The organism is Sporosarcina sp. So3-204, assembly GCF_058068165.1.
Genome location: NZ_CM176485.1, coordinates 1,095,760 through 1,211,102, shown reverse-complemented (window position 1 = coordinate 1,211,102; position 115,343 = coordinate 1,095,760). Strand labels below are relative to the sequence as shown.

The following is a 115,343-nucleotide window of genomic DNA, read 5'->3' as shown; positions in this document are numbered from 1 at the left end:
ATGCAAATTGTCCAAGTACTGCACCGAAAATTGCTGGTAGTACAAAACCGAACATTTCCTCAACTGCAGGGGGTAGTATTGTAACGAGATATGAGCCACCTAAGATGACAAATATAATGATAACTGTATTAACTAAACAAGCAATTGCTATACCGAATACACCCGCGATTTCCGCTTTTCTTGAACCAGGTTCAGCGCCAATCGCTTCTTGAGCGGCAGCGGAGCACGGTAGACACATATTCGCAATGTTTCCTGATAAAAAAGCAAGATACGTTCCCGCAATTCCCAATACAGGGAAGTATGTAATTGGTTCCAAAACCCATAAAATACCGATAAAACTCGCATAGCCAATGACACCTGTCACAATAGGACCCCACCCAGGATGAGCACCTAACACAAATGATAGATATAATGGGGCCATAAGCGTTGTCAATATTGCTGCAACAAGCGTCAAGCGCCCCCAAAAGTGTGCACTTTTATGAAAGGCATCCATACTACTATTTTCAGTTTCGGTTGATTTATCCATATTAATAACCAATAATCTTCCTCCTCAAAATAAATCTTTTATAATTAAATTTCACATTAAAGAATCATAGAAATATATCCACCTATCATGCCTAAAAGCATAACAATTCCTAGCGCCCACTCTTTTAACCATGTCGCATTTGTTTTTTTAGCAATTCCCTGTACAGCAAACATAGCTAATAAAGCTACAATTCCCGCAACAGTATGGTTTTCACTTTTAACCATTTGGTCACTTGCCAGGTACGCAAAAGCACCAAGCATCGCAGCAGAAGAAACAATCACCATTACTTTAGGATTGCGTTTCTTAACTTTTGATTGCGTTTTAGCAAGAGATTTTGTAAAAATAGCCGTTACGATTAACCAGCCCATTCCTCCTAAACACATTGTCCATACAACCGTTGAGAATGCTTCCAATGTAAAACCCGCTCCGCCTAAACTAACACCAAACGCCTTCGCACCTATTTCAGCTGCGGCCGCTTCTGTTGCGGCTGAACCTACTATTCCGATTCTCATAAGCGTCATCGGGGAACCAAGTAATGCTATTAAAGATACAATGACAATACCAATTGCAAAAGACGGTCCTAATGAGCTAATAAAACCAGTTCTAATCGATATCTTTACTTCTTCCGGTGTCATTCCAACCTCTGGCGCTGTTTTTGATGCTAACCTTAAGAAGACAATTGCTTGAAAAATTACAATTGCGATGACTATAAATGCAACTATCCATAGCGGTATGCTATTTGCAGCACTCATAATTTCTTTCATTTATTTATTCCTCCTAAAAAAATTGTATTCTTAACCTTCATTACTTGATGAATAATCAAGTACGCTTGCAATAAATAACTTACCAATATTAAGCATGACTTCTTCTTTTGCATTAAATTTCGCATGGTGTAAAGGAAATACTTGGTTAGCATTTTCCATCGCAGCGCCTGCCCAGAAAAAAGTACCCGGAACTTTTTTCAGATAATAAGCAAAATCCTCCATCACCATTTGCGGAGCCATATGCTGCACTACATCTTCACCAAATAACTCTTTGGCTACTCTTTCTACACGTCTTGTTTCACCTATATGATTTTTAACAGCCGGATAGCCACGTACATATTTGTATTCAACAGATGCTCCTTGCCCATTACAAGTTGAAACTGCCATTTTTCCTAATGCTTCTTCAATAAGATCACGTACATCTTCATCAAACGTTCTAACTGTACCCGTAATATTCACTGTATCAGGAATTACATTGAAACCTTTACCACCTGTAAAAGAAGTGGCTGAAATAACTGCCGGCTTAAGTGGATCTACTTGACGGCTAACAATCGTCTGTATGTTTAACAACAGTTGGCTACCTAATATAAGTGGATCTACCGTTAAATGTGGTTTAGCTGCGTGCCCACCTGTACCATTTATTTCAAACTCAAAAGTATCTCCACTTGCCATTGAGTTCCCTTCTGTTACACCTATGTATCCAAGTGAATCTAATGGGCTAACATGAGCCCCGTAAACGACGTCAACACCGTCTAGGCAGCCATCTTCAATCATGAATTTAGCGCCTCCTGGTATGACTTCTTCTGCAAATTGATGAATAAAAACAACCGTTCCTTCTAATTCTTCCTTATGTTCACTTAATACCTTTGCAACCCCTAATAAGCCTGCAGTATGTAAATCATGTCCACACGCATGCATTACATCCGGCACTTGGGATTTATACGCTATATCTTTTTCATCTTGAATTGGTAACGCATCGAAATCTGCCCGAAGCGCAACTGTTTTACCCGGTTTCCCGCCTTTTAAAGTTCCTACTACTCCACGGCCGCCAACTTCAGTTCTAACGTCTAAGCCTAGCGCTTTTAAATAGGCTGCTATTTTCTTTGGTGTCTCAACTTCTTTATGTGAAAGCTCTGGATGCATATGGAGGTCTCTTCTAAACGTCACCAATTCCGGAAATATTTCTTCCAATCTGCTAAACATCTTTTCAATCATTTATCTCAGTCCTTTCATTTTTTTATTAAGTCGAACTTGTAAAAGTGTTTATATTGTTTTAAATACTACTTTAATAAACTTATCAAGTCTTTGTGCTCTAAGGACAAAACATCCAACAAAATTTATCCCTTAGAGACATTCAAATAAACGAAGGCTTTGTGAACCAGCTGTAACTGGTTCACAAAGCCTTCGTTTTTTATGATAATGCAATGAAATCAATCATACTGCGCCCTAGAAAAACCGCGTCCTAAAATTTCGGATGCATTTAAGAAGATTACAAAAGAATTGGGTTCTCTCTCTTTAATAAGCTTCTTAAAATAGATAGCTTCTACCTGATCGACAACACATAAAATCATTGTTTTTTCTTCGTCTGTAAAACCACCAATTGATTGTACTTTTGTTAATCCGCGGTTTAACTCTTCACTAATCAGTGCCTGTATTTCTTTTTCTTTATCCGTAATAATTAGGATTAATTTCGTTGTAGATGTATTTAACTGAACGAAGTCAATCACTTTACTTGTTACGTAAATTGACATTAAAGCGTATAAAGCCAGCTCGAAACTAAAAAAGAATGCGGATGCAACAACGACTAGCCCATCAACTAGTAATTGTGAAAAACCACTTGATATCCCAGTAAACTTTTTTAAAACTTGTGCAATCAATGCAGTACCGCCTGTTGAACCATTACCACGGTAAACAATACCAAGTCCGACACCAAGCATAATACCACCGTAAATCGCACTGAGCATCGGATTATCAATAACAAGCTTAATATCAGCTGAAATCCAAATAACAAAAGGTAAATAAAGTGTACCAAACAAAGTTTTACTGCTGAAATCTTTTCCCACAAAAATAAACGCTATGAGTAAGAGAGGGATGTTAATAAGCCATTGTACATATGCAGGGTTGTACTCGAAAGTTTCGTATAGAATTGTACTAATACCTGAAACCCCGCCAGCTGCAATCTTTGAAGGCAAGAGGAAAATATTAAATGCTAACCCGACTATTGTTGCGCCAACCATTATTTGTAGATAATCAAATACGATTGACTTCTGAAACTTACGCATAATACTTTTACGACACCTTCCATAATGAACTCTCTTCATTTTATCAAAAAAATCACCTCACGTCTTACCATACGAAAAAACACTACTAATATATGACCTAAGTCAAACATTCAGCAGTGTTATCAGAACAAAGATGATGTATATTTTTAGTCAAGCTTCATTCATGTAAAATACTAGTTAAGTCGACTAATAACCTAGCAACTTTATTTAGTAATCGCTAATTTATATACTTTCCTAGGTCTTCCGCGTCCTGGTGGTTGCTCTTCACTAATAACCTCCGCAAAACCAGAAACCTCCAATTGTTTTAATAATCTGCTAGAAGTTCTTAAAGAAACGTCAAAGGCTTCTGCAAGTTGATGAACCGTTAAATTATTATTATTATTTTGTTGCAGCAATGACAAAATACGAGATATTGTAACTGCACTTAAATTTGATTGCTTGGAAATCTCTTTTAAGTGATCATCTTCTAAACTTGTCGAGAATGTTAATGGAGAACTATCATCTTTTAGTAATGGGCCGCTAATATTACCATTTGGAAAAGTAATATAAGCACAGGACTTTTTCTTAGTTTCGGAAAACTTCATTGCTTTTTCAGCATAATATTCAGCTTTAGAATTTTCATCACCAATACCAATTCCTACAGAAATTCTTGTACCCATTGTTTCATCTAATTCTTTTATTAGCGGGAAGCTCCTAAAATGATTTGTGTACTTTTTAAAAATATGTTTATTTGTATAAATATTTGCTTGATTATCATTGGAAAAAGTTATGGATGCCTTATGATACTCGCAAAAATCAAGTACAGTTTTTTCAAATTTTAATTTTTGTCGATAATAATCATACCGATTTTTTGGGCGGCGATCGGATTCATGCCATTTTATTAAAATAGCTGTCGTCTGTAGGTCATTGCTATGCACAATCTTAGAATTTGCGTATAACAATTCAAGTGCTGCATTTACTGAAGAATATGTTGGAATCACTCTTTTTACTGGAACATTTCTTTTCTTTAGCTCATCAGCAACACTAGTTAAACATGTAATTGCATATTTACTTTCGCCCATTTTATAACGTTCTTCATGAGCATTTACCCAATCATTTGTAGTGAAAGTTGAATCCCCCTCAATCTTAAGTACATTTTCCTCAAATAAATTAATTTCACTCAAAGAGTCTTGTACCTCCGACTTACTTAACACATCTATTGTAAAGGGGGTGAATGCAGCAATTGAACCTTTTTTTTCTACCGCAAGTTCATACAAAGTTTTATAAAGTGCTGAGCCATCAAAACGAAGTGTAATCAGTGAAAAATCATCATCTTCTATACTTGTTTTTCTTTTTTCGATATAAACTTCATAAGCTATTTGGCCAGTAAAAAATAGTAAATCACATTCATTTAATAATTCATTGTCAAGCACCCTCGTGTCCTCAACTTGTTGAATAATAAAAAGTTTATAGTCAATATTTTTCATTCTTTCCATATTAAACTGATTGATGATTTGTTCTACTAAGTCACTAGGACCTATTATACCAACTAAAATTTTTTCCATCAGAAATAAGTCCCCTTTCGGCTTTGTAGTATAATTCATAAATTTCAGAGCATGAGTTAACGTTACTTCCGTTTGTTAGTAACCAGTATATAGCTCAATCATTAATAAATAAAGATTAGCTACTCCTACTCTACCATTGTCAACCTATAAATCTGTTATCAGATTGTTTCGGAAATACACTTGCATTTTAAAAAATAATGCCCTACTATATAAATAATAACTTAATTAAAGACTATTAATCAACCATGTCATTAATTATTCATTAAGTTATTAAAGTATGACACAAAATAAAACCTAAGGAGAAGATAACATGACTGAATCTATTAACACGATTGGACATTTTATTAATGGTATAGAAGAAAGCATGACAGAAAATTACTTCTCGTCATATAATCCCGCGACAGGTGAGGAAATCGCTCGGCTATCACAAGGTACAACAAATGATGTCGACAGAGCTGTAAAATCTGCCAAGCAAGCTTACACTGACACATGGAAAGATATGAGTCCTTCAGATAAGGGAGATATTTTAAGAAATATTGCCCGTAGAATTAGGAAAGACAAAGATTTATTCGGAAAAACAGATACGATGGACGCAGGAAGACCAATAACGCATACGACTAACGGTGACACGGAAGCCATTGCACGATTATTCGATTTCTTTGCAGCTTTGCCGGAGGTCGCAAGAGGTGCAACAGTTCCTACCGCATCACCGATCTTAAATTACTCGGTGAGAGAACCATACGGGGTAATTGGTGCGATAGTGCCTTGGAACTTCCCGATGATTAACGTTGCAACAAAAATTGCCCCAATATTAGCTTGTGGTAATACCGTTGTACTCAAAGGTGCTGAACAAGCTCCTCTGGCCGCAAACCTCTTAGCAAAAATAGCAGTTGAAGAAGGCTTACCTCCAGGTGTATTTAATGTCGTTAACGGCGGAGCCGAAACAGGTGAAGCAATCGTCTCTCATCCAGACATTAAAAAAGTCACATTTACTGGCTCTTCAAAAATAGGTCAGGAAATTTTAACTAATAAAAGTGGCATAAAATCTTCCACACTTGAATTGGGCGGCAAGACAGCTAATATTGTTTTTCCAGACGCTACAATCGACTCTGCAGTAGAAGGTACTTTATTTACCGCATTTATGAACCAAGGGCAAACATGCACAGCTGGGACAAGACTTTTACTCCATGAAGATATTAAAGACGAATTCTTAGATAAATTGATTGTTAGAATTAAAGAACTACATATTGGTGACCCACTAGATGAAAACACACAAATAGGGGCCGTCATTACGAAGCAGCAGTTAGATAGAATTGAAGACTATATCGAAATTGGGAAATCCGAAGGTGCCACACTCTTAACAGGTGGTAAAAGAAAAATCGTTAAAGGTTTTGAAAGCGGTTTATTCATGAGTCCAACAGTCTTCACAGACGTTACACCTGACATGAGAATTGCTCAAGAAGAGATCTTCGGCCCAGTTCTTTCTGTCATTACTTTTAAAAATGAAGAAGATGCTTTAGAGATTGCAAACGGAACAAGATATGGTCTTGCCACAATCTTATGGACGAATGATGTGAAAAAAGTTCACAGCTTAGCTAATAAATTTGAATCTGGCATTGTTTGGGTTAATACAGTCCACACACTCTCCCCTAGTTCTGGTTACGGCGGATACAAAGACAGCGGTATCGGATTAGAAGAAGGAATGGAAGCAATGGAGCAATATATGAGACTGAAAACAATTTGGATAAACTACGGCGAATATGTGGGACCATTTCAAAAAAATTAAAGGAGTGTAATTAATGAATCCAGATAATTTTAAAGAAGGCTTTAAAGCACGTGAAGAAGTATTAGGTAAAGAAAATGTTGAAAATTTTATAGCGAATACTAATGATTTTAATCGTTCATTCCATGAATTAGCGATGGAGTATTGCTGGGGCGATATATGGAATCGTCCCGGGCTTGATCGCAGGACAAGAAGTCTAGTGAATATTGCTCTTTTAACAGCTCTTAACCATCAAAATGAATTAAAGATTCATCTCGACGGTGCGATTAGAAACGGCTGTACAAAAGACGAAATTGAAGAAGTGTTGCTTCAGTGCTCAGTCTACTGTGGAGTCCCTGCCGCCGGTAATAGTATCGCGACTGCAATGGCCTATTTTAATGAAAAAGAAATGTGAAAACTAGTCGATATTAAATAATGAAGAGGTGCTATATTGGTTACAATCGGAATAATAGGTTGTGGGTTAATGGGAAAAGGCATTACTAAAAACTATGTAAAGGCAAAGTATAATGTACTAGTCTATGATCCAGACCCAAAAGCAATTCAATGGATTAATGAAAATGGCGCTATTGCTGTAAGTTCACTTCAAGAACTTAGTAGTGAAGCTACAATCGTAATTGCTTCTTTACCTACAGTAGATATTGTTCAAGAGACTTTTCTCGGGGAAAATGGTGTTTTCAATACGATTAAAAAAGACTCAGTTATTATCGATATGAGTACAACGGATGCAAATACCGCTATTCAGTTATCAGAAGAAGCAAAAGAAAGAAGTCTCTATTATTTTGATAGCCCTGTAAGTGGTGGTCCTGATGGCGCTAAAAACGGAACACTTACATTAATGATAGGTGGTGATAAAAATAAATTTGAAGAAATAAAAACTATATTGGGAGTTGTCGGTAAAGATCTTTATTATTTAGGTGAAAGCGGCAACGGACAAATTGCAAAACTTTGTAATAATATGATCGTCTCTTCTATGGTATTAAGTCTTGGCGAAGCGTTCATCACTGCTGAAAAAGCTGGACTAAGTCGTGAAAAGCTTGCAGAGGTTCTTGCAACCGGAAGTGCTACAAAGGTTTTTGATGTTTTTGGACCTAATATTATTAACCAAGATTATGAAAATGTATTATTTAGTCTGAATCACATGCACAAAGATTTATCTTTATATGTAGACACTGCTGCAGCTTTATCATCCCCCTCTTTTCTAGGTGGAATTACTTATCAGCTCTTTGAAGCTGCCAAAGCAACTGGAAAAGGTCATAAAGATACGACTGCCGCAGTTGAACTTATTGAAAGCTTATCAAAGTAATTAACTAAAGGAGGAAAATAATGAAACAGTCAAAAGAAATGGCGTTATTAAAAGATTGGAAGCTTCATCTAATCGTCCTAATTATCGTTATAATTACTGAAAGAATTGGTCAGTTTTCAATTAAAGTAGGACCAGGCGCAATTTTACTATTACCAATGCTTTATGCTTTAATTCTTGGATTAATCCTTTATTTCACGCCTGTTGTCAAAGAAAAACAATCGGTTAATGCTGAGCCTTTAATCGTAATAGGTGTCGGTATGTTAGTTGCAAAAATCGGTGTAATTATCGGACCACAGATTATGAGTATCATTGAAATGGGTCCTGCTTTATTATTACAAGAACTTGGTAATCTAGGTACCATATTCTTAGCTTTACCAGTTGCAATTCTATTAGGTATGAAAAGAGAAGCGATTGGTATGACTCACTCAATTGGTAGAGAACCAAATATTGGCTTAATCGCAGATAAGTTTGGATTCGACTCGCCTGAAGGTCGCGGCGTTATGACAATGTATATTTTCGGAACTGTTTTCGGAGCAGCTTTTCTTGGTTTAATTTCAGGTTTTCTTGCTACATATACACCAATGAGCCCATTATCATTTGCAATGGCATCCGGAGTTGGTAGTGGAAGTATGATGGCCGCAGGTAGTGGCGCATTAGTTGCTGCATACCCTGATATGGCTGATCAAATTGTTGCTTTAGCGGGTGCAAGTAACTTAATTTCAACTGCTTTCGGACTTTACTTCAGTATCTTCATTGGGTTACCTCTTGCTGAGAAACTCTATAATGTAATGACGAGAAACAGAGATAAAAAAGCGTTAAAAGGAGTTGATTGATAAATGGCTAAAATTGTAGAATGGTTTTTGATTTTAGTAATATTCGGTGCTGTTGCATTAGTTGGTAATTCAGTAGGTTATGATGTGCTACCACTTACTGCACTTCCAGGTATGATAGTTTTAATACTCGTAACTTTAGCAGGTATGACTTTAGCTAAAGTTATTCCAGGTAGTTTTCCAAGTGTTGGTTATATTGCCCTTGTCGGTATCATTATTTCACTACCATCATTTCCAGGTGGAGAACAAGTTGTAGCATGGGTAGGCCACATAAGTATCCTTGCAATTGCAACGCCTATTTTAGCTTACGCAGGTATATCAATCGGTAGAAGCTGGGGAGACTTCACTAAACTAGGATGGCGCGCTTTAGTCGTTGCAACTTGTGTATTCTTAGGCACATTCCTCGGTTCTGCAATCATTGCTGAAATTGTATTACGTATACAAGGAATTATTTAAAAATTATTGGAACACAAGCTAATCACTTGATTAGCTTGTGATTTTTTTATTTCCTTCCAAAATATACAGGTTGATTTACATATAATTTGGACAAGATAAAGAAAGAGGAGGTGTTTGTATATGGGACAAAAAATACTTTGTGAAGTTAACAATTGTAAGTTTTGGGGCCACGGTAATAATTGCCAGGCAGAAGAAATTTATGTAGTTAGTAAAAAAGGAACTCACGCTTCCCACAGTGAAGAGACAGATTGCAGCACTTTTGTACCTCACGCTTAATTTTCACCTCTTTTTTTGGAAACCAGGTAATGTTATTTATAACATTACCTGGTTTTTCTATTTATCGAAAGTGGATTCAATGACATCTACTTTGAATTAATCCAACATATATGGCACTATTAAGATGGAGCAAGTAAGGAAGTGCATATATATATATGGATGATAAAGAGGATATTGATAATGATTTATTTGAAGATATTAGTGATGAGGAAATGGCTGAACTTATTTTTGAGGCACAAGAGGAAACTAAACGTAAAAAAGAACTTGGAGAGGCTGTCCAAATACCGAAAACTCGTTTTCCTAAATGGGCTTTTTGGTTAATTGCAATCGCCATGCTTGTCAATACTTTTTCCGTCTTTTTCGAAGTTTATTCCATTCCTGCTGTAGATTTTTTAAAGACATCCGCTAAACTATCAGCAAATGAAAATATTAAAACTTATAAAAAATCAGTAGTTGCGATTTCCACAGGTGATAGTAATGGAACAGGATTTTCAATCTCCAGCGATGGTTTAATTTTAACAAATGATCACGTCGTTGAAGGCTATAATAAAGTAACGGTCGCTTTCCCAGACGATGGTCGCTATACCGCAACTGTTGTTCAGTCATATCCCTCAATCGATCTCGCAGTGCTAAAAATTGACGGGCAGAACTTGCCACATTTAGAACTAGCAGAGAAAATGGAATTTGAGAAAGAAGAACCCATTCAATTTATAGGTAATCCACTAGGTTTCCACGGTATTGCAAATGAAGGAACAGTTATCGATATGATTAAATTACGTGATTGGGACGAAGAAGTTGTCATGATAAAAGCACCCGTTTATAGAGGAAATAGTGGAAGCCCTATTCTGAATATGGAAGGCAAAGTGATCGGCGTTATATTCGCTACATTAAACCACGAGGTACATGGTAAAGTTGGGCTTTTTATTCCAATTGATTATTATAAAAGGTAATTATTTTTTCTGCAATATTCGTTCTAAACAATCTTAAAGACCTCGTAACCTAAACAGTCACGAGGTCTTCTATTTTTCGTTAATAATCAATTTGTATTCACTCAATTCATAAGCATCGTAATTAATATACCAAGAATAATACCTACTACAATTGTTGCACCAAATAGCATTACTTTTTTCAAATTTTCATCCTTTCTAATCTACTTGGGCTAAAAATCGTTTCGTTCTTTCCTCTTTTGGTTCCTCAAAAATTTGCTTCGAACTCCCTTGCTCAACAATTAAACCATTATCCATAAAAACGACTCTGTCCGCAACTTCCTTAGCAAAATTCATTTCATGTGTGACAACAATCATCGTCATACCTTCTTGAGCCAAGTCTTTAATTACTTGAAGTACTTCACGCACAAGTTCGGGGTCGAGCGCAGACGTTGGTTCATCATAAAGCATAACCATTGGATTCAAAGCAAGCGACCTAGCGATAGCAACTCTTTGTTGTTGTCCACCTGATAATTGAATTGGATAGTGGTCACAACGATCACCAAGTCCTACTTTAATGAGAAGCGCATCTGCTATTTTTCTTGCCTCATCCGGTTTTATGCCGTTGATGACGATTGGCCCTTCCATGACGTTTTCAATCGCGGTTTTATGTGGGAATAAATTAAATGATTGAAATACATATCCAGTTCTTTTTCGCAACTCCCTAATTTCTTTTTTACGTTTACGATCTATCTTTCCACCTGCAACTACTTTAAAATCACCAATCTGAATGATTCCTTCTGACGGCTCTTCCAAAAAGGTTAAACATCTTAGTAAAGTCGACTTACCTGAACCACTTGGTCCCATAATAACGACAACTTCACTTTTATTAATTGTCAAATCAATACCTTGTAATACTTCATTTAAACCGAAGTGCTTCCTCAGGTTTTGTATTTTTATAATCCCCATAACTTCCTCCTAACCTTCATATTTTCAGTCGTGTTTGAGTCAATTTCATAATTACTAATTTCAACGAAATACCAGAATGTTTTTGAAAAAATGAGTTTAATTGTTCGCTAATTTTAATGGAAGTTCTATTGATTGGAGCGGAAGGCGGCGACTCCAACGGGAATTAGCGTGTCAGGTGAGACCCTGGACAGAGCGTAGCGAAGGAAGCGGCTCACCGCACGCCCCGTGGAAAGCGTCCGCCTGGAGCAGAAATCAATATTGTTCGGATATGAAAGTAGATTTTGCTATTATAAAATTGATTCACTTATCTAACTAAATAATTTGAGGACTTACTTTCTAACCTATCTAATAGTGCTGTAAAGGAAGAAATGATAACCCAATAAATCGCTGCAGCTATTAAATATATCGTCAATGGTTCAAATGTTTTCGCTATGATTAAGCTAGACATTTGTAGTAATTCCGTTACTGTAATTACCGAGACAAGTGAAGTATCTTTGATTAATACGATAAATGAATTCGATAGTGTAGGTATGGCAATTCGTAAACTTTGAGGTAGAATAATTCTTCTTAATGCTTGGGAATAGGTCATCCCCATCGAAACAGCAGCTTCCATTTGTCCGTCATCAACTGCTAATATGGATGCCCTGAAAGATTCTGAAAGATAAGCTCCAGCATTTAAACTTAGTGCCATAATGCCGGATGAAATTGGGTCTAAAGCTAATCCAATTTGAGGTAGTCCATAGTAAATAACAAATATTTGGACGAGGAGTGGTGTTCCCCTAATAATAGAAACGTAAGTACTTGCAATACCATTTAGAAATTTAACTTTTAAAATTCTTATAATTGCTGTGAAAAAACCAATGATAAGCGCAATGATTACGGATATCCCAGCTAGTAAAATTGTCATTAAAGCGGCTTTTAGTAGAGATGGCAATGAATTAATTATGATTGTCACGTCCATATATTTTCCTCCAGTCAGACCACACCATATTCAGGTGAGTATTTCCACTTTAAATCCTATTTCAATACCTAATTTATTCATTTCAGCTAAAAAAGGTTGGAATCGATCTTTTATAATTAAATTTTCAATAGGCATAACACCTGTTTCAGTAATTACTTTTGAAGCAATCCACTTGGCTGTAATTGCGGCTGGTACGGCAGTACTTTTTGCCATAGATGTAATCTTTCTTACGTGATCATATAGATCGACCATTTCCCACGTATATTTTATCGATTGACCATTTTTCAATCCACTTACCTCTACCCTTAAAACAGTTATATCCTCATTAGATTCACCCATCATCTTCGGTTCAAGAATATTCTCTGCAAATGCCCGTGGAGTTGTCTTGATTCCATCGACAGTTAACGGCGTATCATCCAGAAATCCTAGTTCACTTAAAACCTTCATTTTTTCCCAATGCCCGCTATAGCGCACTGTTTTTTCATATAAGGTTTTAACTTTATTCTTTAATACAAAGCTAGTGCTATGTGCATCAGTAATAACTGTTTCGCATTCCCCGACAGGATACGGAAAGGTAATCTTCTCCAGTCCCGAAAAAGGAGGAAGTTCGACTATCTCACCATCCTCAATTGCCATTGCAGGTTTCGTGTAAAGGCCGAGAACACTTTCCAGTCTAAAAACGACTTGATACCATAAAGGTGGAATAGGATATCTTGGAATTCCGCCACAAATCATGATCGCCTTCTCAGCTTCATCTAATCTATCGATGCCCTCAGCTGCTAGAAAGTTTGTAATTCCTGGAGCAACCCCGCAACCAGGCACAATTATAATACCCGCATCTCGTGCTTTTTGGTCGTAAGTCATTTTCTCATTATATTTAGAGCCTACCAGATCTACTAAATGACATTTCGCTTTAATTGCTGCTTTCACAGCGACTAGACTAAGAGAATGTGGGAGACAAGCTACTGCTACATCCGCATCTGTTAAAACTTTCGCTATATCATCTACCGTTTCCAACGTAGTAATATGACCCCTCACTTTGTCACTATTTGCAATGTCCAAACATTTTTCAATACTCGCTTCAAACACATCAACAGCAGTCACCTTTTTTATTTCATCGAACTTTGCTAATTCTCTAACGACTGTTGTACCAATCATTCCAGTTCCCAAAACGACGATGTGCATTGTCTCCACCTTCCTAATAGATCTATTAGACTACAATCGGTCATTTTCATAGATTTAACTCTCTAAAGGATCCGTCCCAAACCACTTTTTATAGATAGTATTATAAGTTCCGTCATCTTTCATTTCAGCCAAAGCCTGATTCACTTTCTCAATAAAATCTTCGTTCCCTTTATTTACAGCCATACCAATTTCATCTTTATTTAAAATGTCACTTGCAATTTTTAACGGAAGATTTTTCTCCGTTATATTATAGCTAATCAATAGTTGATCATTAATAATGACATCTAGCCGCTTATTTTGTAGGTCTTGGATGTAATCACTTACTGCCTTATACAATTTGACATCCGCTCCGTCGACGCTATTCGCAACTTCTTCAAATGTCGTTCCCCCACCAACACCAACTTTTTTCCCTTTAATATCTTCAAGCTTCGTAATATCATCTGTATCTTCCCTTGTAATTAATACAGAACCTGTGATGACATATGGATCAGTGAAATCTACACTTTTTTTCCGTTCCTCTGTAACTGTCATTTGGCCAATGATAATATCAAACTTATCCGCCTTTAAACCACCAATCAATCCATCCCACTTTGTCGCTATAAAATTAGCCTTCACACCAAGTCTTTTAGCAATTTCATTTGAAATATCAACATCAAACCCTTCAAACTCGTCATTGTCATTCAAAGAGTTAAACGGTGGGTATGTTCCTTCGAAAGCAACATTTAGCGTTTTGCTACTTTCCATCCTATCTAACACGCTTTTATTGCTGCTTTCTTTCGCGTCATTGCCTTCCGTTTTCTTCGCTTTATTACCACCACATCCAGCAACAACTGCCATTATTAATAAGGCAACAATTATTATAAATATATTCTTCTTCATCATTACTCCCCCTTTTTTCACAATTACTGGTACCAAGATATTGCTACTACATGTCCAATGATTTAAAACCTTAGGTAAATACTTTCCTCACTACTAAACAGTCTATTGCAATATGCAACTAGATATGATTAAAGGCAATATCGGGACCTAGAACTTTCAATTACTTTTTCAATAAGTATTTGTTATTCCGTTATAACTTAAAATCATTATCACATTACATAGCGCGTGAATTAGACCAATTAATTCATATACTTACTTTTATTAACAATTTAAATATAGACCTTTTGTGACATTGGTACTTATAGATTGTTATTTATTTCAGATAGGAATATTATTTTGTACGCAAGGTAATTTGGTGAAAAGAGATATAATTCTTATCCGCTAAAATACTATTCGAATATATTTAAAACAGCTTTTATTAATCATATGAGAGGAGAATAATGATGAAGAAAAAATGGTTAGCTTTATCTATATTTCTAGGAACTACCGCCTTGCTTTCAGGGTGTGAAAAACCGTTAATGATTTTCGATCCAAAGGGTCCTCAAGCCAAAACTTTATCGGATACAATTTTATTTTCAATCTTGATGATGGTTGGCGTTCTACTCGTCGTCTACATTTTATACACGTATATGCTTGTGAAATATCGAGCTTCGAACCAGGATAAGGATTATGAGCCTCCTCATGAAGAAGGCAGTAAAGCACTTGAAATCATTTGGACTATCATTCCAGTGATCATTGTCGTCATTTTATCCATTGTCACTGTTCGTTCAACTAGCGCTGTCGAAAATACACCAGCAGCTTTTGCCAATGACAAACCTGTTGTCATTTATGCTTCATCTTCCAACTGGAAATGGCATTTTAGCTATCCAGAAGAAGGAATTGAAACAGTAAACTATGTAAACATGCCAGTAAATCGTCCTATTGAGTTCAGGTTATATTCTTATGGACCGATTACGAGTTTATGGATTCCTCAACTTGCCGGTCAAAAATATGCAATGAGTGACATGGTTAACAAGATCCATCTTTCAGCTGATGTTCCAGGATCCTTTATGGGGAAAAACTCGAACTTTAGTGGTGCAGGCTTTGCGCAAATGGAGTTTGAAGCTCAATCGATGACTGATGCTGACTATCAAGAGTGGGTTAGTGATGTAAAAGAAACGGCTCCAGCACTGTCTGAAAATGAATTTAACGAATTATTAGAAGCCGAGCATGTTGGTCGTAAAACATACTCTTCAACTCATCTTGAGTTTAGTCCACCTCCTGAAGGCGATAATGCAGGACATCAACATGGACAAGAAGATGATGACATGAAGGACGAGCATATGGATATGGATCACAATGAACATAACGAATAAAAACTTGAAAGGAGTACAACTCAATGAAATGGGATGAATTTTTCGTAACTGGTGAACCGATGATTTATGGTGCGATGATTAGTATCGCACTCGTTTCACTAGCGATTCCTATAGCACTTACCTATTTTAAAAAATGGGGTTACCTGTGGAATGAATGGTTAACAACTGTTGATCACAAAAAGATTGGTATTATGTATATTTTGGCTGCATTACTTATGCTGTTCCGCGGAGGTGTTGACGCGCTATTAATGAGGGCGCAAACAGCAATTCCAGATAATGGACTGCTTGACGGACAACATTATAATGAAATCTTTACAACGCACGGAGTCATTATGATCTTGTTCATGGCAATGCCGTTCATCGTTGGATTAATGAACGTCGTTATACCGCTTCAAATAGGAGCGCGTGACGTTGCGTTTCCACGATTAAACGCGGTAAGTTTCTGGCTATTCTTCGCTGGAGCTATGCTATTTAATATTTCCTTTGTTATCGGTGGATCACCAGATGCTGGTTGGTCAGCTTACTTCCCACTAGCAAGTTTAGAATTTAGCCCAACCGTAGGGAATAACTATTACTCTCTTGCTCTGCAAATTGCGGGGATAGGTACTTTATTGACCGGGATCAACTTCCTAGTCACCATCTTAAAAATGCGTGCACCAGGAATGAAATTGATGAAAATGCCAATGTTTACTTGGTCCGTATTAATTACAAACGTAATTATCGTTTTTGCTTTTCCGGTATTAACTGTTGCACTGGCATTGATGATGCTTGATCGTCAGTTTGGGACACAGTTCTTCACGATGCAAGACGGCGGAATGGATATGCTGTGGGCAAACTTATTCTGGGTTTGGGGACATCCTGAGGTTTACATTGTTATATTACCTGCATTCGGTATTTACAGCGAGATTATCTCAACATTTGCACGTAAAAATCTATTCGGGTATAAATCAATGGTTGTTAGTATGCTAGCGATATCCTTACTTTCTTTCGTTGTATGGGTTCATCACTTCTATACGATGGGTCATGGCGTCATGGTCAACAGCGTGTTTTCAATTACGACAATGGCCATTGCCATACCAACTGGTGTGAAAATATTTAACTGGCTCTTTACATTGCGGAGGGGAAAAATTAGCTTTACAACCCCAATGCTTTATTCACTTGCCTTTATTCCAATTTTCACAATCGGTGGGGTGACTGGTGTCATGCTTGCCATGGCAAGTGCCGACTATCAATATCACAATACGATGTTCCTTGTTGCGCATTTCCATTATGTATTAATTCCAGGTACAGTCTTTGCAGTTATTGCAGGATTCCATTATTGGTTCCCTAAAGTATTCGGATTCAGATTGAATGAAAAGCTTGGTAAAATAGCATTTTGGTTTATTACAATTAGCTTTAACGTCACATTCTTCCCACTTTTCATCCTTGGATTAAACGGCATGACACGCCGTATGTATACTTACTCTGAGAGCACAGGATATGGTCCATTAAATATGCTGTCAATGGTTGGTGCTGTTGGACTTGCGATTGGGTTTATCATCCTTGTTTACAATATATACTGGAGTGTTCGTTACAGCCCACGCGATACAAATGGTGACCCTTGGGATGGAAGAAACTTGGAATGGAGTACACATAGTCCCGTTCCTGTCTATAACTTCGCCAAAATACCAACTGTAAATTCTTTAGATGCATTCTGGTATTCGAAGAAGGATAACATTCCACTAACTTCGGGTGAATATGAACCGATTCATATGCCTAACAATAGTGGTTTGCCATTCATCATGGGTGTGATTTTCTTCTTCTGGGGATTCTTTATGGTCTTTAGCTTGTGGACACCAGCAATTATTTCTGGATTGCTAATTATTGGATTAATGGCCTACCGTTCATTTGAACGCGACCATGGTTACCATATTTCTGTTGAAGAAATTGAACGGACAGAAAAAGCATTGCGAGGTGAGAATAATGAAGATTGATAACTCAGTACCACTCGAATATAGTACAGATGAAAACAAAATGAAGATATTAGGTTTTTGGATCTTCTTGGGGGCAGAAATAGCCCTCTTCTCTACCCTTTTCGCTGTCTATTTCACTTTGCAAAGCCATTTTGCAAGTGGACCTGACGCCCATGAATTATTTCAGTTAACACCTGTTATGATTGAAACGATTCTTTTGCTATCAAGTAGTTTTACAATAGGACTAGGTATTCACGCAATGCGCCTTGGTCTAAAAAAACCGATGATGATTTTCTTCGGTATTACACTACTACTCGGATTAGGCTTCCTTGGCGTAGAAATAACAGAATTCGTCACTTATATTAATGAAGATGCAACAATGCAGACAAGCGCTTTCCTATCAAGTTTATTTACCTTACTTGGTACGCATGGTGCTCACGTAACTTTTGGTTTGCTATGGGGTTCTAGTATTTTACTTCAAATTAAAAAACGAGGGTTTACACCTGAAACAGCAAATAAGTCGTTTATCTTTTCTCTTTACTGGCATTTCCTCGACGTTGTCTGGATTTTCATATTCAGTTTCGTCTATTTGAAAGGAATGATGTGAGATGAAACAATTATTCCCTGTCCCGCATGTGCTGGGATTTATATTCTCACTTCTCCTTTCTCTGATTGCCCTAATCGTTGTGAAATTTGATTTATCTTTTACTGCTGGAATGACAATTCTTGTCGTCACAGCAATTGTACAAGCAAGTCTTCAATTGTTCTTGTTTATGCACGTCAAAGAAAATCCTGACAGTAAAACCCTTTATGCAAACATCGGATATGCGTTATTCGTTGGTCTTGTAACGATATTTGGTACATTGTTTGCAATGGTTTGGGGTTATAATTGATTTAAAGATTACTATATAAAAGTGCCTGTATGCCAAATGCTTAAGTTTGGTATACAGGCACTTTTTATTTTTAAATAGACGCACACTTACAAATAAAGTGTTACGCAAATCATGATTTAATTGCTTCTTCTTCGTTCCCCGTTAACCAATTGAGCTCCAGTTTATCAAGCCTTTCTTCAAGTTCTTTGTTTCTTTTAATGCCTTCCAATGCATATAGCATAGACAGTAAAGCGACAAGAAATGAAGCATACATAAACCATTCCATTCCAGCACCACCTTTCTTTTCAATAAAATCGAAATTTACTTTTAAATAAATAGTATACTTTCTTAGCTTCTCGACAAAAGTAATATTCTTATTAAGGATTGGATGATAGTTTCAAATTTATACAGAAAACAATAATTCAATCAAAGAATCCAGTAAAGATATTTTTTCTTACTTATTTTCAGATTCAATAATACTACGTAAGTTGGGCCGTGTTTCTAAACCATAACCACAAATTTAAAATCATTGTATTAATATGGGCTGTTCATGGGTAATTTAAAGAGGAGGTAGTGAATTTACAGCATCTAACATTAATTAAGAGGTGAAGAAAACATGTCTACTATAAATAATAAAAGAATCGGCCTAATCGTTATGTTCGGGGTTCCAATCCTAATACTGCTTGGCCTAATAATTCAACCCATTGCTGCATGGAAATTCGGTGATGATATCGTTTTACGGGCAGTTACTAGTGATCAGGATGAACAATCCGAGGAAAGTTTTGTCATGCTAGAATATGAAATAGAAAAAGTTCCCCTTTATTTGTTATCAGATAGTCTAGTAGCAGCTTTGAAGGATTATCACAAAGCTGGACTTTACAAAGTTTATGGCAAATTAGAAAGTCGAAATGAAGTTGATGTGCTTGTAGAATTAACAGACGAGAAACCTAAAAACGGGATTTATTTAAGTGGGATGATGAACAAGAATTCAGTTAAAATACTTAATAAGGAAAAATTTTATACTGTGGACTTCGGTTTATCTCGCTTTCACAAGACAGATAAACAGGAAGATTTTACAAAATCTCGCAATTGGATTGCCCACGCCAAAGTAAAAAATGGGTATGGTGTTTTGAAGGAAGTAGATTGACGAAGCCACATTCTTGGGCTTCGTTTTTTTATATAGAATCAATGAGATGTGTTTAGATAATAAATGATTTGAGACAAGTATATTTATTCATTCGTGCAGTAGTGAAGTAAAAAATGTAAAAAGACCTTAACTAATAAGCAAAGGTCTTTAGCAGTATGAATCATCATTTATTTCAGCTACTTAATATTCGACTCTACAATGCGCAAAATGTCATCTACTGGTAAGTTCGTTATATCCGCAATTGCTTCTATCGGATATTATTTTTTGTGCATATTGAGGATAATTTCTGCTTTTCCAACTGCTTTTGCCTTAAGTTCTCTTTGGATTTTATCTCTCAAATGAATTTCACGTGAAATGGCTGATACACGTGTTGCTGGGTCTTCGCTTAGACGTTGGATTTCCTCGAATGCTTCTCTCATTGTTGAACTTTCCATCGCTAACGCCACTTTTTCCAAAGGTCTAGAAAGTCCAATTCACATTTACTTTCATCTTCACAAAGTAGTAATTCCAATACCTCTCCTCAATTCTTCACCTCAATTTCAAAACAAACGTTCCTACATATCAATAAAGCTAGTCTGAATTCTCTTTAATTAAAGAAGAAGTTTTCCAGTTATCCTGTAGATGCATACTTCTAACCACTTCTCATGTTTTTTAACAAACAATCAGTTTTTGTTAGTAATATCATAAAAGATGGGAATCAGATATATTTTTCAGGAGTTGGCGCTTTTTTATTTTTGGGTGTCTATAAGACACAAATCTAACGTAATTTTGAATAGTTTCAGAATATTATGGAGCACTTTGCACTTTTATCAGCATAATATGTCTTTGAATTCCTTTTACGCCCTTCTGAGTCTTTCTAATCAATTCAAATCAATCCAGTCTTCTCCTACAAAAATTCCATTATACTATAAGTATGCTAATCTTTAATCGGGGCCTAACTTCCTTTTAAAGTGAGAAAAATACACGTAGAGGGGATGTTTCTTCCATGTTTAAATGGTTCAAGTATGGTATAGCAAGTGTGACTGGACTTTTTATTCTCGTGGGTATCATAATTGGAATCGCACTCACGATTATTTTCAATTTTTATGTTGAAAAACAAAAACAAACGAATACAAACGTTTCTTCTGACGCTTCAGTAGAATCTGAACAGCAATCTATTGAAAAGGAATCGCCTGATGAAGAAAAACATAATTATGTTCAAAAAGGGATTTTGAATTTAGATAATTATCAACAACTAAAAGAAGGAATTAGTTACGAAGAAACTGTGAAAATAATAGGTGCGGAAGGTAGAAAAGAATCGGTAAGGGAGAATATAGATTCATATTCAGTTACCTATATATTCGCTGAAAGAGGGTTAAAGGGCATAGAAATTTCAGTTTCTTTCTTAAATGGAGGACTTAGCGACAAAAGGTTCTTTATGGTAGTACCCACAGCATCGGCAGTAACCATTACAGCAGAACAATTTGATGAAGTAAAATTTGGTATGTCATATGAAGATATCAAAAATATCGTTGATGGTGAAGGGACGCTGATTGCAGACTTCGGCTTTTCAGACAGTGATTACTATTCACAAATTTACAAATATAATGGACAAGCGATAGGCTCAGAGGCTCAATTCAAATTTACCGAGGGTGAATTGAGTACAAAAACGCAAGATCTTCTTGAATAATTAACTTTTCTACACAACTTACAAAGCTACTACTTGTCCTGGCACCATTAGGCTAGCAAGATATTAGTTATACAGCTGGGACAGTTACTTATGGGGAAAACTATCATGAATAATTTTACAAAGCTAATCTTTAATCATCAACAGTCTACGATTTTTAATTATAATAGAGTATCAATTATGTGAACTTGTTTTTCGATTTCATTAACACCTTTAATAGCGATGGCAGTGTCTGGTTGTGTTTGTTTTCTACCATAGTAATCCGCTTTTGCCTTCTGAGTCTTTCTAATCAATTCATATCGATCCCGTATGCTCTTAAAAAACTTCCCTTATACTATAAGAATGCTAATCTTTAATCAGTTTCTTACTTTCCGTTAAGATAGTAAAAATACGCGTATAAGGATGATTCTTCCATGTTTAAATGGATCAAGTATGGTATAGCAAGTGTGACTGGACTTTTTATCCTCGTGGGTATCATAATTGGAGTCGCACTCACGATTATTTTCAATCTTTATGTTGAAAAACAAAAGCAAACGAACACAACCGTTTCTTCTGATGCTTCGGTAGAATCTGAACAACAATCTATTGAAAAGGAATCGCTTTATGAAGAAAAAGATACTTACGTTCAAAAAGGGATTTTGAATTTAGATAATTATCAACGACTACAAGAAGAAATTAGTTACGAAGAAACTGTAAAAATACTAGGTACGAATGGTAGAAAAGAATCGGTAAGGGAGAACCCCAATTCAAATTCCGTTACCTATATATTTGCTGAAAGAGGGTTTAAAGGCATAGAAATCACAGTCTCTTTCTTAAATGGGAGACTTAGCCAAAAAACCTTTTTTACGGTAGTGCCCACACAATCGGCAGTAACCATTACGGCAGAACAATTTGACGAAGTAAAATCTGGTATGTCCTATGAAGATATGAAAAATCTCCTTAATGGCGAAGGGATTCTAATTGCAGACTTCGGCTTTCCCGATAGTAATTACCATTCACAAACTTACAAATATAATGGACAAGTGATCCACTCAGAGGCGAAATTCACATTTCACGAAGGTGAATTGAAATCAAAATCCCACCATCTTCTTGAATAATCAACCCGCCTACGCAACTTCCAAGGTTACCAATGGTCCTCAGAACAGGTGCCTGTGCATGAAACTATAGTAATAGTTTAAACTTTCGCGTTTGTTCAAACAACAATGAATAATTTTTCGAAGCTAATCTTTTATCATCAACCATCTGCAACCTTATTTTTATGCACAAAAAACGCCAACTCCCATTTTTTTCAGGAGTTAGCGCTTTTGATTTATAATGAAATATCAATTAAGTGAGCTTGTTTTTCGATTTCTTTAATGCTTGTCGTTCCAATTTGGAGTTTTTAAATACAGGTTGAATTGAACGTATTCCTAGTTTTATTCGCGAGTCGCAGTAGAATTAGTGTGACTGGTGGAGCAAACTATCTTGAACTCAATGTTGTACAGACAACCGGCACGACCGACCCCAAGTAAAGAAAATGGATATTTGTAGGTTACATGATCAATCATTTGTACCTATGTGACAAACAATCATGATAGTTTCTTGCACAGGTAAACCATTAAAACCAATCTTTCATTACTCTATTCTTCAACATAAACTTCACTCCAATTACTTATTAATCATATTCTCCAATTTTTGCTTTACTGAAACCCATTCACTTTCTATAATGCTATAAATAACTGAATTCCGATACGTTCCATTTTCACGGATTTTATGATTTCTTGAAATCCCTTCTTTAACTCCACCTATTTTTTGAATTGCCTTTTGCGATTGAATGTTATTTTCGTCTGTTATTAACTGAACTCGAATTGTATTTATCGTTTCAAAGCAATATTTTAATAATATATATTTACATTCTGCGTTTATATTTGTACCCCAGACAGAAGGATTTAACCAAGTCCATCCTATTTCCAATCCTTTATCCAGAGGTGAGATTCCAAGAAATCGGGTAGTACCAATTACTTTGTTGTTTTTTCGAAGCATGATAACAAATGGATAACTCGTTCCATTCTTTTTGTTATTCAACGCTTCGTCCACAAAACTTTCCATTTCTTCAACCGTTTTTACCGCTCTTGGTAAATGCGCCCAGACCAATTCATCGGAGCCGGCTTCAAATAATCCCTGAATATGGCTTCTTTCCATTGGTACAATTCGTACGTTTTCTCCTAATAATTCATCGACTGAAATGTCCATTTCACCGACTCCGTCCTATTGGTAATCTATCTTTTTGAACTGCAAAGTTACTTTGTGGTAAATCAAGCCTCGGTATGATTTCGTCCAACCATTGAATTGGGCTTTCCCAATTCACTCCCTTCAATTCCTGTGCCAAACCCCGGTGGTTTTAACTCCACTGAATTACTTACTTGGTTCTTATTCATCTTTCCATCTTAGCCTTAATAGAAGTGGTAGAATTCTGCTGAATAAAGTTAAAATGTAGTTCTTCCACTGTGTATTTATTCATTGCCTCAAGATTAGGCTCATACCCAATACCATAGTTTGATGGTACCGTGATATATCCGTCTATTGAAATGACTTCAGGTGAAATAATATCTTCATCCCAGTAACGGGAAGAACTAGCTGTATCGCCGGGTAGAGTGAAGTTCGGAAGTGTTGTTAATGCCACATTATGTGCACGGCCAATACCTGACTCCAACATGCCGCCACACCAAACAGGAATCCCTTTTTCCATACAATAATCATGAATCTTTTTTGCTTCTGTAAGTCCGCCAACACGTCCTATTTTAATGTTAATAATTTTAGTACTACCCAGCTCTATTGCATTTTTTACATCCTCGAGGGAATGTATGCTTTCGTCTAAGCAGATTGGTGTTGTTAGCTCTTTTTGAAGTTTTGCATGATTAATAATGTCGTCCGACGCAAGGGGTTGTTCAATCATTGTTAAATTAAACTGATCTAATTGCTTAAGAAGTGCTATATCATCAAGCGAATAAGCTGAATTTGCATCAGCCATAAGTGGAATCGTAGGAAAATGTCTTCTCAATTCACGTATTACTTCAACGTCATATCCGGGTTGAATCTTTACTTTAATGCGCTTATATCCTTCATTTATATATCCTTTAACAAGCTTCACCAAATCTGCGACATTTTCTTCAATTCCAATGCTGATACCTACTTCAATCTTTTCTGCTCGTCCACCCAATGCATGTGCAAGTGTCATCTTTTCACGTTTTGCATACAAATCCCAAATAGCGCCTTCAACTGTAGATTTCGCCATATTGTTCTTACGAATGGAACCAAAAAATTCACTAACTTCATTTGGATGATTTATTTCTTTTCCTAACACAAGCGGTATTAGAAAGTCTTGAATAATATGTAAATTCGTCTGTGTTGTTTCTTCGCTATACCAAGGTGAACTAAAAGCCACAGACTCACCACAACCCGAATTACCTTCTTCATCCTTAACCTCAAGTAACAAAAAAACCTTTTCTTGAAACGTACCAAAACTTGTTGTAAATGGAGTTTTCATCATCATTTTCATTATACGAATATTAATTTCTTTTATAACCATTTAATTCGATTTGCACTTAACCAGCATGAATATGTTTTCTGAAATTACGTGTTTTAGTAAATTATATCAAAAAACATCCTCAGTATAGTTGTAAGTACCAACCAATTCCAAGGACGCCCTCAATACTTTTTCAATCGATTGCTTGCCTAATTATTTGACCATTTAAAGAATGGTTGCATTCTCCGCTTTCGACGCAGACTACTCCATTTACAAGGACATACTCTATTCCTTCTGGTTCCAATGTAGGCGATGTAAATGTAGCAGTGTCCATAATTGTTTCAGAATTAAAGATAACAAGATCCGCCCAATTTCCTTCTTTGATATATCCGCGGTCTTTTAACCTTAATAGTTGCGCAACGGCACCAGTCATATGATGGATTGCTTCTTCCAAAGTCAAAACTTTTAATTCTCGGACATATCTCCCTAACACACGTGGCTGTGTACCAGAAAGTCTTGGGTGAGGTTTACCGCCAAAGATACTGTCAGAACCTACCATATGGTATGGACTTTGCATTGCTTTGGTAATGTCTTCTTCTTTTCCCCAGTGTATCACCATCGTTACGTTTCCTCTTGCTTTTACAAGAAGTTCAAATGCAGTTTCATCTGGTTCTTTTCCAATAGATGCCGCAATATCGTTTACACTTTTACCTTCATAACCCTTATATTCATCCGCATCAATTGATGAAATAATAATGTTTCCCCAACCACAACTATATACCCAATTCTCGTATTCAAAGTTCGTGAGGAATTCCGACTTTATTTTTTCCTTAACTACATTGTCTTGAAGTCTAGCTAGCATTGCTTCCGTTCCGCCATCATGCACCCAAGGAGGAAGAATTGCATTAAAAACTGTTGACGCCGCCGTATAAGGGTATTGATCGAATGTAACTTCAATCCCTTCTTCTCTAGCCTTTTCAAACTTTTCTAAAACTACTGGGAAGTATTCTCTGTTTCTAAGTCCAATAACTTTGAAATGGGAAATATGTAGTCGCACACCTGATTCCCTTGCAACTTCAAGCATCTCGTCAACCGCAACCAAAATATTATTGCTTTCGTTTCTCATATGAACGACAAAACAACCGTCAAATTTTGCGATTCCTTTGCAAATCTCAATGATTTCTGCTGTATCAGAAAAACTATTAGGAGGATAAACAAGACCAGATGAGAAGCCTACAGCCCCTTCTTTCATTCCTTGTTCTGCAAGTTTCCTCATTGCAACTCTTTCTTCTTCCGAAGCGATTCTATTTTCAAAACCCATCACTATTGAACGGATATTTCCGTGTGGTACAAGAAATGCCGCATTCGTTAAGGACTTCATTTCACTTAAATAATCTAAATAGCTTTCGACTGATTCCCAAGGCCAATCTCCAATATCTCCGTTCAAACCTTTTAACTGAGCCTGCCAAAAAGGTTTTGTTTTAGCTGTAACGGGAGCCACAGAAATGCCATCTTGGCCTAATAATTCTGTCGTAACCCCTTGTTTTACTTTTATATTATGAATCTTAGGTTTTGTGATTAATAAATCAGAATGAACATGTGGATCAATAAAACCAGGAGAAACGGATAAGCCAGAAGCATCGATAATTTGACGAGCTTCCATTTTAAGATTCCTTTTTATCGCTACAATCTTACCATCTTTTATACCAATATCTTGCCACGTATAAGGGTTTCTAGTACCATCAAAAACTTTTCCATTTTTAATTAGAATATCTAACATTGTAAAACCTCCACCCTCGTTTTAGACAAATACTTCCGTGTCTTTTAATTCCTTATTTTCATCATTAATTTCATCCACCAAATGACAACTTACTACATGACTACCACTCACATTTTCACGTAATGGTACTTTTTCTTTACATATTGCTTCAGCATATGGACAGCGTGTATGGAATACACAACCCGTTGGCGGATTTATTGGAGAAGGAATTTCTCCTTTTAGCATAATCCGTTCCTTTTTATGTTTTGGATCAGGTATAGGTATAGCTGATAAAAGTGCTTGGGTATATGGATGTTGTGGATTACTGAACAATTCATCTGTCGATGCTTCTTCTATTATATGGCCAAGATACATGACACCGATTCTATCTGAAATATGTCTTACAACACTAATATCATGTGCGATAAAGAGATAACTAACCTTCATATCTTTTTGAATTTTACGGAGAAGATTTATAATTTGTGATTGAACGGATACATCTAATGCAGAAACGGGTTCGTCACAAATGATAATTTTCGGATCAACAATTAGTGCACGCGCAAGTCCAATTCTTTGCCTTTGACCCCCAGAGAATTCATGTGGAAACCGATAATACTGATCCTCATTTAATCCAACTCTTTTCAATACGTCCAGTGCGATTGAAGCCCGGTCTTTTTTATCGCCGATATTATGAATAGTTAAAGTCTCTTCCAAAGTTTTTCCGATTCGAATTCTTGGATTCAGCGATGAATACGGATCTTGAAATACCATTTGCATTTTTTTTCTAGCACTTCTTAATTCCTTTTTCCCAAGGTTTGTAATTTCCTGTCCATCAAGTAACACACTTCCAGAAGTCGCCTCGACCAATCGCAGAATGGTTCTTCCAGTCGTGCTTTTTCCACAACCGGACTCCCCGACAAGTCCATATGTTTCACCTTCATATATGGTAAATGTAACATCATCAACAGCTTTAACTTGGTCATTAGTTTGACCTAGTGGCCTCTTAATTGTAAAATGTTTTGATAGGTTCTTCACTTCCAAAACCGGCTTCCTCTCATCTTCTGCAAGATTTTTCATCTCTTAGATCACCTCCGACTCTAAAATCTCTTTGAAATGCCAACACCGTACTTTTTGATTATCATTGTAGCTCTCAAGGACTGGATTTTCGGCTCGACATTTATCATCAGCAAATTCACATCTTGTTGAGAAGCTACATCCTGAAGGGGCTTTATCAAGTGAAGGAACAGTACCTTCGATTACATGTAATTCTTCACTTCTGTCGCCATCTATTTGTGGTATTGATTTAATCAAACCTTTTGTATACGGATGAAGAGGACGATCAAACAAGCTATTCACATCTGCTTCCTCGACGACCTGTCCAAGATACATAACAATGACTCGACTACAAACCTCTGCAACAACGCCCAAATCATGGGTGACTAAAATAATGCCCATACCGATTTTCTCATTCAAATCAATAATTAAATCTAAAATTTGTGCTTGAATTGTCACGTCTAAGGCTGTTGTTGGCTCATCTGCGATTAATAATTTAGGTGCACAAGCTAGTGCCATCGCAATCATGACTCGCTGACGCATTCCTCCTGAAAGTTCGTGTGGATACTCATTCACACGCTTTTCGGGGGAAGGTATACCCGTTAGCTTTAAAAAGTCTACTGATTTCTCGAGTGCCTCTTTTTTCGACATCTTTTTATGAATTCGTAATACTTGTGATATTTGATAACCTACTGTATAGACCGGATCCAATGAGCTTAAAGGATCCTGAAAAATCATTGAAATTTCATTTCCTCTGATTTTTTCCATATTTGATGAGGATAGTTTTAACAAATCACGATCCTTAAAGAGAACTTCACCACTATATTCAACTAAGTGTTTCTCATCAAATAATCTAAGAATTGACTGCACCGTTACACTTTTCCCACTGCCCGATTCACCAACAAGAGCTAGTATTTCTCCTTTGTCCACATGGAAATCCATTTCACGTAAAGCTTGTAACTTACCACGTTCAGTATAAAAATGAGTTGAAAGTTTATTTACTTCCAATAGTTTTTCAGACATTACCTTTTCACCTCCACCTCATGTTTATTATCTTTTCTTACCTTGTGCGGATGCATTTGGATCCAGTAAATCTCGCAGTCCATCACCGAATAAGTTGAGTCCTAATACAGCCGATACGATGAAAATACCCGGAAAAACAGTCAACCACCATGCATTATAAATATACATCTTACCTTCAAATAATATATTTCCCCACGTCGGGTCTGGAGCTGGAACACCAACTCCAAGGAAACTTAGAGCAGCCTCGACAATTATAGCCTCAGCAAAGATAAAAGTTGTTTGAACAATTAATGGGGATAGTGTATTAATTGCAATATGCCCCCAAATTATTCTTGCTGAACTCGCACCTTGAGCTACCATTGCTTCTATATAGGTTTGCTCTCTAATAATAAGGGCCGATGAACGAATAATTCGCGCAACATATGGTGTGTAAACGATACATAACGAAATGATAACATTATTTATAGTCGGTCCAAGCGCCGCCATGATGGCAATTGCAAGTAGGATAGCAGGAAATGCCATCATCGCATCTGAAATTCTCATTAAAATCCCATCTAGACGTTTAAAATAACTAGCGGTTAAGCCAATAATCGTTCCACTAATTCCTGTAATAAGTGCGACAGAGAAACCAACTCTCATTGATATAGTTGTCCCATAAATAATTCTACTTAACAAGTCACGACCAAAATTATCTGTTCCAAGCAAATGTTCAGCTGAAGGGCCTTTTAACTTATCTGCAATAACCATCTCGTAAGGACCATATGGCATAAGTACCGGAGCCAATAATGCAATAAGCGTAAGTATTAATGTAATGGTTCCTCCCGTAACAACAAGTTTATTCGAATAGAGTCTTTTCAGAAAAAGTTGTCTTTGTTCTTTCTTCAAGCGTATTTTTGTTTGGACAAAACTCGAGGACGCCTGTGGAACATTCATACTTTTCTACCTCCTTTTAAAAATGATTCTATTTCTTATCGAGTCGAATACGTGGATCAATAACACCGTACAACAAGTCGATTAATAGGTTGATAATTAAATAAGAAAATGTAACGAACAAGATTGAACCTTGAATTACGGCATAATCCCGGCGCTCAACTGAGTTTAAGATAAGCTGTCCAATTCCTGGTATATTGAAAATTGTCTCCGTTACGGCAGCTCCAGCTACTAGAGTTCCAAGAGATTGTCCAATAACCGTAATAATTGGAATAAATGAATTTCGTAGTGCGTGCCTATATGTAACGACTCTCTCTTTTACACCTTTTGCTCTTAATGCTTTAATAAAATCTAAGCTTAAAACATCTAGTAATGAAGCCCTTGTCATCCGTACAATTAATGAGGCTTGCATCGTTCCTAAAGCAATCGCGGGAAGTAATAAATGTTTGAAATGTGCCACAATGTCTGTACTAAAAGGTACGAAACCTGCAACAGGTAACCACCTGAGTTTTACTGAAAAGATTAGCACTAAAAATAAAGCGAGTAAAAAGCTCGGGATAGAAATACCAATTAAGGATACGCCCATAATAGACTGATCTGTAAAGCTTCCTTTTCTCTTTGCTGCAATAACTCCTAAGGGTATCGCGAATATAACCGCAAAAATCTCAGCCAATACTGCTAACGAAAGTGTGGGGCCTAAATGATCATATATGGCGGTTAAAACTGGTTTATCCATAAAATAGGAAAACCCAAAATCTCCTTTGATGACATTTGAAAACCAATGAACATATTGTGAAATAATAGGCTCATTTAAGCCTAGTTGTTCTCTTACTTTCTGAATGTCCTCATCGCTAGCTTGATCACCTAACATAACAGCAGCCGGATCCCCAGGAGTAAGATGTATGATAGAAAAAACGACAATTGATACTATGAACAACACGGGTATGAGTGCCCATATTCTTTTTAGGATATAATCTCTCACGTTTATACTTCCTCCTTTCTTTGCTTAAAAAAGGAAACATATAAGATAGAGTATAAATAACAGCTCTATCTTATATGTATTAATCCCTATTTAGTTTATTCTTCTTATTCAGCAATCGTTGTATTCCATAAAATAAAACCATCTTGTAATTCTAGACCATCTACTTTAGTCGAATTACCAAGGAAAGTGTAGTAATCTCCAAATTTAATCATTGTCAAATAGTCATACATTCGATCTTGCAACTTAGCAAAACTTATTTTTGCTTCTTCTGCTGAATTAGATGCGTTTATTTCATCAATAAGTTCAGTTAGTTCAGGATCATTCGTCCAACCTGGCCATTCAGGGCCTAAGTGAAGAATTTGTTGTGGTGTCATAACTTTAGGGAATCCAGTAACAAATCCATCATATTCACCTGGCTTACCTCTCATTTCTAAAATTGTTGCCCAGTCCATTACTTCTAACTTGATGTTGATGCCGATCGCTTTTAGTTGCTCTTGTATTACAACTGCTGAGTTGTACATGTACTCATAGTCTTTTGTAGTAATGATTTTAATTTCTTCACCCTTGTAGCCTGCATCTGCAAACATTTGTTTAGCCTTTTCTGGATCGGCTATGTTATAACGATCGCTTCCTTCTTCGCTATACCAATCCGTTTGTTCAACTTGCATATAGCCATGGTCAAGTCTAAAAAACTTTTCATCTGAGTACGCAGCCAACATAATATCTTTTGTATTTAATGCTGTGTTTAGTGCCTGTCTCATCTTAATATCAGAGAAAATTCTTTCTTTCTTATTCAGAACCAATCCAACCGGTCCCATAATATCGATTGCCGTTTCAAGGTTTGGATCATTGTCTACCATGTCATAGTTATCAACAGGTACGTCCATCGCTACATCATATTGTCCTGTTTGCAACCCCGCTAATCGGGTTGAACCATCAGTGATGACATGGAAGTAAATGTCATCCACAAGTGCTTCTTTTTTACCAGTAAGTCCATCTGAAGGCTGGTCGACAGCAGTATAATCATCGAATTTTGTAAAATGGATGTATTGGTCTTGTTTCCATTCTTCAAACTTAAACGGTCCAGTCCCAATGTATTCTGTTGTACCTGTTGGTCCCGCTGCTTCCGCAATTTCTTTCGGTATAATCACTGCCGACTGACCTACGTCAGCAAAGAGTGTCATAATTCCGTATACTGCTTCTTCAAGCTTGAATTCAACAGTATATTCATCGATTTCTGTAAACGTTGCGTCCGGAATCAAAGATTGTGCTTTCGATGAAATAGCTTGCCATTTTTCCAATGAAGCAATTACATCTTCCGCTTTCATTTCTTTCCCATTATGGAACTTAACACCTTTTCGCATGTTGAAAGTATAAGTCTTGCCATCTTCACTTTCATTGATTGACTCAGCAAGCATTGGAACAACTTCATATGCTGAATTTAATGCTACGACTTGCTCATAAATATGTCTTGAAAGGTCAGAAACAATTGTTGCTGTTGTCATATGGTGGTCCAAAGTAGCGGGTTGCGTATTAATTGCTACGTTAAGTTCCGTACCTAGTTCCTCCGACTCTGGCTTTTCATCGTCACCTGAATCTGAACTGTCTTTCTTATCTGCTGTACAACCAACTAATAACATCATGGTACACAAAGCCATAACTAACCAATGCCATCTTTTCAATTAAATATCCCCTTCCAAATCATATTTTTTTGTTCTTATATAGCTCTTAAATAGAAATAATTAGCTAACTTTAAAATATTTAAAGACTTTAGATAACATCCAGTGGATAAATGGGCCTTCTGAGTTTTTCGTAAGTAAATGATTTTAAATTCAATGTACTTAATCCTGGCGAATCTACAGTAATAATTTCGGCAGCAATTGATTCGTAAGAAGCCCTAAAGTGCTGACTTGATTTCAAGCCAACAATTTCATATTGGTTCACATTAATCCCGTGCATCTCAAAAGGTTGTTCATCGAATACCTGGGTTCGAATGCATCCAACGATTATGTCGAGTCCACCCACTCGAAGTCTAACGGTTTTTCCAAGCTTAATTACTTTCCCTCGCCACATAGGAGATGTTTGAGTGTAAATACCGTCTGTTAGCGTTTTAATATATGCACTTACTAAAACAGGTTCACCGTGTATTTCGTCGGTTTTTCCGCCGAGATAGACTTCAATCGTTGCGCCTACTCCTTTTTCATGAGCAATTTCAACGACCTTGGGATCATAAATGATCCCTATACACGCACGTTCTAGTTTCGCATCAAGCATTGCACTTAGTAATCGAGTACCATCACACGGCGTTCCTGCACCTGGGTTATCAGATGTTTCGTTAAGAACTACTGGAAAATTTATCGCGTGTTTCGCCTTTTCAACTCCAAGCTCTGGTGACAATGTATCTGGATAAAATTTGTCGCGATTAGCCCAAATTGTCGAAGTTGCTTCTTTCGCAGTCTTGATTGCTAGTTCCTCATCTCCTTCTGTAATACAAAGAACCGATACACCAATAAAAGGAACATCTGTATAAGGAAATCCGTGATAAAAGGAACAATCGATAACATTCGTTTGTTTCTTCAATTCAAGACAAAGCTCATTAATTTCTTTGACTGGTGATAAGTTTGAAGTCGATGTCGGTATCATCATCGACAATTTTTCTAAATGCATTATTGGATTGATTTCCTTTTTGATAAGTTTGGAGGTTAATGTAATTGCTTCTACACCTTTTTCATGTGAATCGGTGTGTGGATACAAGTTTACTCCAATTAATAAATCAGCTACTTCAACCATTTTCTTGGTAAGGTTCCCGTGAAGATCAAGTGTAGCTATAATCGGAATTTCATCTCCCACTAATTCACGAATAAAAGATAAGAAATCACCTTCTAAATCATCAATTCCTTCCGTAACACCAGCGCCATGTAGTGATAAACAGACCGCATCTATTTTTTCTGAAAGATCTAGATTCTCACGGAATTTTTGTTTAATAGCTTCATAGGTTACTTTTGGTATAATTCCGGAAGGATGCGCTCCTGCAGAAAAGACAGGTACTATTTCCATGTCTAGCTGTTCGGCTCTTTCAATCATTCCCCCCAAGTAATTCTCAACACCGCGATTCTTTTCTATTATGCACCTCCCTTCGTCCCAATCTAATTCTTTAAATCTTTCTACCGTCGTTGGTACTTTCGAAAAAGTATTTGTTTCATGTGAGACTTGTCCAACAGCGATTCTCAAATTAACACCCTCTTCCTAATGTAGTCAATACCCAGATGCGAAACACTACAGTGTTAATCGGTAAATGCTTCGTGGCCTGCCTTTTGTTTGAAGCGTTTCTTTCCCAATTATTGTAACCGCTTTCACTAGTTTAAGATGTTTTAATATACGTTGTGTACTTTTTACGGAAATCCCCATAAACGGTGCGATTTCATTGGCCGTAAATTCGGAACCAACTTGTTGAATGGCACGAAATGCTCTTTCTACAGTCATTGTGCTAAGCGTTGACTGTTCTGCCAATTGTAAGATTTGTTGATCTGTCGTACGTAGTTCTAATTTATCAATTGCTTTATGGTCTTTTCTTATTTCAATAAGTTGATGTTTATCATTCACTATATAACAGCTATCATCGCTTAAATCTTTAGCTTTCTGAGCTGCGACATTTGCCGCATTAGCAGCTAGATTAGTTGTCCCACCCATTCCAATACCTAGATTTAATTTTACGCCACTCGGCAAATTCGATTTACTGAATATAGACGGTAATGTTGCAAAACCCTTTGTAGCATTATCTATAAAAGCATGTGTTGTAAAAAAAAGAAATTCTCTCGGTGATGTTTGCAAATACTGACCATCCAACTCTTTCATAAAATTCATAACAGAGTACTCTAGTTGAAGATTGAATTTTTGTATGTCTTGAATATTTTTCCCTTGGGCCCACTCATCAAATTCACTAACTGATATTAGGCCGACTGAAATTTGGTTTCCAATATTAAAACTGTTATCACATATTAACTTTACTTTGTCTAGTGTTTCACGAATAACAGATTTAAAGGGTTTTATTCGCACCGCCGGAATACCTTTTTCTAGTAAACTCTCATAACACGAGGCTAATCCTGTAACAGCTCCCATCGTTTTACCTTCCATAAATAAATCGGTGTGATATTTAATGATTTCTTCACTTTCCTGATTTATCTCATATTCTAAAATATGAGAAGGATGTTCATCCAGTTCTAATTCGGCAAATGATTCCAATAGTAAAGGTAAATCAACGATATCAATACTAAAGTTGCTAACTGGACCGAGCTTTTGGACTTGATATAATGCCCGCAACACCCCCGTGCCATGATACGGTAGAAAGATACTTGCAATCTTTTTCATTTTTTTATTTTCTAATGAAATCATATACGGAATTGGACCTGCAAATAAAATTAAATTAAAGTCATTAGAAAGTTTATTAATAATGGACATTGTTTCTTTTTCTGACTCGTATATAAAAGCATTTAATTTGAGCGATGGATAATTATTTCCTTCATTTATCAGGTCTGTAACGATGTCCTCAGGTCCAATTACCGCTATTTTCGAGAAAACTAATAATTTAATCCACCTCTTTTCTTAGGATGTGCTTTTATCGTTCTTTAATAAGAATACAACAAAATAATAGATTAGTCACTGTTTTTTGAAAATTCTCTCTATTAAATTAATTAGACTATTAAAAACGCAAACACAAACATTGTACTTATAACATTTGTCTAATATATTCTTTATAAACATATTTAAAATTTCTTTTATTCATGTTTAATTGAAAACCTGGAAAAATTAAAAGGAACAGTCCATCTTACCCTTTTAGCTTTTTTTGATAGATGTTCTTATATAGCACTTAAAGCAAATTATTCAAAGAGTTTTGGATATTTTGCCCATACATACGCTATTTATTAATACATCAAAAACCTGCATCGCCAAAATAGCAATACAGGTTTAAGTTCATCAACTTTTTCTCTTACACCGAAAACTGGTGTTGATTATCCTTACAAGGTTGACCTACTATCAATGATATCTCATTACTTGTTAAGTCCATTGCAATGCTAAAAACAGTTTCCATATTTTCATGTGCTACCCTATTCGGGTTATCATGACGGCATATGGAATCTGGATAATTCTCATGATTAGATAATACTGAGAAAATATCATCTGCTTTGGCATCCTTATCCAAGGAGCTTAGTAGCTTTTCAATTACTGCTAACCGTTGAAAAGAATCTTTTTTGGGGCTATCTGTCACGACTTTTCTCATAGCGGAAGAACAAATATGATTCGTGTGAACAAGCATTCCACTCGTAGAATCAAGTTGCGCAGTGTGAATTGGCGATACTTCTAGACTCACTATTTTTTTCTCATTTGAAGCAATTAAAAAGTGTGCAGGGGATCCCATTTGATTATCGTTTACAGAAGAAACAGCTTCTTCAAACGAATATGAATCCAAAATCGCCCTCAATCCAAGATGGATAGGCACTTTAGTCTCTAATGTATTTGTAATTATCGCATTCAAACAAACACCAACACCAGCACTGTTACAACCAATCTTTCCGATAATACCGCCTTCAGTAATCATTTGGATATTTGGTTTATCTTGTTGTTTGATCTTTAAAAATAAAAGAGCAGCAGATTGTTCCCCTTTCCAATCCCAATTTTGTGCAAGCCATGTTTTTGACGTTCGAGGTTCAGTAATTGCAAGCGAAGTACATCCATCAGGCACATTCGTAAGCGCTATTTCACTTCTTGTATTTAGTGTTAGTATATCTTCAAAGTCAACTCCAGCACCACGTGCAATGCCCTCCATTTCAGTTACATACTCTGGGCGATAAGAATAAATTACATCTAGATGGCGTAAAGCCACTTCTTTTGCTTCTTTCCAAGATAACGAGGCATAACCTTTGAATAGTTCTTCATACGTTTCCAAGCTACGAAGTACTTCCATTTTCCCAAGTTCACCGTGTTTTAATCCAATATCAAATGATGTCCCATAAAGTTCAATTGTTTTCAATTGTTATTCTCCTAGTATTCATTTATTTTTTTGTTGGTTATCGTAAACAATCTGTCCGTCAATCATTGTAAAATCAACTTTAATAAATGGAATATCTTCTACATCTGTCTTTAATATTGAACGGTCTAAAATGATTAAATCCGCTAGTTTATCAAGTTCAATCGACCCTGTTTCATTTTCACTAAACGATGCATACGCCCCGTTAAATGTATACATACGGAGTGCATCTATTAAGGAAATTGTTTCATCTGCCCCAATGACTTGTCCTGTTTGTGATACTCTAGTTAGCGCACTATGAATGCCACGCATTGGATTGAAATCAGTGACAGGGCAATCCGAAGCAATTGCAGCTGGAATGCCTTCTTTTAAATAACTTGCTAAAGGATACATTTGTTTCGCTCTTTCCCCGTAATTCTCAACATAACCATCTCCGTATTCATATAGGAAAGCAGGATTTGGTATCGGAATAACCCCTTGTTCTTTCATTCTTTGAATTAAGTCGGGAGCGGCCACTCCCGCGTGTTCAATTCGATGACGTGTGTCTACCCTAGGAAACTTCTTATTTGCTTTTTCAATACAAGTTAAGATCATATCAATCGCGGCATCCCCTTGAGCATGTGCAGTAATCTGCCAACCCTGTTCGTGTGCCGGTATAAATAACTCCTCCAACTCCTTTTGTTGAAAGTAATGGACACCAAAGTTCGATGGGTCACTCGTATATGGTTCTCTTGTCCAAATAGTCGGGCCGCTGCTACTTCCGTCCAGAAAAACTTTTACTGGACCAATCTTAAAACAATCATTTCCAAGCCCTGTAACAAATCCGGATTTCAGAAGTGTTTTCACAAGACTTTCCGCATTGCTTAAAGCACCAGCCATTGCATATACCCTTTGCTTAATAATTTTCTCTCCACTATCTTCTTGAAGAGCACGTAAACTAGTAGCACCATATCCTGTAGCATCATGAATCGAGGTAATTCCCGCTCTAGCGAAATGATCAGATGCAATCGCGTGTCCCTCTCTAACTTCATCTCTAGTTACCTGGCTAATTTGGTTCATTTGCATATGAGCATTTTCAATAAGTAACCCCGTAGCCTCACCTTTATCGTCACGGTCAATCTTTCCACCTTCTGGATCTGGTGTGTTATTATCTATCGCAGCAACATTAAGTGCCAAACTGTTAACAGCAGACAAATGACCACATGCCCTAGATACAATAATTGGATGTACCAATGAAACGAGGTCTAGCTCTCCTTTCGTTGGGAAACGTTGATTGTTTATTTTTTGATCATGGAAACCCCATGCTCGTACCCATTGCCCCTTCGGCGTATTTTCCGCCTTCGTTTTCAATTGAAGTAGTAAATCTTCAATCGAATTAATCGAGTCTTCTTTACAAGATACAGAAAGAACATTTGCACCGTATAATGTTATATGTAGATGTGGTTCAACGAATCCTGGGAGAAGAGTCCGCCCTTTTAAATCGATTACTTCACTAGATTCATTTTGTAATGTCATAATTTCCTTTGTACTTCCTACTTTAACAATGCGTCTCCCCTGCACTGCTACAGCTTCGACAACTTCATTTTTCACATTTACAGTAACTACTTCTCCGTTAATAAATAAATAAGTTTTATTCATCAATTTATACTCCGCCTCTCCTATATATCTACTTATTTAACTATTCTGATTTTTATAGATGTAAAAAGGTAGCTTTGATTAGCTTAAATGGAGATACATTGAATTTCAACATTTATTAATCAAAATTAATTGTTGAAGAGGATCAATTAAATTTATATTCACGAATAAAACCAAGCCATGGAGTGACTTGGTTTGGTTTCACGTAGGAAAAACTGATGCCTGTTATGAATTTAATGTTGTACTTGAAATTTATAAACCCCTACCTCTGCCACCATTTTGGGCAGCAGAGGTGGGGGAAGGTCACACGGTTAATTGAATTTTATTTCCTGATGGATCGTCAGTCACAAACAATTCATTTTCAGCCACAACTGAAGCGCCTAGATTCTGTAATTGTTCAATCACTTTTGCTCTTGCTTCTTCATTTGGAAAAACAAGCGTATACCAATTTAAACCGACACTATTTTTCTGTGGTTTCGGAGCACCTACACCTTGCCATGTATTAAAGGCAATATGATGATGATAATTGCCGGTAGAAATAAAAACAGCCTGAGGATATTGACTTACGACTGTAAAACCGAGTCCCTTCGTGTAAAAATCTTCTGCTTTCTGAAGATCGGACACATGCAAATGAATATGCCCCATGATTGTGTCAGCAGGTAACCCATCCCATTCCGAATCACTTGCTGCAAGAAGACTTTCTCCATTTAACGGGTCAGATACCATCTCGACTTCCCCATTAGACCAAGTCCATTCAGTTGGCGGTCGATCTATATACACTTCAATGCCATTTCCGTCTGGATCTGTAATGCAGAGTGCCTCGCTTACAAGTATTAATGTGGAAATCGGCTCAAAAAAACGAGATATACGTAAAAGAAAGAAAATAACAATCGCACAAATGAGCGAACAAATAGGGCTCTCCAAAGGATTCATAAGCAACATCGAAAACGATAATACATCCCCCTCCTTTAATACGTTGCAAACAATCTCCAGCTTTCTGGACGTTCCGCTACCCTATTTGCTGCTAGAAAAAAAGCAGCATATGAAAGTTGTAAGGAAAGATGAACGCGTATATACAACGTTTAATGGCATAAAAATAGAACATCTTACTACCCAAATTGGCCTTCGGATGATGCACGTTGAATTACCATCCGGTGCATCGACTGGCGAAGCGATTGCCCACGAAGGTGAAGAGAGCCATGTCGTACTTAAAGGCACCGTTCTTGCTGAACAGGGCGAAGACTCTGTCATTGCAAAAGAAGGCGATTCATTCAGTTGGAATGCCAGCGTGCCCCACTTTGTCAAAAATATCGGAGAAGATGAGGCCATCATAATTATTGCCATCTACTCCGAGGATAGCAATAATTGATAAGTGACATAAAAAAAGACAAATGTTTTTATAAGCCGTAAAATTAAATATCCAAACTCAAAACGCCTATGGAAATATCAAATTTCCATAGGCGCTTTGTATATTTTTTTTGATAACTTCTTTTTTTTAATTAGTTAAAGAAAGCCAATTTCACCGTAAAACCGGTGCAGCACACTATTCTAAACTTGGTGTTGCACCTGGCGTTTATATATTACTCCAAAAGTATGTTTAATTCCAGAAACTTCTAACCGCCGACCATTCGATACAACAAATTCTCCCCAGCCCTTGCATGTCCCAAATAATATGGAAATGAGACAACTTTTTTACGATGAAAATACAAAATTTCTGCATCTTTCTTATCATCCAACTGAAAGACCTTTCTAAGTAAATTCGGTGCGTTTACGAGTCGTTTGGGTCTTTCTTTAAAAAGTTCTTGGTGGAGTACGTAGGCTTCCAATACATTTTCGCAGTAGTAAAAAGCGAATACTTTTGATACCGTTGTTTCGGCTACAAACAGTTTAATTTTTCCTATTTTCAGTACATTTTGTTCAATCATTCTGTTAATAGCTTCGTTGTTATAGTCGATGTTGTCCAGAATTTTGGAGTCTTCCTCGGCTTTCGCTTTGCCTGTAGAAATCGCCCAGAAAACCCTGTGAGAAAGGTCTTTCATATCAGTTTCAATCGCTAAATGAAGAATTTCTTGTACTGTGATCATCTTAGGTCATCCTTTCTTTTTGCCAATCGATATTATGAAGAATCCCTGTTTCTTTCATGTAACAGACCGTTGCAGTTCCAGTTGGTCCGTTTCTGTGCTTTGCCACATTCATTTCCAACATATTTGGACTATCTGTTTGTTTGTCGTAATAATCGTCTCGGTATAAAAAAATGATGACATCCGCATCTTGCTCAATATTACCCGAGTCGCGTAAATCGCTCATCATCGGCCTTTTATTGTCCCGAGATTCAACGCCGCGGTTAAGTTGGGAAAGACAAACGACAGGACAGTCAAATTCTTTTGCCATTTGTTTTAAATCATTGCTAATTTGGCCGACGATATCTGTTCGGTTTTGATGTAAATAATCGCCGCGAACAATTTGTAAGTAATCTACAAAAATAATCGGTTTTAACAACGGTTCAGTGTTAATAATCTTTCTTGCTGTCGCACGCATTTCGAATACTTTTAGCCCTGCACGGTCATCGATATGAATATTCGCATCGTCTAATCTGCCAAGTGTCGGCATCCAGTTCATCTTTTGTTTCTCCGTGAAGTGCGAATAAGGATTGCGCATGCGAAGTCGGTTATAGCCGCCCGTTACAGCAATTAACCTATCAATCATTGACGTTCTGCTCATTTCAAGCGAGAAAATAATCGGCCTATAACCAGCAAATCCCGCCTGTAACGCAAAATGATTCAACGTATCAGTTTTCCCCATCGACGGCCGTGCCGCAATGATCGTTAATTCAGCAGGCTGGAAACCATCAAGCAGTTTATCCAAATCATTTAAACCTGTCGGGACACCAGGCATATGTTGCATCGGCTCGTAAGGTCTTTCACCCATCTTCATCAAATCTGATTGAATACTTGTTTCCTGGCCTGTACTTCCGTTCTTAACCAAGTCCTCGAAAGATTTTTGTATCGCATCGATTTCCCAATCCTCTTCTCTTGCTTGAATAAGAATTTTGTTTTTTTCTCGGTTTTTCCACGCATCCAACAAAATAGCCACATAACTATCAAACTTCGTCGCACTTTGGAAATTCGTTAACTCTGCCAAGTAATTAGCGCCGCCAAGTGCAGTTGGTTCCATCATCGTCAGCACAGTTACAAAGTCAACTGGACGCTTTTTTGAGAGTAAATCTTGCATACACTGAAAAATATTTTTATGAATATGACTGGTGAAAAAGTCCAACCGCACGCCACTATCAACAATTAAATAATTTTCTGCCAACATCGTACCCAATACGCTTTTTTCAATCTGCTCATGACGTTCCATAGGTTAATCTTCCCCCTTGCTGAAGTCTAGTTCGAACGGTTTTGCTGAACTGTTCTTCCATGATTTTTCTTCTCTCGACTCTTCCAAATAGTTTTCAAAATTCGTCGCATTGAACAAGGTAGAAGGCCTTAAAAACTTATGCCAATGAGAATCATTCAGCCAATCTTTTACTTTCAAATCAATAACCTTTTTGAAATCATTGAGCTTGTAACCTTCACGATACCGCGCTTTCACCAAACGCTCTGTTGCTTTTGATGATGCTTTAAATTCTTTCTTCACTTTTTTATTTAAATAATCAACCACAGACATAACGTCGAGATCCTCCTCGACAGGTTTTTTTTTAATACTCTTAACTTCTTTGGTTATTGCTAGGGGCAAATTGCCTTCAGTAGAGAGTGCAAACTGCACTTCCTCTTCAGCTGAATTTGCTTCCGTCGAAGATGCATTTTGCAGCGTCTGGCCTTGCAACATCGAATAGTCAATCCGGTACCACTTTGTCTTGTCCATTTTCATCCGATTATAAGAAGCTGTTGAAACGATAAAACCACTAATTTCCAACTTGCGAATTGTTCTTTTAATCGTATCGACAGACCAAAACGGAAACTCTTCTTTTTTCCACTCTTCATACGTCTTGTAAACCCATTTATGTCCATCACGAACATTTTGAGAAATGAGCGTTCTAAAATGAAGTTGTTGCAGCAAAATAGCTTCATTCAACCCAACCTTTAGCGCCAAAGACGGAATGATTTGAAGCGGTGACTCATTAATTAATAATTTCATTTCAAAACTCCTTTCCGTAAAGTTCATTTAAATACATGCCCCATTCGCTGTAGGTGTTTTTGACGCAAGCATGACTGCTTGTGCATAGACGAACGGGACCTTTCACTAGCTATATAGACGCCACTATCGGAAAAGGATACATTTTGGAAAATATCGCAGAATTAGTGCTTGTACGAGTAACTATCTTTCTGCACCTATTCGTTTATTATCAACCGTCTATCAGACCGATTTTTTAGACACAAAAAAACGCCAACTCTTTTTTAGGAAGTTGAACGCTTTTTAATTATCGGCAGATTAAAAACGGTGCCTGCACACTATTCTAAATTCAATGTTGCACAGCTATCTGGAATTTAATAGCAAAGCTACATTCAGCTTTCTGGAGCCTTGTAGCCCGATTTTCTTTTGTCTTTAAAATTCAAAAAGGCTCCATATCCAAAGGCTACTACTAATCCACTCCAGAAAATTATAGGTGAAGAGAATAAATCCTGTTCCATTAACAAGTAAGAAAAATAGTTAATAGCCGATACCAGCATATACGTGTAAAAACCTAGTATAACTGCCCTTTTCCAATTCAATGATTCTTTTTTGTTCATAGTTTTAAAAAGTTTCATTTACCTTCCTCAATTCTATGATCTGGCCCGATTAAGGCACTATCCTTATTCAACAACTGCCCCCGTTTGAGGAAATGTTAATTTATTCTTTTTAAACCAGCTTCATTTATCGAATCACCAATGATTTCAAAAAAGTATTCCTTGTTTGTTGCTAATTCAAGTGTTATTTCTTTCAATGGTATCTTTTGTTCCATTTCATTTATCAATGTAAACTTAAATGTTTTTTTGCCATCTAAGTTAAAGTCTTCCTGATCAATATATTCTTTACTAAGTGTGTCTCCTTTTCGAATTTCAGAGCCATCAGCATAACTTACACCGCCTGTGATTTCACCATCAGTACTGAATTCTATCGAATAAAAATCAAAATTAGCGTTGTTTTTTATGTGAATAACCATACTATTCTCATTTGGTTTTATTAGAGCACTAGTATTATTTGTACAAGCAGATAAAAACAAAACTACCGAAAATAAAATTGATAAAAGTAACGGTTTCTTCATAAATCTCCCCTCCTATAACATAGGACTATGCTTTTACAGTTTAGTTACAACATTATTCAAACAATTTGGCCCGATTGAGGCACAGTCCATATTCAACAACTGCCCCGGATGGTCGTAAAGTCGGATTACATTTCACCTTCTTCAACACACTGCGAACTGTACCGAATGAACAAGAGAATGGACGCCTTTGACATAAAGGGTTTTACTATCTATAAAACTTTGGTAAATTGAATATTAAGAGAAATAGCATATAGCTATTCTTTTCTATTCTAAGGAGGAATTTTAATGTCCCATGTATTAGAAGTTACAAAAGAAGATTTTATAAAAGAAGTTATAGAATGTAAATTACCTGTATTCGTTGATTTCTATACAGATGAGTGTGGCCCATGCCAAGCATTCGAACCTGTCCTTGAAGACGTCGCTAAAGAGTTGGAAGGCAAAATCAAGTTTGTAAAGCACTGGGTAACGCTTGAGGATTTCGAAGCAAAATCAAATCCAGTTCAACTTAAATATGACATCTCAGGTTTCCCATCCCTGTACTTATTCAATAAAGGCGAAGTCGTTAAAACATATATCGGATATATGAATCGCCAAGACTTCCTAGATTTCTTGGAAGAAGTTCTTTAATAGGATTTGAACCAACACGGTTTTCATGTTCATTCATGGAGACCGTGTTTTTTGGTTGTCTTTTTGAATTTCTATTTAATTTAATCAGTACATTCAAATGGATTGCTATGCCTATCACATTTTTAAATTTGAATTATAATCCATCTCAACACAGCAATATTCTTCATATATGATAGCAATAGGTAAGCTTTTGTTGTTATCTCCAGCTTTTCCCCTGCTCCGCACGGAACGTGCCAGTTTCCAAGCATTTCGCGCTCCATCTAGCGATGGTTTTAGTCATTATAAGTTTCAAGTTACTCTTCTTAAGGTGGGTTATTTAATGTATTCTAATTCACACTTCCCACGATATTTGTTGATTTTTTCCAACATCGGTTTGTTGAGACCCAAAAGTTTTAATGAGTGTATTAATCTTAATGATGTCGGTCATATGAATTAATTTGTGTACCTCTTTTGAAGGATACGTAAATTATTTATAAAGGCAGCCGATACTTACACAATCGCACCCGATAGTTAAACTTCTTATAAATGAATTACAAACTCTATACCCGTTGGCTTCTCCTTAAAATGGTCACTATATTCTTTGACAACTAACTCCAGTCCTGAAAAATCGTCAGGTAATGGTGGAGAAACAATATAGCTGTATTTGAAATAGCCTGTGGATCCGCTTCCACCATCTTGCCGACAATCATACTGTGCTCCTAAAGATAATTCAAAATCACCCTGCTCATGCATGTGCGGTGAATCATTTATACCATCCCAATCGACATTAAGATTTATAACGCTCGCATTCTCATACTGCCGTATAAAGGTGATCGAATATAAACGCTCATCTATTTCAACAGATTTTAAAACAGGGATATGCTTTCTAAATCCAGTCGGTTCAACACGAGGTCTAAAAAGTTCTTCCATTCTTAGCGTCCCGAAAAAGGAACTTAAATAATCTTCATATAGATCGTACTTTGTAGCCCACTTAGAGATAGCATCTTCAGATGGAAACCCGGGATTATCGTTTGAGAGATCCTTACGTTGTTTTAATAAAGCACAAATTTGTTCGTCTATAGGGTAAAGTTGTTCATCATAATGGCTCGTTGGACGTTCAAACGGCGTTTGCTTCATTTTATCCCCTCCTCAATTTTATATCTGAACTACAATTTTAATTATTATAACATCAACAGAAAACGCTAGTCTTTTCAAGCTCATTTCTTAAACAAAGTGGCCCGTTAATGGCATAAAATTTGTGTCACAATCGCCCCCGATTCTGGGATAACCAGGCTTTGAATCTTACTGGTTACTGCTTTCTTTAATTAACTTATCTATATATTCATAATCTATACTGCCTTCGACTACATGATAAAAAAAAGGGTCTTTTCGAATCGTGTCATTTGAACTGATAATGAAATTATTCCAACCATTTGCTTCTTTTCCACTCGTTAAATATATTGTCGTTTTAAAAGAGTAGCCCAAGTAGCCAATGGATACTTTCCCTTTTTTCAACTTAACTGTATTCAGATTTTTTATAATATAATCTATGTCATTTTTTTCTGTGATATTTAACAATGAGCCAGTATTACCATCAAATATGCTGATTTCTGATACTTCATCCGAATTTAATTTTAATAACTTTAGTGGACTGTTATACCAAACCACTCCAAAGATTAATACCACAATAATAACCAACGAGAAAATCAGAGGTTTCTTTTTTATGATATTCACCCAAACCTTTCTCCTCCGAATAGTAGTTTAAATCAGCTTCAGATTAGTGCTAAATCGTGCAAAAGCTTTATTTTCTACACAATCTGGCCCGTTAATGGCATAAAATTTATGCAACAATCGCACCCTTTTGTTTAAGAGAGTATTGGTATAAATAGAACGTGAAGAAAAATGTCTGCTGATATTAATCTGTATTAATGACCCATATTATCGTTGTTACCGTTAAGTGGTTCTACTACTTCTCCATCTTTATCTATTACAATACTGTCGTTTTCCTTATTAGCCTCGGTCAAAGAACCATAATAAGTAAAAACACCAAAAGTAATGATAGCTACCGTTGTTAATACTATAGAAATTCTTTTTTTCATAAAGTAGTCATCTCCCTACATATTATTTTTGTATTCGATTCTTCTTAAAATACTTAATCAAGTTAAATATTATAACGGCTATAACTGTGCAAGGGATTATACAAATAAGAATAAAAGTGCCAATAAAGATATACCCTGCCCCACCCCAACCATCAATTAATGCACCAATACAAATGATTCCTATACTTAGCAAAAGTAACCCAACAAAACTTAAAATAAAGTACTTGTCATATTTAGTTCTTATAAAAAGCATTAAGGCAATTACTAATAAGAATGCCACACCCAAAATAATATAAATATATATCCAAACCGCTTCCTTTCCACATCTCTTCTATTTCGATTAATTCCAAATCCTTTTAGTACCAGATGAAAAGCATACTTTAAATAACGTATCCTGCCAGTTAACACATTAAGAAAAACCATAACGTTGTCACACTGAAGATTCTCATTAATTAAGACGGAACGAGATAGTAAATAGTTACATAACTACAACAATCTGGCCCGTTAATGGCATAAAATTTATGCAACAATCGCACCCGATTGCAGGAAAATCACTTCTTCTAAAACTCTTTTCTCCATTCATCGTCCTCTAAAATTTCACCACTTTCAGCAATATAGGCTGCAATCACAGAACCATGTTGCAATTTATCCTCATTTTTTAGAAATGATACAAATTCGTTAAGAACTTTCTCATCGTCAGCATTTTCTTTCCTAGGAATTGTCAAACGAATAGTTGGTTCAACATCGAAATCTTTATAACTTTTGGGATCGTTCGGATCAATACCTAACTTTTTACCAACCTTGTCTTCAAATATAACGTAGACATCAGTTTTTCCATCAAGATTCTTATGGAGGAAAGGTTTTATTTCACTTTCCAATTCCTTAGCCCATTTTTCAGCAATGTACGTATCCACCATGGTGTTTGTTTTATCATCATAATAAATTAAAAAACGTGTCTGGTTTTTCTCGTCTTGCACTTTTGCAGCATATTCAAATTCGAAGTTCCCCATATTATCATATAATGCATCATAGACTTCAAAGTTCTCATTAAAATTATCCTTTAAATATTGCTCAGCTTGGATTTTCACGGCATCTTCTTTTTCTTTGTCTGGCTTCATACCCTGAAAAAAAGAAAATACAAGTATAGCTATTCCTAATATAATCACTCCTACAACAATAAGTGTTACTTTTAAAATTTTATTCACAAATTCCCCTCTTCCCCTATTAAATTCCCCATAAAAACGAAAGATTTTCATTAAAGTATTTGGCCCTTTAACTGAAAAAACAGGAAATCCTTATGCCAGAATTGCACCCGATAACGACATAACCTGGATCCAGACCCTAATATTAATCGGTACTCTTTATCCCGACAATTTCTTGAAGGTGTTCCATTACTTTTGACAAAGCCAAAATTGAGTTTGTTGTTTCAAATGTTCCAACATCTAGGCTGTGATTGGCATTTCGGACAATTTCAACCTTTAAATTCGTCAAATCAAATTGCTCAATTTGATTTGACTTGTAATGATGGTCCTTATCGCCGATAATCAGGAGCCCCCGGTGTTTATTATTTAAAATTGAATCAAATATCGCATCAAACTTTAACAGCGGGGTAAGTAGAATCATCTTTGACCTTAGAAATTCCTTTCTTTTCATTAGATCGTTCGCGATAGGTATCGTTCCGAGAGACTTTCCTAGAAAAATAATTTCATTGTATTGATTATTTTTAAAAACATCAAAAATAACGGGGTTAACATCATTCATTATTGTCTTTGTAATTTCCTTAAGAGGTTTTTCAAATAAATGCTCGCCATAGGAATAATGAATGTGAACAACATCAATTTTGTTTTGAAGCATTATCATAGTTGCATAATAAAAAAGGGGCTTATCGTAATTGTATCCCGCACCAGAAAACATAAAGCAAATCGTCTTGGAACCTGTTTCTATATGTGTGTAACTAATTGTTTTACTGTTTGTTGGTATTTCCTTTTTGTTTACAAACATTATTTCCCTCCCAAAAACATAAAAAGTATTTCCTCAATTAAATGGCCCGATTTAAGAACAAACCTTATGCGACAACTGCGCCCGTTTCTGGACTAGGAATTAAATAACCCTTGCTCTTTCCATAGATCAAAATACTTTTGATATCCCATTTCTTCAGTGGTCATTGTATGTTGCGTTTCCTCCAATTTAAAAGTATGAGTACCAGTCAAGGCTTCATATGTTGGATTCTCTTTTACATCTTCAAAAAGTGCTTCGAATGTAATAATATCCACTTCTGTTGTTCCATTTTCGTTAGTTTCGAGGTGAATAAAAACATCATCTTCTTGGTCTATATGCCTTATAAACAACAAACCTGCTTTATATAGAGATGAATATAATTGATTCATTTTCCCCCTCCACTTCTAATGAAATTTCAGTAAGATCTATTCAAGTAAAGCACCCATTTGTTATGAAGAACTTTTTAGTCCGTGATAATGATTACATTTTCTGCTACTTGCTTTTGGTCAGTAGAATTCGGGTTTTCAATTAAATCAAAAGATACTTTTTGACCTTGTTTAAGGTATCTGAATTCATTCGGAAATGTTTCTGTATTAGGTGAAATCGAACTGAAGTGAACAAAAACGTGATTTCCATCCTCACCGTCAAGCATAATACGACCATAACCCTTATCTTCTTTAAACCACTTAACAATTCCCTCTCGTTTCATATCTGTCCGACCTCCAATTTTCGCCCGTTTACGTGATCTGGACACAATCGTTTACACTGCAATCGCGCCCATAAGCTGAAGAACTAATCTGATACACCGTAAAATTTGTAACCATCCACAATTTGAGGAAATTCTTGGTTAGTTACTTCTAACCAACTGGTTTCCACTATGGTATCGTTATTTGCATTTATTTCTGCAACAGTTTTATTTGATTCCCTTGTAACAAAGTAAAGATTTGCTTCCTTTATTACTCCTAAATGTTCTTTAGAATAATACTTTACAGCTTCTAATGATGCTTTCGATTCAACGCCCACATCAAATTCTGCATCATCATTACTCCATGTTTCAGAATTGGGAAGCATTTTAATTTCAATGTTTAATTCTCCATCCGCAAAATCAACAACAGAAAAGTCATAAAAGTTTTTACTTTTTTCTTTTAAGTAAACTTGTATTTTTTCTTCTTCGCTTTGGGTACAAGCAGATAACATTAAAGTTAATGTTAACAGGAACAAAACATACTTTTTCATCGCTAAACCTCACATCCTTTAACATTAGATAATGGCCCTATTGCAGTATCGGGGCATTTGCTTATAAAACAAACGCACCCAATAATTGAAATACATTATTTCACAAATATTTTTTATAAGTAACAAAAAATGGCGTTAACAAAGAACCAATAATTAAAATAAGGATTGCCATTGCAAATGTCACAATAAGATTATTAAAAGGCGAGAGAAAATTGCCAAAGATTAGCATTGGTACAATAGTCAAAAAAACGAAAATAATCCTACCGGGAATTGTTATCTTATGCACCGTGCCACATTCGCCGCATTTAATAGATTTATAAGTCCACAAAAACGATTTATAGATTTTACTCCAGCTAAATTGTGCATTACAGTTGTGACATTTTTGAATGAATAGCACCCCCTATCACTATTTGTCCTACCCAATAAAATGGCCAGTTTGCTAAAAGAGCAATAAAAACTATTAAATGTGTATTTCAATTTCATTCTCACTTCCCTTTACTAATTCATTCATTTTCACAAACATACTGTCTCAAAGCCCATACAAAAACACCTTTTTCATTATCAAAATCACTGGAATCACTAAAATGCCTTGCTTCCCCACAGTTCTGGCAAATCGCTATATCGTGTGCATATAAACAACCGATTCCGGGTTTTTCAACATTAATATACAGTTCATATGGAATAAACACCTCATGTGAACAACCTCTGCAGATCATCGGCTGACCGAAGACGGTAATCCTACTTTTGACTTCCTGTAAATTACTTATGGTCATTTGTCTATCACTTCCACATAGACAAGACTCGGCACATGTTTTTGCAGCATTGTATCAAAGACTTCCTTTTCTTGAAACATGCGATTATCCCCTCAGGATGTGCAGGTTAAGGATTGTAATGTCAGTTGTTCCGTCACCGTATCTCCTAAAGGTCTTAAATCCATATACACTTCACGATGTCGAAATTGATTGTGTTGACAAAACAAACAAGCGAGCTGCTCACCAAGTACTTTTACTACGTAAATTTCCCCTTCTTCTAACCATTTGAACACCTCTTGTTTTTAATGATTTATTTTAAATAACAATTACTATCGTTAAACTTTTTTATCTTCTGATTCAAGATAATTACAGCACTATTCACTTTCTTCATTGTCAGATGTCTTATTTAATTCTTTGGCCCTATTGAAGCACAAACCTTAAGCGACAACACCGGCTATCTAATTAATGAAAATGTAAATCGAAATCGACAGTACAAATGCTGATGCAATAAATGAAATAACGGCATTTTTCTTTCCCTTCCGCTTCAATTCAGATATACCAGTGAATAATATCATAGCCCCAACAAGTAACAACATGTAAGGAGAAAAACTATTTATGCCAGTAATAAGAGCCCAAATTGCAACCAAAACTACAAAGAAGAAAAGAACGCTCCTCATAATTCTCACCAAAAATCCCTCCAAAAAACGTGACATAAACGTTCTTTAATAAACTAAGCAACTATATGGAGCCATTAAAATATTGATGCAATTGCACCCAATTACTTAATAACTCTATCAACTAATCTTTTGATATGTCTTTTTTATTATTTCTATTTCTTCCTTGAGTTTCTCATTTTCTTTCTTAACTCTTGCTACATCGGCTATGGTAAATAATAAGCTCGCCAATGTCAGATATACCACAATTGTAGTTATAGATAGAGACATAAATTGGTTCCTCCCTTGTATTTCATCTACTAAATTACCTGGCCAGACGATTCAATAAAGGACATATTTTTATTCTGGATAAGCAACCTTTTCTTGAATAAGTTACTACCAATTTTAATAATCGTGTGTCTAATAAGGCTATCTTTATTTATGCGAATTCGTACTTTTAATTAATTTTCTCTTGAAAAGGTATTCGATTACTGATATCCCTATTAAAGCTATCGGGAAAACTATCAGATAAAAATAAAGACTTTTTTCTATACCAATTACATCAGGCAAATAAAGAATGAGAACCATCCAAATAAACATCGCGAGTATCTTCATTATCGTCATTTTAATCTCCCCTGCTCTTTGGCCCGTTTAATGAATAAGCAATTTAATACTTTCCGTTGCTTGGAGTGCAGGTGCCGACTCCGGGAGGATCAGCGTGAGCCTTGAGACCCTGGACGAAGCGTAGCGAAGGAAGGTTAGAGCTGCCTTAATTTCTGCAAAACCACAGAAATACGGCAAAGCGAACCCTTCGCTGTTCACTTGGCTCAAGCCACGCCCTCCGGAAAGCGCGCAACGGAACGGAAAGCAACAGTTTATCTACATTGTGTTGGCCTGATTGCTGAACAATCCCAGCCCTACTTTTGATACGTTAATAAGGTGTGAAAGGTTTCATTTTTCCGAAGTTTATGAATTCATGGAACTATGTTTTGACCAACTTATTTCACCCTTTCAATTACTTTTCTACAGATATCCATAAAAACTCCTGAAAATTTGCCTCTTATGGAGTTTATTAAATATAAAAAAACTATGCGATGCTAATAGACTCTTTATTTCAACTTTTGTAACACTCAATTGAACGGGTATATTTTTTTCGAGTTGGCGCTTTTTAATTGCAAGTAGATGACTTACATTCTTGCTCATATTATTCAATATTTTTTACAGAATCTTACGTTCTGCTAATAGCACTGATAATATAATACTTTCTCTGCCCGCCAAACAACATGATACAATTAACTATAAGATTCAGACAAGGAGATGTTCACCATGCCAATCTACTATAAACTTATACGCGATCGCATTCCAGAAATTATCGAAAAATCGGGAAAATCATTAACGTCCCGCATATTAGCTGATGATGAATATCAAGTTGAGATTAATAAAAAAATGCACGAGGAGTTAGCCGAGTATGAAGCAGCTACGATAACCGAAGATGCAATTGAAGAACTTGCGGATTTATTAGAACTCATCCATGCCGCAGCAGCGATTCATGATACGACGATTGAGGAGCTGGAAGAAGTACGTGTAAATAAAGCGAAGAAACGCGGTGGATTTGATGCGCGGATTTTTCTGATTGAAGTAGAAGATGACTGAAACCCGGCTTATTACTTCTAACTTAATTGGCGAAATTAAAGAACTGACACAAAAAGCTGACAACATCTACTGGATTGTCGCGTTTGCGATGGAGTCGGGTGTACGTCTTGTGTTGCCCTATTTAAAAGAAGCAGCCGTCAATGGTGCGGAAATAAAAATACTGATTGGTGATTACTTACATATTACACAGCCTGAGGCATTGGAACTTTTATTCACAGAGCTGCCCGATGCCGAGATTCGTCTTTATGAAAGTCGAGGCGTTTCCTTCCATCCAAAAGCATATTTATTTCGAACTGATCAGAATTCCCATTTAGTTGTTGGATCTTCTAATCTTTCAGCATCTGCCATGAAGAACGGCATCGAATGGAATCTTTACGCACCTTCTACTGTGGATGAAAGGCTCTTTGAAACGGCTGTCTCTGAATTCATGAAACAGTTCCTTTCAGCAAACACGTTGCCACTAAATCGCGAGACACTAATCAATTATAAAGAGGCTTACCGTAAAGCCAATCTTGAAGTACCGTTCAGTAAAGTTTGGACGCACAGTGATGAAATTGAAGTCATGTTCGGGGAAACAGAAGAGCAGGAAACCATTTTTGAAACACCTGCGACATATGCAACAAAACAAGAAATTGTCGAACCAAGGCCTGTCCAACTACTTGCATTAGAAGCACTTAAGCAAACACGTGAAGAAGACTATAACAAAGCCCTTGTTGTCCTCGCAACCGGACTTGGAAAAACGTACCTCGCTGCCTTTTTCGCGCAGGACTATAAAAAAGTATTATTCGTCGCACACCGTGAAGAAATTCTAGAACAAGCAAAAGCTTCTTTCAAACATGTACACCCAGCACGAACAACTGGTATATACAACGGCTTTTCAAAGGAATCAAATGCGGACTTTCTTTTTGCATCCGTCTTCACATTGGCAACAGATTATCATCTCAAAAAGTTTCATCCTGACGAATTCGACCTCATTGTTGTCGATGAATTTCACCATGCAGTAGCACCAACATATGAACGGATTTTAAATTACTTTTCACCTAAATTCCTTCTTGGCATCACCGCAACGCCAGATCGTTTGGACAATAAAGATGTATACAGTATTTGCGATGGCAACGTGGCGATTTCAATTCATTTCCTAGAAGCCATTCGTCAAAATTGGCTCACTCCTTTTATATACTACGGTGTTTTCGATGGAACCGATTATAGTGGTTTACAATGGAGAAATAATTCGTACGACGAAGAGGAATTGTTGCGCTTACAACTAAGGTCTGAATATGCAGATGCTGTTTTAGGTGCCTGGGAACAAGAAAAGCAAACTAGAACAATCGGTTTCTGTTCTTCCGTTAAACAAGCGGTTTATTTAAGTATGCACTTCAATCAAGCAGGCTATAAAACAATCGCATTACACGGGAAATCCGAACGGGATACCAGGCTTAACGCTCGGAAGCGACTTGAAGATGGAGAACTCGATGTCATTTTTACAGTCGATTTATTTAACGAAGGCATAGACATTCCTTCTGTCGATACATTACTCTTTGCACGCCCAACAGAGTCACTTACTGTATTTACACAACAAATCGGACGTGGCTTACGCCTTGCCAACGGAAAATCACATTGCGTCATCATTGACTTAATTGGAAATTACCGCAATGCAGATGTTAAAATGCGCGTCTTTACAGAAGACGGCGAGCTGCCAAAATCCTTGGATGCAGCTACCCTAAACTTGCCCACGAATTGTAATTTCAGGCTGGATCTTGCTGTCGTGAACCTACTGGAAGAAATGAAAAGAAAACGTTCACCACGCAAACAACAATTGGTCGATGCATATTCAAAACTAAAAACACATCTCGGTGTACGTCCTACCTACTTGGAATTTCATTTAAAAGCAGATGTCGATTCTAGATCCGTAAAACAAGAATTCGGCTCCTATCCGGGTCTGCTTGCGTATGCGAAAGAATTAAGCGACATTGAGTTAGACGTCTTCGAAAAACATAAAAAGTGGATTCAAGAAGCAACTGGGACAGGCATGACCAAAAGTTATAAGATGGTTGTATTAAGCTACATGCTGTCAAGAGGACAAAATAAATGGCTTAATCCCGTCACACCAGAGCAAATCGCACCTTATTTCCATCAGTATTTAACGGAAAAAGACTATCGAATACGCACAGATTTCTCTGATAAACAAGGACAAGAATTGCGAACTTATAACGAGAAGAAAATCACTTCCCTTCTCACACGCATGCCATTGTCCAAATGGTCTGGTTCGTCAAAAGGGTTGATTTCATTTCAAGATAATGTCTTTATGATTCATGTGATGCCATTGCCAGAGCATGAGGAGATTCTTTATCGGTGGACTAGGGAGATTTGTGAGTATAGATTGCATGCTTATTTTGAGCGGAAATCAGGGGTTGGTGGGCGAAGTTTGAATTGATGGAGCCTAGCATAAAAATTATTAACATAAATGCTCAAAACAGAAGACCTTCGCTAATGTAAGCAAAGGTCTTCTGTTTAGTTTTCAACGCAATTTTTCTATTTTCACAATTAGTGACTGCTATTTAATGTCTACATAATTTATCAGAACTATGTCAAAGTTTCTCTCAATCTGCCTTGTCTAGAATTCTATTCATATTTTTAAGCCATTCTATACGCATTTTAATAAGCGCGGGTCTAGGGTGAAGGGAGTATGGATGAGTTTGATGCGGAATACCGGATATTTCCAGTTCTCTATTAAAGAACGACAAAGCATCTTCCATCTTTTTTCTTTTTACTGGATGCACACCCCAGCCGATAATAATCTTAGTCTCCTCACTTAGAAGAGTGTTTATTTGTTTTTTACGGTCAGGAGAAAAAATACTATGTGCATCATTTTCCTTTTCCCTAAACATCTCCAATTTGGTCTTAAATTTAGGTATATTTCCAGCTCTCAAGTCTGATAGATTAATAATATATATCATATCCCAACCTCTGCACTCCATTAACCTCATTAGCTGATGCTGGGTTTGATCAGACTTAGCCGCTACCATTGGAATCTTTCTTAGATCTTCATTATATTGTGGAATAGAATATTCATTATCTGTGGGAAGACAAGATCCTGGATTCACCATCACAATTAATGCATTAGCAACATCCGTCTCTATACCTTGCCTGCAAATCTTTGCTAACCCACGACAAGTATAACTTTCTCCATCCAAATCAATTCGATAAAAAGCACCAACAGTATAAAATTTCTTATCTAAAACACCAGCCGACAGAAACACCATTTCCCCATCCCCTTTCTAAAAAGCTCGTACATTCACCCACATGACTTAGTCAGCAACAAAATTTCAGGTACCTGTGCGCGAAAAAAATTAGTTAATTCACTACAATTGTATAATAATAGGATGAAAATCAGACAAATTGGCGAATGTCTGATTTTCTTGTATCACTATTAAAGTGTGCAAATTGTTTTTCTTTGTGTAACGCACAGGTACCCCAAAACATACCATCCACAAGATCATTCCACTCCCACGCCATCACTTCCGTCGCTCAAAATCCTTTTCAATCTCTTCCTTCCAAACACTATTTACTTTCCCATGCTCTCGAAAAGAGGAAACTGCCTCACTAAGCACTTGAAAATTCACTTGAGTCCCTTCGCTATCTGCATGATAATCTACAGCATAATCCTTATCAATACCAAATTTTGCAGCCGTGGAAACAGCGTCAATATTTGCACCAAGAAAGATAAATGACCAATCATTTGTAGCTTTTTGTTTTGTAATCATTGCTTTTACTTTCTTATAACTATATTCTTCACTCGAATTTTCGAAACCATCTGTCGTAATAACAAAGAGTACGTTCCCAGCACGTTCTTCTTCACTCGCTCTTCTTTGTTCGTTATCAACCTTTTGAATCGTGTGACCTATTGCATCGAGAAGTGCAGTTGTACCGCCAACCTCATATTCCCCTCTCGTAATTGGCGCAATTTCTTTACTATTAATCCGGTCGTGTAGCAAATCATAATCGTGATTAAATAACACAGTCGTGACCCGCGCTTCTCCGTCTTCCTTTTTTTGTTTCTGGAGCATTGCGTTATAGCCACCAATCGTATCATCCTCAAGACCAGACATTGAACCACTCTTATCCAATATAAACACTAATTCAGTTACATTGTTTTTCATCTTCGAAATCCTCCTTTATTTCAAAACCGGTGTCATCGGTTTTGTCTATAAACAAAGGATACCAAGTTAAGTAAACAAATAGGTCGCTTTGAAAGCGACATTTAAGCCCCTAATAATATTTGGTCAAAATCAAATAATGCCTCATTAATTTCATGGATATTAAAGTTCTTCTTCTCAATAAAATATTCAATAATAATATCGAACTTACTACTACGGGACAATGCATAACCCGCCTTGGCTAGTAAATCAATCGTTTCGTCCAAATTCAATTCTAGCGCAATCGAAAAGGCAATGACCGTTTTTTTAAGTGGCGTATAATCACTTGTGTTGCGTATTTTAGAAAAAAGTCGGCGATCGATATTTGCCTTTCTATACGTTTCTACGTCAGTCATACCTTTTTCATCAATAAGCCGCAGTAGGCCTTCAGAAAACGATTCGTCTAGCTGGCTTAACACATCTTCTAAACGCCTGCTTTGCTGTTTTTCCATCTGCGGGCTTTCAGAGAAGATCTCTGATTCTAATAAAATATCATAGTTATTCTCGGACACTTCGTCATATTCATGATGCGTATGTCGATTCCGATGAAACTTACTATCTAGTTCCGCTACATAATAATCATCTATATATTCTGATATGGAATTGTATAATTTCTTGCTTATGCCAAGCGCTTTTTTATCATAGACAACTAGGTATACCTGTATGTCATTCATTAGTAAAAAAGTGCTAATCGTAGAAATCGCAATTTGCATAGCTTGTTCCTTTGGATAACCATAAATACCTGAAGAGATAAGTGGAAAGGCAATCGATTTATAGCGATGTCTCACTGCCAACTCCAATGCATTTTTATAACAGCTTTCTAAAAGTATTGCTTCATTAGCCGCCCCGCCGTGCCAGATTGGTCCAACAGCGTGAATAATTTTCTTTGCTTGCAAATCAAATCCATCTGTCATGACAGCCTTACCCACAGCACACTCGCCAATTTCATCACATGCCGCCTGTAACCTTTCTGCACCTGCCATGCTAAAAATTGCCCCGCACACGCCGCCACCTTTACGAAGAGTAGGATTCGCCGCATTGACAATCACATCTACTTCCATCGTAGATATATCATTTCGCACAATCTCTAACGGCATAATATCCAGCCACCTTTCTTGAAAATATCATATTAATATTACACTATCGAATTAAAAAACGTACCTATTCCGAATTCAATGTTGCAATAGGCACGCGAAATTTAAAAGTTAAAAATGGATATGGGATTTTGAAAAAAATAGATTGAAGTTATCGTTCTTTTTCATTAGCTAAGTATTTTCATATAAATTAAAAAGCCTTCTCCTACATTTTAGAAATTGTAGGAAAAGGCTTTGTTTATTAATGATTAAAAAATCATCATTACAATTGCACCATTTAACAAATTCGCTAATGTAGCACCAATCAATGCTTTTACCATTAACTTTTGTATTTCTGTCTTTCTTTTAGGAACAATATTTGAAAGCATAGCTACAATACTTCCTGCTGCCCCGAAGTTTGCAAATCCACTAAGCGCGAAAGTTAAAATGATTAAACTTTTATCGGATATCGTGTCCAATACCGTAGACAAATGAGCAAAGGCTACAAACTCGTTTAATAGAAGCTTTTGAGCTAACAAATTTCCTGCCAACAATGCTTCATCCCATGGTATACCAATTACTAGTGCTATAGGAGCAAATAAATACCCGAAAATAAGTTCAAGACTAAAGTTTTCAAAACCAAAGAGTGAACCTCCCCAGCCCATTATCCCATTTATTAAAGCCATTAAACCGATGAATGCCATCAACATTAGACCAACATTCACAGCAAAAGATAAACCTTCTCTAGAACTTACAAAAATAACGTCAATAATATTCGTATCTTCTTTTTTTACATCGTCATCAGCGATTTGTTTCCACTCATCTGGGTTTAATGCTTCTGTTTCAGGAATTATAAGTTTAGCAATCATAATTCCTGCCGGTGCCGACATTAGAGCTGCTGAAAGGAGATACTCCATAGGAATTCCCATTGCAGCTAAACCAATCATGACAGCTCCAGAGACAGAAGCTAATCCACCGACCATTACTGAGTATAATTGTGATCTAGTCATACCAGCAATATATGGTTTTACGACTAATGGTGCTTGCGTATTTCCGACAAAGATATTTGCCGCTGCCGCTGCAGATTCTGAATAGGATGTTTGCATAACCTTTGAGATAAATCCACCGATAATCCTTACAAAATATTGCATAACACCATAGTGATATAAAATAGCGATTAAAACAGTTAAAAATATAATCATTCCAAGTACATTGACCGCAAAGACAGCTACATCTCCGCCTCTATCCGCTAATGGACCAAATACAAATGCAAGACCTGCATGTCCATAATTAATTATCCCCGTGATACCATTAGATACAAATTCTAATGCTTCTTTTCCCAGACTCCACTTTAAAACTATGAAGCCAAATATTACTTGCAAAATAAAACCAATTGAAACTGTTCTAAGATTAATACGCTTTTTGTTTTCCGATAATAAAAATGCAATTAAGACAATTACACTACAACCAAACAAACCCCAAAGAATATTCATTAAGTCACATCGTTTCTTCCTGATTTTTTTAAAAACATACAGTTATAATGGCGCTTTATGTATTGAACGAAAAAGATCATACTTAGTTTTTTACAATGATTTGTGAACTATAATCAGTGAAACTAGGTATGATCATTCTTTTACGTTTAAAACTTATTAAATTTCTTGTAATATTCCTTTGATTAAGCTGACAAACATATCACGTGATTTTGCAGCAACTTCAATCACTTCTTCGTGACTTAATGGCTGATCTAAAATACCGCAAGCCATATTCGTTAAACAAGATACGCCTAACACTTTAAGTCCCGCGTGGACAGCGACAGTTGCTTCTGGAACCGTAGACATACCAATTGCATCTCCACCTAGAATTCGAATCATGCGGATTTCTGCTGGTGTTTCATAAACAGGACCACTCCACCATCCGTATACGCCTTCACGTAAAGTAATGTTCTTTTTCTTAGCAACTGATTGTGCCACAGCACGCAATTCTTTATTATAAACTTCAGATACATCTGGGAAACGTGGTCCTAATTCGTCATTATTTTTACCGATTAATGGGTTAGATCCCACTAAGTTAATATGATCAGTAATTAACATTAACTCACCCGGGGTAAAATCTGTATTAACAGCGCCACAAGCATTTGTGATAATTAGCTTTTCAATACCTAATGCCTTTAATACACGAACTGGGAAAGTTACTTCTTTTAAAGTGTAACCTTCATAATAATGGTAGCGACCTTTCATTGCCGCAACGATATTACCTTCTAATTCACCAATCACGAGTTCATTGGCATGACCGACAGCATCAGATTTCGAGAAAAATGGGATATCTTCGTAAGGAATACTTACACCATTTTTAATTTCATCTGCAAGACTTCCTAAACCAGAGCCTAGAATGATACCAATATTCGGGATGTCTTTAATTTTACTGCGTACATATGCTGCTGCTTCTTCGATTTCATTTGTATTAATCATGTTCATTCTCCTTTTAATTCATTTTATTTTTCTAATTAACTTAAATCCCTCTGGCATTTAACAGTAATAAATAACAGTAAATATAGACCGGTCTACATAATAAATAAAAATTACTTCCTTAATAAAGACGGGATTAGTTCTGCCATTGTCCTTAAGGACGTTGTCTCATTACTAGCTAATGACATAACGAGTGCCCCTTGAATCATTACATTAATAATCATTCCTAATTCAAATGCTTTATTTTCATCATAGCCATTTGATATTAGTTTGTCCGCAAACTCCACACGCCACGCTTCAAAAACTTCTCGACAAGCTTCCCTAAGGCCTTCACTACTTGATGAGGTTTCTAAAACTAATGCTGCAATTGGTACGCCTTTAAAATAATTATCTTCCTCAAAACGATTCGCACTATCAATAACAAATTGTTTAATCGCTTCGATTGGATCATCATAAAGTGCTAATCGTTCCTTAATGAAAACGGATACATTACTTTTCGTCCAGTTAACAGCTTCAATTGCAAGTTGTTCTTTCCCTTTAGGAAAATGATAATAAATAGATCCCTTTGGTGAGCCACTTTTCTTTATAATATCGCTGAGACCTGTTCCTACATATCCATTCTTTTGCAGTAATAATGCAGTTGCTTTAATCATTTTTTCTTTTGTGTCATTTTTATTAGTCATTTAAACACTCCATCAATAAATTATAGCAAACGGTCTACATAAACAGAGTATAACAATTAATACCTTTCGTCAATTATCTGTTTAATAATTTCTTAGACATTTTTTATTTAAATAATCAACTACTGACACAACGTCGAAATCTTTCTCGACATATATATTCTTAATACTCTTAATCTTTCTGGTTATTGCTAAGGGCAAATTGCCCTGTGTAGTCGGTGCAATTTGCATACCCGCTTCAGTTGATTTTGCTTTACTTGACGGTGCATTTTGCAATGTCTGGCCGTGCAAAGTTGAATAATCAATTCAGTACTATTTGGTCTTGTAAACCCATGTATACCCATCCAAAATATTATGAAAAATTAAAAAACTTACCTATTCCGAATTCAATGTTGCATAGGCACGTGAAATTTTTTTGAATTATTTATCACCAGGGTACCAAAGTGACTGGTATCCCGTGGTCAGTAGAGCAACAACAGTAAAAGACCCTCGCAGATTTTACACAAAGGTCTCTGATTATTATTTCTGCATTGAGTTCAGGTTAATTTCACAAGGCGTTACCCGACATGACTATACAACTAGATTTGTTTATTGATTGCCAGGACTTGCTCTTCAGTTAACCCCGTTGCCAAAATGACAGATTCAATATCCATTCCCACACTTAAAAGGTGGCGGGCAATTTTCGGCTTTTCTGATTGCTTCGCTTCTTTAACTGCTATTTTTGCTGCGGCGTTGGCTTCTTTGGCAGCAATCTTGGCGTATTTGGCGTCTTTGGCTGCTTCCTCCGCTGCTTCCTCCGCTTCTTCTATCCGAAGTTGTGCTTCTCGTACTGTGGCCTCTTCATCAAAAATACGTTTCATACGGCCTTCATAGGCAATCATTTGTTCGGCTGTTCCACTAAGCGCTTCCCAGTTTTCAAACGCTTCATGTAAAGTTTCATCTTTCATCGCAATGACCTCCAATTCTTTATAAATATCTTCATAGATTTTTCCATTTCGGCGGTCAACCATCCCAAGCATTAACAACCATCTAGCAAGTACGTCATTCTGTGGGTCTAACTTATCTGCTTGCCAATCGCGAATGAGTTTAGTCATTTCTATGAAATGGATCTCCATCACGTCAGTCAACTTGAATTTCTCCCTATCTTCATATAAATGATAGGTCGTATGAAAACAATCTGTTTGGTCTAGTAAATCAAAATTCAAAATATTAATCGCGATAACCGGATTCAATTCTTTGTAACTCATACTTTTTTTAATCGGTGTCCGGTAAACACCCGCCCAGTAATAAATAGATCGTTTTACCATATCGTATTTATTGGAAAACTGTATTTCCACGTTAATTGATTCACCAGCATCCGTCACGGCGAGTATATCCAATCTCGACTGCTTATCCTCTTTATGCTCTCCCCCAGCTTCTGTGTTACTGAACCAAATATTTTTAATTTGAGCACGACCAGTTCGTTGTAAAATTGCATTTAGCAAGACAATAGTAATGTCTTTGTTTTTCTCAATTCCAAATAATTGTTTGAAAGCAAAATCAATTTTAAGGTCCATTAGTTTATCGATTGAAATTGTTCTTAGTAATTTTGTTCGCCTCATTTATCTACCCTACTTTCATTATTATATCATATTTTCTGTTAATTAAGGCGGGAGCCATATGAAAAAGCATAATCCTGAAAATCCCAGGATCACACCTTCACCTTAACTTGCCAATCTTAACCCCAGCAATTTACCCAACTTCAAAAACCCTATCCCCGTAAGAATTGCACATATCGATCCAATTGCGGCTGCAACGCCAATATCGCCGAACATCATTGTTGATAAAATCAGTCCAATTCCGCCAACAATAAGTAAAAGAATGCCAATGATTTTCATGAAAAATTCCCCCTTGTATTTGATGTTAAAGCCGTCACCTTAACTGTACTTAATCTTCCATTTCATCCAAAACATCAGGATAAATAGCTGTACCGATGATTTCTCCTGTGTCAACATCCTTTGTATTTATTGTGACTTTCAATTTTTCTGCGTTTGTTCCGTTGAACGCTTGGTAATACATACCAGACATTGCAAGGCCAAGTGTGGCAAATCCATCAAAACTGCCTTCGAAGGTTTCTTGGTCTACGACTACTGTGAATTCAGAGAAGGACCCATTATGCTCAATGTCTTGAATCGAGGCAAAGTCTTCACCGCTTACTAATTCATCAATATAAGTCGCTAAATTTGTTTTCATTTCACTCATCATTTCTTTATGTTGCGCTTTTGAAACTTTATATGTAACGGAGCCATCCTCGTTTTTCGTTACATTTTTAATGCCATTCTCTTTCGCATCGGCAACAACCTGATTAATGTCTTCCCCTTCCATAAATGTGGATGGAATTGTCACTTCGACATTTAATAAACCTTTATCAACTTCAAGGCTGCCTCCAGTTTCTTCTGTCTTGTTATTTTTTTCATTATCCTTTATTACTTCCTTATCCGTATCATTACTAGCTGAACAAGCTTGTAAAATAAATAAAACGGATAGGAACATCACTAATAACATTTTCTTCATAACTTTCATCTCCACCTTTTAAAATTTAATTATTGTACGTAAAAGAAGACCGGCGAACCTTCACTTGAGTCATAGGAAACTTTAAAGTCATCTCCTATTTTCACTTGATTGGCAATGAAGCCCTCTCCAGTACCGCCATTGTAAAGCTCTTTTGAAAGCTCATTCGGAATGACAACCGAACCCCAGTCATACACTTCTCCTTCATTCGAAACGAAATTAAAATTCATGTTTGAAAAGTACAGACTGTCGTCATCTGTTTCAGATTCTTTCAAAAATCCTTTCGCTTTAATTAATACATATTCAAATCCTTCAGCGGCTGGTTCGTTAAACATATTTTCTTTTTCAATCATTTCCCAAGCTGCTTCCCCACGAACCAATTCCAGCAATGTAATTTCAAGAGCTGATTCATAACTATTAGAACTATCATCATAAATATTTTCCTTTACTGTTATTGTTTCTCCAAAAGGTAAAGGGTTTGATCTTGTACCGACTGGTTTTTCCACAACTACCTCTTCAACTTCCTCTTCCGTAACTTCTACCTCTGTTTCATCAGCAGCTGCAGCATCTACCTCGTTTACCGGCGTAACTTCACGGCTATTTTTCTTATCGATATCACCACATGCCGCAAGGACTAACAACAATAATACACTCCATACCAACATAACTTTTCTCAATTAAATATCCCCCTCTTTCGTCTATGTTTTCATTATAAATGGCCATAAAAAATAACCTTTGCGGATATCCACAAAGGTCATCGGTATTGCGCATACATTTTCTCTGCCTCTTGTTTCATTTGCTGGACAAGTTCTTTGGGATGAAGCACTTTGACATCGCCGCCCCACCGGCATAACCAACGGACAAGGCCTTCGCTCATCACAACTTGTGACTTTAATAAAAATGTTCCGTCCTGTTGATCGATAATATTAGCACCTATTCCAAAGCGATCGATAACGACATTAATTCTACGGGTATGAAATCTAGCTTCCAATGAAATCATTTCACCGCCAAACATATGGAACATCTTGCTTGTGTATGTTTTTAATTCGAAATAAGGATCAGTTACAAATTTCTCTTCTAGTATCCTTACATTACGCATGCGGTCCACGCGGTATTGCCGAATTTCATCTTCTTTAATATAATGAGCAACGAGATAATAGCGGTCATTATTCCAAACAAGCCCAAGTGGTTTAACATAGTATTCGTCTCCATCATGGCTTACGTTAAATTGAAGATCCGTTCCGTACCTTCCATATTGAAAAGCGACAATTCGTTGGTCATGGATTGCTTCATGAAGAAGTTGAACAGTTGAAATGATTGCGACTGCCCCTTGTGATGATTGCTCAGCTACAACTAATTCATTGGTCAACTGTTTGGCCAAACTTCGGCTTGTCAGTTTTCTAATTTTCATAAGCATGCCATTCGTATCTCGCTGTGGAATAAATTTCGCTGCTGAAATGGCATCCATCAATAAGCGGAGTTCATGTATTCCAAAAAGCCTACCATCATAATAATACTTTTTGGGTAACCCATTTTTCTGTTGAACTGCTAAAACTGGAAAAGAAGATGAATTTTCAAGCGCGTGAATATCATCACGAACTGCTCCGATTCCTACCTTTACATGTTCAGGAAAGAAACCGTGAACATCATGAATCGTCAACATTGTTTTTTCATCCGTATATTCTTGTAATATATGTATCACTTCTAACAAACGATTCCTCGCTGTTAATGGTTTATTAGTCATAAAAGTACCTCCCTTTTGGTATTTCCAACAAATAATAGATGAAACACAAACCGACACACATATCTCTAGCCTATCATTTTTAGTACGAACTGACTTACTCAAATGTTTATCCATTTAAAAAAGCTCATGCATTTATTTTATTTTATTTTAAAGTTAAGAGTAAGATCTAAAAGAATTTTCTTTTGTATAAAACCTGTTTCGACTCACTCTATAAAATCATAACTGCCAAGCCATTCTGAAAAGGCTGACGAAAACAATGAAGATAAAGTTATATATACCGATACAATAGATAAGAAAAACAATAGGAGGTTGGAATGATGAAAATTAATTCAAATCAATCAAACTTTAATTTACCTAAAATACCAACTAAAGATACGAATAAAAATAATGTTAAAAATTTGGAACAAGCCATCGCAAACCCAGTGGATAAGTACATACCATCTGAAAAGGAAACGAGTGTCACCTATGAAAAGCCTTCTTTTAAGGCAGATACAGTCACGATTGAACGGCTAAAAGCAGAAAGCGAAAAAGCCCATGAACAGTTACGAAATTTAGTTAAACAGCTTCTTGAAAGGCAAGGATTGAGCTTTGAAGAAGTGGCAAATGGGAACAAAGAATTTATAGTGGATGACGAGGCACGTTTAGAAGCACAATCAGCAATAGGAGACGGCGGCCCCCTAAGTCCTGAAAATGTCAGTGATGGCATCGTAGATTTTGCGAAAGCGATTTCTGGTGGAGACAAAAGTAAATTAAAGTTACTCAGGGATGCAATTGAAGATGGATTTGATGAAGCCGCTAAAGTATTAGGCGGAAAACTACCTGAAATCTCACAAAAAACGTATGAGCTTGTGATGGAAAAGCTAGACAAATGGGCAGAGGAAGACTAAAAAGCTGAAGATAGAAATGATGTTTCTTTAAAGAGTTAGCGTGTACCTAACAAAGCCGCTGAAAAACTATTTTACATTAGACATTCTAGTTGATTGAAGTGCAGAGCGGCGACTCCAGCGGAAACAACACGATCTGAAAGCCCCGCAGGAAGAGCCGTCACGGGGAACGGCTTTTGCGACCAAAAAGCGGAGCGTTTGAGAGCACTTTTTGTTTTCGCGACGAGGAGATTGAAGACGTGTCCGCGGAAAGCGTCCGCTCGGAACGGAAATCAACGGCTCTACAGAAATTCATACTTTTTCAGCGGCCTCCCTAACTTTGTTGGAGACACATTTTTTAATTGAAACAGGTTGTCCTATTAAGTGCACTTTTATACATTTATAGCATCTCTTCAGTTTATACTATAACGATGAAGGGTATAGTTCTATATTGAAATAATAATTTAAAGGTTGGGTTTCTAATGAAATGGTTTGGTAGAATTCTTATAAATGCAGTATTTTTTCTTTTATTATCTTATTTAATTCCCGGATTTATCGTAAAAAGCATAGGGGCTGCAATCATTGCGAGTATTTTATTGGCCATTGTCAACATGCTCGTGCGTCCAATTTTAATTCTCTTTACATTACCAATAACCCTTGTAACGCTCGGTTTGTTTTTATTTGTTGTGAACGCACTTATGCTTTTACTTATAAATAAAATGATGGGTACAGGGTTTATTATTGAAGGTTTTGGAACTGCGCTACTTATTGCGATTTTAATGTCCGGGTTAAACCTCTTGATTAAACCAATGCGCAATGATTAATTTCAACAGGTTTCATTTTCCGTAAAATTATAGCATTAACCCGAAAGAGACCTTCGCATATATTCGCAAAGGTCTCTTATTAGGATTCTAATATATGGGAACAGCTCAGCCAACTAGTACCTATAGTTTTTGGTGCAAAACCTTACCATAATACTAAAAAGGTGAATCATGAATTATTCCACTCACCTTTGTATATACTATGTCTATACATCAAAATAAAAGGATGATATAATGAAATCAAATAAACATGAAGGAGTGATACCTTTGGCTACTACAGCTCAAAAATGGGGTAACAGTTTAGGTATACGCATCCCTAAAAAAATTGCGGAAATGTCAGGCACTTTTGTTGGGACCACATTTAACATTTTTGTTCAGGACGGGAATATCATATTACAACCAATAGATAAAACCCCTACTTTAGAAGAGTTACTTGCCAATGTTACTGCCGAAAACCGCCATACTGAAATTGATTTTGGTGAACCGAAAGGAAATGAATTGATTTGAATAATGCACCAGAGCGTGGGGATTTTGTTTTTGTTGACTTCGATCCCCAGGTCGGACACGAACAAAGTGATCACCGGCCGGCAATCGTCTTATCTCCGAAAAGTTTTAATGAGGTAACAGGATTTGCAGTTGTGTGCCCAATCACCAAAAACATAAAAGGTTATCCATTCGAAGTAGTACTGACAGATAACTCAATCTTTCATGGTTGTATATTAACAGATCAAGTAAAAAGTTTGGATTGGAACGCAAGAAAAATTAAGATTAAAGGTCAAGCACCAATAGATATTGTAAATGAGTGTCTCGATAAAATCCAAACATTCTTAACATGAATCTCCCGCCGCTTACATGGAAGGTGCCAAGTTATGAAACGGTTCCGAATCCCTCCATAACCTAGCACCTTTAAATTACACAATTAAACAAATCATCCAGGTGGGTTCTTATGTTAATAACGCTTTGAATTCCTTAACTTTATCTACACTTAACTTCGTCAATTTTGCAATACGCTACTTTAATCCATTTTTTTTATTCCAATTCCTCTTATTTTACTTTGTAATTTTTTCGGATCATGTGACACAATGAATGCTTTTGAGAATTGATTATAATACGTATCTTCGTGTGCTTTAGGAGATAGAATTATTAATTTCCGCTTCAGTTCTTGGGCATAAAGCTCAAAAACTGTTGCTTTACGCGTTTCATCCAAAGCACTATCGAACTCATCCAGTACAATAAAACCGGCTTGATTCTCTAGATTTTGGAGGAGAGATAATGCAAATAACAATGAACTTAAAGACTCCTCGCCGCCTGAGACACCTTTTCCAACCCTTCCGCCTCTTGCTTTTAAACTAACATCAGCCAGTTTCCCCCGATGCCCTTCTTTCCGAACGTAAATAAATAATTTAAATACAGGACGTCCTTTTTTATCCATTGATTTATCATATTGAATTTGACTTTCAAATTGGAATAACCCCATATATTGCTGAAAGAGAAGATTAATCTTTTGAACTTGCATCGCAATCGCAGTTTCCAATCGCTGCTCATTTTGAATCGCACGTTCTTCATTTTCCTCTAATAGATTTTTGGCAGCATGCAGTTCATCTTTTTTGCGTAGTACTTCCTGTTCTAACGTCTGAAAGTTTTCTACAGCATTTGGATCGATATCCGTTTCATTTCGTGCATTTGTAAATTCTACTTTTGCTTGGTTCTGTCTATGTTGGAGGTCATATTTCGATTCCTCCATTTTATCTACAGCCAACGCTTTTTCGACGAGTAAAGGAATTAATAAATTAAGCCCAGCTAACTCTTCTTTATAGCGTGCTGCCAGGTTAGACATGGCGATACGTTCTTCCTCTTTGTCACTTTTTTGTTTCGAAACTTGTGCTATTTCTCGTTGATTTTGATTGGATTCATCTTCTAAATTATCTATACTTTGCTGATTTTTCCGAAGTTGTTGCTGTAAATTATAGAGCTTGTCTTCAATTGATTTTATCGTTCGACGCATTGTTGTTATTTCCTGCTTACCATTTTTCATTAACAGTTCCAATTGTTGCAGATGCCCAATCTTTTCTGCCTGCTGTCCAAACTGCTCGTAGACCGATAAGTCCGCTAATCGAACTTTCGCCTCTTCACTCCACTTATATGATTCTTTCCACACTTCTTTTCCCTCAAGTTCACATTGCTCTTTGATCCCTTGCAATTGCCTATGGAAGGTTTCCAATTGAGCTAGTTGACCGACTCTATAATGTTGCTCCGCCTTTGACGATATAAACGCTTCTGCTTCTTTTACTTTTTGTACATCTGCATTCCAGACGCGGTATTTGTTGTTTTCTTCTAATAACTTTTGTTCATTTACTTTAATTTCATTCTGTAATGTATTAATTAACAGCTCAATTTTCTTCCTTCGTTCTTCAAGTACTTTTTTACTCAAAATAAATGTATCTTGTTCTTGTGGACCCCTAATCCCTTGTTTATCGATCAACAAGCCATTTTTAATAGCTGGTTGTTCAGAAATGAAAAACTGTTCAATCCACCAAAGTGCACGTGACGCTTGGTTTTGTTCATCAGTAGAAAGCCCTTCTCGCATTTCCAAACCCCACTCGGGTAATGCTATGATTGCTCGGGTTGGTACTAACTTCTTTAAAGATACATGGTATAAATCATTAATAGGCACACAAGTTGATGCCTTATAAAAAATGGTATATTTTATCGAATCAAATAAACGTTCTTTTTGAATCTCCGTATCGTCTGTTAATTTAACAAAATGACGTAACGAATAAGCCGTGATATTTTGCTTTTTTAAATGACGAATTGCTGCTTGCTGACGCTTCGATTCTATTTGATTACTTTTCAACATGACTAGCTCTTCATTATTCAAACGAAGTTTCTCTTTCGCGTAATCTAACTGTTCTTTTACGGTTCGAAGTGAGTCTTCAAGTGTTAGTAGATTTCTCTCTAATCGATGGCTCGACGTGTAACGCTCAATTAACTTGTCGGCTTCTTTACTTTCCGCTGCCCATTGGTTAATCGTTGCCTGGATAGTGGAACGTTCCCCACGATTCTTTTCAATTTCCTCATCCGTTTTCTGAACTTTTTCCTTTAATTCGCTTTCCTTATTTCCCAATCGTTCAACTTGTCCTTGTGCATAGGCCCATTTTTCTTTCGTTTCGGATTCTAAATAAGGCAGTTTGTTATACGCTTCTTTTAATTCACTCAATTCATTTGTCAGTGCGTCAACTTCTAATTCGATTTTTGAGACTTGATCCTCATTATTTTCCAGCTGCTCTCCCAATTGTTCGTGGGTATTTTCCTGTTCGACTTGCTTTTGTTCTAATTGTCCTTTTACATCCTTTTCCTTTTGTAAGTAAGTGACAATCTTGCTTTTTCTTTGAGCCAATTCCTCTAATTCATTTTTACGTTCTTCTATATATTTTTCCATTTCTAATCGTTCATTTTCTGCAAATAATTGGAGACCGTAAGTCGTCAAAGCAAATTTGTAACCATTTTCAAAGAGTCGTCGCTCATTATCTTCGAAACGATCTTTTTTATCTCGCGCTACTGATAATTCAAATTCATACATTTTTTGCTGGTTCGCCGCTACAGTTAAAGATTCCCGTGCTTCTTTCACGATTTCCAGACTTGTTTCCCAATCTTTCTGTATGTTATCAATACCATGCATTTCACTAAATATGCGAAATCTTTCTTCTGGTGCCATAACCGAAAATTGGTTAACCTCTTGCTGATACCAAATCAAATAATACAAGTCAGGATGAATTTTATATTTAAATTGGAGATCTCTTCTATAAGCTGTAAAGTTATTTTTATTCACATCACCCGACCGATACGTTTGACGCAACTCTAAATCTTCTAATTCATCGCCATCATGAATTTCATAATGTAACTTCATAGGCTGCTTTGGGGCTTGTTCACAAATCAAACGAAATTCAATGTAAAGTGGTGCATCAATCCGTGAATTACCTTCATTTTTAAAAAGGATACGGATAGCAGCTCTCCAAACTTCGTCTTCTGGAAGGTTTTGAGATTTTAACCCTTCGATATCAACTTTACTTGAACGTAAAACCGCACCCATACAAAATGAAATCGTGGACTTCCCTGCACCATTTGGCCCGGTTATTAAAATATGATCATCTGCATTTCCTAAATTCATTTCCTCCGCACCATAATCCCGAATACCTGTAAATTGTAGACGCCAAGGAATCACACGAGCCCCTCCCTTTCATAAAGGTTGTAGCGATTAAAGAATTTCATGACATCATCTTTTGATAATTGGTTTGAATGACTGAATTCGACCATTCTGCGTAAAAAAGAATCTGAAAACATATGCACACCAATTGCAGTCAAACGATAGGCATCTTCCTTAGCAGATAATTGATGATTTTCAGCAGCTCCTATTTTTCTCAACGAATCAATCGCTAACTGAATACGGCGATTCCCTTTTAACATTTCATGTCCGAAAGCTTCTAGCAATTGAGACAGCAACGTATAGTCATGCTTTAATACTTCCTGTTGATAAAACATGAACAACAGAACAGCTAAAGCTTCCTCTGATAATGTATGGCGGGCGGAACTCGCGGGTACACGAAGCATGGCAACGATTTGGTCGCGTTGCTCATCATAAATTAGGCGGTAGTATCTCCCAACTGCTTGGTTCACGCGAGATATAAAGGACAAAAAGTATGGATCATCACGAGACACGCCTAATGACTTTTCTACTTCTTTTCGAGATAAGCCAAAATTACTCGACCGAATCGTTGCGCTTGATGAAAAGAGAATGGACATGAAAGTTTGCTCTTCACGATTTGTTAATACACTACGTAAAATCTGAAGGCTATTCAATGAATAATCCGAATTACTTTCTCCTTCGAATGTTGGATTTTCTTGTGTCATCTTGTATCCACTCCCATTCCTTGTCATATTCTTTTACCTGTTCTTTTGGTTCAATGATGACTTTTTTATTAGCCTCAAGTGCAGCAACCCCTAGAAGTTGGCGAATCGCGTCACTCCAAGACGCAGAACTTGTTTCAACCATCGTTTCCTCTAAGTCTGCTTCGTTTTTCTCCTCTAAATAGCGTTCAATCTTTTCCGTATCAATGCTAGCCTTTGTAAGAAGCCAACTTGCCTCGTCCATTAGATTTTCCATAGATTCAAATGCTATATTTTCTTCATGAAATTCGACATTCAATGTTTCTTCAATATCTGCCACCATAGGTTCATAGTTTTCAAGATAATCAATTCCCTTTTCAATTTCCAAATGGGATAGTGGACTCGCATATTTTACCGGCATCCAAATGCCATCCAATTCTTCTCCTGGGTACTGTCCTTGGTCCATAAAACTAAACAGCTGATGAGCATTTGGAATTTCTGATTCAGCAGGCGGATTAAACATCTTCGTAATAAAAATCCGTACCTTTTCTGGAGAAATCGTCGTCTTTAAAGGGGTCTGTTGTACATTCATAAACTGAAGGTATTTATTAATCATTCCAACAGAAAGGCTTGTCCCTTGCGTTAGCGCTCCCGTTCCCCTTTGCATCAAATTGCTTAGTACAAGACTATCCTCAATCGTTTTAAATTGATCTAACCGTTGATGCAGTTTGATCTCTAAATCCTCCATTAATGTATGAATCAATTTCAGTTGCGGCAACGCATTGCGATCAGCTAAAAGTTCTAACTCTCTATTTTTTAACAGTTCAATTCCCTCTAGAACGTTATGAATTAAACTCGCAATGCGATTCCCTCCTGAAATTCCTTTGTCATCATAGGCTTCACTGATTTCTGCATCTCTTCTCGCTTGAAACAAGGACCGCCCAATTTCATCTTCCAAATAATAGGCAAGGGAATCATTTGCCAATCGGGTTAACGCGTCCATCATTCTTTTCCCTACGCTCATCATTTTAATTTGATGGGTTTGTTTGCTGATCCAGTTATTTTTTGAAAGGATCGTAACGATTTGATGTACCCTTGCTTTAGATGGAGGTTCCCCGTCTTCGTATCGGGATTGATAACGGTAATAAAGCGTATCTTCGTTATCAATTGCATCTGTCAGTCCGTATGCTTCTTCGTGAATCAATTCGATAATTCTTAAAAAACGAAGCATCTCTAACGGAGAATCAAAAACAGCCTCTGTAGAAAGGTCCTTCATTACGCCAGCTAAAGATATGATATCTCGCATAGCTCGGTTCATTTCAGGTTGATGTTGATCACTTTTAAATATTGATATTACTGACTTATCCACTTTCTCCATTCCAGCGTACCCCCCAACGTCATTTCTTGTTCCGCATTTTGGACCGTTGCTGACCACATGTTGTATGCTGCATAAGTTGTAAAAACATTTTCTTCATTTCCAATTAATCGATAAGGTATGTCTTCTACAAGGTTGACTAAATCATTAGCAATGATTTCTCCCGCTTTATCATAATCCACCCATATCATTACTTTGTGAATCGATGAGTTGCGGCATAATTGTTTAATCATTTTCCGATGGGCACCTCTAATTTGACCATCTACACCTAATATGAATGACTCGGTACTCTCCAAAAATTCAACTTCTTTTGCCATCCGAGTTAAAACGGCCCGATTTTCTACAAGCCACAATATGTTAGCAGTCGTTTGAAAGCAGTCATCTATCACGGCAATATCAGTCGTCGCATGAACAGTACCAAGGGAATACTTCGAAAAATTCCCCGTCAAGTTCCCTGTGAAAAGTATAGGAACAATCGAGCCGACACTAATAATTCCTAATTCATTTATAGGTGCATTCAGCCATTTTTCTAGGCGGCTAATAAATACTTCACGATTCGTATCAAAAGCCTTTGAACCGCCGATTTTTTTATAGTAAGTAGCACCAATTTCTTTATATTCCATTCGTGGCTTCTGTCTTTTCAGCTGTAAATAAGCGATTAAGAAGTGATGGAATCTCCGCACTCTTTCTGCCATCCAAGATTCGGCGTCCTTTAATTCAGTCGTAAATTGAAGAATACATTCAAGAAACTCATGCGGAATAACATCTTTCGAGCGCTCGATTTCCAAAAGTAAAGTTTCCTTCAACAATTTGTCTGCGCCTGAAACCTCTTCCGCTTTTAACCGTTCATATTCAAATAATCCCGGTCCCATTCGATAAAAGCTAGACAAAGGTGTTCGGCCATCTTTTTTAAAGCGGATTTCTTGAATGAGCCACCCTTTAACTAATGCCTCTTCTATTATTGTCGCTGCCATCGGCAAAGAATCTTTACGTGTCTTAGGTTTAAGTTTTAACTTTATAATTTCTTCAGGTGGGCATACATCGAATTCAGCTGCTATTAAAACATTGCCTGTCTTTTTGTAAGTTCTTGCTGTCCACTTTTGTATTTCCCATTCATTTTCATCTAATTGTACAATTGTTTCTCCGGCCTTACATACATATTTCTCTATAAACTCTTTCGCTGTTTGTATCGTAACTTCCTCCTCTACGCCAATTGCTATTACTTTATAGTATAAAGGAATACTTACTAATGGTGTACTAACACAAGAGAAAAGTAGATTATCATTTCTTATTGTAATGTTTAGGATTGTTAAGCTTGGAAATTTGTGAAGTTTATCACAATCAAATTAATTGGAAGTCGCTTGGCTTAGGTTTATAGTTAATTAGGTAGATGAAGATTTTAAAACGATATTAAAAGGAGTTTTATACATGCAAAGTTTAAAAGGTAAAACTGCTTTAATTACAGGAGCAGGTAAAGGTATAGGACGCGCTACAGCAATTGCTTTCGCAAAAGAAGGCATAAATATTGGACTTGTGGGAAGAACTTCTGAAAACTTAGAAAATGTTGCGAAGGAACTCGAAGCTTATGATGTAGATGTAACAATGGCTGTCGCAGATGTATCAGACAACCCTTCAGTTATTGCTGCAGTTGATCATATTAAATCGGAACTTGGCGCAATCGATATTTTGATAAATAATGCAGGAACAGGGAAATTCGGATCGTTTTTAGAGTTATCTCCTGAGGCGTTTAAAAACATTATCGACGTCAATTTAATGGGCGTTTATTATGTTACGAGAGCTGTTTTGCCTGAAATGATTGAACGTAATACAGGGGATATTATTAATATTGCATCAACTGCTGGTCAAAAAGGTGGCCCTGTGACGAGTGCTTATAGCGCTTCAAAATTCGGTGTTATTGGTTTAACAGAATCACTAATGCTTGAAGTGAGAAAACATAATATCCGTGTTTCTGCGTTAACACCAAGCACAGTTGCGACAGATTTGGCTTATGCAGAAAATTTAACTGACGGTAATCCTGATAATGTATTGCAACCAGAAGACCTTGCAGATGTAATGGTTGCTCAATTAAAATTACATCCACGTGTTCTGCTTAAATCATCTGTATTATTTTCGACTAATCCGCAATAAAGAATTTTGCAAATGACTATTTATTAAAATTAAAAGAAGCGCCTCGTTTTAATAATTTTCACCTAAAATCAAATTCAAAAAACACAAGTGTCTTTTCAGAGGTCACTGAAAAAGTCCTCTTCACCTGAGGTTTTCTAGAATTTGTTGATTTCCGCTACAGATGGACGCTTTCCACGGGGCGGGCGGTGAGCCTCCTCGTCGCGAAAAAAAGAGTGCTCTCAAACGCTACGCTTTTCGGTCGCAAAAGCCGTTCTCCGTGACGGCTCTTCCTGTGGGGTCTCGCCTGTCCCGCTTCATCCCGTAGGAGTCGCCATCTTCCGCTACAATCAACGGAGTATTCTAAAAACCAGACTATAAAACACTAAACAGCGATTCATTTTCGATTAAAGCGAAAATGAATCGCTGTTTTATTGTATAATAAAAGGACTAATTCCAGGCGGTGGACCAACCCGAAGAACAAAGATATGCTCCTAACGCTTCGCTTTTACTCGCAAAAGCCGTTCTTCGTGACGACTCTCGCTTCGCTACCTTTGGTTGTTTCACCTGTCCCGCTGTTCCTCCCAGAGTCGACGTCTTGCACTCCAATCAACAAAGAGTCCACAAAAGTTCTCGTGCCACAATCAGCCCCCGATTGCTTATACATATCGTTTTCTCAGAACCTTTTATTTTGCAACTCTATTTTCTTTTCCACTTAATAAATATAAAGTTGTAAGAAAACCTGCCAATAATATCACATTTACGGTAAATGGATACCCCTTCGAGTAATTTCTAATTATCAAATATATTTCCAATGGTATCCATAATAAACAGAAGGTAATTAATAATTTATTCTTCATCTGCTAACAACCCCAAACTTTATGCGCAACACATTTATTATAATTTGGCTCGAATATTGAAATAGGGTACAAATCCTTGCTACAGAATCGCCCCCTGATTATGGTTAAGCTTATGTTTTCCAATTAAACTACATTGCTTGAAATTGAGCAACAAGAAGATAAAGTTGTTATAAAAAATGCAAAAGTGAATTTTCACTTTTGCACTTTTAATATGAATACTTAGAGCCTACCGAAATGATTTGTAAAATAAAGTTATTCATCATCAAGATCAATTTCAAAAGGTTTTTCTTCATATTTGGAAACATCGTATTTTCCAATTACTTGATAATTACTAGACGCATCATCATCAGGCTTGAATTTATTGAAATCGACTACATCTAGTGCATCAGAAATCATATTCAATAAATATTTTGGTTCTGGAGCTTCTTCTACTGTGGCAAGAACTAGTGCATTTCGTAAATATCCTGCATGTTGTGAAAGTAATTGAGCATTGAAGTCTAGCCTACTTGCTTCAGCAAAAAGCTTCATGAAAATAGAAACTGTTCTTGTATTTCCTTCGTGGTAAGGATGAACACGCCAAAGCTTTATCATAAATTCCGAAAAGTCTTTTACGAGACTAGGATTAGAATAGCTCCATTGTTTAGATTCAGACCAACTGAAAATAGTTTTCAAATCAGATATAATGTGATTTTTATCGCTATAAGCAATAGATAATTCGTTTAGAACCCGTTCACTTTTAGTTATATTGACTGTTCGGAATTTCCCAGCCCACGAATATAGCTCATGAAAAAGAAAGTGATGAATTATTTGAAGACTTTCGTATTTTTGAAAGTCAACCTTATGGTTAATAGAAGAAATATCTACAATCCCAGCGATTAACAACTGTGCTTCAACATCAATTAATCGTTGTTCATCCCGAATGTCTAATTTGTTGATTAAAATGTTTGTATTAGGATAAATATAAGGATCCATAAATTACTGTGAAGCCCTTGTATATTTTTCAACAATCGCTTGCTTCAATTGGCTGGATGATACTTGACCATTTTCATATTGATTTAAGAGGTTCTTTGTAAATGCACTTGGTTTCCCGCCGTCAATTGCGGCCATTCCAACTGCAAATTCTACTTGCTTTTGGCGTTCTTGCCGTGAATTTTCATTCATAAATAACACCCCTCGTTTGTTGTTACCTCTATTATACCAGTTTTCATGTACCATAAGATAGTTCGTTCACTTCATGAAAACTTTTAGAGTTTTATACAGAAGTTGGAAACGATTCTAGGGAAACTGTTACCATAGTAATAGGTAAGCCTTTGAAGTTATCGCCAGCTTTTCCCCCACTTCACACCGTACGTGAAACTTTCGCTTCATACGGCGTTCCAACTAATCCAATTCTATTCAATCATTAACACTTGATGTGTCTCAACTCTTCCGTTTCAATAAGTCGGTGCCTTCCGTAGAAGGTGAACCTCTATTAGTCTTACAAGAACTTTATTAACCGATAAAGATTTGTTGAACATGGTTGAATGAATCTTTTATTAGTCTAGTGGCTATCGCTCCACGTTCATTACACGCTTCAACGGTACTGTGCTACCACTTTCACTGATATGAAGAAAAGTTATACAGTCGCTAGTCTCACATCTATTTTCTTTTTCACCGTTTCATCGGGAGTAAGTCCTCCACGGTATCAGCTTACAACGTTGAATTATATCTATTATGGAACAGACTTAGATGCTTCCTATGAGCCTGGTAGCATTGCATGTGCCAGTAACACAAGATGGATTATTATATTCTCCATTCTTACTCATCCACAGCTAACCCTGCATTTGGTAGTAAATATATTTCTGTATAATGGGCGTCTAGACCCTTACATTCGGAAGTTCGTCAGCAATACATTTTGTTTTTGTATTTTATTGCATTCTCACCATATCTGTTCAACCCAAGCATCATGATTTACACCACCCCATCGGGTAGGCTTTCGTCAGCCGAACTGTTACGGTAAATTCTCACGCCTATTAGCCAACCTTATAACACACTTTTTCTTACTAATCAGCGTGCTACTCGACGCAGGGGAAGCCTTTCAGAGCGTTACCTCTTCATTCGACTTCTCGATATAACCCTTCAGTTTTAGGAGATCTAAAACTGCCTATCCTTTACCGAAATTGTGTGACCACATTTCATTTGAGTTAGGAACATTTCGCACACAGAATTGCCCCCGATAAAAGAATAAGTAATTAGTCTAATGCCTGCGTTAGCCCAAAACAGAAATTTAAATCAATCAATTTCTAAAGGCATTTTTTCGATATTCGAAATATCTTTATGTTCGTATTTTACCACTTCAAAACCTGGTATTTGCAATGTAATTGTATCGAAACCAAAAGGGGGCATTATCGGTCCTTTATAAGTAATAATTTGAATTGTTACGTTGTACTTATCATCATTTTCATTCCAAGTAATATCAGTTATTCTTTCAGAATAAAAAAGCCTTTCCTCGCCATAATATGATTTTGTCGCCTTTAGTATCTCTGGTCCAATCGCTCTCAAGAATGCCTTTTCAAGTATAATTTCACTACCAACAGTAGGGAGTTTTTTTTCTTCCCTTTTAATTACTTTCCATTGGTCGTTTTCTTTTTTTAACGTAAATAAAATATTCAATCCATCCAACTCTACTGCGTGTATATAAGCAAGATCGCCTTTCACATATATCCTTGGTTCTTTAACCCATTTCCGTACATCTGATGTTAATACACTTAAAATAGTCTTACCTAAAGGGGAAATTTGTCCTTTATCATTGTAAAATGGAAAATCTCCAAAGGTATATAATTCTTTAAATCCATTTAAATTGACATCAAAAAAATACTTATTTATAAAATCTTGACTGGGTGTTTCTTGTTTTGCAAAGACAACAGTATTATTTATGAGAAATAAGATACAAAAAAGGACATAGAGTTTTTTCTTCAATAAAAACCACCTACCTTTTCTTTATAGGTATCTTTCCCGAATTTTCTTCAATTATGATGCTCTTTAAACTAATACCAATTATTTCAAATCACCTTTTTCACAAGAAGTTATTCGATTATCTGGCCCTATTCTTGCACAAATTTTACTCAACTAGAGCACCCGATTACTGATGAACACAAAATTAAAATATATCATTTCTCTAAATAATCATTAGGTTTTGAAGAATTTACTTTATTTTTTTAAATAAATCAATTACTGATACAACAAAGATGTATAACGCAGCGAGAAAGAAAAGAAGTGCAAATAATTTAGAAATCAAAATATCCCTTCTTAGAAATTCACTGAATGAAATCCACATAGCCAACGCAAGTAAAACTAATGGAACCCAGGTTTTCATTTTTAGACACAACCTCTCTCTCGTACATCACAGAAGGCCCAGTTTGTGTAAGATTGCTTAATGAATAATTAATATTTGTTTTTAACTTAACACTATAAAGAATTGAGCGGTTGCAGAATAATAATAGTCTTACTAGTGTTACGTACAAAAGATACGAAAAGTTTCATACTTCCGATGTTAACGAACTCCAGGAACTACGTTTAGTTCTTGTTATTTAAGTCCCTTTCAATTACTATATTTCAAATATCCAAAAGTTTTCCAAAATGAAACGATTGTTAAATGAAAAAAAGCACCGCAATAATACTGCGATGCTAATTCGTTCTTATTTTAATTTTAGTACCAATCAACAGCACAGATTATCATAAGATGGAGTGGCGCTTTTTTTACACAACCTTAATATTAACTGCCTGTCAGTCAATAATTCAGTATTCATTCAACAGTTCTTCAAAACTCTTATTGTCTTCAATTTCTTTTCGTTCACGACGAATTTGTTTCTGGCGTTCTTCTTCTTTTTCACGTTCAACAGTTGTCAGTTCTTTTTTAGCTGCTTTAAGCTTTGCAAGTACATCTTCATTTAAAGAATCAGCTAATGTAAGTCCAGCACTCTCTCTATTCGAAGGACGTTGCTCTGCTTGTTTTCTTTTCTTTGCCATTTATAATAACCTACTTTCGATTATGGTCGAGTGACAATTGTAGCTACACCCTGGCCGCCGCCAATACAAAGTGTCGCAAGTCCTGATTTAACATCACGACGTTTCATCTCATGAAGAAGTGTTACAAGTATACGTGCTCCACTTGCACCAATTGGATGTCCAAGCGCAATCGCACCGCCGTTAACATTTAAAAGTTCATGATTAAATCCAAGTTCTCTATCCACAGAAATAGCTTGTGCAGCGAACGCTTCATTTGCCTCTACTAGTCCTATCTCAGATAACGTCATATTTGCACGCTCAAGTACTTTTTTAACTGCTTGTACAGGTCCAAGTCCCATCACTGATGGATCAACGCCTGCATTAGCATTTGCTGCAATAGTTGCAAGTGGTGTCAAGCCTAGTTCATCGGCTTTCTCTTTCGACATGATAACGAATGCAGCTGCACCATCATTAATTCCTGATGCATTTCCTGCAGTTACACTACCATCCCGTTTAAATGCAGGACGTAGTTTCCCTAGTTTTTCAGCTGTCGTTCCACCTCTTACGTATTCATCTGTGTCAAAAATAACCGGTTCGCCTCTACGTTGTGGAATTTCAATAGCAACAATTTCTTCTTTAAATTTGCCTGCTTCGATTGCTGCTGCTGCTTTTTGCTGTGATGTAGCTGAAAACTCATCTTGTTCTTCACGTGTAATTGAATATCTGTCACATAAATTTTCCGCTGTATTTCCCATATGATAATCATTAAAGGCACACCATAGGCCGTCTGTAATCATACTATCAATAATTTTTTGATCGCCCATTTTAAACCCTTCACGTCCACCTCGTAATAAATAAGGTGCTTGACTCATATTTTCCATACCACCTGCAACTACAATATCTGCATCTCCTGATAAAATTGCTTGACGCGCGAGTTGGACCGTTTTAAGTCCTGAGCCACATACTTTATTAATTGCCATAGCAGAAACGGTTTCAGGTAGACCCGCTTTAATTGCCGCTTGTCTCGCTGTATTTTGTCCAAGACCCGCTTGAAGTACATTCCCCATAATGACTTCATCTACTTGTTCAGGCGAAACATTTGCACGCTGTAGCGCTTCTTTAATAACTGTTGCACCCAAATCAACAGCTGAAACATCTTTTAATGAACCTAAAAATGATCCGATTGCTGTTCTTACTGCACTTACGATAACGACTTCCTTAGACATTTTAATTCCCCCAATGAATAATTTACCTTTTACATATATTTTGATTATAATACATATAAGGAGTGATACTATGTTCATTTTACCTGAAAGCGTTACGATTATCGAGGTTGGACCTCGAGACGGTCTTCAAAATGAAAGCAAACTGGTTCATGAAAACGATAAGCTAGCGTTTATAGAGGCATTACAGAAGGCTGGAATTCAAGAAATGGAGTTAACATCTTTCGTTTCTCCGAAATGGGTACCACAAATGGCGGATGCATCTGAAATTGTTAAGTCTTCTCCTAAAGTTGGCCGACAATTTGTACTTGCTCCTAATTTAAAAGGTGCGGAACTCGCTATTGAAGCCGGTGCAAAAAGTGTTGCCGTTTTTGTCGGAGTAAGTCAAACATTTAATAAAAAAAATATAAATCGAACAACTGATGAAAGTATGTCTGCCCTCGTTCCTGTGTTCTCTTTATTAAAAGAGCATGGCATTTTTATTCGTGCGTGTATATCTACTGCATTTTATTGTCCTTATGAGGGTAAAATAGAACAAAAAGCAGTTATTAAAATCTGTAAACAATTCGCTCAAATGGGTGCGGATGAATTAAGTGTTGCGGATACGATTGGAGCCGCGAATCCAAAGGAAAGCTATCTATTATTCAAAAAATTAAAAGAAGAATTACCAAACATTTTACTAACCGCACATTTCCACGACACAAGAAAAATGGCGATTGCAAATATTTTCGCTTCACTTCAAGCAGGAATTGACCGCTTTGATACCTCTGCAGGAGGTCTTGGTGGCTGTCCATTTGCACCAGGTGCTACCGGAAATGTCGCCACTGAAGATGTCGTGCATATGTTAGATACATTAGGGATTGAAACAGGTGTCGATGTTAAAAAGGTTTGTGAAGCTGTCGCAGGCATTGCACCGCATATATCTGGGTCTATTGAAACTGGGATGTACAGATTATTTGAAAACGATCAATTATGAATTGGAGGAAAGCCTTCATGAGACGGCGCGTTCTATATATAACCGGCATTTTCTCAAGTCTCGTGACTGCTTTGTTAACCATTTTCGGAGTTGTCGCGACGAATAAACTGATGTATGTAAAAATTAAAGATGCTAATGTCATTAGAGAAAGAGAAGTTTTAGCGAAACGTTTTGATGAAAAATGGTATGAGCTTGTAAGAAAAGAAGAATTATGGATTGCTTCGCCAAACGGCTATCCACTTAAAGCAGTATTTTTAAATCCACTCGATACTAATCAAACGGTCATCATTTGCCACGGTGTCACTGAAAACAAAATAAATTCTATGCGTTTCGCACGCTTATTTGAGCGTTTAGGCTTTAATTCAGTCGTCTACGATCATCGACGTCATGGTGATTCTGGCGGTAAAACAACCAGTTTTGGTTATTATGAGAAATCAGATTTAAAAGCAATTGTTGATGCAGTCCGTGAACGAATAGGTGATGCAACTTTAGGAATTCATGGTGAGTCTATGGGTGCAGCAACGACTATTCTTTACGCAGGATCCTATAAAGATGAAGCCGATTTCTATATTTCAGATTGCTCCTACTCCAATTTTAGCGAGCAAGTATTACATGTACTCAGAAGAGAAACGCCTCTTAGAAGTACAATGCTACTTCGTATAGCTAATTTATTTTTAAAAATGCGAGATGGTTACACATTAGGTCTTGTTTCACCAATAGTTGTCGTTGGTAAAATCGATAAGCCAATGCTTTTTATTCATAGTTTAAAGGATAATTTCATACAGCCTTACATGACAGAGGAATTATATAAAGCGAAAAATGGAGAAAAAATGCTAAAGCTGTTTGAAAAAGGTGGGCATGCAAGATCTTTTAACGTCAATCAAAAAGAATATGAAGCAACCGTTAAAGAGTTTTTGGATAAATATAATTTCAGAAATTAAAACAACCCGTCATTAGCATAAGCTAAGACGGGTTGTTTCGTTTTTTTAATTGTCCCTAAATTTATTCATTTGTTTCATCACTGAGCGGCTGTAGGTTAAATTAAAATTCTAAGTTATTCCATAACCTGACTTCCAAAATTCGCTTTATATTCTTCATTTCTTATTACTTTTCTTGTTTGGCTGTAACAACCAAATAAGAAACAAGAAAAATAAAGCAAAAATGATTCTGACTAATAGACCTACCCAAAAATGTAATTGATTAAAGATATCTACTGAAATAATGAAAGTTAATAAAAATCCCAAGATGAAAATTATTATATAACGAATCACCAGAACACCTCATTTTTACATTTATCAAATTATAACATATGATTTAATATTTAAAATTCTAGAAAAATGCTCAGTATTTTTTAGCACTATTTTAAACTATGAAAATAGAAATATCCGCTGGTAATTAACAGTGGTCTCCTCTATCAAAATTAAAAACCACCTCTCTGATTTATAACCAGAAAAGTGATTTATTAGTTTATATGAAGAAAGATGAACCTGATAGATATTTAGACAGATAATCCTTTTATACCAATTGTTAGCGAGCAATTCTAGAAACGATTAAAACTCCACTAAAGGTACAAATCAAATTTCAGCCTTATAGATAATCATAGCTTTGAATCCTTCCATCAACTCTTTGTTTTTTCGTATGCGTCCCATAGTCCTAGCAAGTACATAATCCCCAACGCACGATCATATAGTCCGTATCCCGGGCGACAAACCTCATTCCAAATATGCCGACCATGATCAGGTCTGACATAGCCATTATAGCTTTGTTTATGTAGCTCTTCTACGACACCTGCTATGTCAATGGAACCGTCTTGAGAGTAATGTGATGTTTCTACAAAGTCACCATTATCATAGATTCTCACATTACGTATGTGAGAGAAAGGAGAGCGAGAAGCGTATTTCTTTGCGATAAGAACCATATCATTAGAAGGATTTGCACCCATCGATCCTGTACACATCGTTATGCCATTCGACGGAGAATCAGAAATAGCAAAAAGTTTCTCATAGCTTTCAGCACTTGTCATTATACGTGGCAGTCCAAAAATGGACCAAGGCGGATCATCTGGATGAATCGCCATTTTAATTCCGCATGCTTCTGCAACTGGTATAATTTCTTCTAAAAATATTTTCAAGTTTTCCCAAAGCATCACTTCGTCTACTTGTTGATATGCTTTAAAAAGTTCTTTAATGTTCTTCATTTTTTCAGGTTCCCATCCAGGAAGTGTTAAATCCGAAGCTTCGCTCACCGTACGAACCAACTCTTCTGGATCCAACCCATCTACTTTCGCTTTTTCATAAAAGAGTGCTGTAGAACCATCTTCCATCGGATGAAACATCTCTGTTCGTGTCCAATCAAATATCGGCATAAAATTGTAGCAAATCACTTTTATACCAAATTCAGAAAGATTACGGATTGTCTCTTTATAATTTTCAATATATTTATAACGGTCTTCATTTCCGATTTTAATTGACTCGTGAACGTTAACACTCTCCACAACATCTGTATGAAATCCGAAGGAACGGATATAATCGACTTCTTCTTGAATTTCTTTTTTTTCCCATACTTCTCCAGCAGGTTTTTGATGCAGCGCCCAGACAATTCCTTTTGTTCCAGGAATCTGTTTTATTTGATCAAGTGTAACTGTGTCATTATCCCGTCCGTACCAACGAAATGTAATATTCATAACGTTACTCCTTCCTTAGTAATTTTATTCATATATTGTTTACTAATTTCTACTACAGCTTGATAACCACCAGATTCATATGCTTTATTCAAGTCGCTGCCAATTCCAACTGCTACCGCACCTGAAGCTAACCAATCATTCATGTTGTCAAGATTGATTCCTCCTGTCGGCATGATTTTCACAAGTGGAAGTGGCCCATTCAACGATTTGATAAATGAAGGTTCGAAGTTGTTAGCAGGAAAAAGTTTCAGTACGTCACATCCAGCTTCAAGCGCTTTTACCATTTCACTGATCGTCATACACCCTGGATAATACGGAATACTGTATCGATTACATGTACGGGCAACCTCTTCACTGAAATGTGGGCTAACGACAAACTTAGCCCCTGCAAGAATCGCATGTCGTGCCGTTTCTGAATCCAAAACAGTACCAGCACCCAATAAAACATCCAGATGTTCTAACGCTTCAAATACCTCCTGAATTTTAGGTGTTGTATAAGTTAATTCAATCGCTCGTATTCCACCTTCAATGGCAGCTTGGGATAACTGAATAGCTTGCTCTGCATCATTTCCTCTAATGACAGCAACTACTTTAGTATCAGCAATTTTTTTATGAGTCGTGTATTTCGACATTAATATAGTACCTCCCTTAACTAATTCTAATACGGTTTCATCTATCAATTACGGTTTCTTTTCGAATGAATGACAACACTTCTTCCAAGTATGGTAGACCTTCATTATCTCCAGAAACCGTTGTAACAAGAGCACCAACGCCATTTGCCAATTCCAATCTTTGTTCGGGTAAAAAACCATTTAAATAAGCGTATATGTATCCTGCATCGAATCCATCGCCTGCACCGACTGTATCGATAGGTGTAACTTTAAATGCCTCTTTTTCATACCATTTTCCATTTGTGAACAATCTTGAACCATTTGCACTGTCTTTAACTACGAACTGTTTTATTTGAAAACGTTCTGCACAATCCTCTAGCGCCTCGTTTGAAGAGTCTTCAAGAATCAGCTCAATTTCATCAAGACCAGTCAATAGAATGTCGACATATGGAAATACATCCATAAATGCTTTCCTCGCCTCTTCGATACGCCACATCTTCAACCGAAGATTCGGATCAAATGATACTGTTATTTTAAGCATCTTAGCAATATCAAGTACTCGTTTTACGATTTCCAAGTTTTGTGGATCTATTGATAAGTACACACCTGATAAGTGAATCACATCGATGCCAGCAAACATTTCACTAGTAATATCCTCAGGTTTCATCGTTAAGATAGGTGATTGATGGCGATAGTAGAAAGTCTTTCCTGAACCGTCTTCTTGAACTTCTTTGAAATTAAGCGAAGTAGGATAACCTTCCACCAAGTCGACATCCATCACATCGATTCCTTCTCCGCGCGCAAAATTATAAATAACGCGTCCAAATTCATCTTTCCCTAATCGGCTAACCCATTTTGACTTAAGGCCAAGTCTTGCGCACCCTATCGCAAAGTTTAACTCCGCGCCCCCCACTTTACGGGAAAAACCCGTCACAAATCGTAATGGTCCAGTTTCGGCTGGGTTTAACGTAATAAGTCCATCGCCAAGTGTTAAAACACTGTAATTTAATGACAACACAATTCCTCCTTTATTAAGGTCATATTGAATTTCAACAAACTACTAACTACCTAAACTGTTTTTATATTATATTCTAATAGTCATTGGTTACTACATAGTTTTAAATTGTCATACTACCAAATCCACCATCAACTCTAATTAGTGTTCCTGTTACAAAGCTCGATGCTTTTTCCGATGCTAGCCATACTGCTGTTCCAACTAACTCCTCTGGATTACCAAAACGATTCATAGGTGTATGACCCATTATCGAAGCAATTCTTTCTTCACTTAATATTTTACGATTTTGTTCTGCTGGAAAGAATCCTGGAATAATTGCATTTACACGAATTCCATGAGGTGCAAATTCACGCGCTAAAAATTGAGTCATATTATTCACACCGGCTTTTGAAACTGAATATGTAAATACTTTTGATAAAGGTGTTGTAGAAGAAACTGAAGAAATATTGATAATGCTACCTTTTCTTTCTTGTTCAATCATCCTCTTAGCAAACACTTGCGTCGTTAACACGATTCCTTTTAGATTCACATCCATAATATGATCCCATTCGTCTTCCTCTATTTCGAAAAAAGGTGTTGGACTGTTTGTACCAGGTGCATTTAAAAGAATATCCCAACCGCCAGACCATGCCTCAATTTCCTTAGCCACGTTTTCTAAAGACTCTTTAGAGATAACATCCGCCTGAAATGCCTTTGCAACTCCACCACTTTCTACTATTTCCAATGATACTTTTTTTGCTGTTTCTAGATTACGACCAATAACTGCAATTTTTGCACCTTGATTTGCCAACCCTTTAACAATTGATGAACCCAATATACTGTTTCCACCAATAGCCACTACTGTTTTTCCTGATAAATCAAATAATTTATTCATAATAAACCTCCAATATTTATTTAGTCTACTTTTTATCTTATTTAACTTTTAGGATGAACAAAATCGGGGAGTAAACACAGTAAGAAACTTGCTAAAAGGTGGGTAGTATTTTGCACTCACCTTTATTTTGATTATGTGTAATTAGTTAGTTGTTTGCTTGTTTCGTGCTTCGTACAATCGAAAAGAAAATGAAATATGTTAATTTAGCTTTTCATAATCTAATACCACTGCAATAGCCGCACCTAATGGCTGAGAATATGATTCTTCATTGAAGACGATTGTTGTCTTAGAATAAGGTATTTTTAAAGCCTTATTAGCTAAGTAACCGGATACCATTTGTTTAAAATCATTATTATTATTATAAGGACTATCGATTACAATATTTCCGGGATTAATAATATTAATTACACTAATTAATGATATACCCAAATATTCCCCATACTGCTTCATAAGTTCACTATAAGAATCATTAGTACTTACTAAGTTTTTTGTATTATTAACTTCCCATTCTTTAAATGCACTGTTATTTATCATTTTTTCAAGACACCCACTTTGTCCACAACTACAAATAGGTCCATTTATAGCTACAGAGATATGTCCAATTTCTCCAGATGTCCAACTATCACCATTCCATATGACTCCTTCTTTGATGAAGGCTCCACCTATTCCTTCACCGATACGTATATAAAAGAAGCTTCCAAGTTGTCCATAATACACTTCCTCTGTCGCGCAGAGAGAAGCCATTTTCACGTTGTTTTGAATTATAATGGTTATACCTATATTTTTATTTAACTTACTAAAAACATCAATATTTTTCCATTTTAGCTTTGTTGATTCGTAAACAATGCCCTCATCTGGATTAACAATACCTGGAATTCCGATACCGACACCAATTAGTCCATCATACTTTTTTATTGTATTTAATATTAATTTATTTATAATGGAAAAAAGTTCATCAAGATTTCGACCATCTACATCAAACTTTCCCGCTTCTAATTCAACAAAGTAATAATCAATAACTACATACTCTATAAACTTTTCTGAAATTGTAATCCCCAAAGTTTTAAATATATTAGGATTTATTTCTATTAAAATTTTTGGTCTTCCCGCTTTCTTAAAATCTTTTACTCCTGCCTCTTTGATAACACCATCTTTAATAAATTGTTCCACAATAATCGAAACTGTATTTTTACTAACACCTATCTGCTTAGCAATATCATTTCGGGAGCTCTGTCCAAATCTCCTAAGTATTGATAAGACCTTTTTTTGATTTTGTTCTCTTAATATTGCAGTCCCTTTAATCGACATGAAAACCCTCTTTTCTGATAACTTATATTAACTATATTGTATCAGAAGAAATATCCTCATAATTTCGAAACCTTATGTTTAAATAAATGAATGAACTTATTATTCCATTCATCTCCGCCCGTTGCATTACCACTTTTCCAAATAGGTGGTTGAATCCCATCATCAACTAGAAGTTCAATAGCCTTAATGACAATTGAATTTAAGATGAATGCATTTAAATACGTTGATACTGCGCCTACCGGCTGTCCCATTCCCGGAATAGAAACCACCGCATCACCAACCTCAACTTTAGAATCAATCGAATGATTTACAATATCATGTAAATTATATTTACTTGGATGGCGAGCCGGGTGTTCCAGTGGTGTGGAAGTAGCATGACTTATTGAGGATACTCCGATTGTGTAGACTCCTTGTTCTTTTGCATATAGGGCAGCTTCAATTGTTGCGGTATTAATACCGTACGCATTAATGATAAGCAGCAAATCTCCTTCTTTAATTCCAGAGTCCTCCATAACGATTCTTCCGTAGCCAGATGTTCTTTCAATAGCCATGGATCTTAATGCACCACTACTTAAAAGGGTTCCCTCGTCTAATATGGCATTTATGTGCATTAAACCTCCTGCTCGAAAGAAGATTTCTTGAGTCGCCAAATTAGAATGACCACCTGGACCGTATACGTAAACAAGTTGATCCTTCTTAATATGTTCAGCAATGACTTTAGCCGAAATTCTAATAGAATCTTTTTCAGTTCGAAGTATTTCCTCTAAATAAGAAGTAATTTTTTTATGGTATTCTAATATATATTCCATTTATTTTCACCCCTCGTTACTTAAACTAATTTTCCGGCTTTCATTGTCGCTAATACTGATATATAGCCACTTTCCTTTTTTAAATATAATAAATCTGCTGGTGCTCCTACCGTTAGGCCCAACTTTTGGGGTATATTCATAAATTCGGCGGGAAGTACAGTGGCTTTTTCAATAACCTTTCCAAACTCTGTTATGCCCAAAGAATTGAAGTGGTTTACACCAAACAAAATACTTTTAGCAGATCCCGCTAGTAATGATGGTGTGTCTTTTAAAGAGAGCCTCCCCGATTTCTCTAATACTACTTTTCCACCCACAGGCGTATCATATTCACCAGGCGATAACCCAGCTAAAGCCACACTATCACTTACTATCATCAGATTCTGTTTTTTTACTTTCTCAAAAACCTTTATCACCGAATCTGGTAGATGAAAACCGTCCGCAACCACTGTAGCCTTAAGATTATCTTCAGCTAATTGGTCCCATATATAGTTTGGGTGTCGTGGCAATATAGCATGGGCACCATTCCCTAAATGCGTTGACATAGTTGCTCCAGATAAAACCGCTTGTTGAATCTGCTCTGAGCTTGCAGCTGTATGCCCAATGGATACACGAATATTATGTTTAACTGCCTGCTTTATAAAATTTATTGACCCTTCCCACTCAGGCGATAGCGTAATAATTTTAATAAGCCCATTTACTGATTTATTTAATTCATAAAACTTCTCCCAATCTGGTTGTTGAATATGTTTGAGTGAATGTGCACCACGTGGTCCATCTTCTTTTGATAAAAACGGCCCTTCCAAGTGAATGCCCCCGACCATGGTTCTAGCTAATCTACTTTTATTTATCAATATATGAAGGTTACCAATTATCATTGATAAATTCTCAAATGAATTTGTAATAATTGTTGGATATACAGTTGTTACACCCTCATCAAGTAAATGCGTCAAAATGGTCTGTAATTGCGTTGCAGTTATCTCGTTATTGAAATCAATTCCCATAAATCCATTTACTTGTAAATCTACGAATCCTGGAGCTAGAATAGGTAAACTTTTGTCGTCATTATCGATTGGATTAACACTTTTAATAAATCCGTCCTGCACCTCAATTGATACAGGACTATTTTTTTTGTAATGAATTCCTTTAATAATAGAACTGTTAAATTTCATTTTCAACAGTTCCATAAGCATCACTATCCATATACAGGTATGCTTGAGTATGCGTTCTTAAGATTGATGAAGGGCAATTGACTGATATAGGACCTAATAATGTATCACGAACCGCTTTTGCCTTGGTAGGACCCGGCACAACACAGTACATATACGATGCAGAAAGTAGGGCTGAGATTGTTAAGGTGAGTGCATATTGAGGGACATCATTAAATTTTTCAAAGCACCCGTCATTAACTTGCTGTTGACGAGAGAAATTATCAAGTTCAACAACTTTCATTATTTCTGGATCACTAAAATCGGCAACTGGAGGATCATTAAAAGCAATATGCCCATTCTCTCCAATACCAAGACAAACAATATCAATTGGATGTTCTTTAATTAATGATGTATAACGATTGATTTCTTCCTTCGGTTGATTTGAGCTATTTATCAAATGAACTTCTTTAAAACAAACTTTATTAAATATTTCTTCTTGTAAATACTTTTGAAATAGTTGAGGGGCGTCTTCAGGTAGGCCCAAATATTCATCCATATTAAATGCGATAATTCTATCCCATTTAATTCGGGAATCATTAAGTAGATTAGTAATCATTTCTTTTTGAGATGGAGCAGCTGCAAAAATCATATTAATTACATCTTTTTTATTTTGAAGCTCTACTATTTTATTAGCAATTTCGGCCGCGGCGGCCTTTCCCATATCACTTCTATTCTTGTAAACAAAATAATTTAATAAATCCTGTTTTTTTTCTACTACTGGAATACTTTTCATTTCGTACCTCCTAATATTATATTTATTTCTTTTTTTAATGATTTCTCAATTGATTCTTCAAAAGGGGCGGGTAAACCAAAGTAGAAAATAAATTCTTCCCCTTCGTATCCACCCTCCATTATTTGTCTTGCTGTTGGAATATAGCCAACCATTCCATTACAATAACCTATTGATAAAACATGACTATTTTCACGTTTTATCTCTGCTCCATACTCTTGAACCATCTCACCATTAAAACACATAAAAATTAATTCATCTGCTATTTGGAAAAGAATTATCTCCAATTCACTTGCTCTTTTGTCCCCAAAAACTGAACCAACATGCTTATTCCACTCCTCTAACACATTCTCAGAAATGCCTATATCTTCGCTAATTAAATAGTTTCTTTTAAAAGGAAGTTCTACAGTTTTTGATCGTGCGAAGCAACGGCCGGATAAACTGAGTTCAGAAATATTGTTTTTTAAGCAATCTATAACGTGCTCATAAAAAGATTCTCCTATTTTCTCCATTTCTTCAAAGCCGCCCCTATAAAAAAGACCGTCTTTTATAAGTCTAGGGCGAATATCTCCACTCATGCCTTGCAAGAATCCAATGGTCGTATCTTCATATTCTTCTTGAAGCAACTTGCAAGCATACCCTGGATATTCCGAAGAAATCATATTTTCATCTGTACAAGTTGGATGACAAGCGTAATGTAGAAGCATTGCCTTTGTTCTACCTAGTTCCGTATCAAATGTAAGTACTGTTAAGTCATTATCGCAAGGGATTTTATCATTTGGTCTCATAGTTACATGACCATCTACTAATTTTCTACGATAAATTCCGAGTCTGCAAGAAGTGACACCTTTTTTTACAGAAACAACTTCTTTATTTGTAAATGCTTCTTTTATACTACACATTATTTTCTCATCAAGACTATTTACATACTCTTTTTCAACTTTACCCAGTGAAGGCGTGAATTCATCACTAATTTGTGGGCCACAATGTGTGTGGGTCGCGTGAAAACAAATTGATTCTTTCGGAATCAAAAATTCTTCATGAATCTTTCGCTTCCACTTGTTCACTAGTTTTCTATCCCACCAAATCACATCACCGATAATTAAAAGAATCAGATTCGTATCTCTCTCAAATAAATAGGTCTTAATAAAAATAGGTGAATGAATTTTAAATGTTTTTTCAGTTCGATGCGCAAAGCCAGCTAACTTGATTGGATTTATTGGCGTAATATCAATTTGACTTGTACCTAAAAGAAACGACATTTTTTTACTCCCCGTCTTTTACTAACTTTAGAATTAATATAAAGTTACGCATAATATGAAATGGATCTTTAACTGGCAAAGCAACCACCCTATCAATAGGGGCATTTTCACGATTTCGTATTTGGATCCATTCACCGATTACAAGGTCATCATTCGGGAATGTTTCAAATATATACAAAAACATTTTCTTATACCATTCTAAAAACACATCGTTTTTTGTAACTTTATACATAAGTAGTGTTGTATATAAGGATTCAGAGTGAGGCCACCATAACTTTGTATCCCAAGTTTCTTGAATCAAATTTTCATACGCACTTTTTCTTAGTTCTCCTTTTGGTTGACTACCATCTTCGTCTACAAAACGCAAAAGACCTCCGAACTCATTATCCCATCCTTTTTCTAGAGCAAATAAAGTTGCCTTACTTAACTTTCCAATGTTGCTTTGTCTATTTTCTTCTTCAAATAAAAATAAGTTGTGAACGTGGAACCATACTGATTCAATGGCATGACCTGGGTTTACATGCCTTTCTAGCAACGTAGTATTATTTTGTTTAGAAATAGGCTTCATTTCAATAACTTTCCCACTTGGTAAAAAGAAGTCATTAATAATCTTTTCACCAATGATTTTATTTTCCATGGAAATTTGTTCATATGATTTATTCTGAAAGGCTCGCGAGGTTTCTGCCATCTCCTGGGTAACATTTAATAAAATCATCCAAATTGAGTGAGATTCATACCCTTCTGGTACTGGGTATGGTTCTGATTTGTATTTGGATCCATTTACGCGTTCCATAACAGAATGATAAACTTTTAACGACTTTTCAAAGGCCTCCTCATTCATAAACACTTTGGCATACTTACTTAGGCCCAAGATTACGAAAGCATCCGCAAATAAACTAATGTCCATTTGGTTCTTTATTGGTCTTCCGTCATGTGTAACTGCATATAACACATGATAGTTCGGCAGAATTGTATAGTTCGTTAAAAATTTATACGTTTGGTCTGCAAATGTTTGCAATTTTTTTTTATTAATCTCTAAATTACCTCTTTCACTCAACTCATACATTTCAGAACATAACCACAAAAATCTACCCTGTGACCATGTATATTTTTCTTTGGATAGAAGTTTAGTTCCATCATTTGAAAAACAAGTATAGACCCCGCCGAATTCATGGTCAAAAGCCTTTTCCCAAAATGGCCAAAAGTTATTCTCAAGCTGTTCTTTATAAAAACTATAAATTTCTTTATTTTCCATACCTTGATCCTCTCAGTCTATTAAGTCTTAGTTTTCATTTTTCTTTGCTGCTAGTTCTACATCGCTTTTACTAAGGGATGCCAACAGATTTTCAACTTTTAATGGTACTGCATTATTTCTATTTAAGAAGCCCATACCGATGTAAATTAAACCAGAAGTGAATACGGGAGCACCTACTTGAACAAACAAAGGCCAATCCCCTATGAATTTCGTAATGACAAACATAATCAACCCGCCGATGATTGAACTAAAAGCTGCTTTTGAATCACTATGTTTGAAGATCGGCAACAAGCCAAGAACCATAGGGATTGATACGGGACCTACAAGCGCTGCAAACCAAGTAATTAGTAACCCAAGAACTCCACCGAAATTATCAGCATAGATTCCAATTACTAGTGTTGCTGTAGTAAATATAAATGTAGTAATTCTTGCAATTTTTAAAGAGTTTTTTTGATTAATATCTCTAAACTTTTTTGATATAACCGGTAATATATCTCTAGTGATAACAGCTGAAATCGTATTTGCGTCTGAAGATGTCATTGACATTGTAGCGGCAAATAGAGAAGCTAACACTAAACCGACTAAGCCAGCTGGTAATAGTTCTTGTGTTAACAAAGCATAGACTCTACTTGGGTCTTCTAAATTTGGTAATATCAGTGGAGCTGCCCACATCGGGAAAAATAAGATTAGCGGCCATAATAAATATAAAATACCTGATAAAATACCAGATTTTTTAGCATCACTTCCAGTTGGAGAAGCAATATATCTAGTTGCTAAATTCCATGTACCACCGTTATAACTCAGAAAAACAATAAATACAAATACAAATACATAAGCCATTGAGTACGGTTCATTAAAAGCTTGACTATTCGAAGGGGGTAACCTTTCCCATATTCCAGTAATTGATCCAACTCCACCTAGCTGTTTCAGAACAATTACGAACATTACGATTCCAGCAATTATTTGCACTATAAATTGAACAAAATCCGTCCAAATATCAGCCCATAACCCTCCTACTGTAATGTAGATAAGTGAAATTATCCCCGAGGCTAAGATTCCGTAAATAATAGGCATACCCGTAAATACATTAAGTAAAAGCCCCATAGCCGCCCATTTAGCACCAACATCAAATAACTTTAGGAGTACGCCACTCCACGCTATTAATTGTTGGGTTTGAATATTATAACGTAGCTTTAAATATTCCGTAGGTGATTCAATATTTAATATCGTTCGTAGTTTGGACCAGCGAGGCGCCATTGTATATGCACCAAATGTAACCGCTACAAAAATCGGCAATGCCCACCAGACATATAATGTGAAACCATGTGTATAAGCAATCCCGGCATATGCTACGAACACTGCTCCACTATAACCCGAGACATGATGTGAAATTCCTGATAACCACCACGGTATGTTTCCACCTGCTACAAAAAAATCTTTTGAGTCTTTCACTTTATTAAATGATGCAAATCCAATAATAATCATCAACAAGAAAAAACCAATCACTACAGCCCAGTCTAATCCACTCATCTTACATCCCCCTTTTTTTAATTAGTAATAGTGTATGACTAAATACAAGGTAACATATATTAAACTATATGTATACACACTATTTAAAATACTTAAAATAGTAAAAATAAGGTTATTCGAAGCTTAGACACTAGATTTGGTACAGTATTATTGATACTAGAAAAATAGTTAAACATGTTCTGATTCTTTATTCTCGATAGTTTTATATGGGCCTTTAATTTGAAGGGGCCACTGAAAAACTCCACCTAAAATTGGAGGCTGATTAAAAAACTGTTATTTTCCGTTCCAGACATCCGCGTTCGACTCCTATCAATGAAACTTGCTAAAAGTTTAGATATTAAAATATAGAATGATCCACTTTTTATTAAATTGAAATAGAGACCATTTTTTTATTGTATAAGTTAAGTCGAATTACTAGGTGATAAACCAATGATTTCAAATCAAGAAACCTTAACACTCAACCCATGTATTATATGGGCTGAGTGTTAAGGTTTCTTTGTGGTGTATAATTCAGTAAACTCCAAATACCAAATGTAAATTTATTTGATATACATATTTATAAAACAGTCTACATTGCACTGAAAAAATTGATTAAGAGTAAAACAATTATTGCGAATTCCAGAAATATAAAATAAAGGTTATAATCAAAAATGTCAGAAAAACTGTCAATCAGGTTGATGAGTCGATGAAAGATAAATCCCTTTCGAGAGCTACTTCTTACGAATTGAACTGGAAATAGATTATTGCAGTAAAATTATTGATTTAGTTAAAAAGATCCCATATCGTATGAGTTCGCATGGTTCAAGAAAAAATAAATTTGCTAAAAGAAATGGTAGAAAACTTTATTGACCTAATACCTTAATAAAAACCATAAACCACACGAAGTTTGCGCGCAATTAAATTATATTTGAGTTAAATAAAGATATGCCATCAATTTGAAAAAGATTATTACACTTACAAGAGAATAAAAGATAAAGTCTACTTTTTGTATACCAAGACTCCAAGAAAGTAATGTAATTTTTTTTCAGTAGTCTGCTTTACAGTGATACGTGTATTCTTCTAATGCGCACTTTATGGACAACAAAAAGAGTCGCTTTTTCCATTTGAGTTTCCTCGAATAGAAAAAGCGACTCTTAAATTACCTTAAAAATCAGATGAAGGCTTACCCAACTAAGACCTGCTAAATGAAAGCTTTAGTTGAAAAATTCAAGCGAACGATTAAAAAACCCGTTAAATCAACGTTTCTCTTTACCTTTTACTTTAGGTTTTTCACTAACATTATTCATTTGTTTCATCATTTGGTTAATCTTCTTTTGTGAAGGTTTTTGTCCCATTTGCATCATCATCATTCTTAACATTTCTTCATTAATTGGCGGGTTGTCTTTCAAATACTTCATCATATATCGACGTGCAATGAAAAATCCGAGGGCCACACCAGCAAATAGCGCAACAACTATTAATACGATCCACCATACAGGTGTCATACGCCATACCTCCTTCACTTCAGTAATTCTAAATAACGTTCCATGAGATATTATACAACAGAGTGTAAGTGAATAGCAAACAACCTTTTACAAAACATGACACAACAAACCAAGATCTATGTATAAATAACAAAATAAAGAAACAATATACATGAAAGTTGTATTTTCATGTACAATGTTTCTCCTCTTTCAATATACTACTTCATTTCTAATTTTCTGATCTGAATATTTTATAGGTTTCAGCCATCCCCACTCGCCGTCTTGTTCCATCACTGCAAAAAAACGATTACCGACTTCAGACAAGGCTACGAAAAGATCCAGATCCAACATGCGGGATCCACGGCAATAAACGGTCATCGAATAAGGTGAAAGAGTGATAAGAATCGAGCCTTTAACAGGGTGCGTAAGCCTGAATTCCTCACCCTCACATTCGACTGTAGTAAATACTTTTCCTAAATTCATAATGATTGCTTCATTAATAGCTTGTCTTTCGATTATGTCACATAAGTATTGGACTTCACGTAAATCCTCAGTTCGATAACAATTTTCTTTTAATAAATCATAAAATAATTTCTCGCGGCCAATAACGAACGGTTCGTATGCTTTTTTCACTTTGTATATCCCGTAAGATCGCACAATCGCCACCCCCTCTAGATAATAGTTTACACGTTCTCTATTGAAAAGACTGTCACACTACGGAGTTTCCGACCACTACTTTTGTCGTAAACAGGCGATAACGACAAAAGGTTTGTTTATTCTAATTATAAAACACAACAAGGAAAATAAAAAGCTGTTCCTTCGCCGGTTAAATTCTGGCTCTTGGAACAGCTTTAATAATTCTAGTTAATTAAGAATTGATTTTACAATTTTTATGACGTTTTCTTCTGTAAAGCCATACTTTTCAATGACTGTACCACCTGGAGCACTTGCACCGAATGTATCAATCGCAAGAACCGCACCTTCATCTCCAACATATTTATGCCAACCAAGTGAAGCACCCATTTCAATTCCAACACGTTTCTTCACATTCTTTGGTAAAACACTATCTTTATATGACGCATCTTGTTTTTCGAATAAATCCCAAGACGGCATAGAAACGACAGAAACGTCGATGCCTTCGTCTTTTAAGAGTTGCTGCGCGCGGTAAGCAAGGCTCACTTCAGAACCAGTAGCAATTAATATTGCATCTGCTTGTTCTTTACCTGCTGGTGAAACAATATACGCACCTTTTTTAACGCCTTCCATTGCGAGTTCAGCTGTTTTAGGAAGTACAGTTAAGTTTTGACGCGACAAGACAAGTGTTGTCGGCGTGTTCGTAGATGATACAGCGATATTCCATGCTGCTGCAGTTTCATTCGCATCTGCAGGACGTATGACAGAAAGTCCTGGCATTGCACGTAGGGATGCAATCTGTTCGACAGGTTCATGTGTCGCACCATCTTCACCGACAGCTACACTATCGTGTGTGAAGACATACGTGACTGGTAATCCCATAATTGCAGATAGACGAATCGCAGGGCGAACATAATCACTAAATACGAAGAACGTCGCTCCAAATGTATGCACACCACCGTGAAGTGTCATACCATTTAGTGCAGTTCCCATTGCAAATTCACGAACCCCAAACCAAATATTGCGTCCTGAATAATCTGTCGGTAAGAAGTCGCCAGAACTTTTAATAGTCGTATTGTTTGAACAAGCCAAATCAGCACTACCTCCAAAAATTGACGGTAAAGATTTCGCTATTGCATTGATTGTTTCACTTGAAGCAGAACGAGTTGCAAGTGATGTACCGGCTTCATAAGTCGGTAAAGACTTTTCAAAATCAGCAGGTAACTTACGATCAATAGCATCTTTCAACTGCGTTGCTAACTCAGAATGTGAAGCTTTGTATTTCTCAAAAAGCTCATTCCACGCCTGTTCTTTTTGCACACCTAACGTTTCAGCTGCGTCATTGAATGCCTCATATACTTCATCAGGCACATAGAAATCTTCTTCAAATGTCCATTTGTAATAGTCTTTTGTTAACTTCATTTCATCCTCACCAAGTGGTGCCCCGTGAGCTCCAGATGTACCTGATTTGTTTGGAGAACCATAACCAATGACCGTTTTAACCTCAATCATAGTTGGTCCACCTGTATTATTTTTTGCAGTCGCGATTGCTTTTGAAACTGCATCTAAGTCATTACCATCTTCAACACGGATATAATTCCAGCCGTATGACTCAAAACGTTTTTTTATATTTTCTGAAAACGACATATTTAAATCGCCATCTAATGAAATATCATTGCTGTCATACAAAACAATAAGTTTGTTTAATTGTAAATGGCCAGCTAATGAAATAGCTTCAGCAGCTACACCTTCCATTAAATCGCCGTCACCACATAGCGCAAAGGTATGGTGATCTACGATGTCAAATTCCGGCTTATTATAAGTCGCAGCGAGATGTTCTTCAGCCATAGCCATACCCACAGCCATACCGATTCCTTGTCCAAGTGGACCAGTTGTAGCCTCGACACCGGCCGTATGACCATATTCAGGATGTCCAGGTGTTAAAGAACCCCATTGTCTAAAATTTTTAATTTCTTCCATTGGAAGGCCATACCCACCTAGATGAAGTAGGCTGTATAAAAGCATTGAACCATGTCCCGCTGACAAAACAAAACGGTCCCTGTTGAACCACTGCGGATTTGATGGGTTATGGTGCATATGCTTTGTCCAAAGTGTATATGCCATTGGCGCTGCTCCCATTGGTAATCCTGGGTGACCAGAGTTCGCTTTTTCGATTGCATCAATTGAAAGTGTACGTATTGTAGTGATTGCAAGTTGATCAATATTTTGGGTCATTTAAATGAACTTCCCTTCGCTTAACTATCTATTTTTATACACTTTCTAGTTTAGACAAATTTTGCTCGAATTACAATTAATTCGGGCAAACGAATGCCTAGTTTAATGGATTTTGTTTTTGTGCACGCTTTACCTTTTCAGGCGTTACATCTGTGCCATCAGGATCAATCACTGTTACATTTTCAATCGTTTCACGCATTGATGATCGAAATGCGACAAGGTATTCCTGGCGTAATTTTGTTTGTTCTTTTGCTTCTTCAATAGAAAGGCCAGTCGATTTCGATCTTTTAGATAGTTCATTTATTCTTTCAAGTTTTTCTTTAGATAACATTTTCTCTCCACCTATCCATATATATATACTTAAAACGTATACAAAAAAAGCAGGAAGCGCAACGATTTAGCTTTCCTGCTCTAATTCATATTCTTTATATCTACGGTGGATGGTAGCTTTACTGACGTCATGGCCAAGTCCCTTTAACACACTCGTAATCTCATCATATGTAAGTCCTTTTTCTCTTAGGGATACAATTTCACTAATAGGCACTTCTATTCGTTCCCGACCTTCTGCACTCCCTATATTCCTCAAATTTTGATGGGGTTTATAACCGTCTCTTACTGCCCGTTTCATACCCCGTTTAATCTTGGCATTATGAAGTTTCCTTTGATATTCCTCAACAATTGCAAGTATCTCAAGAAGCATCGTGTCCATTTCATTTAAAGGTATTTCACCGTTATCTGCATGAGAATAAATCTCTGTTGCAGTTTTTGAAAGTAAGTGCAAAACAGCCATTCTTGCATTCCCACGACCAAGTCTTGTTTCATCTTGAATTAAGACAGCATCAATATTTTCATCACGTACAAACTCCAATAAATCAAGAAGCCCATCCCTTTCGATGTCGAAACCACTATGCTTATCGCTAAATACCTCTATATTATTGAAACCTAGATTAGTAGCCAAATGTTTAAGTTCTTCCTCTTGTCGCATTAAAGACATTTCCTGCGTTTGTTTTTCAGTACTCACTCTGCAATATATTACGCTTCTTTTCACATCGTTCATTGCCCTTCACTAGCAATCTCAGTTCGATTAATACTGCTGCTATTCACTTTTGTACCTTTAGGTAGAAGTAACTCCTCACCAATTCTAATATTTGCTGAAGCCAAATCGTTAATTTTAATCGTTTCCGCAATCCATTTATCAGTCGGAATTTGTTTTTCATATTGATTTGAGAAAGACCAAAGCGTGTCCCCTTCAGAAACAATTACTTTTTCATAATCTATATCACTCTTTATCTTATATGTTCCAATAAACGTTAAAAGTACGCACAACATAATAACAGAAAGTATATAAAAATTATTTTTAATTAATTGCAATTTAATTCCCCCTTGACCAATTTAGAATGCATGTTCGGAATGCATGTTCTTATAATAAGATATTTCGAGTTTAATGTCAACGACTTAATTAGAACTAATGTTTGTTTTTTTAGTTTACCGCTGATATACTTAACATAATAAATAAAACGTATATTGAGTAGAATCTTTTACTCTTGGCGTAAAAAAACTATTTTAAGAGGTGAAGCAGATGTCAAAAATTTCAAAAAGGCAAGAAGACATTTTAGAATTTATTAAAGCAGAAGTTAAGAAAAAAGGATACCCACCTTCCGTGAGAGAAATCGGTACAGCAGTCGGTTTAGCTTCCAGCTCCACTGTCCATGGCCATTTAGCTAGATTGGAAAGTAAAGGCTACATAAGAAGAGACCCTACGAAACCTCGTGCAATTGAAATCCTTGATCCAAATGGACTTGATGCATTTATTCCTGGCGTTATTAATGTTCCACTCATCGGAAAAGTTACTGCAGGTCTACCTATTACAGCAATTGAGAATATTGAAGAATATTTCCCACTACCTGAATCATTCGGTTCACCTGAAGATAATCTTTTTGTCCTTGAAATTGTTGGAAACAGTATGATTGAAGCAGGAATTCTTAATGGTGACCATGTCGTTGTGAAACAACAAAATACAGCACAAAATGGTGAAATCGTCGTTGCAATGACAGATGAAGATGAAGCTACTGTTAAACGATTCTTTAAAGAAAAAGATTATTATCGTTTACAACCAGAAAATGCAACAATGGATCCAATTATTGTTGATAGCGTGTCCATTCTTGGCAAAGTAGTCGGCGTTTATCGTTTGATTCATTAAATTATATGCAAAAGGAGCTACTCTCATTCGTTAGAAGAGTAGCTCCTTTTTATATTTTACATTAATTTTTTACTGACAAGCTTTTCCACTGATGCCATAACTGCCGCTTTAACATGTTCGTATGTTAATCCGCCTTGTATATACGCAGTATAGGGCGCTCTAATTGGACCATCAGCTGTAAGTTCTATGCTGGAACCTTGGATGAAAGTTCCAGCTGCCATAATTACATCATCGGTATAACCTGGCATATACGCAGGCTCAGGTGCATAGTGGGCGTTAATTGGAGAATTTTCTTGTATAGTCTGACAGAAAGCAATCATTTGCTCAGCATTTGAAAAAGATACCGATTGGATTAAGTCCGTTCGTTTCTCAGAATAATGAGGAGTCGTGTTTAAATCATAACTATCAAGCAATGCTGCCGTAAACAGAGCACCTTTTACCGCCTGACTAACAACATGTGGCGCGAGAAAAAAACCTTGATACATTTCTAACAATGTATCTAGCGACGCACCAGCTTCTGCACCAATCCCCGGAGACGTCATTCGATACCCGCATTGTTCGACGAGGTCTTTCCGTCCTGCGATATAACCACCTGTTCTCACAAGTCCGCCGCCTGGATTTTTAATTAAAGAACCCGCCATTAAATCAGCACCAACTTCTGTCGGTTCCTTCTCTTCAACAAATTCCCCGTAGCAATTATCAACAAAGACCATGAGCTCAGGATTAATCGCCTTCACTCTTTGTATCATTTCACTAATTTCATCTACCATAAAGGATCGGCGCTCAGAATAGCCTTTCGAGCGTTGTATACCAATCATTTTCGTTCTCTCATGAATATTCTTTTCAACTTCCTCAAAATCAACCGAACCATCCTTATTCAAATCAATATGTTTATACGTGATGCCGTAATCAAGAAGAGAACCAGTATCTTTACCATTACCCGTGACAATAGAATCTAACGTGTCATATGGCTTTCCAGTAATATATAATAATTCGTCTCCCGGACGAAGAATGCCGAACAAACTTATCGAAATTGCATGTGTTCCAGAGATGATTTGATTACGTACTAAACAACTTTCCGCTCCGAACGTATCGGCATAGACGCGTTCTAAAACATCACGCCCTTCATCATCATATCCATACCCAGTCGATCCAGATAAATGGAAATCACTCACTTTGTTATTTTTGAATGCAGCAAGCACTTTCTTTTGATTATAAAATGCTATTTTACTAACAGCTTTGAAATAAGGAATAAGCTTTTCTTCAATACCTTCAGTTCTCTCAAGCAATACATCTTCTTTATTTACTAACATAATCTAACATTCCTCTTTCTCTTCATATTCACCTTACTATTTTATCAGTATGTAGCTAAAATATTGTATAAGATTTCTTATTTATTGTGTCGATTTCATATATACTTATTTTCACCAAATATCTGAATAATAAAAAAGCAATCTACATTGTTCTTTGATTTTAATGAAGTCTCAGTTGTTTGGAGCGGAAGGCGGCGACTCCTACGGGATTAGCGTGCCAGGTGAGACCCTGGACAGAGCGAAGCGAAGGAAGCGGCTCACCGCACGCCCCGTGGAAAGCGTCCGCCTGTAGCGGAAATTAACAGTGTTAATTCCAATTCAAATTAACTTTGATCTGACATTAATACTCCTTGTTATGAAATTGACTCATTACTAAAAAATAAAAACAGAACAGGAAAATTCACCCTGTTCTGAATTATAATTACTTATTCCCCTAAGTCCATTGAAACCGACTTAGAAGGTACATAAGTCGAGATCGCATGCTTATAAATAAGTTGCTGTTTTCCATCAGTTTCAAGAAGCACAGTATAATTATCATACGATTTAATTAGACCCTTCAATTGAAAACCATTCATTAAAAACACAGTTACAATGATATTATCTTTACGTAATGAGTTCAAAAAAACATCTTGCATTTTCCCCTGCTTCATAAATAATTCCTCCTGTTGTCTTAACGTATTTCTTCGCTCGTATTAACTGTTATTCGACTTGAATTACCTGAATCCTTCATTATTAACAAAACTTTATCTAGAATGTTATTTATCCCATTATCAGTATCGAACCAATTGATGTCAAATTTATTTTTGAAGTACGTCATTTGCCGTTTTGCATAGTTACGCGTATTCTTTTTAATTAACTCAATTGTAAGCTCTAAAGAAATTGAACCTTCTATATATTGTTGAAGTTCTCTATAACCTATCGCTTGAACTGATTGCACATTTCGAACATTGTTCTTCCATAACAGTTCAACCTCGTCTAAAAAGCCATTAGCCATCATGTTATCAACACGCTGATTAATACGAGTATATAAGATTTCCCTGTCTGATTCCAGACCAATTAAGAGATGGTTATATAATGGTCTATGGCCAATTCCTTCTTCATGATCTTCTTTTGTTTTCCCCGTCACTTCAATAATTTCAAGTGCACGGACAATACGCCGATGATTATTTGGATGAATCTTTTCAGCACCTATAGGATCCGCTTTGACAAGCTTTTCATATAAAATGTCAGCACCTTTTTCCTCTAGTTCAAGCTCGAGCCGGGCTCTAACCGCCAAATCTGACGCTTGTTCAGTAAACCGAAAGTCATATAAAACGGACTGCACATAGAGCCCCGTCCCACCGGCGATAATCGGTATTTTACCCCGTTCTTGAATGCTTTTTATACATTTACGTACTTCAGTCTGGTATTCAGCAACTGAAAATAATTCATGTGGCTCCTTAATATCAAATAGGTGATGGGGTACCCCGCACATTTCTTCTGGCGTAATTTTAGCTGTTCCAATATTAAGCCCTTTGTATACTTGCATTGCATCACCATTAATCACTTCACCGTCAATCTTTTTGGCTAGCGCGACACTTAATGCAGTCTTTCCTGATGCAGTCGGACCAACAATGGCAATTACTTCTGGATACGAACTCATTTCTTTTCAATCCAATCTGTAATTGATTCAAATACATGTAGTCGATTCTTTTCATTAAGCATCTCATGCCTTCCGCCTTCAAACAGCATGATAGTAACATCTTCTATTCCAGCACCATCAAATTGCCCAGCAACACTCATGACACCTTTTCCGTAGTCACCAACCGGGTCTTCGCTACCAGAAAACAGATAAATTGGTAAGTCTTTAGGAACTTTATTTATTTCTGTTTTCGAATTTATTTTCCCTAGACCTTCGAATAAATCCGCAAAAAATTGTGTTGAAGGAACAAAGCCACAAGTGGGATCATTTATATACTCTTCCACAATGTCAGTATCTGTTGTTAACCAATCTAAAGATGTATTTGGATTGTCTATCATTTTATTAAAACCACCGAAGACGAGTTTATTTAAAAGATAGTCAGGTTTATCGGTTCCTCTTATTTTACCTGAAATATTAGCTAATGCTTGAGCTGCATATCGGGTTATACCAGGATCTCCACCCGTTCCTGAAAATATTGCCAAATCTACTTCCTTACCGAATAACTGAATGTATCTCCGGCCAATAAACGACCCCATACTATGTCCGAATAGGATAAATCGAGTTAAAGGATTTTCTTCGCGCATTGTAGTTATGATTTCATAAGCGTCTTGTACAACTCTTTCAAAACCATTTTCTACTGCAAAATAACCTAGTTTCCCGTTCAATTCAGCAGTTTTTCCGTGCCCTCGATGGTCATGTCCTGAAACAATATATCCGCTATTAACGAGATAGGCAACAAACTCATCATACCGTTTAATATGCTCGGACATTCCGTGCATTAGATGTATATGGCCTACCGGTTCTACATCAGGAAGGCATTTAAAAGCATAGACAGAAAATCCATCACTCATTTTAAGTGTCATTTCATTCAATCGCATGCACCTTCACTTTCGCATCACTTATATGTCTATCTAGTTCTTCAGCATATATATTTTTTTCAAGCTCACTATATGATAAAAGTTGCGTCATATAACTTAACACGGCTTGTTTATACTCTTCAACCACGTCAATTGAAAAATATAGTTTTCCAGTTCGACGTATAAAAAAATCTGAAGGTGTCATAACCATTTCATGATGGATTGAATAAAGAATTTCAGCCCTCATGGAAAGTGGTAAACTTCCCTCTTCATTCTTAATTAAATGCGCAAAAGTAAATAGCGTATCTACATTTTTACCATAAAAAGAGGCCAGTCGTTTACTCTCTTCTTTCGTCAGTCCATAAAGCATACCCTCATTTGATTTACTGTTAACAAATGACTTAAACTCTTCGACATCCTTAAAGTCTCCTCCAGATAATGTCATATGCTCTGTAACACAAGGTCCAATTGACTTGTTATTACTATTTTTCAAAATTAAGTTGACAATGTTTTCAGCCATTTTACGATATCCTGTCAATTTACCGCCTGCAATCGTAATTAGACCGCTATCTGCTACCCATATTTCATCTTTTCGCGAAATTTCAGAAGGATCTTTGCCTTCTTCGTTAATGAGTGGACGAATGCCTGCCCAAGTCGATTCAATATGCCTTCTTCTAACATTTGTTTTCGGAAACATATGATCAATCGTTTCAAGTAAGTATTTAATATCTTCTTCAGTTGCAGTTGGATTTATTCGGTCACCAATATAGTTCGTGTCCGTTGTACCAATATACGCTTTTTGTCCTCGTGGAATAGCGAATATCATCCGACCATCCAATGCATCAAAATAAATCGCCTGTCTGAGCGGGAAGACCGAACGATCAATTACAATATGAACACCTTTAGTTAACGTTAAACTCTTAAGATTAGAGATTTCATCTTTTTCACGAACATCATCAACCCAAGGTCCCGTTGCATTTATTATCGTTTCAGCATGCATATTTAATAACTCTCCAGTTAACATATCCGTTACGCCAACACCGATGATTTTCCCTTGATCATATATAAAGTTTTCAGCTTTCATATAATTAAGGCATAAAGCGCCTTTTTCAACAGCTTTTTTCATTGTTTCAATTGTTAATCGAGCGTCATCAGTGCGGTATTCAACGTATAAGCCTGCTCCTAAAAGACCCTCTTTTTTTAATAACGGCTCTATCTCAAGTGCTTCTTCAGCGCTTAACATTTCACGTCTTTCTTTTTTATCCACACCTGCAAGGAAATCATAAGCAAACAAACCGATTGAAGTAGAATACTTGCCGTAAGTTCCACCTTTATGAATTGGTAGAAGCATACGTTCAGGTTCAGTAACATGCATCGCATTTTTATAGACAATTTCACGTTCGTGTCCTGTTTCAGCAACAATTTTCACTTCAAGTTGTTTTAAATAGCGCAAGCCGCCGTGAACAAGTTTTGTCGAGCGACTTGAAGTGCCGGCTGCAAAGTCTTGCATATCGACAAGTGCTACTGACAAACCTCTTGTAACAGCATCTAAAGCAATGCCGGCACCCGTAATTCCTCCTCCAATGACGAGGACATCGAATTTATAATTTCCCATAAACTGTTTGATTTTAGGTCTTTTAATAGCTGATAACATTCGTCTCACCCTCTCCCTTAAAGTTTGAAGACTCGTGCTGCTTCTACTGCTTTTTTCCATCCTTTATAAAGACGGTCTCTTTCTTCTACGTCCATTAATGGAGAATAAGTCTTTTCCTTCGTCCATAATGACTCTACTTCTTCAAGCGACGTCCAAAATCCTGTTGCCAGACCTGCTAAATAGGCAGCACCCAAAGCTGTCGTTTCCTGATACTTTGATAGTTCCACATCCGCTTGCAGAAGATCACTTTGGAATTGCATTAGAAAATGATTTACTACTGCACCCCCGTCAACACGTAAAATTCCGATTTCCATATTCGAATCTGATTCCATTGTGAGTAATACATCCTTTGATTGATAAGCGAGTGATTCAACAGTAGCGCGGATAAAATGTTCTTTCTCTGTGCCCCGTGTCAATCCAAACACAGCGCCCCTTGCCTCTGAATCCCAATAAGGTGTACCAAGACCAACAAAAGCAGGCACTACATAAACACCCTCTGATGACACAGTACGACTCATATACTTTTCCGTATCACTTGCCTTAGATATCATCCGCAACCCGTCACGCAGCCACTGGATGGCAGAGCCGGCAACAAAAACACTTCCTTCAAGCGCGTATGTAACCCGTCCGTCTATTCCCCAAGCAATTGTTGTCAATAAGCCATTTTCAGACCGAATAAGTTCTTCACCTGTATTCAGTAGCGTGAAGCAACCCGTACCATATGTGTTTTTAGCCATACCTCTGTGGAAGCATGCTTGGCCAAATAAGGCACATTGTTGATCACCAGCGGCTCCTGCAATTGGCACTTCAACGCCGAAAAAAACGTTTGAACTCGTATTTGTGTATACTTCTGATGAAGGACGAACTTCAGGAAGCATCGACTGTGGAATAGTGAGTAATTCACATAATTGTTCATCCCACTTTAAGTCTTCGATATTAAAAAGCATTGTTCTAGATGCATTTGAGTAATCCGTTACATGAACAGCACCATCTGACAATTTCCAGATGAGAAACGAATCAATCGTACCAAACAACAACTCTTCGGATTCCGCAAGTTCCCTTGCTCCCTCTACATGATCCAAAATCCATTTCAATTTTGTGCCAGAAAAGTAAGGGTCTAATTTAAGTCCTGTTTTTTGTTGAATTACCTCTTCATGGCCGGCTTCTCTTAAGTCATCCACAATTTCCTGCGTCTGTCTTGATTGCCAAACAATTGCGTTATATATCGGTTGACCCGTCTTTTTATTCCAAACGACGGTCGTTTCTCTTTGATTTGTAATACCAATACCCGCGATTTGCTCGGGTTGCTTGCCACTTTCTGTCAAAACAGATGCAATGACCGCCAACACAGACCCCCATATCTCACTCGCATTATGCTCAACCCAACCTGGATTCGGAAAATATTGTTTAAATTCCCGCTGTGCGGAATGAACGATATCACCAGCATGATTAAAAAGAATCGCTCGCGTACTAGTCGTCCCTTGGTCAATAGATAGAATGTACTTTTCCATAAAATAGCCCCCTCCTAATAACAATGTCACTGAAAAACTAGTTTTTCCTCTGATATTCCAATTGATTGTAGTGGAAAGCGGCGACTCCAGCGGGAACAGCGCGAGCGGAAGACCCGGGACTGAGCAAAGCGAAGGAAGCGGCTGAAGCCGTGCCCGCGGAAAGCGTCCGCTAAAGCGGGACTTCGAAAGTACCGAAGCCCTATTTGGAACGAAATTCAATGGTGTTAGCAGAAATCCAGATTTTTTCATTGGTCTCCTATTTACATCACTCGTTTAAACATTTTCTCAATTTCATACGTCGTAAAATGAATAAGTACGGGTCTGCCATGTGGACATGTATAAGGGTTTTCTGCTTCAGAAAGGTCTTTAAGTAAGCGTTCCATATCTGAAGTTGTTAAGTAATGATTCGCTTTAATCGACTTCTTACAACTCATCATAATCGCAGCATCTTCTCGAATTTTACCAATATCTACTTTTCTTGAATCAAGAACTTGCTGAATAATCGCTTCAATTGTTTGTGTTTCTTCACCATCTGGAAACCATGTCGGAAATTCCCTAATGACATAAGATGTCGGACCAAACTCTTCTAAATAAATACCGACTTCTTCCAAAAGTAGTTTATTTTCTTCAATTCTAATCTTTTCATCTGCTGAATAGTGACATTGAATTGGAATTAGAAGTAATTGTCGTTCTTCATTTCTTGCTTCTTTTAATTTATCTCTAAAGAACTCATATTTGATTCGTTCTTGTGCCGCATGCTGATCAATCATGAAAAAGCCATCTTCATTTTGTGCCACGATATACGTCCCATGAACTTGGCCGACCGGGTATAGAGTAGGAAATATTGGTGCTTCATCTTTTACTGCCTCTTCTTCTTTAAAATCAGGCTCTCTGATTGCCCACTCGTCTACCTCTTCGACTTCAGCTTTCTTTTCGTATAAACGTTCAGATTGTTCTACTGGGTTGTTAGGCGTTTTGCTGGGGCGTTCCAAAAATCGATTCCCCCATATACTCACTTGTTCAGATGGGTTATGAATGACTTTTTCTTTTTTTATTGCTGCCGGCACGACAAGACTATTTCGAATCGCACTTTGAATTGATTCTTTCAGGAGCGCTAGTAGTTCCCCTTCCTTACTCATTCGAATATGTTGTTTTGACGGGTGAACATTGACGTCAGTCAGAAAAGGATCCCCTTCTACGTTAATCGCCGAAATTGGAAAACGTCCAATTGGTAAAAATGTATGAAGCGCATCAACAACAGTTTTATTAATTAAAAAGCTTCGCACCCATCGCCCATTCACAAGTAAGGTCATATAATTTTTAGAAGCACGTGTCATTTCAGGCAATGATATAAAACCATTCACTGCATAGTCAGCATTCTCACCTTGGAAATGAATCATTTTCTTGGCGACCGCTATACCGTAAACGTCTGAAAGTACACGTCTTAAATCACCACTGCCAGAAGTTTGTAAAATTGTTTGGCTATAATGCGTTAATTTGAATGCTATTTTAGGGTGACTAAGCGCAAGACGGTTTACAAGGTCAATGGTATGTCCAAGTTCTGTTTGAATTGTTTTCATATACTTCAAACGAGCTGGTGTATTGAAAAACAGCTGAGATACAGTAATATCAGTCCCTTTTCGAAAAGCTGCATTGTCGTGTTTTACAACACGACCTCCGTCAATTTGAACTTCTGTACCTGTACTTTCACCATCCGAAGTCCACATATGGATTTTGGAAACCGCAGCAATACTCGCAAGTGCTTCACCACGAAAACCTAGTGTACGTATACGAAAAAGATCATGTTCATTCGTAAGTTTACTCGTCGCATGGCGTTCAAAAGCTTGCAATGCGTCTACCCGAGTCATTCCTTTTCCATTATCCGTCACACGGATTTTCATCAAGCCTGCCTCTTCCAACGCAATTTCAATGACTGTACTTTCAGCATCAATTGCATTTTCAACGAGTTCTTTTACAATTGAAGCGGGTCGTTCAACAACTTCACCAGCCGCTATTTTATTCGATAACGCATCGTCCATTACTTTAATTATATCCATTTATTTCACCCTTTCCGAGAACCGAGCTTTTCTTTTAATTCGAAAACGAATTGCAAGGCGTTAAGTGGTGTCATATTCAATACGTCTTTCTCATCAAGGTTCATGAGTACTTCATTTTCCTCTTCAGTTAGACCTTTTGACTCTTCAGTAGCTAAATCAAAGAAAGCAAGTTGTTCTGGCTCTGTAGATTGTTTTGGCGCTTTTTCTTCACTTTCAAATCGCTCTAAAAGTTCCTTTGCGCGTTCAAGTAAAGTCGTCGGAAGCCCTGCAAGTTGAGCTACGTAAATCCCGTAACTTTTATCAGCTGCACCTGACATGACTTTATGAAGAAAAACAACTTTACCATCTTGCTCCATCGCAGCAACATGAACATTTTCAAGTCTATCAAGTTCTTCATCCAACTTTGTTAGTTCATGGTAATGCGTTGAGAACAGTGTATTTGAACCAATTTCATTATGAATATACTCCATCATCGCTTGTGCAAGCGACATACCGTCATAAGTTGATGTACCACGGCCAATTTCATCAAAGAGCAATAAACTTTTGTCCGTAGCATTCGCAATAGCTAGTTGAGACTCCATCATTTCCATCATAAATGTACTTTGACCTGATGCGAGATCATCCGCTGCGCCTATTCTTGTAAATATTTGATCAGTAACTGGAAGTGATGCGCTGTCGCAAGGTACATAACAACCGATTTGAGCCATTACAATGGTCAATGCTACTTGACGCATATATGTACTTTTACCCGACATATTAGGACCTGTGATAAGTAACATATTTGCATTTTCGGTCAACTTACAATTATTAGGAACATACAACGAATGGTCCATCATTTTTTCGACGACTGGGTGTCGACCATTTTTTATTTCAATTGATTTATTAGAGTGAAAAACTGGTTTTACATAGTTTCTTTTTTCAGCTATCTGTGCAAAAGAAAGCAGAACATCCAATTCACTTAAAACAGATGCGAGTTGCTGTATTTTCCGAATATGGGTTTTCATACTATCACGCACTGTTGTAAACAAGTCGTACTCTAGTTCTAGTCCTCCAGCTTCAGCGTTAAGGATTAACTCCTCTTTTTCTTTTAATTCAGGAGTAATATAACGCTCAGCATTTGCAAGTGTTTGTTTTCTCTCATACCGCTCCAAATCTGCAAGATGAATATTAGATTTGGTAACTTCGATAAAGTAGCCGAATATTCGGTTATACCCTATTTTAAGTGTTTTAATTCCAGTACGGATTCTTTCTTCAGCTTCAAGTTCAGCTAGCCACACTTTTCCGTTTTTTGCAGCATCACGATATTTGTCCAGCTTCTCGTTAAATCCGTCTTTAATGACGCCGCCTTCTTTCACTGTTATCGGCGGGTTTTCTGCTATAGCGGTGTCAAGAATTTCTCGTACTTCTTCGCAATTGTCAATTCGAGTTGCAAATTTTTCCAAAAGCGGTCTTTTTGAATTTATTAAGGCATCTTTTATTATCGGTACACGGCTTAATGAATTACGTAACTGCGCGAGATCTCGTCCACTAGCTGACCCCATTGAAATTCGTCCCGCAAGTCGTTCGAGGTCATAAACTTCTTTAAGGCTTGTTTTCAAGTCATCACTCAAGAAATAGTCTTCAATAAGTTGCGTTACTGTATCAAGTCTATTTTGAATTTTATTTGCTTTAGCAAGTGGCTGATGGATCCACATTTTTAGTTTTCTAGCACCCATTGCTGTAACGGTTTCATCCAGTAGCCAATAGAGTGAACCCTCTTTAGTGCCGCTTCGAATGGACTGCAATAGTTCTAAATTACGCATTGAGTTTGCATCAATTGATAATTTCTCTTGTTTTTCTATAAATTCAAATGGACGGATATGATCCAAAACCATTTTCTGCGTGCGCTTCACATAAGAGATAAGCTTACTACAAGCTTCCGCCATTTCTGTTGGTATTTTTTCAGGACATTCTAACGCTTCTTTACTGTATTCAATAGACAATGTAATACTCCGTTTTGCCATTGCATCACTAAGCGCAATATGTAGCCCTTCCCCAACAACGACTTCCTTCATTCCGAGCGCCTCGATTTCAGCAACAAGCGTACGCTCATCACCTTCCACATACTGTACTTTACCTTCACCAGTAGATAGATCTAAATAGGCTAGTGCATAATTCTTGTCATCAATAATATCTGCTGAACCAATAAAATGGTTTGTGTTCTTATCAATATTCTTACCTTCAGTAAGCGTACCTGGCGTGACAATCCGAACGACTTCACGTCTCACGATGCCCTTTGCTTTTTTCGGATCTTCCGTTTGTTCACATATTGCTACTTTATGGCCTTTCCGAATAAGTGTTTCAATATAGCCTTCAGCTGCATGGTAGGGTACACCGCACATAGGTATTCTATTTCCACTACTTGCATCCCTGCTCGTTAATGTAATTTCAAGTATCTGTGAAGCCTTCTCTGCGTCGGTGAAAAATAATTCATAAAAATCACCAAGTCTAAAGAATAGGAAGGCATCTTCATGTGCTCCTTTTATTCTCAAATATTGCTGAATCACTGGTGTATAAGTTGTCATTATGTAACCTCACTATTAATTTTAAGTTTTCTTCATTGTAACAAACATTAGCGACTATGAACAAAGGTAGAATTTTTATAAAGCATTAATATGCTAATTAATTTATTTAATTAAAAAGGGCGATACTATAAAACATTTGAGACTTTGCAACTTATCTTGAAAACCTCACAACATTTTAACTATTCCTTGCAACATTACAACTAAACTTCGCAACGTCTCACGAACCTCACAACATTTTAACTAATCCTTGCAACGTATACTGGAAACCTCACAACGTTTTAGCTATTCCTTGCAACGTATACAGGAAACCTTGCAACATTACCACAAAACTTCGCAACGTCTCACGAACCTCACAACGTTTTAGCTATTCCTTGCAACGTATACTGGAAACCTTGCAACATTACCATAAAACCTTGCAACGTCTCACGAACCTCACAACATTTTAACTATTCCTTGCAACGTATACTGGAAACCTTGCAACATTACAACTAAACTTCGCAACGTCTCACGAACCTCACAACGTTTTAACTATTCCTTGCAACGTATACAGGAAACCTTGCAACATTACCACAAAACTTCGCAACGTCTCACGAACCTCGCAACGTTTTAACTATTCCTTGCAACGTATACTGGAAACCTTGCAACATTACCACAAAACTTCGCAACGTCTCACGAACCTCACAACGTTTTAACTATTCCTTGCAACGTATACAGGAAACCTTGCAACATTACCACAAAACTTCGCAACGTACAGACCATAGTCCGTTTAATATCCGCTAATAACGATCTTTTTCAAAATAAAAAAGCCGGTGGGAAGATACCGGCTTTTAAAACGATGATGAATCCTTCCCTTTACTTGGACCGTGATTTTTAGGTTCATCACTTTTTTTGCTATGCGCATTACCATGATCGTGACTGATTGATGACGATTCATCATTGTATGCCCACTCTTCCTCAAAACTATGTGGATGAACGGTAACACACAATTTCGTTTCACCAATAACTTCTGCAACTAATTCACGCTCAACCGAAATGATAAAATCTTTACCACATTTCGAAATGACTGCTTCTGTACAATTCGGATGCTGAACAACATTTACGATTACCTCTTGTTGCTTAGACATTGGTTCATCTCGGTAATGTAATCTAATCCGGTCTGTGTACGGAATTGATTCGGAAAATACTGATGTTTTTGAGTGATTGCTATGAGAATACCATACGTTCACATCGAACTTC

General features: G+C 36.7%; 116 protein-coding genes (2 of these 116 only partly in view). 26 read left to right on the top strand and 90 right to left on the bottom strand.

Translation table 11 applies throughout. The annotated features are described in order from the left end of the window. The 5 genes from AC3RV6_RS05835 to AC3RV6_RS05815 all read right to left on the bottom strand — a co-directional run. Positions 1–538: the 5' portion of a small-conductance mechanosensitive channel gene (locus tag AC3RV6_RS05835; protein WP_489748520.1), read on the bottom strand. The gene continues 173 nt to the left of window position 1, outside the view; only the first 538 of its 711 coding nucleotides appear in the window; the start codon lies at positions 536–538; the stop codon falls past the left edge of the window. Between the two features lie 44 nt (positions 539–582). Continuing rightward, positions 583–1,290, bottom strand: a complete 708-nt coding sequence (locus AC3RV6_RS05830) for a DUF5058 family protein (protein WP_489748519.1) — start codon at positions 1,288–1,290, stop codon at positions 583–585. 30 nt (positions 1,291–1,320) lie between these two features. Beyond that, positions 1,321–2,505 (bottom strand): M20 metallopeptidase family protein, encoded by a 1,185-nt coding sequence (locus AC3RV6_RS05825; RefSeq protein ID WP_489748518.1) that lies wholly within the window; start codon positions 2,503–2,505, stop codon positions 1,321–1,323. A 215-nt stretch (positions 2,506–2,720) separates the two neighbouring features. Next, positions 2,721–3,572 (bottom strand): YitT family protein, encoded by an 852-nt coding sequence (locus tag AC3RV6_RS05820; RefSeq protein WP_489748517.1) that lies wholly within the window; start codon positions 3,570–3,572, stop codon positions 2,721–2,723. Positions 3,573–3,775: 203 nt separating this feature from the next. Next, positions 3,776–5,116, bottom strand: a complete 1,341-nt coding sequence (locus tag AC3RV6_RS05815; protein WP_489748516.1) for a hypothetical protein — start codon at positions 5,114–5,116, stop codon at positions 3,776–3,778. 310 nt (positions 5,117–5,426) lie between these two features. Here AC3RV6_RS05815 and AC3RV6_RS05810 point away from each other — a divergent pair, with 310 nt between their 5' ends. The 7 genes from AC3RV6_RS05810 to AC3RV6_RS05780 all read left to right on the top strand — a co-directional run bounded on the left by AC3RV6_RS05810 (position 5,427) and on the right by AC3RV6_RS05780 (position 10,714). Next, on the top strand, positions 5,427–6,902 hold the full coding sequence (locus AC3RV6_RS05810) for an aldehyde dehydrogenase family protein (RefSeq protein WP_489748515.1): 1,476 nt from the start codon (positions 5,427–5,429) through the stop codon (positions 6,900–6,902). A 13-nt stretch (positions 6,903–6,915) separates the two neighbouring features. Beyond that, positions 6,916–7,293, top strand: a complete 378-nt coding sequence (locus AC3RV6_RS05805) for a carboxymuconolactone decarboxylase family protein (protein WP_489748514.1) — start codon at positions 6,916–6,918, stop codon at positions 7,291–7,293. Between the two features lie 36 nt (positions 7,294–7,329). Then, positions 7,330–8,202, top strand: a complete 873-nt coding sequence (locus AC3RV6_RS05800; RefSeq protein WP_489748513.1) for an NAD(P)-dependent oxidoreductase — start codon at positions 7,330–7,332, stop codon at positions 8,200–8,202. Between the two features lie 20 nt (positions 8,203–8,222). Next, a complete protein-coding gene (locus AC3RV6_RS05795; RefSeq protein ID WP_489748512.1) occupies positions 8,223–9,035 on the top strand; it encodes a DUF3100 domain-containing protein in 813 nt (270 codons plus the stop codon). A gap of 3 nt (positions 9,036–9,038) precedes the next feature. Beyond that, positions 9,039–9,488, top strand: a complete 450-nt coding sequence (locus AC3RV6_RS05790) for a hypothetical protein (RefSeq protein WP_489748511.1) — start codon at positions 9,039–9,041, stop codon at positions 9,486–9,488. Between the two features lie 120 nt (positions 9,489–9,608). After that, on the top strand, positions 9,609–9,764 hold the full coding sequence (locus tag AC3RV6_RS05785; protein ID WP_489748510.1) for a DUF1540 domain-containing protein: 156 nt from the start codon (positions 9,609–9,611) through the stop codon (positions 9,762–9,764). 155 nt (positions 9,765–9,919) lie between these two features. Continuing rightward, positions 9,920–10,714, top strand: coding sequence for a S1C family serine protease (locus tag AC3RV6_RS05780; RefSeq protein WP_489748509.1), 795 nt, complete (start codon positions 9,920–9,922; stop codon positions 10,712–10,714). 195 nt (positions 10,715–10,909) lie between these two features. Here the strand turns inward: AC3RV6_RS05780 and AC3RV6_RS05775 are convergent, their stop codons facing one another. The 4 genes from AC3RV6_RS05775 to AC3RV6_RS05760 all read right to left on the bottom strand — a co-directional run bounded on the left by AC3RV6_RS05775 (position 10,910) and on the right by AC3RV6_RS05760 (position 14,684). After that, complete coding sequence (locus AC3RV6_RS05775; protein ID WP_489748508.1) at positions 10,910–11,659, bottom strand: amino acid ABC transporter ATP-binding protein; 750 nt, start codon at positions 11,657–11,659, stop codon at positions 10,910–10,912. A 304-nt stretch (positions 11,660–11,963) separates the two neighbouring features. Continuing rightward, the gene (locus AC3RV6_RS05770) at positions 11,964–12,620 is read right to left on the bottom strand and encodes an amino acid ABC transporter permease (RefSeq protein ID WP_489748507.1); all 657 of its coding nucleotides are present in this window, start codon (positions 12,618–12,620) and stop codon (positions 11,964–11,966) included. A gap of 30 nt (positions 12,621–12,650) precedes the next feature. Continuing rightward, positions 12,651–13,805 (bottom strand): saccharopine dehydrogenase family protein, encoded by a 1,155-nt coding sequence (locus AC3RV6_RS05765; protein WP_489748506.1) that lies wholly within the window; start codon positions 13,803–13,805, stop codon positions 12,651–12,653. A gap of 54 nt (positions 13,806–13,859) precedes the next feature. Next, the gene (locus AC3RV6_RS05760; RefSeq protein WP_489748505.1) at positions 13,860–14,684 is read right to left on the bottom strand and encodes a transporter substrate-binding domain-containing protein; all 825 of its coding nucleotides are present in this window, start codon (positions 14,682–14,684) and stop codon (positions 13,860–13,862) included. Positions 14,685–15,127: 443 nt separating this feature from the next. Here AC3RV6_RS05760 and qoxA point away from each other — a divergent pair, with 443 nt between their 5' ends. From qoxA to qoxD, 4 genes are read left to right on the top strand one after another with little or no spacing between them, the layout of a single operon-like run. Then, positions 15,128–16,039, top strand: a complete 912-nt coding sequence (gene qoxA, locus AC3RV6_RS05755; protein ID WP_489749196.1) for a cytochrome aa3 quinol oxidase subunit II — start codon at positions 15,128–15,130, stop codon at positions 16,037–16,039. 23 nt (positions 16,040–16,062) lie between these two features. Next, entirely contained in the window at positions 16,063–18,012 is a 1,950-nt protein-coding gene (qoxB, locus tag AC3RV6_RS05750; RefSeq protein ID WP_489748504.1) for a cytochrome aa3 quinol oxidase subunit I, read from the top strand. After that, complete coding sequence (gene qoxC / locus AC3RV6_RS05745; protein WP_489748503.1) at positions 18,002–18,598, top strand: cytochrome aa3 quinol oxidase subunit III; 597 nt, start codon at positions 18,002–18,004, stop codon at positions 18,596–18,598. Before qoxB ends, qoxC begins: the two co-directional genes overlap by 11 nt. Before the next feature lies 1 nt (position 18,599). After that, complete coding sequence (qoxD, locus tag AC3RV6_RS05740; protein ID WP_489748502.1) at positions 18,600–18,884, top strand: cytochrome aa3 quinol oxidase subunit IV; 285 nt, start codon at positions 18,600–18,602, stop codon at positions 18,882–18,884. A gap of 109 nt (positions 18,885–18,993) precedes the next feature. Here qoxD and AC3RV6_RS05735 read toward each other — a convergent pair whose 3' ends face one another. Further along, complete coding sequence (locus AC3RV6_RS05735; protein ID WP_489748501.1) at positions 18,994–19,149, bottom strand: hypothetical protein; 156 nt, start codon at positions 19,147–19,149, stop codon at positions 18,994–18,996. Between the two features lie 330 nt (positions 19,150–19,479). On the opposite strand from AC3RV6_RS05735, the gene AC3RV6_RS05730 reads away from it, so the two are divergent. Further along, positions 19,480–20,010, top strand: coding sequence for a hypothetical protein (locus AC3RV6_RS05730; RefSeq protein ID WP_489748500.1), 531 nt, complete (start codon positions 19,480–19,482; stop codon positions 20,008–20,010). A 257-nt stretch (positions 20,011–20,267) separates the two neighbouring features. Here the strand turns inward: AC3RV6_RS05730 and AC3RV6_RS05725 are convergent, their stop codons facing one another. Then, entirely contained in the window at positions 20,268–20,444 is a 177-nt protein-coding gene (locus AC3RV6_RS05725) for a hypothetical protein (protein ID WP_489748499.1), read from the bottom strand. 551 nt (positions 20,445–20,995) lie between these two features. Between AC3RV6_RS05725 and AC3RV6_RS05720 the strand changes: the two genes are divergently transcribed. Continuing rightward, on the top strand, positions 20,996–21,679 hold the full coding sequence (locus AC3RV6_RS05720; protein ID WP_489748498.1) for a hypothetical protein: 684 nt from the start codon (positions 20,996–20,998) through the stop codon (positions 21,677–21,679). A gap of 158 nt (positions 21,680–21,837) precedes the next feature. Here the strand turns inward: AC3RV6_RS05720 and AC3RV6_RS05715 are convergent, their stop codons facing one another. Further along, positions 21,838–21,969, bottom strand: a complete 132-nt coding sequence (locus AC3RV6_RS05715) for a hypothetical protein (RefSeq protein WP_489748497.1) — start codon at positions 21,967–21,969, stop codon at positions 21,838–21,840. A 120-nt stretch (positions 21,970–22,089) separates the two neighbouring features. Here AC3RV6_RS05715 and AC3RV6_RS05710 point away from each other — a divergent pair, with 120 nt between their 5' ends. Beyond that, positions 22,090–22,773 carry a hypothetical protein gene (locus tag AC3RV6_RS05710; protein ID WP_489748496.1) on the top strand — a complete coding sequence of 228 codons (684 nt, stop codon included), beginning with the start codon at positions 22,090–22,092 and terminating at the stop codon, positions 22,771–22,773. Between the two features lie 550 nt (positions 22,774–23,323). On the opposite strand, the gene AC3RV6_RS05705 is transcribed toward AC3RV6_RS05710, so the two are convergent. The 13 genes from AC3RV6_RS05705 to AC3RV6_RS05645 form a co-directional block, all read right to left on the bottom strand. Continuing rightward, the gene (locus AC3RV6_RS05705; RefSeq protein WP_489748495.1) at positions 23,324–23,908 is read right to left on the bottom strand and encodes a GNAT family N-acetyltransferase; all 585 of its coding nucleotides are present in this window, start codon (positions 23,906–23,908) and stop codon (positions 23,324–23,326) included. A gap of 181 nt (positions 23,909–24,089) precedes the next feature. Next, the gene (gene menC, locus AC3RV6_RS05700; protein WP_489748494.1) at positions 24,090–25,244 is read right to left on the bottom strand and encodes an o-succinylbenzoate synthase; all 1,155 of its coding nucleotides are present in this window, start codon (positions 25,242–25,244) and stop codon (positions 24,090–24,092) included. A gap of 130 nt (positions 25,245–25,374) precedes the next feature. Then, a complete protein-coding gene (locus tag AC3RV6_RS05695) occupies positions 25,375–26,961 on the bottom strand; it encodes an N-acyl-D-amino-acid deacylase family protein (RefSeq protein WP_489748493.1) in 1,587 nt (528 codons plus the stop codon). Positions 26,962–26,982: 21 nt separating this feature from the next. After that, positions 26,983–28,017, bottom strand: coding sequence for an ABC transporter ATP-binding protein (locus AC3RV6_RS05690; protein ID WP_489748492.1), 1,035 nt, complete (start codon positions 28,015–28,017; stop codon positions 26,983–26,985). Between the two features lie 3 nt (positions 28,018–28,020). Continuing rightward, complete coding sequence (locus AC3RV6_RS05685) at positions 28,021–29,016, bottom strand: ABC transporter ATP-binding protein (protein ID WP_489748491.1); 996 nt, start codon at positions 29,014–29,016, stop codon at positions 28,021–28,023. 27 nt (positions 29,017–29,043) lie between these two features. Next, on the bottom strand, positions 29,044–29,949 hold the full coding sequence (locus AC3RV6_RS05680) for an ABC transporter permease (protein ID WP_489748490.1): 906 nt from the start codon (positions 29,947–29,949) through the stop codon (positions 29,044–29,046). 28 nt (positions 29,950–29,977) lie between these two features. After that, a complete protein-coding gene (locus tag AC3RV6_RS05675; RefSeq protein WP_489748489.1) occupies positions 29,978–30,928 on the bottom strand; it encodes an ABC transporter permease in 951 nt (316 codons plus the stop codon). Between the two features lie 104 nt (positions 30,929–31,032). Beyond that, a complete protein-coding gene (locus tag AC3RV6_RS05670; RefSeq protein WP_489748488.1) occupies positions 31,033–32,610 on the bottom strand; it encodes an ABC transporter substrate-binding protein in 1,578 nt (525 codons plus the stop codon). Between the two features lie 88 nt (positions 32,611–32,698). Next, on the bottom strand, positions 32,699–34,159 hold the full coding sequence (locus tag AC3RV6_RS05665; RefSeq protein ID WP_489748487.1) for a M81 family metallopeptidase: 1,461 nt from the start codon (positions 34,157–34,159) through the stop codon (positions 32,699–32,701). Between the two features lie 45 nt (positions 34,160–34,204). Continuing rightward, positions 34,205–35,386: a hypothetical protein gene (locus tag AC3RV6_RS05660; protein WP_489748486.1), complete on the bottom strand. Its 1,182-nt coding sequence runs from the start codon at positions 35,384–35,386 to the stop codon at positions 34,205–34,207. 529 nt (positions 35,387–35,915) lie between these two features. Continuing rightward, a complete protein-coding gene (locus AC3RV6_RS05655) occupies positions 35,916–36,956 on the bottom strand; it encodes a C45 family autoproteolytic acyltransferase/hydrolase (protein WP_489748485.1) in 1,041 nt (346 codons plus the stop codon). Positions 36,957–36,974: 18 nt separating this feature from the next. Further along, positions 36,975–38,591 (bottom strand): amidohydrolase, encoded by a 1,617-nt coding sequence (locus tag AC3RV6_RS05650; RefSeq protein WP_489749195.1) that lies wholly within the window; start codon positions 38,589–38,591, stop codon positions 36,975–36,977. A gap of 300 nt (positions 38,592–38,891) precedes the next feature. Beyond that, complete coding sequence (locus AC3RV6_RS05645) at positions 38,892–39,521, bottom strand: VOC family protein (protein WP_489748484.1); 630 nt, start codon at positions 39,519–39,521, stop codon at positions 38,892–38,894. On the opposite strand from AC3RV6_RS05645, the gene AC3RV6_RS05640 reads away from it, so the two are divergent. After that, positions 39,427–39,957: a helix-turn-helix domain-containing protein gene (locus tag AC3RV6_RS05640; protein ID WP_489748483.1), complete on the top strand. Its 531-nt coding sequence runs from the start codon at positions 39,427–39,429 to the stop codon at positions 39,955–39,957. The genes AC3RV6_RS05645 and AC3RV6_RS05640 overlap by 95 nt on opposite strands. A 244-nt stretch (positions 39,958–40,201) precedes the next feature. On the opposite strand, the gene AC3RV6_RS05635 is transcribed toward AC3RV6_RS05640, so the two are convergent. The 5 genes from AC3RV6_RS05635 to AC3RV6_RS05615 all read right to left on the bottom strand — a co-directional run bounded on the left by AC3RV6_RS05635 (position 40,202) and on the right by AC3RV6_RS05615 (position 43,836). Further along, positions 40,202–40,672 (bottom strand): hypothetical protein, encoded by a 471-nt coding sequence (locus AC3RV6_RS05635; protein ID WP_489748482.1) that lies wholly within the window; start codon positions 40,670–40,672, stop codon positions 40,202–40,204. A gap of 1 nt (position 40,673) precedes the next feature. Further along, entirely contained in the window at positions 40,674–41,948 is a 1,275-nt protein-coding gene (locus AC3RV6_RS05630; RefSeq protein ID WP_489748481.1) for a replicative DNA helicase, read from the bottom strand. A gap of 3 nt (positions 41,949–41,951) precedes the next feature. After that, positions 41,952–42,728, bottom strand: a complete 777-nt coding sequence (locus tag AC3RV6_RS05625) for a conserved phage C-terminal domain-containing protein (protein WP_489748480.1) — start codon at positions 42,726–42,728, stop codon at positions 41,952–41,954. Between the two features lie 368 nt (positions 42,729–43,096). Further along, a complete protein-coding gene (locus AC3RV6_RS05620; protein WP_489748479.1) occupies positions 43,097–43,339 on the bottom strand; it encodes a hypothetical protein in 243 nt (80 codons plus the stop codon). A gap of 77 nt (positions 43,340–43,416) precedes the next feature. Then, positions 43,417–43,836, bottom strand: coding sequence for a hypothetical protein (locus AC3RV6_RS05615; RefSeq protein WP_489748478.1), 420 nt, complete (start codon positions 43,834–43,836; stop codon positions 43,417–43,419). Positions 43,837–44,121: 285 nt separating this feature from the next. Between AC3RV6_RS05615 and AC3RV6_RS05610 the strand changes: the two genes are divergently transcribed. After that, on the top strand, positions 44,122–44,463 hold the full coding sequence (locus AC3RV6_RS05610; RefSeq protein WP_489748477.1) for a thioredoxin family protein: 342 nt from the start codon (positions 44,122–44,124) through the stop codon (positions 44,461–44,463). Between the two features lie 519 nt (positions 44,464–44,982). On the opposite strand, the gene AC3RV6_RS05605 is transcribed toward AC3RV6_RS05610, so the two are convergent. From AC3RV6_RS05605 to AC3RV6_RS05545, 13 genes are all read right to left on the bottom strand, one after another. Then, a complete protein-coding gene (locus AC3RV6_RS05605; RefSeq protein ID WP_489745754.1) occupies positions 44,983–45,579 on the bottom strand; it encodes a hypothetical protein in 597 nt (198 codons plus the stop codon). A 165-nt stretch (positions 45,580–45,744) separates the two neighbouring features. Continuing rightward, positions 45,745–46,176 (bottom strand): hypothetical protein, encoded by a 432-nt coding sequence (locus AC3RV6_RS05600; RefSeq protein ID WP_489748476.1) that lies wholly within the window; start codon positions 46,174–46,176, stop codon positions 45,745–45,747. Between the two features lie 191 nt (positions 46,177–46,367). Continuing rightward, positions 46,368–46,541 carry a hypothetical protein gene (locus AC3RV6_RS05595; protein ID WP_489748475.1) on the bottom strand — a complete coding sequence of 58 codons (174 nt, stop codon included), beginning with the start codon at positions 46,539–46,541 and terminating at the stop codon, positions 46,368–46,370. A 22-nt stretch (positions 46,542–46,563) separates the two neighbouring features. Continuing rightward, complete coding sequence (locus AC3RV6_RS05590) at positions 46,564–46,827, bottom strand: YesK family protein (protein ID WP_489748474.1); 264 nt, start codon at positions 46,825–46,827, stop codon at positions 46,564–46,566. A 274-nt stretch (positions 46,828–47,101) separates the two neighbouring features. After that, positions 47,102–47,746: a hypothetical protein gene (locus AC3RV6_RS05585; protein ID WP_489748473.1), complete on the bottom strand. Its 645-nt coding sequence runs from the start codon at positions 47,744–47,746 to the stop codon at positions 47,102–47,104. A gap of 142 nt (positions 47,747–47,888) precedes the next feature. Then, positions 47,889–48,542, bottom strand: a complete 654-nt coding sequence (locus AC3RV6_RS05580; protein ID WP_489748472.1) for an alpha/beta hydrolase — start codon at positions 48,540–48,542, stop codon at positions 47,889–47,891. Positions 48,543–48,634: 92 nt separating this feature from the next. Further along, positions 48,635–48,928: a hypothetical protein gene (locus tag AC3RV6_RS05575; protein WP_489748471.1), complete on the bottom strand. Its 294-nt coding sequence runs from the start codon at positions 48,926–48,928 to the stop codon at positions 48,635–48,637. A gap of 74 nt (positions 48,929–49,002) precedes the next feature. Continuing rightward, positions 49,003–49,248 carry a cold-shock protein gene (locus AC3RV6_RS05570; protein WP_489748470.1) on the bottom strand — a complete coding sequence of 82 codons (246 nt, stop codon included), beginning with the start codon at positions 49,246–49,248 and terminating at the stop codon, positions 49,003–49,005. A gap of 83 nt (positions 49,249–49,331) precedes the next feature. Next, a complete protein-coding gene (locus tag AC3RV6_RS05565) occupies positions 49,332–49,775 on the bottom strand; it encodes a hypothetical protein (RefSeq protein WP_489748469.1) in 444 nt (147 codons plus the stop codon). A gap of 100 nt (positions 49,776–49,875) precedes the next feature. Further along, entirely contained in the window at positions 49,876–50,172 is a 297-nt protein-coding gene (locus tag AC3RV6_RS05560) for a TIGR04104 family putative zinc finger protein (protein ID WP_489748468.1), read from the bottom strand. 106 nt (positions 50,173–50,278) lie between these two features. Beyond that, a complete protein-coding gene (locus AC3RV6_RS05555; RefSeq protein WP_489748467.1) occupies positions 50,279–50,548 on the bottom strand; it encodes a hypothetical protein in 270 nt (89 codons plus the stop codon). Positions 50,549–50,985: 437 nt separating this feature from the next. Continuing rightward, entirely contained in the window at positions 50,986–51,204 is a 219-nt protein-coding gene (locus AC3RV6_RS05550; protein WP_489749194.1) for a DUF3953 domain-containing protein, read from the bottom strand. Positions 51,205–51,615: 411 nt separating this feature from the next. Continuing rightward, complete coding sequence (locus AC3RV6_RS05545; protein WP_489748466.1) at positions 51,616–51,804, bottom strand: hypothetical protein; 189 nt, start codon at positions 51,802–51,804, stop codon at positions 51,616–51,618. Between the two features lie 702 nt (positions 51,805–52,506). Here AC3RV6_RS05545 and AC3RV6_RS05540 point away from each other — a divergent pair. Together AC3RV6_RS05540 and AC3RV6_RS05535 are read left to right on the top strand one after the other, a co-directional pair. Next, complete coding sequence (locus tag AC3RV6_RS05540) at positions 52,507–52,833, top strand: nucleoside triphosphate pyrophosphohydrolase (RefSeq protein ID WP_489748465.1); 327 nt, start codon at positions 52,507–52,509, stop codon at positions 52,831–52,833. Next, positions 52,826–55,267: a DEAD/DEAH box helicase family protein gene (locus AC3RV6_RS05535; RefSeq protein ID WP_489748464.1), complete on the top strand. Its 2,442-nt coding sequence runs from the start codon at positions 52,826–52,828 to the stop codon at positions 55,265–55,267. Before AC3RV6_RS05540 ends, AC3RV6_RS05535 begins: the two co-directional genes overlap by 8 nt. A 166-nt stretch (positions 55,268–55,433) precedes the next feature. On the opposite strand, the gene AC3RV6_RS05530 is transcribed toward AC3RV6_RS05535, so the two are convergent. The 11 genes from AC3RV6_RS05530 to AC3RV6_RS05480 all read right to left on the bottom strand — a co-directional run bounded on the left by AC3RV6_RS05530 (position 55,434) and on the right by AC3RV6_RS05480 (position 65,541). Beyond that, a complete protein-coding gene (locus AC3RV6_RS05530; protein ID WP_489748463.1) occupies positions 55,434–56,096 on the bottom strand; it encodes a DUF1643 domain-containing protein in 663 nt (220 codons plus the stop codon). 252 nt (positions 56,097–56,348) lie between these two features. After that, entirely contained in the window at positions 56,349–56,993 is a 645-nt protein-coding gene (locus AC3RV6_RS05525) for a vWA domain-containing protein (protein ID WP_489748462.1), read from the bottom strand. 101 nt (positions 56,994–57,094) lie between these two features. Next, positions 57,095–58,126 (bottom strand): macro domain-containing protein, encoded by a 1,032-nt coding sequence (locus tag AC3RV6_RS05520; protein WP_489748461.1) that lies wholly within the window; start codon positions 58,124–58,126, stop codon positions 57,095–57,097. Positions 58,127–58,371: 245 nt separating this feature from the next. After that, on the bottom strand, positions 58,372–59,595 hold the full coding sequence (locus AC3RV6_RS05515; protein WP_489748460.1) for a NupC/NupG family nucleoside CNT transporter: 1,224 nt from the start codon (positions 59,593–59,595) through the stop codon (positions 58,372–58,374). Positions 59,596–59,751: 156 nt separating this feature from the next. Then, complete coding sequence (locus AC3RV6_RS05510) at positions 59,752–60,570, bottom strand: purine-nucleoside phosphorylase (RefSeq protein WP_489748459.1); 819 nt, start codon at positions 60,568–60,570, stop codon at positions 59,752–59,754. 110 nt (positions 60,571–60,680) lie between these two features. Continuing rightward, positions 60,681–61,250 (bottom strand): TetR/AcrR family transcriptional regulator, encoded by a 570-nt coding sequence (locus AC3RV6_RS05505; RefSeq protein WP_489748458.1) that lies wholly within the window; start codon positions 61,248–61,250, stop codon positions 60,681–60,683. A gap of 575 nt (positions 61,251–61,825) precedes the next feature. After that, positions 61,826–62,848, bottom strand: a complete 1,023-nt coding sequence (locus AC3RV6_RS05500; protein WP_489748457.1) for an Rpn family recombination-promoting nuclease/putative transposase — start codon at positions 62,846–62,848, stop codon at positions 61,826–61,828. A 102-nt stretch (positions 62,849–62,950) separates the two neighbouring features. Beyond that, entirely contained in the window at positions 62,951–63,124 is a 174-nt protein-coding gene (locus AC3RV6_RS05495; protein ID WP_489748456.1) for a hypothetical protein, read from the bottom strand. Between the two features lie 49 nt (positions 63,125–63,173). Further along, on the bottom strand, positions 63,174–63,800 hold the full coding sequence (locus AC3RV6_RS05490; RefSeq protein ID WP_489748455.1) for a hypothetical protein: 627 nt from the start codon (positions 63,798–63,800) through the stop codon (positions 63,174–63,176). A 29-nt stretch (positions 63,801–63,829) separates the two neighbouring features. Then, positions 63,830–64,474 carry a hypothetical protein gene (locus AC3RV6_RS05485; RefSeq protein ID WP_489748454.1) on the bottom strand — a complete coding sequence of 215 codons (645 nt, stop codon included), beginning with the start codon at positions 64,472–64,474 and terminating at the stop codon, positions 63,830–63,832. 77 nt (positions 64,475–64,551) lie between these two features. Next, positions 64,552–65,541 (bottom strand): helix-turn-helix transcriptional regulator, encoded by a 990-nt coding sequence (locus AC3RV6_RS05480; protein WP_489748453.1) that lies wholly within the window; start codon positions 65,539–65,541, stop codon positions 64,552–64,554. A 314-nt stretch (positions 65,542–65,855) separates the two neighbouring features. Between AC3RV6_RS05480 and AC3RV6_RS05475 the strand changes: the two genes are divergently transcribed. The 4 genes from AC3RV6_RS05475 to mazF all read left to right on the top strand — a co-directional run bounded on the left by AC3RV6_RS05475 (position 65,856) and on the right by mazF (position 68,061). Further along, positions 65,856–66,428: a hypothetical protein gene (locus AC3RV6_RS05475; RefSeq protein WP_489748452.1), complete on the top strand. Its 573-nt coding sequence runs from the start codon at positions 65,856–65,858 to the stop codon at positions 66,426–66,428. 458 nt (positions 66,429–66,886) lie between these two features. Further along, positions 66,887–67,228, top strand: coding sequence for a phage holin family protein (locus AC3RV6_RS05470; RefSeq protein ID WP_489748451.1), 342 nt, complete (start codon positions 66,887–66,889; stop codon positions 67,226–67,228). 231 nt (positions 67,229–67,459) lie between these two features. Beyond that, positions 67,460–67,732, top strand: a complete 273-nt coding sequence (locus tag AC3RV6_RS05465; RefSeq protein WP_489748450.1) for an AbrB/MazE/SpoVT family DNA-binding domain-containing protein — start codon at positions 67,460–67,462, stop codon at positions 67,730–67,732. Next, positions 67,729–68,061 carry an endoribonuclease MazF gene (gene mazF, locus AC3RV6_RS05460; RefSeq protein ID WP_489748449.1) on the top strand — a complete coding sequence of 111 codons (333 nt, stop codon included), beginning with the start codon at positions 67,729–67,731 and terminating at the stop codon, positions 68,059–68,061. Before AC3RV6_RS05465 ends, mazF begins: the two co-directional genes overlap by 4 nt. A 179-nt stretch (positions 68,062–68,240) precedes the next feature. Here the strand turns inward: mazF and AC3RV6_RS05455 are convergent, their stop codons facing one another. Genes AC3RV6_RS05455 through AC3RV6_RS05440 form a run of 4 tightly spaced genes read right to left on the bottom strand, consistent with a single transcriptional unit; the run spans position 68,241 to position 74,458 of the window. Beyond that, positions 68,241–71,447: a chromosome segregation protein SMC gene (locus tag AC3RV6_RS05455; protein ID WP_489748448.1), complete on the bottom strand. Its 3,207-nt coding sequence runs from the start codon at positions 71,445–71,447 to the stop codon at positions 68,241–68,243. After that, positions 71,444–72,133 (bottom strand): hypothetical protein, encoded by a 690-nt coding sequence (locus AC3RV6_RS05450; RefSeq protein ID WP_489748447.1) that lies wholly within the window; start codon positions 72,131–72,133, stop codon positions 71,444–71,446. The genes AC3RV6_RS05455 and AC3RV6_RS05450 overlap by 4 nt, the downstream gene beginning before the upstream one ends. Beyond that, positions 72,096–73,487: a hypothetical protein gene (locus AC3RV6_RS05445; RefSeq protein WP_489748446.1), complete on the bottom strand. Its 1,392-nt coding sequence runs from the start codon at positions 73,485–73,487 to the stop codon at positions 72,096–72,098. The genes AC3RV6_RS05450 and AC3RV6_RS05445 overlap by 38 nt, the downstream gene beginning before the upstream one ends. Further along, positions 73,463–74,458, bottom strand: coding sequence for a DUF2399 domain-containing protein (locus tag AC3RV6_RS05440; RefSeq protein WP_489748445.1), 996 nt, complete (start codon positions 74,456–74,458; stop codon positions 73,463–73,465). Before AC3RV6_RS05440 ends, AC3RV6_RS05445 begins: the two co-directional genes overlap by 25 nt. A gap of 454 nt (positions 74,459–74,912) precedes the next feature. On the opposite strand from AC3RV6_RS05440, the gene AC3RV6_RS05435 reads away from it, so the two are divergent. Further along, positions 74,913–75,632: a 3-ketoacyl-ACP reductase gene (locus tag AC3RV6_RS05435; protein WP_489748444.1), complete on the top strand. Its 720-nt coding sequence runs from the start codon at positions 74,913–74,915 to the stop codon at positions 75,630–75,632. Between the two features lie 1,088 nt (positions 75,633–76,720). Here AC3RV6_RS05435 and AC3RV6_RS05430 read toward each other — a convergent pair. The 6 genes from AC3RV6_RS05430 to AC3RV6_RS05405 form a co-directional block, all read right to left on the bottom strand. Continuing rightward, entirely contained in the window at positions 76,721–77,440 is a 720-nt protein-coding gene (locus AC3RV6_RS05430; protein ID WP_489748443.1) for a Fic/DOC family protein, read from the bottom strand. 3 nt (positions 77,441–77,443) lie between these two features. Then, positions 77,444–77,629, bottom strand: a complete 186-nt coding sequence (locus tag AC3RV6_RS05425) for an antitoxin VbhA family protein (protein ID WP_489748442.1) — start codon at positions 77,627–77,629, stop codon at positions 77,444–77,446. 1,110 nt (positions 77,630–78,739) lie between these two features. Beyond that, positions 78,740–79,426: a DUF3888 domain-containing protein gene (locus AC3RV6_RS05420; RefSeq protein WP_489748441.1), complete on the bottom strand. Its 687-nt coding sequence runs from the start codon at positions 79,424–79,426 to the stop codon at positions 78,740–78,742. 226 nt (positions 79,427–79,652) lie between these two features. Continuing rightward, entirely contained in the window at positions 79,653–79,823 is a 171-nt protein-coding gene (locus AC3RV6_RS05415) for a hypothetical protein (RefSeq protein WP_489748440.1), read from the bottom strand. Positions 79,824–80,245: 422 nt separating this feature from the next. Next, entirely contained in the window at positions 80,246–80,476 is a 231-nt protein-coding gene (locus AC3RV6_RS05410; protein ID WP_489748439.1) for a YqkE family protein, read from the bottom strand. 20 nt (positions 80,477–80,496) lie between these two features. Beyond that, complete coding sequence (locus tag AC3RV6_RS05405) at positions 80,497–81,681, bottom strand: acetyl-CoA C-acetyltransferase (RefSeq protein ID WP_489748438.1); 1,185 nt, start codon at positions 81,679–81,681, stop codon at positions 80,497–80,499. A gap of 70 nt (positions 81,682–81,751) precedes the next feature. On the opposite strand from AC3RV6_RS05405, the gene AC3RV6_RS05400 reads away from it, so the two are divergent. Next, positions 81,752–82,654: a hydroxymethylglutaryl-CoA lyase gene (locus tag AC3RV6_RS05400; RefSeq protein ID WP_489748437.1), complete on the top strand. Its 903-nt coding sequence runs from the start codon at positions 81,752–81,754 to the stop codon at positions 82,652–82,654. 17 nt (positions 82,655–82,671) lie between these two features. Then, a complete protein-coding gene (locus AC3RV6_RS05395) occupies positions 82,672–83,595 on the top strand; it encodes an alpha/beta hydrolase (RefSeq protein ID WP_489748436.1) in 924 nt (307 codons plus the stop codon). A gap of 677 nt (positions 83,596–84,272) precedes the next feature. Here the strand turns inward: AC3RV6_RS05395 and uxuA are convergent. The 17 genes from uxuA to yneA form a co-directional block, all read right to left on the bottom strand. Further along, a complete protein-coding gene (gene uxuA / locus AC3RV6_RS05390; protein ID WP_489748435.1) occupies positions 84,273–85,337 on the bottom strand; it encodes a mannonate dehydratase in 1,065 nt (354 codons plus the stop codon). Continuing rightward, positions 85,334–85,969, bottom strand: a complete 636-nt coding sequence (locus AC3RV6_RS05385) for a bifunctional 2-keto-4-hydroxyglutarate aldolase/2-keto-3-deoxy-6-phosphogluconate aldolase (RefSeq protein ID WP_489748434.1) — start codon at positions 85,967–85,969, stop codon at positions 85,334–85,336. The genes uxuA and AC3RV6_RS05385 overlap by 4 nt, the downstream gene beginning before the upstream one ends. A 37-nt stretch (positions 85,970–86,006) precedes the next feature. Next, complete coding sequence (locus AC3RV6_RS05380; protein WP_489748433.1) at positions 86,007–86,963, bottom strand: sugar kinase; 957 nt, start codon at positions 86,961–86,963, stop codon at positions 86,007–86,009. Positions 86,964–87,066: 103 nt separating this feature from the next. After that, positions 87,067–87,837 carry an SDR family oxidoreductase gene (locus AC3RV6_RS05375; protein ID WP_489748432.1) on the bottom strand — a complete coding sequence of 257 codons (771 nt, stop codon included), beginning with the start codon at positions 87,835–87,837 and terminating at the stop codon, positions 87,067–87,069. A gap of 198 nt (positions 87,838–88,035) precedes the next feature. Next, a complete protein-coding gene (locus AC3RV6_RS05370) occupies positions 88,036–89,145 on the bottom strand; it encodes an ROK family transcriptional regulator (RefSeq protein ID WP_489748431.1) in 1,110 nt (369 codons plus the stop codon). Between the two features lie 56 nt (positions 89,146–89,201). Then, positions 89,202–89,954: a sugar isomerase domain-containing protein gene (locus AC3RV6_RS05365; protein WP_489748430.1), complete on the bottom strand. Its 753-nt coding sequence runs from the start codon at positions 89,952–89,954 to the stop codon at positions 89,202–89,204. A 20-nt stretch (positions 89,955–89,974) separates the two neighbouring features. Further along, positions 89,975–91,123: an N-acetylglucosamine-6-phosphate deacetylase gene (locus tag AC3RV6_RS05360; RefSeq protein WP_489748429.1), complete on the bottom strand. Its 1,149-nt coding sequence runs from the start codon at positions 91,121–91,123 to the stop codon at positions 89,975–89,977. Then, positions 91,113–91,895 (bottom strand): glucosamine-6-phosphate deaminase, encoded by a 783-nt coding sequence (locus tag AC3RV6_RS05355; protein ID WP_489748428.1) that lies wholly within the window; start codon positions 91,893–91,895, stop codon positions 91,113–91,115. Before AC3RV6_RS05355 ends, AC3RV6_RS05360 begins: the two co-directional genes overlap by 11 nt. Further along, positions 91,892–93,154, bottom strand: coding sequence for a neutral/alkaline non-lysosomal ceramidase N-terminal domain-containing protein (locus AC3RV6_RS05350; protein ID WP_489748427.1), 1,263 nt, complete (start codon positions 93,152–93,154; stop codon positions 91,892–91,894). The genes AC3RV6_RS05355 and AC3RV6_RS05350 overlap by 4 nt, the downstream gene beginning before the upstream one ends. Before the next feature lie 4 nt (positions 93,155–93,158). Further along, on the bottom strand, positions 93,159–94,409 hold the full coding sequence (locus AC3RV6_RS05345; RefSeq protein ID WP_489748426.1) for an AGE family epimerase/isomerase: 1,251 nt from the start codon (positions 94,407–94,409) through the stop codon (positions 93,159–93,161). 27 nt (positions 94,410–94,436) lie between these two features. After that, positions 94,437–95,939, bottom strand: a complete 1,503-nt coding sequence (locus AC3RV6_RS05340) for a sodium:solute symporter family protein (protein WP_489748425.1) — start codon at positions 95,937–95,939, stop codon at positions 94,437–94,439. A 1,235-nt stretch (positions 95,940–97,174) separates the two neighbouring features. Further along, a complete protein-coding gene (locus AC3RV6_RS05335) occupies positions 97,175–97,423 on the bottom strand; it encodes a YneF family protein (protein ID WP_489748424.1) in 249 nt (82 codons plus the stop codon). 189 nt (positions 97,424–97,612) lie between these two features. Beyond that, entirely contained in the window at positions 97,613–98,059 is a 447-nt protein-coding gene (sirA, locus tag AC3RV6_RS05330; protein ID WP_489748423.1) for a sporulation inhibitor of replication protein SirA, read from the bottom strand. 207 nt (positions 98,060–98,266) lie between these two features. Continuing rightward, a complete protein-coding gene (tkt, locus tag AC3RV6_RS05325) occupies positions 98,267–100,270 on the bottom strand; it encodes a transketolase (protein ID WP_489748422.1) in 2,004 nt (667 codons plus the stop codon). Between the two features lie 97 nt (positions 100,271–100,367). Then, positions 100,368–100,601, bottom strand: coding sequence for a DUF896 domain-containing protein (locus AC3RV6_RS05320; protein WP_489748421.1), 234 nt, complete (start codon positions 100,599–100,601; stop codon positions 100,368–100,370). Between the two features lie 66 nt (positions 100,602–100,667). Next, a complete protein-coding gene (locus AC3RV6_RS05315; RefSeq protein WP_489748420.1) occupies positions 100,668–101,327 on the bottom strand; it encodes a YneB family resolvase-like protein in 660 nt (219 codons plus the stop codon). Then, a complete protein-coding gene (yneA, locus tag AC3RV6_RS05310) occupies positions 101,324–101,641 on the bottom strand; it encodes a cell division suppressor protein YneA (protein WP_489748419.1) in 318 nt (105 codons plus the stop codon). Before yneA ends, AC3RV6_RS05315 begins: the two co-directional genes overlap by 4 nt. 208 nt (positions 101,642–101,849) lie before the next feature. Here yneA and lexA point away from each other — a divergent pair, with 208 nt between their 5' ends. Then, on the top strand, positions 101,850–102,470 hold the full coding sequence (gene lexA / locus AC3RV6_RS05305; protein WP_489748418.1) for a transcriptional repressor LexA: 621 nt from the start codon (positions 101,850–101,852) through the stop codon (positions 102,468–102,470). A gap of 56 nt (positions 102,471–102,526) precedes the next feature. On the opposite strand, the gene AC3RV6_RS05300 is transcribed toward lexA, so the two are convergent. From AC3RV6_RS05300 to cotE, 9 genes are all read right to left on the bottom strand, one after another. Further along, positions 102,527–103,783: a methionine gamma-lyase family protein gene (locus tag AC3RV6_RS05300; protein WP_489748417.1), complete on the bottom strand. Its 1,257-nt coding sequence runs from the start codon at positions 103,781–103,783 to the stop codon at positions 102,527–102,529. Positions 103,784–104,208: 425 nt separating this feature from the next. Further along, the gene (gene hfq, locus AC3RV6_RS05295) at positions 104,209–104,433 is read right to left on the bottom strand and encodes an RNA chaperone Hfq (RefSeq protein ID WP_489748416.1); all 225 of its coding nucleotides are present in this window, start codon (positions 104,431–104,433) and stop codon (positions 104,209–104,211) included. Positions 104,434–104,453: 20 nt separating this feature from the next. Continuing rightward, entirely contained in the window at positions 104,454–105,425 is a 972-nt protein-coding gene (gene miaA, locus AC3RV6_RS05290; RefSeq protein ID WP_489748415.1) for a tRNA (adenosine(37)-N6)-dimethylallyltransferase MiaA, read from the bottom strand. Next, the gene (locus AC3RV6_RS05285) at positions 105,422–106,327 is read right to left on the bottom strand and encodes an alpha/beta fold hydrolase (protein ID WP_489749193.1); all 906 of its coding nucleotides are present in this window, start codon (positions 106,325–106,327) and stop codon (positions 105,422–105,424) included. Before AC3RV6_RS05285 ends, miaA begins: the two co-directional genes overlap by 4 nt. Position 106,328: 1 nt before the next feature. After that, positions 106,329–107,975, bottom strand: coding sequence for a glycerol-3-phosphate dehydrogenase/oxidase (locus AC3RV6_RS05280; protein ID WP_489748414.1), 1,647 nt, complete (start codon positions 107,973–107,975; stop codon positions 106,329–106,331). Between the two features lie 17 nt (positions 107,976–107,992). Beyond that, a complete protein-coding gene (glpK, locus tag AC3RV6_RS05275; RefSeq protein WP_489748413.1) occupies positions 107,993–109,486 on the bottom strand; it encodes a glycerol kinase GlpK in 1,494 nt (497 codons plus the stop codon). Positions 109,487–109,746: 260 nt separating this feature from the next. Further along, the gene (gene mutL / locus AC3RV6_RS05270) at positions 109,747–111,543 is read right to left on the bottom strand and encodes a DNA mismatch repair endonuclease MutL (RefSeq protein WP_489748412.1); all 1,797 of its coding nucleotides are present in this window, start codon (positions 111,541–111,543) and stop codon (positions 109,747–109,749) included. A gap of 5 nt (positions 111,544–111,548) precedes the next feature. Next, entirely contained in the window at positions 111,549–114,107 is a 2,559-nt protein-coding gene (gene mutS / locus AC3RV6_RS05265; RefSeq protein WP_489748411.1) for a DNA mismatch repair protein MutS, read from the bottom strand. Between the two features lie 827 nt (positions 114,108–114,934). Beyond that, a protein-coding gene (gene cotE, locus AC3RV6_RS05260; protein ID WP_489748410.1) for an outer spore coat protein CotE crosses the window boundary here: on the bottom strand, positions 114,935–115,343 show its 3' portion. The gene runs 152 nt beyond the window's last position; only the last 409 of its 561 coding nucleotides appear in the window; its start codon lies beyond the right edge, outside the window — the gene reads right to left on this strand; it ends in the stop codon at positions 114,935–114,937.

What these genes read in the sequence shown, in the direction of transcription:
- AC3RV6_RS05830 (WP_489748519.1), bottom strand. Translation starts at nt 1,290, where the DNA reads ATGAAAGAAATTATGAGTGCTGCAAATAGCATACCGCTATGGATAGTT.
- AC3RV6_RS05825 (WP_489748518.1), bottom strand. Translation starts at nt 2,505, where the DNA reads ATGATTGAAAAGATGTTTAGCAGATTGGAAGAAATATTTCCGGAATTG.
- AC3RV6_RS05820 (WP_489748517.1), bottom strand. Translation starts at nt 3,572, where the DNA reads ATGCGTAAGTTTCAGAAGTCAATCGTATTTGATTATCTACAAATAATG.
- AC3RV6_RS05815 (WP_489748516.1), bottom strand. Translation starts at nt 5,116, where the DNA reads ATGGAAAAAATTTTAGTTGGTATAATAGGTCCTAGTGACTTAGTAGAA.
- AC3RV6_RS05810 (WP_489748515.1), top strand. Translation starts at nt 5,427, where the DNA reads ATGACTGAATCTATTAACACGATTGGACATTTTATTAATGGTATAGAA.
- AC3RV6_RS05805 (WP_489748514.1), top strand. Translation starts at nt 6,916, where the DNA reads ATGAATCCAGATAATTTTAAAGAAGGCTTTAAAGCACGTGAAGAAGTA.
- AC3RV6_RS05795 (WP_489748512.1), top strand. Translation starts at nt 8,223, where the DNA reads ATGAAACAGTCAAAAGAAATGGCGTTATTAAAAGATTGGAAGCTTCAT.
- AC3RV6_RS05790 (WP_489748511.1), top strand. Translation starts at nt 9,039, where the DNA reads ATGGCTAAAATTGTAGAATGGTTTTTGATTTTAGTAATATTCGGTGCT.
- AC3RV6_RS05785 (WP_489748510.1), top strand. Translation starts at nt 9,609, where the DNA reads ATGGGACAAAAAATACTTTGTGAAGTTAACAATTGTAAGTTTTGGGGC.
- AC3RV6_RS05780 (WP_489748509.1), top strand. Translation starts at nt 9,920, where the DNA reads ATGGATGATAAAGAGGATATTGATAATGATTTATTTGAAGATATTAGT.
- AC3RV6_RS05775 (WP_489748508.1), bottom strand. Translation starts at nt 11,659, where the DNA reads ATGGGGATTATAAAAATACAAAACCTGAGGAAGCACTTCGGTTTAAAT.
- AC3RV6_RS05770 (WP_489748507.1), bottom strand. Translation starts at nt 12,620, where the DNA reads ATGGACGTGACAATCATAATTAATTCATTGCCATCTCTACTAAAAGCC.
- AC3RV6_RS05765 (WP_489748506.1), bottom strand. Translation starts at nt 13,805, where the DNA reads ATGCACATCGTCGTTTTGGGAACTGGAATGATTGGTACAACAGTCGTT.
- AC3RV6_RS05760 (WP_489748505.1), bottom strand. Translation starts at nt 14,684, where the DNA reads ATGAAGAAGAATATATTTATAATAATTGTTGCCTTATTAATAATGGCA.
- qoxA (WP_489749196.1), top strand. Translation starts at nt 15,128, where the DNA reads ATGAAGAAAAAATGGTTAGCTTTATCTATATTTCTAGGAACTACCGCC.
- qoxB (WP_489748504.1), top strand. Translation starts at nt 16,063, where the DNA reads ATGAAATGGGATGAATTTTTCGTAACTGGTGAACCGATGATTTATGGT.
- qoxC (WP_489748503.1), top strand. Translation starts at nt 18,002, where the DNA reads ATGAAGATTGATAACTCAGTACCACTCGAATATAGTACAGATGAAAAC.
- qoxD (WP_489748502.1), top strand. Translation starts at nt 18,600, where the DNA reads ATGAAACAATTATTCCCTGTCCCGCATGTGCTGGGATTTATATTCTCA.
- AC3RV6_RS05735 (WP_489748501.1), bottom strand. Translation starts at nt 19,149, where the DNA reads ATGGAATGGTTTATGTATGCTTCATTTCTTGTCGCTTTACTGTCTATG.
- AC3RV6_RS05730 (WP_489748500.1), top strand. Translation starts at nt 19,480, where the DNA reads ATGTCTACTATAAATAATAAAAGAATCGGCCTAATCGTTATGTTCGGG.
- AC3RV6_RS05725 (WP_489748499.1), bottom strand. Translation starts at nt 20,444, where the DNA reads ATGGAAAGTTCAACAATGAGAGAAGCATTCGAGGAAATCCAACGTCTA.
- AC3RV6_RS05720 (WP_489748498.1), top strand. Translation starts at nt 20,996, where the DNA reads ATGTTTAAATGGTTCAAGTATGGTATAGCAAGTGTGACTGGACTTTTT.
- AC3RV6_RS05710 (WP_489748496.1), top strand. Translation starts at nt 22,090, where the DNA reads ATGTTTAAATGGATCAAGTATGGTATAGCAAGTGTGACTGGACTTTTT.
- AC3RV6_RS05705 (WP_489748495.1), bottom strand. Translation starts at nt 23,908, where the DNA reads ATGGACATTTCAGTCGATGAATTATTAGGAGAAAACGTACGAATTGTA.
- menC (WP_489748494.1), bottom strand. Translation starts at nt 25,244, where the DNA reads ATGGTTATAAAAGAAATTAATATTCGTATAATGAAAATGATGATGAAA.
- AC3RV6_RS05695 (WP_489748493.1), bottom strand. Translation starts at nt 26,961, where the DNA reads ATGTTAGATATTCTAATTAAAAATGGAAAAGTTTTTGATGGTACTAGA.
- AC3RV6_RS05690 (WP_489748492.1), bottom strand. Translation starts at nt 28,017, where the DNA reads ATGAAAAATCTTGCAGAAGATGAGAGGAAGCCGGTTTTGGAAGTGAAG.
- AC3RV6_RS05685 (WP_489748491.1), bottom strand. Translation starts at nt 29,016, where the DNA reads ATGTCTGAAAAACTATTGGAAGTAAATAAACTTTCAACTCATTTTTAT.
- AC3RV6_RS05680 (WP_489748490.1), bottom strand. Translation starts at nt 29,949, where the DNA reads ATGAATGTTCCACAGGCGTCCTCGAGTTTTGTCCAAACAAAAATACGC.
- AC3RV6_RS05660 (WP_489748486.1), bottom strand. Translation starts at nt 35,386, where the DNA reads ATGTCCATTATTAATAAACTTTCTAATGACTTTAATTTAATTTTATTT.
- AC3RV6_RS05650 (WP_489749195.1), bottom strand. Translation starts at nt 38,591, where the DNA reads ATGAATAAAACTTATTTATTTATTAACGGAGAAGTAGTTACTGTAAAT.
- AC3RV6_RS05645 (WP_489748484.1), bottom strand. Translation starts at nt 39,521, where the DNA reads ATGAATCCTTTGGAGAGCCCTATTTGTTCGCTCATTTGTGCGATTGTT.
- AC3RV6_RS05635 (WP_489748482.1), bottom strand. Translation starts at nt 40,672, where the DNA reads ATGATCACAGTACAAGAAATTCTTCATTTAGCGATTGAAACTGATATG.
- AC3RV6_RS05630 (WP_489748481.1), bottom strand. Translation starts at nt 41,948, where the DNA reads ATGGAACGTCATGAGCAGATTGAAAAAAGCGTATTGGGTACGATGTTG.
- AC3RV6_RS05625 (WP_489748480.1), bottom strand. Translation starts at nt 42,728, where the DNA reads ATGAAATTATTAATTAATGAGTCACCGCTTCAAATCATTCCGTCTTTG.
- AC3RV6_RS05620 (WP_489748479.1), bottom strand. Translation starts at nt 43,339, where the DNA reads ATGAAACTTTTTAAAACTATGAACAAAAAAGAATCATTGAATTGGAAA.
- AC3RV6_RS05615 (WP_489748478.1), bottom strand. Translation starts at nt 43,836, where the DNA reads ATGAAGAAACCGTTACTTTTATCAATTTTATTTTCGGTAGTTTTGTTT.
- AC3RV6_RS05610 (WP_489748477.1), top strand. Translation starts at nt 44,122, where the DNA reads ATGTCCCATGTATTAGAAGTTACAAAAGAAGATTTTATAAAAGAAGTT.
- AC3RV6_RS05605 (WP_489745754.1), bottom strand. Translation starts at nt 45,579, where the DNA reads ATGAAGCAAACGCCGTTTGAACGTCCAACGAGCCATTATGATGAACAA.
- AC3RV6_RS05595 (WP_489748475.1), bottom strand. Translation starts at nt 46,541, where the DNA reads ATGAAAAAAAGAATTTCTATAGTATTAACAACGGTAGCTATCATTACT.
- AC3RV6_RS05580 (WP_489748472.1), bottom strand. Translation starts at nt 48,542, where the DNA reads ATGTTTGTAAACAAAAAGGAAATACCAACAAACAGTAAAACAATTAGT.
- AC3RV6_RS05575 (WP_489748471.1), bottom strand. Translation starts at nt 48,928, where the DNA reads ATGAATCAATTATATTCATCTCTATATAAAGCAGGTTTGTTGTTTATA.
- AC3RV6_RS05570 (WP_489748470.1), bottom strand. Translation starts at nt 49,248, where the DNA reads ATGAAACGAGAGGGAATTGTTAAGTGGTTTAAAGAAGATAAGGGTTAT.
- AC3RV6_RS05565 (WP_489748469.1), bottom strand. Translation starts at nt 49,775, where the DNA reads ATGAAAAAGTATGTTTTGTTCCTGTTAACATTAACTTTAATGTTATCT.
- AC3RV6_RS05555 (WP_489748467.1), bottom strand. Translation starts at nt 50,548, where the DNA reads ATGACCATAAGTAATTTACAGGAAGTCAAAAGTAGGATTACCGTCTTC.
- AC3RV6_RS05550 (WP_489749194.1), bottom strand. Translation starts at nt 51,204, where the DNA reads ATGAGGAGCGTTCTTTTCTTCTTTGTAGTTTTGGTTGCAATTTGGGCT.
- AC3RV6_RS05545 (WP_489748466.1), bottom strand. Translation starts at nt 51,804, where the DNA reads ATGACGATAATGAAGATACTCGCGATGTTTATTTGGATGGTTCTCATT.
- AC3RV6_RS05540 (WP_489748465.1), top strand. Translation starts at nt 52,507, where the DNA reads ATGCCAATCTACTATAAACTTATACGCGATCGCATTCCAGAAATTATC.
- AC3RV6_RS05535 (WP_489748464.1), top strand. Translation starts at nt 52,826, where the DNA reads ATGACTGAAACCCGGCTTATTACTTCTAACTTAATTGGCGAAATTAAA.
- AC3RV6_RS05530 (WP_489748463.1), bottom strand. Translation starts at nt 56,096, where the DNA reads ATGGTGTTTCTGTCGGCTGGTGTTTTAGATAAGAAATTTTATACTGTT.
- AC3RV6_RS05525 (WP_489748462.1), bottom strand. Translation starts at nt 56,993, where the DNA reads ATGAAAAACAATGTAACTGAATTAGTGTTTATATTGGATAAGAGTGGT.
- AC3RV6_RS05520 (WP_489748461.1), bottom strand. Translation starts at nt 58,126, where the DNA reads ATGCCGTTAGAGATTGTGCGAAATGATATATCTACGATGGAAGTAGAT.
- AC3RV6_RS05515 (WP_489748460.1), bottom strand. Translation starts at nt 59,595, where the DNA reads ATGAATATTCTTTGGGGTTTGTTTGGTTGTAGTGTAATTGTCTTAATT.
- AC3RV6_RS05510 (WP_489748459.1), bottom strand. Translation starts at nt 60,570, where the DNA reads ATGATTAATACAAATGAAATCGAAGAAGCAGCAGCATATGTACGCAGT.
- AC3RV6_RS05505 (WP_489748458.1), bottom strand. Translation starts at nt 61,250, where the DNA reads ATGACTAATAAAAATGACACAAAAGAAAAAATGATTAAAGCAACTGCA.
- AC3RV6_RS05500 (WP_489748457.1), bottom strand. Translation starts at nt 62,848, where the DNA reads ATGAGGCGAACAAAATTACTAAGAACAATTTCAATCGATAAACTAATG.
- AC3RV6_RS05495 (WP_489748456.1), bottom strand. Translation starts at nt 63,124, where the DNA reads ATGAAAATCATTGGCATTCTTTTACTTATTGTTGGCGGAATTGGACTG.
- AC3RV6_RS05490 (WP_489748455.1), bottom strand. Translation starts at nt 63,800, where the DNA reads ATGAAGAAAATGTTATTAGTGATGTTCCTATCCGTTTTATTTATTTTA.
- AC3RV6_RS05480 (WP_489748453.1), bottom strand. Translation starts at nt 65,541, where the DNA reads ATGACTAATAAACCATTAACAGCGAGGAATCGTTTGTTAGAAGTGATA.
- AC3RV6_RS05475 (WP_489748452.1), top strand. Translation starts at nt 65,856, where the DNA reads ATGATGAAAATTAATTCAAATCAATCAAACTTTAATTTACCTAAAATA.
- AC3RV6_RS05470 (WP_489748451.1), top strand. Translation starts at nt 66,887, where the DNA reads ATGAAATGGTTTGGTAGAATTCTTATAAATGCAGTATTTTTTCTTTTA.
- AC3RV6_RS05465 (WP_489748450.1), top strand. Translation starts at nt 67,460, where the DNA reads ATGAAATCAAATAAACATGAAGGAGTGATACCTTTGGCTACTACAGCT.
- AC3RV6_RS05450 (WP_489748447.1), bottom strand. Translation starts at nt 72,133, where the DNA reads ATGACACAAGAAAATCCAACATTCGAAGGAGAAAGTAATTCGGATTAT.
- AC3RV6_RS05445 (WP_489748446.1), bottom strand. Translation starts at nt 73,487, where the DNA reads ATGGAGAAAGTGGATAAGTCAGTAATATCAATATTTAAAAGTGATCAA.
- AC3RV6_RS05440 (WP_489748445.1), bottom strand. Translation starts at nt 74,458, where the DNA reads ATGGCAGCGACAATAATAGAAGAGGCATTAGTTAAAGGGTGGCTCATT.
- AC3RV6_RS05435 (WP_489748444.1), top strand. Translation starts at nt 74,913, where the DNA reads ATGCAAAGTTTAAAAGGTAAAACTGCTTTAATTACAGGAGCAGGTAAA.
- AC3RV6_RS05430 (WP_489748443.1), bottom strand. Translation starts at nt 77,440, where the DNA reads ATGGATCCTTATATTTATCCTAATACAAACATTTTAATCAACAAATTA.
- AC3RV6_RS05425 (WP_489748442.1), bottom strand. Translation starts at nt 77,629, where the DNA reads ATGAATGAAAATTCACGGCAAGAACGCCAAAAGCAAGTAGAATTTGCA.
- AC3RV6_RS05415 (WP_489748440.1), bottom strand. Translation starts at nt 79,823, where the DNA reads ATGAAAACCTGGGTTCCATTAGTTTTACTTGCGTTGGCTATGTGGATT.
- AC3RV6_RS05410 (WP_489748439.1), bottom strand. Translation starts at nt 80,476, where the DNA reads ATGGCAAAGAAAAGAAAACAAGCAGAGCAACGTCCTTCGAATAGAGAG.
- AC3RV6_RS05405 (WP_489748438.1), bottom strand. Translation starts at nt 81,681, where the DNA reads ATGTCTAAGGAAGTCGTTATCGTAAGTGCAGTAAGAACAGCAATCGGA.
- AC3RV6_RS05400 (WP_489748437.1), top strand. Translation starts at nt 81,752, where the DNA reads ATGTTCATTTTACCTGAAAGCGTTACGATTATCGAGGTTGGACCTCGA.
- AC3RV6_RS05395 (WP_489748436.1), top strand. Translation starts at nt 82,672, where the DNA reads ATGAGACGGCGCGTTCTATATATAACCGGCATTTTCTCAAGTCTCGTG.
- uxuA (WP_489748435.1), bottom strand. Translation starts at nt 85,337, where the DNA reads ATGAATATTACATTTCGTTGGTACGGACGGGATAATGACACAGTTACA.
- AC3RV6_RS05385 (WP_489748434.1), bottom strand. Translation starts at nt 85,969, where the DNA reads ATGTCGAAATACACGACTCATAAAAAAATTGCTGATACTAAAGTAGTT.
- AC3RV6_RS05375 (WP_489748432.1), bottom strand. Translation starts at nt 87,837, where the DNA reads ATGAATAAATTATTTGATTTATCAGGAAAAACAGTAGTGGCTATTGGT.
- AC3RV6_RS05370 (WP_489748431.1), bottom strand. Translation starts at nt 89,145, where the DNA reads ATGTCGATTAAAGGGACTGCAATATTAAGAGAACAAAATCAAAAAAAG.
- AC3RV6_RS05365 (WP_489748430.1), bottom strand. Translation starts at nt 89,954, where the DNA reads ATGGAATATATATTAGAATACCATAAAAAAATTACTTCTTATTTAGAG.
- AC3RV6_RS05360 (WP_489748429.1), bottom strand. Translation starts at nt 91,123, where the DNA reads ATGAAATTTAACAGTTCTATTATTAAAGGAATTCATTACAAAAAAAAT.
- AC3RV6_RS05355 (WP_489748428.1), bottom strand. Translation starts at nt 91,895, where the DNA reads ATGAAAAGTATTCCAGTAGTAGAAAAAAAACAGGATTTATTAAATTAT.
- AC3RV6_RS05350 (WP_489748427.1), bottom strand. Translation starts at nt 93,154, where the DNA reads ATGTCGTTTCTTTTAGGTACAAGTCAAATTGATATTACGCCAATAAAT.
- AC3RV6_RS05345 (WP_489748426.1), bottom strand. Translation starts at nt 94,409, where the DNA reads ATGGAAAATAAAGAAATTTATAGTTTTTATAAAGAACAGCTTGAGAAT.
- AC3RV6_RS05340 (WP_489748425.1), bottom strand. Translation starts at nt 95,939, where the DNA reads ATGAGTGGATTAGACTGGGCTGTAGTGATTGGTTTTTTCTTGTTGATG.
- AC3RV6_RS05335 (WP_489748424.1), bottom strand. Translation starts at nt 97,423, where the DNA reads ATGACACCTGTATGGTGGATCGTATTAATAGTTGTTGCGCTATTTGCT.
- tkt (WP_489748422.1), bottom strand. Translation starts at nt 100,270, where the DNA reads ATGACCCAAAATATTGATCAACTTGCAATCACTACAATACGTACACTT.
- AC3RV6_RS05320 (WP_489748421.1), bottom strand. Translation starts at nt 100,601, where the DNA reads ATGTTATCTAAAGAAAAACTTGAAAGAATAAATGAACTATCTAAAAGA.
- AC3RV6_RS05315 (WP_489748420.1), bottom strand. Translation starts at nt 101,327, where the DNA reads ATGAACGATGTGAAAAGAAGCGTAATATATTGCAGAGTGAGTACTGAA.
- lexA (WP_489748418.1), top strand. Translation starts at nt 101,850, where the DNA reads ATGTCAAAAATTTCAAAAAGGCAAGAAGACATTTTAGAATTTATTAAA.
- AC3RV6_RS05300 (WP_489748417.1), bottom strand. Translation starts at nt 103,783, where the DNA reads ATGTTAGTAAATAAAGAAGATGTATTGCTTGAGAGAACTGAAGGTATT.
- hfq (WP_489748416.1), bottom strand. Translation starts at nt 104,433, where the DNA reads ATGAAGCAGGGGAAAATGCAAGATGTTTTTTTGAACTCATTACGTAAA.
- miaA (WP_489748415.1), bottom strand. Translation starts at nt 105,425, where the DNA reads ATGAGTTCGTATCCAGAAGTAATTGCCATTGTTGGTCCGACTGCATCA.
- AC3RV6_RS05285 (WP_489749193.1), bottom strand. Translation starts at nt 106,327, where the DNA reads ATGACACTTAAAATGAGTGATGGATTTTCTGTCTATGCTTTTAAATGC.
- AC3RV6_RS05280 (WP_489748414.1), bottom strand. Translation starts at nt 107,975, where the DNA reads ATGTTATCAGCTATTAAAAGACCTAAAATCAAACAGTTTATGGGAAAT.
- glpK (WP_489748413.1), bottom strand. Translation starts at nt 109,486, where the DNA reads ATGGAAAAGTACATTCTATCTATTGACCAAGGGACGACTAGTACGCGA.
- mutL (WP_489748412.1), bottom strand. Translation starts at nt 111,543, where the DNA reads ATGGATATAATTAAAGTAATGGACGATGCGTTATCGAATAAAATAGCG.
- mutS (WP_489748411.1), bottom strand. Translation starts at nt 114,107, where the DNA reads ATGACAACTTATACACCAGTGATTCAGCAATATTTGAGAATAAAAGGA.